General features: G+C 46.9%; 81 protein-coding genes, 3 tRNA genes and 3 pseudogenes. 46 read left to right on the forward strand and 41 right to left on the reverse strand.

Going from position 1 to position 111,189, the window contains the following annotated elements; genetic code table 11:
- Nucleotides 1–455: 455 nt before the first annotated feature.
- Complete coding sequence (locus C4S39_RS06790) at nucleotides 456–3,611, forward strand: efflux RND transporter permease subunit (RefSeq protein ID WP_103966286.1); 3,156 nt, start codon at nucleotides 456–458, stop codon at nucleotides 3,609–3,611.
- Nucleotides 3,612–3,698: 87 nt separating this feature from the next.
- Here C4S39_RS06790 and C4S39_RS15275 read toward each other — a convergent pair whose 3' ends face one another.
- From C4S39_RS15275 to C4S39_RS06830, 9 genes are all read right to left on the reverse strand, one after another.
- Nucleotides 3,699–3,848, reverse strand: a complete 150-nt coding sequence (locus tag C4S39_RS15275; protein ID WP_181023772.1) for a hypothetical protein — start codon at nucleotides 3,846–3,848, stop codon at nucleotides 3,699–3,701.
- A 153-nt stretch (nucleotides 3,849–4,001) separates the two neighbouring features.
- Nucleotides 4,002–20,483, reverse strand: coding sequence for a non-ribosomal peptide synthase/polyketide synthase (locus C4S39_RS06795; protein WP_103966287.1), 16,482 nt, complete (start codon nucleotides 20,481–20,483; stop codon nucleotides 4,002–4,004).
- 2 nt (nucleotides 20,484–20,485) lie between these two features.
- Nucleotides 20,486–25,054, reverse strand: a complete 4,569-nt coding sequence (locus tag C4S39_RS06800) for a type I polyketide synthase (RefSeq protein ID WP_103966288.1) — start codon at nucleotides 25,052–25,054, stop codon at nucleotides 20,486–20,488.
- Nucleotides 25,054–30,345 carry a non-ribosomal peptide synthetase gene (locus C4S39_RS06805; RefSeq protein WP_103966289.1) on the reverse strand — a complete coding sequence of 1,764 codons (5,292 nt, stop codon included), beginning with the start codon at nucleotides 30,343–30,345 and terminating at the stop codon, nucleotides 25,054–25,056. Before C4S39_RS06805 ends, C4S39_RS06800 begins: the two co-directional genes overlap by 1 nt.
- 131 nt (nucleotides 30,346–30,476) lie before the next feature.
- Nucleotides 30,477–30,884 (reverse strand): 4'-phosphopantetheinyl transferase superfamily protein, encoded by a 408-nt coding sequence (locus C4S39_RS06810; RefSeq protein ID WP_103966290.1) that lies wholly within the window; start codon nucleotides 30,882–30,884, stop codon nucleotides 30,477–30,479.
- A gap of 115 nt (nucleotides 30,885–30,999) precedes the next feature.
- Nucleotides 31,000–31,674, reverse strand: a complete 675-nt coding sequence (locus tag C4S39_RS06815; protein WP_103966291.1) for a 4'-phosphopantetheinyl transferase family protein — start codon at nucleotides 31,672–31,674, stop codon at nucleotides 31,000–31,002.
- Nucleotides 31,652–32,389 (reverse strand): thioesterase II family protein, encoded by a 738-nt coding sequence (locus C4S39_RS06820; protein WP_103966292.1) that lies wholly within the window; start codon nucleotides 32,387–32,389, stop codon nucleotides 31,652–31,654. The genes C4S39_RS06815 and C4S39_RS06820 overlap by 23 nt, the downstream gene beginning before the upstream one ends.
- 12 nt (nucleotides 32,390–32,401) lie before the next feature.
- Nucleotides 32,402–32,617, reverse strand: a complete 216-nt coding sequence (locus tag C4S39_RS06825) for an MbtH family protein (protein ID WP_103966293.1) — start codon at nucleotides 32,615–32,617, stop codon at nucleotides 32,402–32,404.
- 183 nt (nucleotides 32,618–32,800) lie between these two features.
- Nucleotides 32,801–33,316: a sigma-70 family RNA polymerase sigma factor gene (locus C4S39_RS06830; protein WP_258039323.1), complete on the reverse strand. Its 516-nt coding sequence runs from the start codon at nucleotides 33,314–33,316 to the stop codon at nucleotides 32,801–32,803.
- 638 nt (nucleotides 33,317–33,954) lie between these two features.
- On the opposite strand from C4S39_RS06830, the gene C4S39_RS16005 reads away from it, so the two are divergent.
- Both C4S39_RS16005 and C4S39_RS06840 read left to right on the forward strand, forming a co-directional pair.
- Complete coding sequence (locus C4S39_RS16005; protein WP_103966295.1) at nucleotides 33,955–34,251, forward strand: type I restriction-modification system subunit M N-terminal domain-containing protein; 297 nt, start codon at nucleotides 33,955–33,957, stop codon at nucleotides 34,249–34,251.
- Between the two features lie 14 nt (nucleotides 34,252–34,265).
- Nucleotides 34,266–35,174 carry a hypothetical protein gene (locus tag C4S39_RS06840; protein ID WP_103966296.1) on the forward strand — a complete coding sequence of 303 codons (909 nt, stop codon included), beginning with the start codon at nucleotides 34,266–34,268 and terminating at the stop codon, nucleotides 35,172–35,174.
- Nucleotides 35,175–35,177: 3 nt separating this feature from the next.
- Here the strand turns inward: C4S39_RS06840 and C4S39_RS06845 are convergent, their stop codons facing one another.
- Nucleotides 35,178–35,969 (reverse strand): hypothetical protein, encoded by a 792-nt coding sequence (locus tag C4S39_RS06845; RefSeq protein ID WP_103966297.1) that lies wholly within the window; start codon nucleotides 35,967–35,969, stop codon nucleotides 35,178–35,180.
- 316 nt (nucleotides 35,970–36,285) lie between these two features.
- Between C4S39_RS06845 and C4S39_RS06850 the strand changes: the two genes are divergently transcribed.
- The 7 genes from C4S39_RS06850 (at nucleotide 36,286) to ppk1 (ending at nucleotide 45,052) form a co-directional block, all read left to right on the forward strand.
- Entirely contained in the window at nucleotides 36,286–36,657 is a 372-nt protein-coding gene (locus C4S39_RS06850) for a PepSY domain-containing protein (protein ID WP_258039324.1), read from the forward strand.
- 198 nt (nucleotides 36,658–36,855) lie between these two features.
- Nucleotides 36,856–38,925, forward strand: coding sequence for a TonB-dependent receptor family protein (locus C4S39_RS06855; RefSeq protein ID WP_258039325.1), 2,070 nt, complete (start codon nucleotides 36,856–36,858; stop codon nucleotides 38,923–38,925).
- A gap of 193 nt (nucleotides 38,926–39,118) precedes the next feature.
- Nucleotides 39,119–39,631: a cupin domain-containing protein gene (locus C4S39_RS06860; RefSeq protein WP_103966299.1), complete on the forward strand. Its 513-nt coding sequence runs from the start codon at nucleotides 39,119–39,121 to the stop codon at nucleotides 39,629–39,631.
- A 50-nt stretch (nucleotides 39,632–39,681) separates the two neighbouring features.
- Entirely contained in the window at nucleotides 39,682–40,494 is an 813-nt protein-coding gene (locus tag C4S39_RS06865; protein ID WP_103966300.1) for an aldolase/citrate lyase family protein, read from the forward strand.
- A 37-nt stretch (nucleotides 40,495–40,531) separates the two neighbouring features.
- Complete coding sequence (locus tag C4S39_RS06870) at nucleotides 40,532–41,659, forward strand: glycosyltransferase family 1 protein (protein ID WP_103966301.1); 1,128 nt, start codon at nucleotides 40,532–40,534, stop codon at nucleotides 41,657–41,659.
- A 148-nt stretch (nucleotides 41,660–41,807) separates the two neighbouring features.
- Nucleotides 41,808–42,869, forward strand: coding sequence for a PQQ-dependent sugar dehydrogenase (locus tag C4S39_RS06875; RefSeq protein WP_258039326.1), 1,062 nt, complete (start codon nucleotides 41,808–41,810; stop codon nucleotides 42,867–42,869).
- 101 nt (nucleotides 42,870–42,970) lie between these two features.
- Nucleotides 42,971–45,052, forward strand: a complete 2,082-nt coding sequence (gene ppk1 / locus C4S39_RS06880; RefSeq protein WP_219817925.1) for a polyphosphate kinase 1 — start codon at nucleotides 42,971–42,973, stop codon at nucleotides 45,050–45,052.
- Nucleotides 45,053–45,075: 23 nt separating this feature from the next.
- On the opposite strand, the gene ppx is transcribed toward ppk1, so the two are convergent.
- Nucleotides 45,076–46,560 (reverse strand): exopolyphosphatase, encoded by a 1,485-nt coding sequence (gene ppx, locus C4S39_RS06885; protein ID WP_103966302.1) that lies wholly within the window; start codon nucleotides 46,558–46,560, stop codon nucleotides 45,076–45,078.
- Between the two features lies 1 nt (nucleotide 46,561).
- Between ppx and sixA the strand changes: the two genes are divergently transcribed.
- Nucleotides 46,562–47,131, forward strand: coding sequence for a phosphohistidine phosphatase SixA (sixA, locus tag C4S39_RS06890; RefSeq protein ID WP_258039327.1), 570 nt, complete (start codon nucleotides 46,562–46,564; stop codon nucleotides 47,129–47,131).
- On the opposite strand, the gene C4S39_RS06895 is transcribed toward sixA, so the two are convergent.
- The 9 genes and pseudogenes from C4S39_RS06895 to C4S39_RS06925 form a co-directional block, all read right to left on the reverse strand.
- A complete protein-coding gene (locus tag C4S39_RS06895; RefSeq protein WP_103966303.1) occupies nucleotides 47,126–47,581 on the reverse strand; it encodes a helix-hairpin-helix domain-containing protein in 456 nt (151 codons plus the stop codon). The two genes, sixA and C4S39_RS06895, sit on opposite strands and share 6 nt — an antisense overlap.
- Before the next feature lie 114 nt (nucleotides 47,582–47,695).
- Nucleotides 47,696–48,055: a YajD family HNH nuclease gene (locus C4S39_RS06900; protein ID WP_103966304.1), complete on the reverse strand. Its 360-nt coding sequence runs from the start codon at nucleotides 48,053–48,055 to the stop codon at nucleotides 47,696–47,698.
- On the reverse strand, nucleotides 48,055–48,228 hold the full coding sequence (locus C4S39_RS15280; RefSeq protein WP_181023773.1) for a hypothetical protein: 174 nt from the start codon (nucleotides 48,226–48,228) through the stop codon (nucleotides 48,055–48,057). The genes C4S39_RS06900 and C4S39_RS15280 overlap by 1 nt, the downstream gene beginning before the upstream one ends.
- A 304-nt stretch (nucleotides 48,229–48,532) precedes the next feature.
- A complete protein-coding gene (locus C4S39_RS15285) occupies nucleotides 48,533–48,700 on the reverse strand; it encodes a hypothetical protein (RefSeq protein ID WP_181023774.1) in 168 nt (55 codons plus the stop codon).
- Nucleotides 48,697–49,053: a hypothetical protein gene (locus C4S39_RS06905; RefSeq protein WP_103966305.1), complete on the reverse strand. Its 357-nt coding sequence runs from the start codon at nucleotides 49,051–49,053 to the stop codon at nucleotides 48,697–48,699. The genes C4S39_RS15285 and C4S39_RS06905 overlap by 4 nt, the downstream gene beginning before the upstream one ends.
- A gap of 172 nt (nucleotides 49,054–49,225) precedes the next feature.
- Nucleotides 49,226–50,561 (reverse strand): annotated as a pseudogene (locus C4S39_RS06910) (hypothetical protein); the annotation flags it as partial.
- Between the two features lie 222 nt (nucleotides 50,562–50,783).
- Nucleotides 50,784–51,170: a DUF5615 family PIN-like protein gene (locus C4S39_RS06915; protein ID WP_103966306.1), complete on the reverse strand. Its 387-nt coding sequence runs from the start codon at nucleotides 51,168–51,170 to the stop codon at nucleotides 50,784–50,786.
- Nucleotides 51,167–51,397, reverse strand: a complete 231-nt coding sequence (locus C4S39_RS06920) for a DUF433 domain-containing protein (protein WP_103966307.1) — start codon at nucleotides 51,395–51,397, stop codon at nucleotides 51,167–51,169. Before C4S39_RS06920 ends, C4S39_RS06915 begins: the two co-directional genes overlap by 4 nt.
- A gap of 166 nt (nucleotides 51,398–51,563) precedes the next feature.
- Nucleotides 51,564–53,561 (reverse strand): FG-GAP repeat protein, encoded by a 1,998-nt coding sequence (locus tag C4S39_RS06925; protein WP_103966308.1) that lies wholly within the window; start codon nucleotides 53,559–53,561, stop codon nucleotides 51,564–51,566.
- A 220-nt stretch (nucleotides 53,562–53,781) separates the two neighbouring features.
- On the opposite strand from C4S39_RS06925, the gene C4S39_RS06930 reads away from it, so the two are divergent.
- Both C4S39_RS06930 and C4S39_RS06935 read left to right on the forward strand, forming a co-directional pair.
- Nucleotides 53,782–54,198, forward strand: coding sequence for a TA system antitoxin ParD family protein (locus C4S39_RS06930; RefSeq protein ID WP_103966309.1), 417 nt, complete (start codon nucleotides 53,782–53,784; stop codon nucleotides 54,196–54,198).
- Complete coding sequence (locus C4S39_RS06935) at nucleotides 54,195–54,803, forward strand: AAA family ATPase (protein ID WP_103966310.1); 609 nt, start codon at nucleotides 54,195–54,197, stop codon at nucleotides 54,801–54,803. Before C4S39_RS06930 ends, C4S39_RS06935 begins: the two co-directional genes overlap by 4 nt.
- 107 nt (nucleotides 54,804–54,910) lie before the next feature.
- On the opposite strand, the gene C4S39_RS06940 is transcribed toward C4S39_RS06935, so the two are convergent.
- The 4 genes from C4S39_RS06940 to C4S39_RS06950 all read right to left on the reverse strand — a co-directional run bounded on the left by C4S39_RS06940 (nucleotide 54,911) and on the right by C4S39_RS06950 (nucleotide 57,813).
- Nucleotides 54,911–55,291, reverse strand: coding sequence for a type II toxin-antitoxin system VapC family toxin (locus C4S39_RS06940; protein WP_103966311.1), 381 nt, complete (start codon nucleotides 55,289–55,291; stop codon nucleotides 54,911–54,913).
- Nucleotides 55,288–55,554 carry an AbrB/MazE/SpoVT family DNA-binding domain-containing protein gene (locus C4S39_RS06945; protein ID WP_103966312.1) on the reverse strand — a complete coding sequence of 89 codons (267 nt, stop codon included), beginning with the start codon at nucleotides 55,552–55,554 and terminating at the stop codon, nucleotides 55,288–55,290. The genes C4S39_RS06940 and C4S39_RS06945 overlap by 4 nt, the downstream gene beginning before the upstream one ends.
- Nucleotides 55,555–55,795: 241 nt before the next feature.
- The gene (locus tag C4S39_RS15975; protein WP_374953018.1) at nucleotides 55,796–56,380 is read right to left on the reverse strand and encodes a calcium-binding protein; all 585 of its coding nucleotides are present in this window, start codon (nucleotides 56,378–56,380) and stop codon (nucleotides 55,796–55,798) included.
- Complete coding sequence (locus tag C4S39_RS06950; protein WP_308457306.1) at nucleotides 56,377–57,813, reverse strand: integrin alpha; 1,437 nt, start codon at nucleotides 57,811–57,813, stop codon at nucleotides 56,377–56,379. The genes C4S39_RS15975 and C4S39_RS06950 overlap by 4 nt, the downstream gene beginning before the upstream one ends.
- Nucleotides 57,814–57,952: 139 nt before the next feature.
- On the opposite strand from C4S39_RS06950, the gene C4S39_RS06955 reads away from it, so the two are divergent.
- The 3 genes from C4S39_RS06955 (at nucleotide 57,953) to C4S39_RS06965 (ending at nucleotide 61,188) form a co-directional block, all read left to right on the forward strand.
- Nucleotides 57,953–58,174 carry a hypothetical protein gene (locus tag C4S39_RS06955; RefSeq protein WP_146059749.1) on the forward strand — a complete coding sequence of 74 codons (222 nt, stop codon included), beginning with the start codon at nucleotides 57,953–57,955 and terminating at the stop codon, nucleotides 58,172–58,174.
- Between the two features lie 629 nt (nucleotides 58,175–58,803).
- Nucleotides 58,804–59,616, forward strand: coding sequence for a hypothetical protein (locus tag C4S39_RS06960; protein WP_146059750.1), 813 nt, complete (start codon nucleotides 58,804–58,806; stop codon nucleotides 59,614–59,616).
- A gap of 165 nt (nucleotides 59,617–59,781) precedes the next feature.
- Nucleotides 59,782–61,188, forward strand: coding sequence for a hypothetical protein (locus C4S39_RS06965; protein ID WP_146059751.1), 1,407 nt, complete (start codon nucleotides 59,782–59,784; stop codon nucleotides 61,186–61,188).
- A 169-nt stretch (nucleotides 61,189–61,357) separates the two neighbouring features.
- Here C4S39_RS06965 and C4S39_RS06970 read toward each other — a convergent pair whose 3' ends face one another.
- The 4 genes from C4S39_RS06970 to C4S39_RS06985 form a co-directional block, all read right to left on the reverse strand.
- Nucleotides 61,358–61,609, reverse strand: a complete 252-nt coding sequence (locus C4S39_RS06970) for a DNA-binding response regulator (RefSeq protein WP_258039330.1) — start codon at nucleotides 61,607–61,609, stop codon at nucleotides 61,358–61,360.
- A gap of 164 nt (nucleotides 61,610–61,773) precedes the next feature.
- A complete protein-coding gene (locus tag C4S39_RS06975) occupies nucleotides 61,774–63,699 on the reverse strand; it encodes an integrin alpha (protein ID WP_103966316.1) in 1,926 nt (641 codons plus the stop codon).
- 254 nt (nucleotides 63,700–63,953) lie between these two features.
- The gene (locus C4S39_RS06980; protein WP_181023775.1) at nucleotides 63,954–65,783 is read right to left on the reverse strand and encodes an AMP-dependent synthetase/ligase; all 1,830 of its coding nucleotides are present in this window, start codon (nucleotides 65,781–65,783) and stop codon (nucleotides 63,954–63,956) included.
- A gap of 124 nt (nucleotides 65,784–65,907) precedes the next feature.
- Nucleotides 65,908–68,394, reverse strand: a complete 2,487-nt coding sequence (locus C4S39_RS06985) for an acyl-CoA dehydrogenase (RefSeq protein WP_103966318.1) — start codon at nucleotides 68,392–68,394, stop codon at nucleotides 65,908–65,910.
- Between the two features lie 691 nt (nucleotides 68,395–69,085).
- Between C4S39_RS06985 and C4S39_RS06995 the strand changes: the two genes are divergently transcribed.
- The 3 genes from C4S39_RS06995 to C4S39_RS07005 all read left to right on the forward strand — a co-directional run bounded on the left by C4S39_RS06995 (nucleotide 69,086) and on the right by C4S39_RS07005 (nucleotide 72,013).
- Entirely contained in the window at nucleotides 69,086–69,340 is a 255-nt protein-coding gene (locus C4S39_RS06995) for a hypothetical protein (protein ID WP_103966320.1), read from the forward strand.
- Nucleotides 69,341–69,371: 31 nt separating this feature from the next.
- The gene (locus C4S39_RS07000) at nucleotides 69,372–70,166 is read left to right on the forward strand and encodes a carbonic anhydrase (protein WP_103966321.1); all 795 of its coding nucleotides are present in this window, start codon (nucleotides 69,372–69,374) and stop codon (nucleotides 70,164–70,166) included.
- A gap of 236 nt (nucleotides 70,167–70,402) precedes the next feature.
- Nucleotides 70,403–72,013 carry an MFS transporter gene (locus tag C4S39_RS07005; RefSeq protein WP_258039331.1) on the forward strand — a complete coding sequence of 537 codons (1,611 nt, stop codon included), beginning with the start codon at nucleotides 70,403–70,405 and terminating at the stop codon, nucleotides 72,011–72,013.
- 90 nt (nucleotides 72,014–72,103) lie between these two features.
- Here C4S39_RS07005 and C4S39_RS07010 read toward each other — a convergent pair whose 3' ends face one another.
- Nucleotides 72,104–73,378 carry a hypothetical protein gene (locus C4S39_RS07010; RefSeq protein WP_103966323.1) on the reverse strand — a complete coding sequence of 425 codons (1,275 nt, stop codon included), beginning with the start codon at nucleotides 73,376–73,378 and terminating at the stop codon, nucleotides 72,104–72,106.
- Between the two features lie 460 nt (nucleotides 73,379–73,838).
- Here C4S39_RS07010 and C4S39_RS07015 point away from each other — a divergent pair, with 460 nt between their 5' ends.
- From C4S39_RS07015 to C4S39_RS07025, 3 genes are all read left to right on the forward strand, one after another.
- Nucleotides 73,839–74,552 (forward strand): OmpA family protein, encoded by a 714-nt coding sequence (locus C4S39_RS07015; RefSeq protein WP_103966324.1) that lies wholly within the window; start codon nucleotides 73,839–73,841, stop codon nucleotides 74,550–74,552.
- Nucleotides 74,552–75,766: an ExeA family protein gene (locus C4S39_RS07020; protein ID WP_103966325.1), complete on the forward strand. Its 1,215-nt coding sequence runs from the start codon at nucleotides 74,552–74,554 to the stop codon at nucleotides 75,764–75,766. The genes C4S39_RS07015 and C4S39_RS07020 overlap by 1 nt, the downstream gene beginning before the upstream one ends.
- Before the next feature lie 301 nt (nucleotides 75,767–76,067).
- Nucleotides 76,068–77,117, forward strand: a complete 1,050-nt coding sequence (locus C4S39_RS07025; RefSeq protein WP_103966326.1) for a hydrolase — start codon at nucleotides 76,068–76,070, stop codon at nucleotides 77,115–77,117.
- Here C4S39_RS07025 and trhP read toward each other — a convergent pair.
- Nucleotides 77,073–78,440, reverse strand: a complete 1,368-nt coding sequence (gene trhP / locus C4S39_RS07030; protein ID WP_103966327.1) for a prephenate-dependent tRNA uridine(34) hydroxylase TrhP — start codon at nucleotides 78,438–78,440, stop codon at nucleotides 77,073–77,075. The two genes, C4S39_RS07025 and trhP, sit on opposite strands and share 45 nt — an antisense overlap.
- Before the next feature lie 64 nt (nucleotides 78,441–78,504).
- On the opposite strand from trhP, the gene dnaE reads away from it, so the two are divergent.
- From dnaE to C4S39_RS07070, 9 genes are all read left to right on the forward strand, one after another.
- Nucleotides 78,505–82,014 carry a DNA polymerase III subunit alpha gene (gene dnaE, locus C4S39_RS07035; protein ID WP_103966328.1) on the forward strand — a complete coding sequence of 1,170 codons (3,510 nt, stop codon included), beginning with the start codon at nucleotides 78,505–78,507 and terminating at the stop codon, nucleotides 82,012–82,014.
- Between the two features lie 359 nt (nucleotides 82,015–82,373).
- Nucleotides 82,374–82,448, forward strand: a tRNA-Gly gene (locus C4S39_RS07040).
- 111 nt (nucleotides 82,449–82,559) lie between these two features.
- Nucleotides 82,560–82,633, forward strand: a tRNA-Cys gene (locus C4S39_RS07045).
- 23 nt (nucleotides 82,634–82,656) lie between these two features.
- Nucleotides 82,657–82,746 (forward strand) — tRNA-Leu (locus C4S39_RS07050).
- A gap of 741 nt (nucleotides 82,747–83,487) precedes the next feature.
- Nucleotides 83,488–83,619 carry a hypothetical protein gene (locus tag C4S39_RS15745; protein ID WP_013647209.1) on the forward strand — a complete coding sequence of 44 codons (132 nt, stop codon included), beginning with the start codon at nucleotides 83,488–83,490 and terminating at the stop codon, nucleotides 83,617–83,619.
- Between the two features lie 361 nt (nucleotides 83,620–83,980).
- A complete protein-coding gene (locus C4S39_RS07055; protein ID WP_103966329.1) occupies nucleotides 83,981–84,301 on the forward strand; it encodes a hypothetical protein in 321 nt (106 codons plus the stop codon).
- Between the two features lie 80 nt (nucleotides 84,302–84,381).
- Nucleotides 84,382–84,681 carry a PepSY domain-containing protein gene (locus C4S39_RS07060; RefSeq protein WP_103966330.1) on the forward strand — a complete coding sequence of 100 codons (300 nt, stop codon included), beginning with the start codon at nucleotides 84,382–84,384 and terminating at the stop codon, nucleotides 84,679–84,681.
- Nucleotides 84,682–84,752: 71 nt separating this feature from the next.
- Nucleotides 84,753–85,439, forward strand: coding sequence for a response regulator transcription factor (locus C4S39_RS07065; RefSeq protein WP_103966331.1), 687 nt, complete (start codon nucleotides 84,753–84,755; stop codon nucleotides 85,437–85,439).
- Nucleotides 85,436–86,776 (forward strand): ATP-binding protein, encoded by a 1,341-nt coding sequence (locus tag C4S39_RS07070; protein ID WP_103966332.1) that lies wholly within the window; start codon nucleotides 85,436–85,438, stop codon nucleotides 86,774–86,776. The genes C4S39_RS07065 and C4S39_RS07070 overlap by 4 nt, the downstream gene beginning before the upstream one ends.
- Before the next feature lie 60 nt (nucleotides 86,777–86,836).
- Here C4S39_RS07070 and C4S39_RS07075 read toward each other — a convergent pair whose 3' ends face one another.
- From C4S39_RS07075 to C4S39_RS07085, 3 genes are all read right to left on the reverse strand, one after another.
- Entirely contained in the window at nucleotides 86,837–87,529 is a 693-nt protein-coding gene (locus C4S39_RS07075; protein ID WP_258039332.1) for a PEP-CTERM sorting domain-containing protein, read from the reverse strand.
- A 30-nt stretch (nucleotides 87,530–87,559) separates the two neighbouring features.
- Nucleotides 87,560–88,252 carry a PEP-CTERM sorting domain-containing protein gene (locus tag C4S39_RS15750; protein WP_258039333.1) on the reverse strand — a complete coding sequence of 231 codons (693 nt, stop codon included), beginning with the start codon at nucleotides 88,250–88,252 and terminating at the stop codon, nucleotides 87,560–87,562.
- A 132-nt stretch (nucleotides 88,253–88,384) separates the two neighbouring features.
- Nucleotides 88,385–88,657, reverse strand: coding sequence for a TMEM165/GDT1 family protein (locus tag C4S39_RS07085; protein WP_103966333.1), 273 nt, complete (start codon nucleotides 88,655–88,657; stop codon nucleotides 88,385–88,387).
- A 190-nt stretch (nucleotides 88,658–88,847) separates the two neighbouring features.
- Here C4S39_RS07085 and ahr point away from each other — a divergent pair, with 190 nt between their 5' ends.
- Nucleotides 88,848–89,852: an NADPH-dependent aldehyde reductase Ahr gene (ahr, locus tag C4S39_RS07090; protein ID WP_103966334.1), complete on the forward strand. Its 1,005-nt coding sequence runs from the start codon at nucleotides 88,848–88,850 to the stop codon at nucleotides 89,850–89,852.
- Nucleotides 89,853–89,910: 58 nt separating this feature from the next.
- Here ahr and C4S39_RS07095 read toward each other — a convergent pair.
- A pseudogene (locus tag C4S39_RS07095) lies at nucleotides 89,911–90,248 on the reverse strand (transposase); the annotation flags it as partial.
- Between the two features lie 384 nt (nucleotides 90,249–90,632).
- On the opposite strand from C4S39_RS07095, the gene C4S39_RS07105 reads away from it, so the two are divergent.
- The 10 genes from C4S39_RS07105 to C4S39_RS07150 all read left to right on the forward strand — a co-directional run bounded on the left by C4S39_RS07105 (nucleotide 90,633) and on the right by C4S39_RS07150 (nucleotide 99,078).
- Nucleotides 90,633–90,947 carry a type II toxin-antitoxin system HigB family toxin gene (locus tag C4S39_RS07105; protein WP_258039334.1) on the forward strand — a complete coding sequence of 105 codons (315 nt, stop codon included), beginning with the start codon at nucleotides 90,633–90,635 and terminating at the stop codon, nucleotides 90,945–90,947.
- A gap of 17 nt (nucleotides 90,948–90,964) precedes the next feature.
- Nucleotides 90,965–91,339, forward strand: a complete 375-nt coding sequence (locus tag C4S39_RS07110; RefSeq protein ID WP_103966335.1) for a helix-turn-helix domain-containing protein — start codon at nucleotides 90,965–90,967, stop codon at nucleotides 91,337–91,339.
- A gap of 101 nt (nucleotides 91,340–91,440) precedes the next feature.
- Nucleotides 91,441–91,956, forward strand: a complete 516-nt coding sequence (locus tag C4S39_RS07115) for a hypothetical protein (RefSeq protein ID WP_146059752.1) — start codon at nucleotides 91,441–91,443, stop codon at nucleotides 91,954–91,956.
- A gap of 733 nt (nucleotides 91,957–92,689) precedes the next feature.
- Nucleotides 92,690–94,123, forward strand: a complete 1,434-nt coding sequence (locus C4S39_RS07120; RefSeq protein WP_181023776.1) for a M10 family metallopeptidase — start codon at nucleotides 92,690–92,692, stop codon at nucleotides 94,121–94,123.
- Between the two features lie 223 nt (nucleotides 94,124–94,346).
- Nucleotides 94,347–94,550, forward strand: coding sequence for a sulfur carrier protein ThiS (gene thiS / locus C4S39_RS07125; protein WP_103966338.1), 204 nt, complete (start codon nucleotides 94,347–94,349; stop codon nucleotides 94,548–94,550).
- Nucleotides 94,551–94,591: 41 nt separating this feature from the next.
- Nucleotides 94,592–95,407 (forward strand): thiazole synthase, encoded by an 816-nt coding sequence (locus tag C4S39_RS07130; protein WP_103966339.1) that lies wholly within the window; start codon nucleotides 94,592–94,594, stop codon nucleotides 95,405–95,407.
- Nucleotides 95,408–95,438: 31 nt separating this feature from the next.
- Nucleotides 95,439–96,104, forward strand: a complete 666-nt coding sequence (gene trmB, locus C4S39_RS07135) for a tRNA (guanosine(46)-N7)-methyltransferase TrmB (protein WP_103966340.1) — start codon at nucleotides 95,439–95,441, stop codon at nucleotides 96,102–96,104.
- Between the two features lie 231 nt (nucleotides 96,105–96,335).
- A complete protein-coding gene (locus C4S39_RS07140; protein ID WP_181023777.1) occupies nucleotides 96,336–97,235 on the forward strand; it encodes an efflux RND transporter periplasmic adaptor subunit in 900 nt (299 codons plus the stop codon).
- Nucleotides 97,232–98,401 carry an ABC transporter permease DevC gene (devC, locus tag C4S39_RS07145; RefSeq protein ID WP_258039335.1) on the forward strand — a complete coding sequence of 390 codons (1,170 nt, stop codon included), beginning with the start codon at nucleotides 97,232–97,234 and terminating at the stop codon, nucleotides 98,399–98,401. Before C4S39_RS07140 ends, devC begins: the two co-directional genes overlap by 4 nt.
- Nucleotides 98,401–99,078 (forward strand): ATP-binding cassette domain-containing protein, encoded by a 678-nt coding sequence (locus C4S39_RS07150; protein ID WP_103966342.1) that lies wholly within the window; start codon nucleotides 98,401–98,403, stop codon nucleotides 99,076–99,078. Before devC ends, C4S39_RS07150 begins: the two co-directional genes overlap by 1 nt.
- A gap of 40 nt (nucleotides 99,079–99,118) precedes the next feature.
- Here the strand turns inward: C4S39_RS07150 and C4S39_RS07155 are convergent, their stop codons facing one another.
- Nucleotides 99,119–100,366, reverse strand: coding sequence for a D-alanyl-D-alanine carboxypeptidase family protein (locus C4S39_RS07155; protein ID WP_103966343.1), 1,248 nt, complete (start codon nucleotides 100,364–100,366; stop codon nucleotides 99,119–99,121).
- A 545-nt stretch (nucleotides 100,367–100,911) separates the two neighbouring features.
- Here C4S39_RS07155 and C4S39_RS15755 point away from each other — a divergent pair.
- The gene (locus tag C4S39_RS15755) at nucleotides 100,912–101,067 is read left to right on the forward strand and encodes a hypothetical protein (RefSeq protein WP_258039336.1); all 156 of its coding nucleotides are present in this window, start codon (nucleotides 100,912–100,914) and stop codon (nucleotides 101,065–101,067) included.
- Nucleotides 101,068–101,090: 23 nt separating this feature from the next.
- On the opposite strand, the gene C4S39_RS07165 is transcribed toward C4S39_RS15755, so the two are convergent.
- Both C4S39_RS07165 and C4S39_RS07170 read right to left on the reverse strand, forming a co-directional pair.
- Nucleotides 101,091–102,251 (reverse strand): DUF1207 domain-containing protein, encoded by a 1,161-nt coding sequence (locus C4S39_RS07165; protein WP_103966344.1) that lies wholly within the window; start codon nucleotides 102,249–102,251, stop codon nucleotides 101,091–101,093.
- Between the two features lie 8 nt (nucleotides 102,252–102,259).
- Entirely contained in the window at nucleotides 102,260–102,733 is a 474-nt protein-coding gene (locus tag C4S39_RS07170) for a BON domain-containing protein (RefSeq protein ID WP_103966345.1), read from the reverse strand.
- Between the two features lie 240 nt (nucleotides 102,734–102,973).
- Here C4S39_RS07170 and ggt point away from each other — a divergent pair, with 240 nt between their 5' ends.
- The 3 genes from ggt to C4S39_RS07185 all read left to right on the forward strand — a co-directional run bounded on the left by ggt (nucleotide 102,974) and on the right by C4S39_RS07185 (nucleotide 108,164).
- Nucleotides 102,974–104,722 carry a gamma-glutamyltransferase gene (gene ggt, locus C4S39_RS07175; RefSeq protein ID WP_103966346.1) on the forward strand — a complete coding sequence of 583 codons (1,749 nt, stop codon included), beginning with the start codon at nucleotides 102,974–102,976 and terminating at the stop codon, nucleotides 104,720–104,722.
- A 301-nt stretch (nucleotides 104,723–105,023) separates the two neighbouring features.
- Entirely contained in the window at nucleotides 105,024–106,436 is a 1,413-nt protein-coding gene (locus C4S39_RS07180) for a dihydrolipoyl dehydrogenase (RefSeq protein ID WP_103966347.1), read from the forward strand.
- Between the two features lie 135 nt (nucleotides 106,437–106,571).
- On the forward strand, nucleotides 106,572–108,164 hold the full coding sequence (locus C4S39_RS07185) for an APC family permease (RefSeq protein ID WP_103966348.1): 1,593 nt from the start codon (nucleotides 106,572–106,574) through the stop codon (nucleotides 108,162–108,164).
- Between the two features lie 67 nt (nucleotides 108,165–108,231).
- Here C4S39_RS07185 and C4S39_RS07190 read toward each other — a convergent pair whose 3' ends face one another.
- The 4 genes and pseudogenes from C4S39_RS07190 to C4S39_RS15980 all read right to left on the reverse strand — a co-directional run.
- Nucleotides 108,232–108,597 carry a rhodanese-like domain-containing protein gene (locus tag C4S39_RS07190; RefSeq protein WP_258039337.1) on the reverse strand — a complete coding sequence of 122 codons (366 nt, stop codon included), beginning with the start codon at nucleotides 108,595–108,597 and terminating at the stop codon, nucleotides 108,232–108,234.
- 236 nt (nucleotides 108,598–108,833) lie between these two features.
- Nucleotides 108,834–110,096 carry a methane monooxygenase/ammonia monooxygenase subunit B gene (locus C4S39_RS07195; protein WP_103966350.1) on the reverse strand — a complete coding sequence of 421 codons (1,263 nt, stop codon included), beginning with the start codon at nucleotides 110,094–110,096 and terminating at the stop codon, nucleotides 108,834–108,836.
- Nucleotides 110,096–110,920, reverse strand: a complete 825-nt coding sequence (locus C4S39_RS07200; protein ID WP_103966351.1) for a methane monooxygenase/ammonia monooxygenase subunit A — start codon at nucleotides 110,918–110,920, stop codon at nucleotides 110,096–110,098. The genes C4S39_RS07195 and C4S39_RS07200 overlap by 1 nt, the downstream gene beginning before the upstream one ends.
- Nucleotides 110,921–111,092: 172 nt before the next feature.
- A pseudogene (locus C4S39_RS15980) lies at nucleotides 111,093–111,189 on the reverse strand (methane monooxygenase/ammonia monooxygenase subunit C); the annotation flags it as partial.

The raw sequence follows: 111,189 nt of genomic DNA on the forward strand, positions 1-111,189 counted from the left end.
ATTCTCCAGATTCGACAAACTGGATATCATCTTTCTCTCATTCATCCATTTCGCTCTTATCGTCGAAGCACTTAGGTAGTGTTAACAGGCCATAGTCTAGAATCTTTACAAATAAGATAATCCCGTGAAGGAGCCAAGGGATTATCTTATTTGTAAAGACTTGTCCTCCGATAGCAAAGTAAGGCGTTTATCTGATGCAATTAATTTACTCGTTCAAGTTTGTAAAATTATATAGAGCAGAGTACCTAAACTATCAATCCATTGTGTTACATTACCTCCCGCTAAATGGCAATAAAACATCTTTTATTTCTCTATATTTCATGAGTCCAGACAGTATCGACTTAACCTATAAAATGAGTAACACTGGGTAACATGAAAATCGTCGGTTAACCTTGGTTATAGACATTTTATTATTTATGTAATGATTAATCTTCCTAAATTGGGGTAAAGAAATCATGCTTCGCGCAGCTGTACATTACATGATCACGCAACGCCTGCTGGTCTTAGTAATTTCACTTATATTATTGATTGCAGGAGTTTATGCTGTAAAACATCTCTCGGTCGACGCTTTCCCTGATGTAACCAATATTCAAGTTCAGGTAGCGACTGTAGCAATTGGCCGCAGCCCTGAAGAAATGGAGCGATTGGTTACTGTCCCGGTTGAAATTGCCATGACTGGACTACCAGGCTTGGTCGAGATGCGCTCAATGAACAAGAGTGGGCTATCGCTGATCACGCTGGTTTTCACGGATAAAACCGATGTATTTTTTGCTCGACAGCTAGTGATGGAGCGCATTATTGACGTAACTCCCCGTTTGATACCAGGCATCACACCAGTACTTGGACCCGTTTCAACCGGTCTGGGTGAAGTCTATCAATACACCCTGGAACATCCTGGCGACGGCAAACGTTCCCTAACCGAAGAGGAACTCACTGAGCGACGTACGATACAGAACTGGGTAGTACGTCCCATGTTACGTTCAATCCGCGGTGTTGCGGAGATTAATTCCATTGGTGGTCATGTCAAAGAATATCAGGTTTATATCGACCCCAATAAGCTGCGGCACTATGATTTAACACTGATGCAAGTTGATCGCGCATTAGCCAGTAATAATGAAAACGCCAGCGGTAACATATTATCGTTGCCCTATGAACAATATCTCATTCGCGGTGTAGGGCTAATCGTCACTTTGGATGATATTCGCAACATCGTGCTCAGAGAAATGGACGGCATACCGATTTATGTACGGGATGTGGCTCATGTGACGTTTGGCGGTGAAGTCCGTCAGGGAGCGAGCATCAAGAATGGTTATACGGAAACGGTTTCAGGCATCGTAATGATGCTGCGTGGCGGCAATGCCAAGGAAATTGTCAATCGGGTCAAGGAAGAAGTAGCTGAAATCAATGAACGTGGATTATTGCCAGGCGGCCTGCAAATAGTGCCTTTTTATGATCGGACGGTAATGGTGGACGCCGCACTGGAATCAGTCTACAAGGTGTTGATTGAAGCCTTGATCTTCGTCATTCTGGTAATGTTTATCTGCCTGGGTAACTTCCGGGTAAGTCTGGTCGTGTGCGCGACGCTCATCATCACACCGCTAGTTACATTCATCATCATGAATTATATGGATATTCCAGCCAATTTGATGTCATTGGGGGGATTAGCCATCGCTATCGGATTGATGGTCGATCCTACTGTGGTAGTGGTAGAAAACATATTTCTACGCCTCAGCCATGCACCTGAGGGCGAGCCTAAGATTGTAACAATTGCCAAAGCGACGGCCGAAGTGGGGTCACCAGTAATCTATGGCATCATCATCATTGTTCTTGTATTCCTGCCGCTAATGACGCTGGAAGGCATGGAAGGCAAAATGTTCAGCCCACTTGCTGTTACCATCTCTATTGCATTATTGGTAGCGCTGGTTGTTTCGGTGGTATTGTCGCCGGTACTGTGCGATTACCTGCTGAAAGGCGAGCATGAAGAAGAAACCAAAATCGTTGTCTTCCTCAAATCTCTTTATTTACGCCTTCTCGCCTTGTCGCTAAGGAATCCAAAAGGCACGGCTTTAGTATCAATTGGCTCCCTCATACTGGCTATCGGTTTATATCCGTTACTGGGTAAATCCTTCATTCCAATCATGAAGGAAGGTGCTGTCACACCAGTGATTATCCGCGCTCCCTCAATCTCGCTTGAAGAAGCCATTAAACTGGAAACGGAAGCCTTGCTGAGTATTGCCACCATACCAGGTGTTAAATCTGTGGTATCCAAGCTGGGGCGAGGCGAATCCCCCGCAGATCCGGCATCGCAAAATGAATCGGATCCTATTGCAGAACTGGACTTAAAGGGATCTGGCCGCACTCAGGCAGAAATTGAAGAGGATATTCGCAAGGCATTGTCTGCATTACCCGGTGTTAATATTGTGATTTCTCAACCGATTGCGCAACGTGTCGATGAAATGGTCACCGGAGTACGCTCACAAGTGGCAGTCAAAATCTTTGGTGACGATCTAGAAGAATTGCGCAAATTATCAGAACAGGTAGCACGTATTGTTAAATCGACACGCGGGGCCAGGGATATACGTATTGAACGTTTATCCGGGCAACAAGAGTTAACCATAAATATCGATCGTCACGCAATTGCCCGTCATGGCTTAAATGTCTCTGACGTCAACGAGCTGATTTCGACAGCGATCGGCGGCAAAGCCGTCACGCAGGTTTTTGAAGGGGAACGGCGTTTTACGTTGCTTTTGAGATTCCCGGCAGAATTCCGTCACGATGTTGAAGAGATTAAGGAGTTACTGCTAAGACCACCGAGTCATGCTTCATCAGGCGCATTGAGTCCGGCGGCGGCTGGCGGCATGCTGGTACCGCTTAGTGCCGTGGCTGATATCCGAGTGGTCGATGGCCCCGCAATTATCTCTCGTGAATTTGCCAAACGCCGTGTAGTCGTCGGCGCCAACGTGCATGAACGTGATCTGGGTAGTTTTGTCGCAGAGCTCCAGACGCGCACCGCGAAGGAAATTCAATTGCCGCAGGGATATTATTTCTCCTGGGGCGGGCAATTTGAAAACATGGAGCGTGCGATGGAAAAACTATCACTTATCGTACCGATTACTTTTGCTGCAATTTTCTTCCTATTGTTTATGCTATTTAACTCGGTCAAGCTTGCCCTGCTAATTTTTACGGCCTTGCCGTTTGCCGCCGTTGGTGGTGTTGTCGGCTTGTTCCTTACCGGTGAGTATTTATCAGTACCGGCATCGGTAGGCTTCATCGCGGTATGGGGTATATCTATACTAAATGGTGTAGTTCTGGTTTCCTTTATCAAAGAGCTGAGAGAACAAGGATACAGTGTGGCTGATGCGGTTAAAACAAGCTGTGATGCGCGTTTCCGCCCCGTACTAATTACCGCTGCAGCTACCATATTAGGATTGGCGCCATTCCTGATCGCTACCGGGCTAGGTTCTGAAGTGCAGAGACCACTCGCTATCGTAGTGGTTTGCGGATTGATGACAGGAATTGTAATGACCAAGGTGGTCGTGCCGATGATGTATCGCTGGTTTGATGATATGCCTGAAGAATCTAAAAAACCCGTTCAACCAGATGAGTCATGAAACCTGTCGTGATTTTTTTCTTGATCTCAAGCTTGTTCTACGCCGGGATTTCGAGTGCAACCAATGCTTCTTTGCAAAACGCCACAGCTACGAATCCTCTCGCCCCCTACCACCAAAATTTGGTGCCAATGTGATATGCCATAGCTCAGGAAGTATTATCTTAGCTATTTGCTGTTGCACATGGCCTGAACTGTAAATCTGGTATCTTTTATTCTCGGGCAGTTGTTTGTACTTCATTTGGCTTTTTCCTTTAGCGGGTTAAATGGTCAAAATATAAACAGCTGACCAACCAGCTCAGAAAATTGCACTTATTATACAAATCCGCCATAGTGAATTAGATAAGCGGCAGCCATTAAGAATCTTTCCAATTTCTAAGTGAATTTCAGATAACTAGAGTTCTCCTTCTATCGAAACAGAAGGTTGAACATCTCCGCCACAATCACTCGAAACAGCTCTCAACAGCAATTTAACTTTTGATAGCAATGCTTCAGCACGCACAATATTAAAATGATCCGTATTGATTTCCATCGAGCGTATCCTGGCTGGCTTGAGTTGCCACTCAAGCGCATGCCGATCATCGACATCACGCGTCGCCGCCCACCAGCAAATTGCTTCAGTATGCAAGGGATCCAGAGCACCGGTCTGCAAAGAAAGTATTTTTAAATGGCGCGCTACAAGAAGAACATGTGCTAATTCTTCTACGCCCAGATCAGCATAGTCCTGGATTTCCGTGTGTTTGCCTGTTTGAATCCTGGTTTGCCTGATGGATAATACTTTCTCCAGTAAATCAATGACCGCTTGCTTTGATTCCACAGCCATAGATTGACTGGCAAGGACATTCTTCAAGTCATTATCGGGTTCGGCGTCAGGAATCGCCATGGAAACAAAATCAAAGAAATCTTGCCGCCAATCATCTGATTGAGGCAATTCCACCCCGGGAACATAAGGATCAATCAATCCAAGGAATGCAATGATCTGATTATTTGTTTCCAACATTGCAGCCATCAAGGCGGCCAGAGTTCCTCCCAGCGACCAACCCAGCAAATGGTAAGGTCCTTCCGGCTGGACGGCTTGAATCATTCTACAATAATCTTCCGCCATCTGCGTCAACGATACATCGCGATGCGAAATGTCTGCGAGCATTCGACAAGGTAGTCCATAAACAGCCCGAATACCTTGCAGCTGCTGCGCCAGCGGTTGATAATCGAATACAGTACCCAATCCGGCATGAATACAAAACAGCGGCTTAACGCTTTCATCTCCACTAGACTGATTGAGCGCCAGCAAGCCGTTTGCATTCGCCGGAGCCCGTTTATCCAGCCCAAGCAGGCTGGCAATAGTTGGCCGTTGTATCAAATCCCTTAGCTTGAAATCCAATTTAACATCGGTCAGGCCGCGAATACGCGCCATGACTTTCAGACTCGATAATGAATCGCCGCCTAATGCAAAAAAACTATCGGTTTCACCGACACGTTCCACACCTAGTACTTCCTGCCAAATGCTTGCAAGCATCTTAGCTTCAGGAGTGGATGGTTTCTGATATGCATCACTCGCACAAACTTCGGGCTCTGGTAATGCCTTCCGGTCGAGCTTGCCACTGGGCAGGCGGGGTAATGCGCTCAATAATACAAAGTGCGCTGGCAGCATATATTCAGGCAATTGTTGTCCAAGCGTTTGCTTCAGATGAGTTATCAGGCTCTGCTCTGATTGTTCCGTGGCAAGGACGACATAGGCCGCCAGTTGTGCTCCCGCTGCGCTCTGACGCACAACAACAGCAGCATCCGTTACGCCATTGATCTCGCGGATACGAGCCTCAATCTCACCCAACTCGATACGAAATCCCCGTATTTTTACCTGATGATCCACGCGACCGACATATTCGATATTACCGTCATCCATCCATCTGACCAGATCGCCGGTTCGATAAAGACGGCCGCCGCTTTCGTCAAACGGGTCTGCAATGAAACGTTCAGCAGTCAAGCCGGATTGCTCTAGATATCCTCGCGCCAAACCATATCCGCCAATATACAGTTCACCAACAATACCGACTGGTACCAATTGCATATCGACATCCAATACATACACAACGCGTTCGCCCACAGGGCGCCCGATCGGCGCATAAGCACAGTTAAAACTGCTACTTGCCTGTGTTTTCCAAATTAGTGGGGTCACTACGGTTTCAGTGGGTCCATAACCGTTAATTAACGTGCGCGGTCGCAAAGTTCGGCGAATCAAGTCATACGAAGTTTTGGGCATGGCTTCGCCACCAAAAACATAAAGTTCCACTGGCGGTGGATCATTGCGAGGCATCGCCCACTCGGCAATCTGCCCCAGATAGGCTGGAGGGAATGCGGCGTTAGTAATACTATAATGACGCAAAGCATCATAAGTCTGCTCGGCAGTCCACAGTTCCTGATCCCGTACCGCCAATCCGGCTCCGACTGTCAGTGCGGTCAACCAACGTTCATGTGCGCCATCAAACGAAAATGACATGAAAAGCAATTCGCAGGAACTGGGATGCATATCGTAAATGCGGGCAGTCGCCTGGCAATGCATGGCAAGCGGACCATGCGTCACCGCCACACCTTTCGGCAAACCCGTGGATCCTGATGTGTAAATGACATAAGCAAGATTATGCTCATGAACCGGTATCTCCGGATTACGTGCTGATTCAGCCTCAATCTCAATAGCATCCATGGCCAGTTTAGGTACAGCGGCATCGAATCGGAACTTCGGCAATACGTTACTTTGCGTGATTAATAGCGATAACGCGCTGTCTTTTATCATGAATGCAAGCCGGTCAGCCGGATAATCCAGATCGAGAGGAACATAAGCCGCGCCAGATTTAAGTATGGCCAGTAGCGTGACAATAATATCCAGAGAACGCTCCATCGCGACACCTACACGCATTTCCGGTTCGATCCCTAATTGAATGAGCCGATGAGCTAACTTGTTCGCGCGCATATTCAGCCCAGCATAGGATATTTCCTGGTCTCCCATCAGCAATGCAATGGCATCCGGTTGCAGCGCTGCATTGCGTTCGATCAGACGATGAACCGGTTGATAAACCTGTGATACATGGCGTGAATCTTCGTTGCTACGAAGAAGGAATAATCGGTCAAGCTCATGTTTTACCAGCCACCCCAGTTCTCCAACAATTTGCAGCGGATCGCTCATCATTTCCTGCATCAAAAGTTCCATATGATTACGCAGAACCAGTACAAATTGATCGGTGAGATCATTGCAAGCGTATGAGTACTCTATTTCCAGCGTATCCTCGACAATCACCTGCAAATCCATCGTATATCCTGTTAATCCCTTGCCTTGCATTGCGCCAAAGCGTAATCCATATGGCTCAGTGTCACGTAAGGCTGCATTAATCGGATAATTCTCGAATACGATAATGCTATCGAATAACGGCTGGCCAGAGAATCCCGCCCAGCGCTGAATATCTGCCAGCGACGTGTGCTCGTAATCACGCAAGCGTGCATTGGTTTTCTGCAGTACGTTTAAATATTCACTGACCGTCAGATTGCTATGCCGCTCTACTGGAATAGGAATCGTATTGATAAATAATCCAACTATTTCATCCGCTTTAGCCAAGCCCAGTGGCCGACCTGACACCGTAGCCCCAAAAACAACGGTCTGTTTTCCCGTATATCGCTGCAACAATAATGCCCATGCGGCTTGGACAAAAGTATTCAGTGTAATATGCGTTTGTTGCGCAAAAATCTGCAATGAACGTGTTTCTTCAACACTCAATCGCGTATAAATCTGCGCAAATTCCGGTCGATCCTCTTTATTGACTGTTTTGGCAACGGACTTCGACAAGAACGTCGATCCTTCAATGCCACTGAGTTCAGCTTGCCAGAAATGTTGTGAAGCCTGTTTATCCTGTTTTTCCAGCCAGTGCACATAAGTACCGTAATCGGGACCAACCGGCGCAAGCTTTTCACCATTGTAACAGCGCAACCAATCGCTGATTAGTATGGAATCGCTCCAACCATCCAGCAATATATGGTGTTTAGTCCATATCAATTGGTGGCGATTTTCATCGATCTGGATCAGGCTTAATCGTGCCAGAGGAGGGTTGAGAAAATCAAATTCACGTTTCAGCTCCTGATCAGCATAAGCGGTAATTTGTTTCTCCTTAAGTTCCTTTTCGCGCCAATCCAAGTGATGGATTAACATTGCTGCCTGCTTGAGAACAATCTGCAATGGACGGGCAAGCCCTGCTCGCCATAAAAAGGCGGTGCGCAATATCGGATGCCGGGCAATCATTGCCTGCCAAGCCTGTACCAGGCGCGCCGCATCAAGCCCTTCCACCTCAACGCTGGCTTGAGTGACATACAGACCGGTACCAGGCGCTTCCAGGGTATGAAATAACATCCCTTCCTGTATCGGTGACAATGGATAAATATCTTCTATTTCGTTATTACCGAAGGGCAGTGTTGCTATGATTTTTTCATCGAGATAATCTTTCAGATAACCACGATCAGGTTGCGATTCATGAATCATAGGTTCTGACACTGCTTCTGTCACCTGCGCCAATGCGGCAACCGTCTGTTGTTCAAACAGTTGCCGCGGTGAAAACTTCCATCCTATTCGACGTGCTTGAGTAACAATCTGCAAACTCAGGATAGAATCTCCCCCCAACTCGAAGAAGTTATCATTTCGTCCGATCTGTCTGATACCCAACATCTCTATCCAAATGGCCGTCAGCGCTTCTTCCACTTCTCCCTGCGGCGCTTCATATTGACTTGTGCCGACAAATTCCGGTTCGGGTAGCAAGTTTCGGGCAACTTTACCATTCGCGTTCAATGGCAAACTCTCTAACACGACAAATACCGCAGGAATCATATAGTCAGGCAAAGATTGCATCAGAATTTCTTTTAGCTCGGCTGTATCGATCGTTGTCCCTGCATGCGAGGATACATACGCGGCAAGCCTTGCTCCGTTCGATCCTTCCTTCACCACCACAATGGCCTCTCTGATTCCCGGCTGTAACAGCAACTGGGTTTCAATCTCACCTAATTCAATGCGAAATCCTCTGATTTTAACTTGATGATCCAAACGTCCCAGATATTCAATTTGTCCGTCCGTCCGCCATCTGGCCAGATCACCGGTGCGGTAAAGCCGCCCTCCTTTGCTATCAAAAGGATCCGCGATAAACCGCTCCGCAGTTAATGCGGGTCGATTTAGATAACCCCGTGCGAGCAGCGCGCCACCGATACATAATTCACCGGCAACACCGCATATAACGGGTGCCAAATTAGCATCGAGTAAGTAAATGCGTCGTGCTGGCAAAGGTTTCCCGATTGTCACTTGAGTCGAGTCAAAATTATCGACGGATTTATTCCCGCCACAATCAGCAACCGTCGCGGTAACAACCGCTTCGGTAGGCCCATAGGTGTTCAACAATGTGATTCTTCCAGCCATACCGGATTGCCGCCAAGCTTTGATCCCTTCCGGAGACATCGCCTCGCCACCCGCGTGCACTTGCCGCAACGAGCCGTAATCGCGCAGTCCTAGCTTGGCAAAATCTTGCACGAGCAAAAACCAATAGGCGGTGGTGAGATCGGCAACGGTTATTTGTTTATCCATCAATTCACGGTAAAACGTACCGCTATCCCATAACTGGGAGCCCCGCAACACAATGGCTGCGCCCGCACATAGCGGAGGGAAAAGCTGCTCGATGAAACCATCAAAATTGATGGTGGAGAATTGCAGCATCCGGTCTGTGCTGCACAGTTTGAAGAAATCAATGGCAACATATGTATGTTCAGCCAATGCATGATGAGCAACGCCGACGCCTTTAGGTTTTCCGGTAGAGCCGGAGGTATAAATGATATAAGCAAGATGCTCATCATGCAGCCTCACATCGGGATTGGTATCAGGATAGTCGATCAGATCAAGTTTATCCAACTCCAGGATATTACAATCTACAGAATGGGGAATCCGGTTCCGCAGCGGGCTTTGAGTTAACAGCAATTCAATTGCGCTGTCTGCAATCATATGATTCAACCGTTCCTGCGGATAATCCGGATCAAGCGGCACGTACGCACTACCTGTTTTGAGCGTCGCCAATAATCCGATTACCATGTCGATCGAACGTTCAACGGCAATTCCTATCCGGCTTTCCGGCTTGACTCCCAGTGCAATCAAGCGATGTGCCAATCGATTTGCGCGCTCGTTCAATTGCGCGTAGCTGAGTTGTACGTCATCAAAAATAAGTGCTGTGGCGCCGGGTTGCTTATTTACTTGCCGCTCAAAAAGGCGATGCACGGGTTCATTACGGTTATAGCGCTGGTCGTTGATTCCCCAATCTTTTAACTGTTTCCATCCTGCTTCATCTAAAAGTGTAATGTCATGTAAGCATTTGTTTTCGCCATGAGTAATCTTTGCAAGTAATTGCTCGATCTGGGTCGCGATGCCAGTGACGGTTATTTCTGAAAAGAACTGACGATCATATCCATAGTGCAAACTTAATCCATCGCTTTCCATGACCGAAACCGTCATTGGATAATTGGTAGCCTCTAGCCCCCTGACATCAGAGAAAATAAGTCCTCCAGGTGTATGCTGCTTGAATGTCTCATCAATCGGATAGTTCTCAAAGACTAAAATACTATCAAACAACCCTTGCCCACTTTGCCCCGCCCAGCGTTGAATTTCATATAAAGGCGTATGCTCGTGTTCGCGTGAGGCCAGGTTTTGCGCTTGTAAATCACGCAACCATTTACCTACCGTCAGTTCAGGCCGAAGTTCGACGCTCACCGGCAAGGTGTTGATAAAGAGCCCGAGAATCTGGTCCGCTGCGAGCAAATCCGATGGTCTACCGGCTACCGTCACTCCAAAGGTAACTACTTGCTGACCTGTATAGTGCCCCAGCAGCAAAGCCCAGGCAGCCTGCAGCAAAGTATTTACCGTGACACGCTCACGTTTTGCAAAATGAATCAGTTTGTTACCGATTGTTCGATCAAGTGGATGCACATACTCTTGATAACCCATGTTTCTTACAGGCATGGAAATCACATTGGCCAATCTTGTCGGCTCGGTAATATCATGCAACCGCTCCCGCCAATATATTTCTGATTTTTTCTGATCGCGATCGTTTAACCATTCGATAAAATCCCGATACCGGGCGCGAGGCGAGGATAATGTTTCACCACTATACTGCCGCAGTATTTCTCCCATCAGCTGAGAAGTGCTCCATCCATCCAATAAAAGATGATGAATCGTCATAATGACGTGATAACGATTATCAGCGAGGCGAACGATGACAATACGGACAAGCGGCGGTTTTGTTAAATCAATACCCAGGATGTGTTCTGATTGTGCCAATGCATCAAGATCCTGCTGCCAGGTCGTTTGAGGGTGAGTATTCAGATCGCGCCAGTCATGCACCACGCATGGCAATCCGGCGGTTCTGGCCACCCATTGCAAGGGGATCTTTCCTTCCTGAACAAAACCGGTGCGCAATATCTCGTGCCGGTCTATCGCAGCCTGCCAGGCAGCTTTGAAGCGTTCCACATCCAAGTGCTCCACATCCGCCCGCAATTGATTCAGGTAAATATCCTCATCCGCATCAAATACGCTATGGAACAACATTCCGGTTTGCATCGGCGATAACGGATAAAGATCATCGAGCTGCGCAACAGGTATCGGCAAGCCGTCCAATTCGTCCTGAGTCATTTGAATCAAAGGAAAATCAGACGGTGTGACGCCCCGGACATCTCCTCTGCAATGCGAAATTACGCCTTCAAGCTCAACCATAAACGCATTTACAAATGCTTCTATCGTCGTTCTAAGATATCGCGCTTCGCTGTAACTCACTTCCAAACAAAATTCGCCACCGTATATATGACTGTTAACCAATAGATCATGCTGCTGTAAAACATCGGCATCCATCGATTCACCGACGGATTCACCGGCCAGCGTCCAGAGTGTATCTTCCGCAAAATTGGCGTCAAATTGACCCAGATAATTAAATACTACTTGCGCCTTCGGCAGTCCGGCCAGAATTTGCCGTTGCTCCTCGGTGCCATAGTATTTAAACAGACCATAGCCTAACCCTTTATTCGGTATGCGCCGCAAATATTCCTTCGTCTGCTTGATTCTCCGAGCCAGATCTCCCGAGGAGCCCAGTACTACCGGAAAAATGGATGTAAACCATCCGATCGTGCGCGAAAGATCAATTTCAGGATAGAGATCCTCACGCCCATGACCTTCGAGATCAACCAGAATTTCCTTATGTCCGCTCCAGTGACATAACGCATTACCCAGCGCAGTAAGAAGCAGGTCGTTGACTTGCGTGCGATAAGCAGCCGGCGCATCTTTCAGTAAAACCTGAGTTTGCTCCTGATTCAGGTTTACCGTGATTTTCTGATAGCATTGCATGCGCCTTGAGCCTTGCGGAAAGTCGCAAGGCAGATCAGCGGAAGTATTCGCCAGGTTCTGCCAATGGGCAAACTCAGTTGCATGATTATGCGCATACTGCTGCAGCCGCTGAGTCCAGATGGAGTAGTCGCTGGTATTCTCAGGCAGGAGAGTCGTTTCACCGCGCAGCGCCTGAGTGTAAGCAGTTTCGAGATCCTCCATCAGAATGCGCCAGGAAACGCCGTCAATCACCAGATGATGAATAACCAGCAGCAACCGTTGGGTATGATCAGCCATATCAACAAGCATGCCCCGAATCAACGGGCCTTGCTGCAAATTCAGGCTACGCTGCGCTTCGTTGCAGAGAGCGATTAATTGTTCTGCATTAGTCGCATGCCGCTTCCACAGCAGGTCTTGCGATATTGATTCCGTGGGGATTTGTGTCCATCGACCATCGGCCTGTTCTTCATAACAAGAACGTAGCGCCCGGTGATGTTGAACAATCGCCTTTAGCGCTTGCTCCAGTAACAACGCATTGAGAGATTGCCGGATTCTCAGCGGCATGGCCTGATTCCAGTGGTGCCGCGAGGGTATCTTCTGTTCAAAAAACTCAAGCTGTATGGGCAGCATGGGGATGGGCTCACCCGCAGAAACAGCCTGTTCATGAATAACCCCGGCAATTGTTTCCACCGGCTTGGCCAGTATCGCCAGGGCAGCTATCGTTTGCCGCTCGAATAATTGCCGCGGCGTGATTTTCCAGCCTGCATGGCGCACTTTGGTGACAATCTGCAGACTCAGGATCGAATCGCCTCCCAGTTCGAAGAAGTTATCGTTGCGCCCTATGCGGCCGATACCCAGAATTTCCTGCCAGATTCCCGCCAGTGCCTCTTCTATTCCCCCTTGCGGCGCTTCATATTGATCCGTGCTGAGAAATTCAGGCTCCGGCAACCGCTTGCGATCAACCTTGCCGTTCGCATTCAGCGGCAAACTTTCCAGCACAATGATCGCCGATGGAATCATGTAATCCGGCAATGTATTCCCGAGGGATTCGCGCAACGCGGCAGCATCGCCCGCATACCCAGCGTGTAACGAAACATAGGCCACCAGACGCATGCCACCGGGCCCTTCCTTGGCCACGACTACCGCTTCCCTGACATCAGGCTGTAACTGCAACTGCGCTTCAACTTCCCCCAATTCAATGCGAAACCCCCTCACCTTCACCTGATCATCCACGCGCCCCAGATATTCAATCTGCCCATCCGCCCGCCAGCGCGCCAAATCGCCCGTCCGGTACAAGCGCCCTCCCTTTGCATCAAAAGGATTCGCTATAAAACGCTCCGCTGTCAATCCCGCTTTGTTCAGATAACCGCGCGCAAGCCCTGTACCACCAAGATACAATTCTCCAATGATTTGTTGTGACACCGGATTGAATTCTGCATCAAGAATATAGGCCGTGCGATCACCGACAAGCGAACCAATGGGCATATAGCTTGAATCGAATTGGGTTTCTGGATACGCCTTAAAAATTAGGGGCGTGATAACTGTCTCGGTAGGGCCATAGCCGTTGATGATGCGTGGAGGGCAAAGCGTTTCCTGTATAAAGTTAAAACTGGTACGGCTCATTGCCTCGCCACCAACCGTGTAAGAACGAACGGGTAAGCCTTGACCGGCCTTACCGGTAAATTCCGCCAGCTGCTGTAAATAACCTGGTGTAAAACAAGCAATTGTAATACGATGCTTAAGTATCTCCGCGACTGTACGATCAGCAGACCATAATTCATTATCCCGCGGCATCAATGCCGCACCAAAAATCAATGGCACCAGCCAGCGTTCATGCGCACCATCGAAATTTATCGAGGCAAATTGCAACTCACGATCGTCGGGTGTCATGCCATAAAGCTCACCAATCGCGCGAACATGCATTGACAGAGGCCCATGTGCAACTCCCACTCCTTTGGGTATCCCGGTAGAGCCTGAGGTATAAATGATATAAGCCAGATGCTCGTAGTGTAATTTTACCTCAGGATTGTTCTCCGGCCAGTCGGTCAAATCCAGGCCATCGAGTTCCAATAATTGGCATCCATTAAATTGCGGAACACGTTCCCTAATGAAACTTTGCGTCAGCAATAACTCAATAGCGCTATCGGTCGCCATGTAATTAAGACGACCCTGTGGATAATCCGAATCCAAGGGCACATATGCCGCGCCTGTCTTGAGCGTCGCTAACAATCCGACAATCATCTCTACTGAACGCTCAACCGCAATTCCTACGCGGCTTTCCGGTTTGATACCCAGCGCAATCAACCGGTGCGCCAGCTGATTCGCACGCCGGTTCAGTTCCGCATAACTAAGTTCACTATCGCCAAAAATCAGTGCCGGTGCATTGGGCCGCACATTCGCCTGCCGTTCAAACAAACAATGCACAGGCTCAGTACTTTCACTTCGCCATGTATTACCGCCCCATGTTTTAAGTTGTTTTCTCTCAGATTCACTCAGATAATTAATATTACCTAAGCATATGGATTGATTTGAATTTTTGGAAATTTCGCGCAACAGCTGTTTAAAACGTAATGCGATATGCTCCATCATAGCCGCAGTGAAATATTGCGAAGCATAACCGTAATATAGACGCAGCATGTCACTTTGCAGCACTGATACCGCCATTGGATAATTTGTCATCTCCAGGTTCTTGACGTTGGAAAAAACAAGCCCATCGGATACGGATTGTTTCAATGCGTCATCAACCGGGTAATTCTCAAATACCAGGATGCTGTCGAATAGACCCCGGCCACTTTGCCCTGCCCAGCGTTGAATTTCATATAAGGGCGTATGCTCGTGTTCGCGTGAGGCCAGATTTTGCGCTTGTAAATCACGCAACCATTTGCCTACCGTCAGTTCAGGCCGAAGCTCGACGCTCACTGGCAAGGTGTTGATAAAGAGCCCGAGAATCTGGTCCGCTGCGAGCAAATCCGATGGTCTGCCGGCTACCGTCACTCCGAAAGTAATTGTTCGCCGGCCTGTATAGTGTCCCAGCAGTAAAGCCCAGGCAGCCTGCACTAATGTATTGACTGTAATATGTTCGCTTTTTGAGAAACGCACCAAGCTGTCAGAGAAGCTTGGTTCAAGCTCGCTCACATAAATCTCATGCTTTAATGCTGCAGGATTTGAAGCTGCATTCACTAATCGGGTAGAGTCATTGACGCCGTATAATCGCTCTCTCCAATACGCTTCCGATTCTTTCTGATCGCGATCGTTTAACCATTCGATAAAATCCCGATACCGGGCGCGAGGCGAAGGCAATGTCTCACCATTATAATGCCGCAGCATTTCTCCGATCAGCTGAGAAGTGCTCCAGCCATCCAGCAACAAATGATGAAAAACCCAGATAAAATGATACCTGCTATCGGTTAAACGTACCAATATCAGTCGCATTAGCGGCGGCTTTTTAAGATCGATACCTACTGCATATTCTGATTGTGCCAATGCATCAAGATCCTGCTGCCAGGTCGTTTGAGGGTGAGTATTCAGATCGCGCCAGTCATGCACCACGCATGGCAACCCGGCGGTTCTGGCCACCCATTGCAAGGGGATCTTTCCTTCCTGAACAAAACCGGTGCGCAATATCTCGTGCCGGTCTATCGCAGCCTGCCAGGCAGCTTTGAAGCGTTCCACATCCAAACGCTCCACATCCGCCCGCAATTGATTCAGGTAAATATCCTCACCCGCATCAAATACGCTATGGGATAACATTCCGGTTTGCATCGGCGATAACGGATAAAGATCATCGAGCTGCGCAACAGGTATCGGCAAGCCGTCCAATTCGTCCTGAGTCATTTGAATCAAAGGAAAATCAGACGGTGTGACGCCCCGGACATCTCCTCTGCAATGCGAAATTACGCCTTCAAGCTCAACCATAAACGCATTTACAAATGCTTCTATCGTCGTTCTAAGATATCGCGCTTCGCTGTAACTCACTTCCAAACAAAATTCGCCACCATATATATGACTGTTAACCAATAGATCATGCTGCTGTAAAACATCGGCATCCATCGATTCACCGACGGATTCACCGGCCAGCGTCCAGAGTGTATCTTCCGCAAAATTGGCGTCAAATTGACCCAGATAATTAAATACTACTTGCGCCTTCGGCAGTCCGGCCAGAATTTGCCGTTGCTCCTCGGTGCCATAGTATTTAAACAGACCATAGCCTAACCCTTTATTCGGTATGCGCCGCAAATATTCCTTCGTCTGCTTGATTCTCCGAGCCAGATCTCCCGAGGAGCCCAGTACTACCGGAAAAATGGATGTAAACCATCCGATCGTGCGCGAAAGATCAATTTCAGGATAGAGATCCTCACGCCCATGACCTTCGAGATCAACCAGAATTTCCTTATGTCCGCTCCAGTGACATAACGCATTACCCAGCGCAGTAAGAAGCAGGTCGTTGACTTGCGTGCGATAAGCAGCCGGCGCATCTTTCAGTAAAACCTGAGTTTGCTCCTGATTCAGGTTTACCGTGATTTTCTGATAGCATTGCATGCGCCTTGAGCCTTGCGGAAAGTCGCAAGGCAGATCAGCGGAAGTATTCGCCAGGTTCTGCCAATGGGCAAACTCAGTTGCATGATTATGCGCATACTGCTGCAGCCGCTGAGTCCAGATGGAGTAGTCGCTGGTATTCTCAGGCAGGAGAGTCGTTTCACCGCGCAGCGCCTGAGTGTAAGCAGTTTCGAGATCCTCCATCAGAATGCGCCAGGAAACGCCGTCAATCACCAGATGATGAATAACCAGCAGCAACCGTTGGGTATGATCAGCCATATCAACAAGCATGCCCCGAATCAACGGGCCTTGCTGCAAATTCAGGCTACGCTGCGCTTCGTTGCAGAGAGCGATTAATTGTTCTGCATTAGTCGCATGCCGCTTCCACAGCAGGTCTTGCGATATTGATTCCGTGGGGATTTGTGTCCATCGACCATCGGCCTGTTCTTCATAACAAGAACGTAGCGCCCGGTGATGTTGAACAATCGCCTTTAGCGCTTGCTCCAGTAACAACGCATTGAGAGATTGCCGGATTCTCAGCGGCATGGCCTGATTCCAGTGGTGCCGCGAGGGTATCTTCTGTTCAAAAAACTCAAGCTGTATGGGCAGCATGGGGATGGGCTCACCCGCAGAAACAGCCTGTTCATGAATAACCCCGGCAATTGTTTCCACCGGCTTGGCCAGTATCGCCAGGGCAGCTATCGTTTGCCGCTCGAATAATTGCCGCGGCGTGATTTTCCAGCCTGCATGGCGCACTTTGGTGACAATCTGCAGACTCAGGATCGAATCGCCTCCCAGTTCGAAGAAGTTATCGTTGCGCCCTATGCGGCCGATACCCAGAATTTCCTGCCAGATTCCCGCCAGTGCCTCTTCTATTCCCCCTTGCGGCGCTTCATATTGATCCGTGCTGAGAAATTCAGGCTCCGGCAACCGCTTGCGATCAACCTTGCCGTTCGCATTCAGCGGCAAACTTTCCAGCACAATGATCGCCGATGGAATCATGTAATCCGGCAATGTATTCCCGAGGGATTCGCGCAACGCGGCAGCATCGCCCGCATACCCAGCGTGTAACGAAACATAGGCCACCAGACGCATGCCACCGGGCCCTTCCTTGGCCACGACTACCGCTTCCCTGACATCAGGCTGTAACTGCAACTGCGCTTCAACTTCCCCCAATTCAATGCGAAACCCCCTCACCTTCACCTGATCATCCACGCGCCCCAGATATTCAATCTGCCCATCCGCCCGCCAGCGCGCCAAATCGCCCGTCCGGTACAAGCGCCCTCCCTTTGCATCAAAAGGATTCGCTATAAAACGCTCCGCTGTCAATCCCGCTTTGTTCAGATAACCGCGCGCAAGCAATCCTCCACCGATGCAAAGCTCACCGGAAATCCCAGGCATAACCGGCATCAGATCAGCATCGAACAGGTAAATATGACGCCCGGCAAGCGGTTTACCAATCGCTACGTTTTCGGATCTAATAACTTGCCTGGACAAAGCAGGTATGCTGCAATCCGCCAGGGTTGCCGTAACAACCGCTTCCGTAGGTCCATAAGCATTAAATAAGGCAACAGAATCCAAACAAGCCGCATTCCATGCATTTAATGCCTCCGGAGACATTCGCTCACCGCCAACGTTCATTCGCCTTAATGACCCATAATGGCGCGCGCCCTGTTTCGCAAAATCACTGATTAACAGTTGCCAGTAGGATGTAGTTAAATCAGCAACGGTAATTTGTCGCGCAATCAATTGCTGATAAAAGGTCTCGCTATCCCATAGTAATGAATCGCGTAAAACGACACTTGCGCCTACACACAATGCTGGAAATAATTGATCGATAAATGCATCAAAATTAATTGTGGAAAATAGTAATACGCGATCGATTGCACATAGATTGAATGAATCGGCTGCAGCCTGAACATGCTGAGCTAAAGCAGAGTGCGATACGCCCACGCCTTTGGGCATCCCAGTGGAGCCTGAGGTATAGATGATATAAGCCAGATGCTCGCCGTGCAGCTTAACTTCAGGGTCGTATGATGGGCAATCCGTTAGATCCAATGTATCCAGCTCTAGTACCCCGTTTCCTTCAATTTCTGGTACTCGTTCCCTGATATGGCTTTGTGTCAGCAACAGCGTAACCTGACTGTCGGTTACCATATGAATTAGCCTTTCCCGAGAATACTCCGGATCCAACGGCACATACGCTCCCCCCGCTTTGAGCGTTGCTAACAATCCGGCAATCATCTCGATAGATCGCTCAATTGCAATCCCCACACGACTTCCCGGCTTAACACCCAAAATTATCAATTGATGTGCCAAACGATTGGCACGCTCATTCAACTGCAGGTAATTAAGTTCGCTATTACCAAAGATTAGCGCGGTTGCTTCAGGACGCAATGTTACCTGGCGTTCGAACAGTCGGTGTACCGGCTCGCCCGTATTAGCGCCATGACACCGTTCATTGACGCCCCATGCTTTCAGTTGATCCCATTCAGCCGCGCTTAGTAAAGTGATGTCGCCCAGACAGCGCTCTGGATGTTCAGTCAGATGCTCCAGCAACCGCAAATAACATTCGCTGTAACGCTTGATCGTACTCGTTTCAAATAATTCAGCAGCATATGTCAATCGTACATCGACTTGCTGATCCGGTCTCTCGATCGTGTCCAGTGTCAATTCAAACTGTGCACCACGTTCGCCCAGCTCATATTCTTCAACCGTCAGTTCTGGCAATTGCTGCAGCGCATGATAATCTTCACGCATATGATTAAACATGACCTGAAACAGTGGATTCTGATGTAAATTCCGTTCTGGTTGCAACGCTTCGACCAATTGTTCAAACGGCAGATCTTGATAGGCCTGCGCACTTAATGCTGCTTCGCGTACCTGCTCAATCACCTTGCCCAACGGTGTACGCCCGTCTATGCAATTACGCATCACCTGAGTATTAACGAACAAGCCAACCACGCTTTCTATGTCTACCCGATGGCGATTAGCAATCGGCACGCCTACACGAATATCGTTTTGTCCGGTAATGCGGTACAGCAAGGCCTGGAAACCTGTCAACAACATCATATAGAGCGTCACTCCATAATCTTGAGCTTGACGTTGCAGGCGCGCTGCTAATTTCTCAGGCAGCGTAAAATCAAATGTTGCTGCTTGATAGTGTCCTGTGGGTGAGCGAGGATGATCGGTTGGCAATTGCAGCGCCGGGTGTTCCACGCCCAGCTGATTGCGCCAGTATACCAGCTGCCGTTCTTTCTCCCCTGCTTCCAGCCAGTTGCGCTGCCATTGCGCGTAGTCAGCATATTGAATCGGGAGTTCCGGCAGGAGTAACGATCGTCCTTCGATGTGCGCACGATAGCATGCGGCAAATTCATCGATGATAATGCGATTGGACCAGGCATCGGAAATAATATGATGCATTACGACCACCAGATGATGTTCTTCCGCAGAAACCTTGATCAGTGCAACGCGCAGTAGCGATCCTTGAGTTAAATCAAACGGGATGGCATTGACACGGATTGTTTCTTCACGAGCGCGATGCGCACGCTGCTCCGCTGGCAAATCACACAAACTGATCATTGTCAGTTCAAACTTGCCTTCCGGTTCTATAATCTGTTCCGGTAACCCTTCTGCATTGGCGCGAAAAACTGTACGTAACGACTCGTGTCGCGTAATCAACGTCCGGAAACTGGCTTGAAGCGCTTCAATATCCAATTTTCCGATCAAACGTAACACGCCGCCCAAATGATAGGCTGTACTCTGCGGATCCAATTGCCATAAAAACCAATGGCGCTGCTGGGCATATGAAACATGCGCAGTTTCACTGGCTTGACGGCGTGAAATATTAAGTGTTTGGTGAGTCCTATTGCTATTTGCCTGAAGCCGTTGTTTTAGTCGTTGCTGCTGCTCCGGAGTCAGACGGGCACGTCGCCGGGCAAGATCGTTATTGTTTTTCATTATCAAGAATATTCAATTTCATCGAGCAGCTTGGTTTCAACCAATTCTGCCAAGGCAGTAATGGTAGGTGACCTGAAAAAATCAGCCGGATGCAAATCCACAGAAAAACCAGCTCTTACTCTGGACAGCAACTGTATTCCCAGCAGCGAATCGCCACCCAGTTCGAATAAATTATCATCAACGCCGATGGTTTCTATTCCCAGCAAACTCTGCCAGATTTCAGCGATACTTATTTCCAGTTCACTTTCGGGTGATTTAAAAGCTGTTTGTAATACAGGTCTTGAGAATCTTCCCGCTTTATGCGCAGGGGGTGTAAAGGCAAAAGGCTGAACCAGGAGATCCTGCTGGGTTTGACTCAATCGGGCCTGCAAATCCAGTGTCGAAACGATAACTTGAGGAATATTCGGGCCATTCACAATACGCTCAAATATCTCTGCGCCTTCTTTTGGCGCAATCCCTATACCATCAGGCATCTCCATATTTGCAGCCATACCGACTTCGCGCCAACTGTCCCAATTAATCGAAATGACAGGATATGCATATTCATGGCAGGTAGAATGAGCGACCGCATCCAAATAAGCGTTGGCCGCACAATAATCGACTTTATTAAGGCCGCCCGCCATCGTTGCCAGTGAAGAACATAACAACATGAAATCCAGCGAATCGTCCTTAAATATCGCTTGCAATGCTTGCGTTCCCTGCACTTTAGGCCCCAGTACCCGAGCAATCGTCTCATCTGTTTTTAAAGACATTAAACCATTGCTCACTTCGCCGGCAGTATGAATAACGCCATTGATGACGCCAAAATCATGCCTTGCTTGCGTTACAGCCGCCTTCAATTCCTCTGAATATGCAACATCCGCAGTTACCACCAGTACTTCGGCGCCCAGCTCCTCAAGTTTCATGATGCTTTCTATTTTGTGATACACAGCGCTGTCTTTATTGATTGCAGACAAAGTTTCTGGCCAGCTTTCACGAGGTGGGATCGGAACACGCCCCAATAACACCAATTTAGCCTGAAATTTCCGCGCTAAATATTCCGCCAGCGTCAAACCGATGCCTCCTAATCCGCCCGTAATAAAATAAACTCCGCCGGGTTTAAATCGGTTGATTATTGGCGTGGGATATTGAACCGATTCAAAAAACTGAACCCAGCGGTTCGGTCCTCGGTAAGCAATCATCGAATTATCATTATCCGCTTGTGATTCGGCGAGGATCTGCTTAACCAGCCGCGATTCCGCAACACTGCCCGGCACCGGCAATTCAACATCAATCAGGCGGCAATTCAAATAAGAATGCTCTTGCGGAATTACCTTGCATGGCCCTGTTAACAATGCTTTCTCCGGACATAATGTTTCATTACCCGTCACATCCGAAAACTGATTGGTTACGATAGTAATTTCCGTTCGCTCGCCCGAAAGAACATTCGATTGGTTATTTTCTAGTGCATTGGCAAGATAAAGCAGGCTGTAAAAATATCTTGCCAAGCTTTCTGCCTGAGTCAAAATTTCATCGTTCGCGCTTAAGCTCCAGCAATAGAAAATGTGCTGAATTGACCTTCTCTCATCACGAATATCCTGAAGCAGCCGATCAAAATCATTTTTATCATCATGGCGCATGATGTAGCTATGCTCATTTTCGCGACGGAATTCAGAGCCGGCAGAAACCGTGATAAGCTTAACGCCATAAGTCAATAGTTGCTCCGCCAAAGCAGCGCCAAGCGTATTCTCATTCTTGAAAATCAAACAATATCCCACCGCTTCAGGGAAAAGATTTCCAGGTTCAAGCTTCTCAGCGCGCCGCCATGAAGGCACATAAAACCAATCATTGATTGAGCGGGTATGCGCTTTTACGGTAGGCGAGGCTTGCCCCTCCTGTTTTTCTGGTTTAATCCAATAGGATTGCCGTTCAAATGGATATGTCGGCAGTGAAACACGGTGGCGGCGCTCATGAGCATAGTAACTTTCCCAATCGATGGATAATCCGTTTAACCAAAGCTTGCCAAGACTGAGATACAAGTGTTTCTGGGCATCATGATTTTTGTTCGGGTGGGGTAACGAGGAAACCATCAGTTGCTCAGGTTTTGCTAAAGGATGGCGTTGAGCTAATGTAATCAATGTTTCACCAGGACCCACTTCGAGAAAAACTTGCTCCTGATTACTCAGCAATTGTTGCAAGCCATTATTAAAACGCACGGTTCCACGCAAATGCCGCCCCCAGTAGCCGGGATCTATAGCTTCTTGAGCAGTAATCCAATTTCCGCTTAGGTTTGAGAAAAATGGAATCACGGGGCGGCGCAACTTAACTTTGGCCATCAGATCAACAAAGGCCGGAATTATGGGCTCTACCATACTGGAATGAAAAGCATGCGAAACATGTAATCGCCGGCACACGATCTCTTGCTGGATCAGATTTTTCTCCATCGCGTCAATAGCAGCAATAGAACCGGATAAAACACAAAGCTCCGGCCCATTGACCGCGGCCAGATCGCAATCTTCAGCGATCATTGTCATGAGTTCGTCTTCGGGCAGCATGACAGCCAGCATTGCGCCCTTGTCCATTTGCTGTAACAAGCGTCCACGCATCGCCACTAATCGCACCGCATCTTCCAGGGAGAATACATCGGCCAGGCAAGCTGCGACGTATTCACCCACACTATGACCTATCATCGATGTGGGTTGAATGCCCCATGACATCCATAATTTAGCCAAAGCGTATTCAATTACAAACAACGCAGGTTGTGTAACTTCGGTTTGCTCAAGTCGCACTGAGGCCAAAGCGCGGTCTTCTTCATCGGTATCAGGAAACAGTATCGTGAATAGATCAAAATCAAGATATGGTTTAAGCAGATCAATGCAACGATCGAGTTCCTGGCGAAAAACAAGCTCATTCCGATAAAGATCGCGGGCCATATCGACATATTGTGCTCCCTGTCCGGGAAAAAGGAATGTGACCGGGCGGTTTTCAAATACCACCTGTTGTGTCATGAGGAGATCTTCATTCCGGTTCTGTATCAGGCTTAATGCATCTTCACGACTCCGGCATAATGCAATTGCCCGATAAGGAAAATTCTTTCTTCCGACCTGAAGGGTATAGGCAACATCAGCTAACGCTTGCTCCCGGTGAATAGTCAGATGACTTTGCAAACGGGTCATCGCTGTTTCCAATGCATTTGGGCTTCTAGCCGAAACCATCAGCGTTTGCCAATCGCGCGAGGCCCCCGATGAATTGCTCGCTGGCGCTTCTTCAACCACCATGTGTACATTGGTTCCGCCGATACCAAACGAACTGACGCCCGCGCGACGCGGGGTTGAACCATCCGGCCAGGCCTTATTCTCGGTATTGACGTAAAACGGACTCGAAGAAAAGTCTATTTGTGAATTGGGCTGCTCGAAATTCAAACTAGGGGGTAGAGTCCGATATTTCAGGGCAAGCGCTGTTTTAATCAAACCCGCGACGCCTGCAGCTGCATCCAGATGACCTACATTCGTCTTGACTGAACCGATACCGCAGAAACCGCGCTTGCCGGTACTCTCCCGGAAAGCCTGCGTCAATGCTGCAATCTCGATCGGATCACCGATCGTTGTGCCGGTGCCATGCGCTTCAACATAACTGATGGTATCCGCAGAAATGCCTGCATTGGCCTGAGCCGCCAGTATGACATCCGCCTGCCCTTCAATACTGGGAGCGGTATAACCGGCTTTGGCGGAACCATCGTTATTGATCGCGGAACCTTTAATCACCGCATGAATGGTATCGCCATCAGCCAGGGCATCCGTCAATCGCTTAAGAACCACTACACCCACGCCACTCCCTATCACTGTTCCCGCAGCCTTGGCATCAAAAGCGCGGCAATGACCGTCCGGTGAAAGGATGGCGCCCGGTTGATAATGATACCCCCCTTCACCATGCAACAGATTTACCCATGCCCCTCCCGCAATGGCCATATCGGCCTCATGATTGAGTAAGCCGCGGCAAGCCACATGAGTTGCTGCAAGAGAAGTGGAGCACGCTGTTTGAACGGTAATGCCCGGCCCACGCAAGTTGAGCTTATAGGCAACCGTAGTGGTCATGGAATCCTTATTATTGCCATTCATAAGGCCTTGTAATGCAGAGATATCCTGCATATCTGACATACTGCCACCGGCCATTAGATTCATTAACAGATAAGTGTTTACGCCGCATCCCGCATATACGCCAATCGGATTGGCGTATCTTGATGTATCGTATCCTGCGTCTTCTAAGGCTTGCCATGCGACTTCAAGAAAAATCCGATGCTGTGGGTCTGTTTCTGCCGCTTCACGCGGGGTATAGCCAAAGAAAGAAGCATCAAAGAGATCGGTATCCTTAAGTTGAGCGCCTGCCTTTATGTAAAGAGGATCATTAATAACCTCGGAAGATACGCCGCGCGAAAGCAATTCCTCATCGGTAAAGAAAGTGATGGATTCAATCCCCTCGCGCAGATTATGCCAAAAAGACTCGATATCGCCCGCGCCGGGAAAACGGCACGCCATACCAATGATTGCAATATCAAGCTCTGTGTTTTCCTGCGATTCTTCAGCACTATGCATCAATGTATCCTCTCTGCTTTTTGTTTTCGTTGAATAAAAGTGCTACGTTGCCGTTGCGCTCGCTCCCGGTGACGTTGTAGAGATGCATTCCTGGTATCTCCCTGATTAACAAATTTTGTCAAGCTCGCTACAGTGGTATATTTGAAAAGATCTACGATAGCTATATGAATATTTAAGCGTTCTTCCAGTTTTTGTTTGATCTTGATCAACAATAATGAATGACCTCCCAGATCAAAAAAATTGTTCTGCAATCCCACTTGAGGAACTCCCAGAATATCCGACCAGATTTCAGCTATAACCGTTTCCAGTGCGTTAACAGGCGGTTCGTAATCGATTTTGTCATATTGCTCCGGTAGAGGCAGTGCTTTCCGGTCTATTTTTCCATTGGGATTGAGCGGCAAAGCTTCCAGAAAAACAAACAAACTGGGAATCATATATTCGGGAAGAGTCGCTGCTAGCGATGTTTTTAGCAACGCTGAACTTAGCTGTACGCCGTTATGCGGCACTAGATAAGCGACTAAACGTAAGCCGCTATGACCCTCTTGCGCTAATACCGCCACTTCGCGCACACCGCTCTGGGCAAGTATTTGCGCTTCGATTTCACCCAACTCTACACGGAAGCCCCGAATCTTGATTTGCTGGTCGACGCGACCCAGATACTCCAGTTTCCCTTCGTCACGCCAGCGCACCCAATCACCCGTTCGATAGAGACGGCCACCTAGTGAACCAAACGGATCCGGTATAAAGCGCTCGCTGGTTAAAGCCGGCCGGCCCAGATAACCACGGGCCAACCCTTCTCTACCCACATACAGCTCGCCTATCGCACCTGGCGGCACAAGATTGAGTTGCGCATCCAGCACATATAAGCTGCGTGCACCCACCGGCACTCCGATTGGAACATATTCCCCTTCTGCACAAATTTGATCACCTTTATCTGCATGACTAATCCATGCTGCAGGGGTAATCACGGTTTCAGTAGGACCATATGCATTGACTAGCCGGGCATTCCGGAACGCATCCCGAACCGTCATTACGTCGGTGACATACCATGCCTCCCCGCCGGCTATGCAAGTACGAATCGTGTGCGCTTTTCCATTCATCAACGGCAGCAGCATTCTCAGATAGGCAGGAGGAAGATGCAGCGTGGTTATGCGGTGTTTCTCGATCAGATCCACGAAACCATCGCCTGCCAGATCACTGGTTGAGGAAAGTACTAACGCGGCGCCTTGTGTCAAGGGAGTAATCCATTGCTCGGCGGCTGCATCAAAATTCATGGAGAAGAACATCAATTCACGATCGCCTGGCCGAATATCGTAAATTTCTTTAATAGCGCTCAAATGTATGGCCAAAGGACCATGCGCGACCGAAACTCCTTTGGGTCGACCGGTTGAACCTGAAGTGTAAATAACATAAGCCAAGCTTTGGTCATGCAAAGCAACCTCAGGATTGATTTCCATCTCAACGCTCAGATCAAGCGCATCAGGCGTCAGTATTTCCATACCTTCTTTATGAGGAATCCTTGATTTAATATGTGCTTGCGTCAGTAGAAACTGAATACCGCTATCTGCAAGCATATAATCCAATCGCTCTGTTGGATATTCCGGGTCAAGCGGAACATAGCCGCCACCCGCCTTCAAGATGGCCAGAAGGCCTATAATCAATTCAGTAGAATTACGTTCAATTGCAATGCCGACACCCATTTCCGGCTTGACGCCGAGGCTGATCAATCGATGCGCCAGTTGGTTTGATCTGCGATTGAGTTCCGCATAACTCAACTCGATGTGACCCGAGATTACAGCCACTCCGTTAGGATTACTCTCTGCCTGATGTTCGATTAGTTGATGAACAGGTTGAAAAACTGATACATCAGACTGATTGATTCCCCAAGTTACAAGCTGTTGTTTATCTTCTTCATTTAACAAATCGATATCGCTGATCATCACACCCGGACAATCTGCCAATGCCTCCAGAATGCGCAGATAATGCTGTCCCAATCGCTCAATCCATGACGAATTAAAAAGCTCGGAGGCATAAATAAAACTGGCATTTACGCTACCGTCCGGCAATTCGATTGTCTCAAGCCTCAACTCGAGTTGTGCAGACTGTTCGGGAAGTGAATAATCGGTGAGTGTAAGTCCCGAAAATTCCTGAAAAATACGATAATCCTTCAACAAGTGATTGAAAGTCACCTGAAATAACGGACTATGACGCAAATCACGCTGAGGATGCAGTGCTTCAACCAATTGTTCGAAAGGAAGATCCTGATGACTTTGCGCATTAATCGCAGCTTCCCGGGTTTGATTCAGGAGTTCATCAAGCGACATTCGGCCATCCAGTTGGCTCCGTAACACCTGAGTGTTAACGAAGAATCCGATTAAGCGGATTGTTTCGATCCGATTACGGCCAGCTACCGGGACACCCACACGGATGTCTTGTTGTCCCGCATATCGAAACAATAAAGCCTGGAAAGCTGTCAGTAACGTTATAAAAAGGGTTGCTCCACGACGCAGCGCCAATTGCCGCAGCTTATTCAGCACATCAAGTGGTATGTCGAAACTATAGCGTCCGGCTTGATAGCTTGTGACCGGTTGTCTGACGCGATTGGCTGGAAGCAGTAGAATGGGATGTTCATCACCTAAGTGATTACGCCAGTAAGCAAGTTGCCTATCTTTCTCACTCGCTTCCAGCCATTCCTGCTGCCAAAGTGCGTAATCCACATATTGAATTGGCAAATTATCAAGACAGGCTGATTTCCCCTGTACACGCGCCTGATAAAATGAGGCGAGCTCATTCAGTAAGATTTGCACGGAAACCCCATCCGAAACGATGTGATGCATGACGATTACAAAAATGCTCTCGTTCTCGTTTACCTGGATTAAGGCGATGCGCAATAATGGACCTTGCGTCAAATCGAAGGAAATCGAGATGATTTTCTGCACTTCCTTCGCAACCTCTGCTTCGCGCCTTGTTATCGTGATATCGCGCAAATCGATATCGGTAACCACGTTGGGCATTTCCGGATGAACGAATTGTTCCACCGCGCCATCATCAGCAACACGAAAAATCGTATGTAATGATTCATGCCGCTCAATCAGATCATCAATGCTTGCATAAAATGCGCGCTTATCCAGCGCACCTGATAACCGTAATGCATGTTGAACATTATAGGCATTGCTGGATGAATCAAGTTGCCAAAGAAACCATAATCGCTGTTGCCCGAACGATAAAGGCAGCGCATTAACTTTGTTCCGCATAGGTAGGATGCGATTCTCAAATGCGGACTGCAATGAGCTTGAGGATAAAAAGCCTTTGATTTTCGCTGCACATTCATGTAATCGCGGATTGTGAAACAAGTTGCGCGGAGTAAATTGAATAGACCAACGTTCTGAAATATATGCGGCAACCTGAATGACGGTCAGTGAATTGCCGCCAATTGCAAAAAAATGATCTTCGCGCGTCAATACAGTGCGGTTTAATACCGATTCCCAAACAGCTGCTACCGCAATTTCTGTTTCATCAGCCAATGCTTGGGGTAATTGCCCCTTCCCGCCAAGAATAACATAACCATATTCATAGATTGCATATGCATCCAGCGTGCGCTCGAGCCATCCATGACGGCAGGCAGTGCGCTGTAATTTTCCGCTTGAAGTCTTGGGCAAAGCCCCCGGGTTTAACAATACCGCCACAGACAAGGATTCGTTACAACTTGCGCTGACCGCTTCGCTCAGTACTTCAATCAGCGCCTCGGCCGAAATCAGTTTCTGCATGTTGCGGGATACTTCAACGGCCACGCCGATTCCTTCTCCTTCAACAGTTTGCACTGAAAATGCAGCAACCCGTCCTTTCCGGACGGCTTCCACTTCTTCCTCGATAATCAGCTCAACATCCTGTGGATAAATATTTTGCCCGCGAATAATGATGAGATCTTTACATCGCCCCATAATGTATAACTGGCGAGCATGAATGAAACCAAGATCCCCCGTTCGCAACCAGCGCTCTCCTTCAGTATGCACAAAAGCTTGCGCGGTCTCCTGAGAACGTTTCCAATAACCACATGCCAGACTTGGACCATCCGCCCATATTTCGCCGACATTACCATCCGTCAAAGGAATTAGCTTCTCCGGATCGACGATTTTTATCGAATGATTGGATGCCGGAAAACCACACGCTACAATAGGCATTCCTTCCGTTGCCAACTCTGCGCGTCCCAGTGCAAGCGCTCCAGAAGAAAACTCGTGCGTCTGCATACCTTCTCCGCGCACCCCTCCGGTTACAAATAGCGTAGCTTCAGCTAAACCATAGCAGGGATAAATCGTACCTGCTGAAAAACCAGCCGGGCCGAAACATTCAATAAACGCTTGCATGGTCTCTCTACGTACAGGTTCCGCCCCTGAGAATGCAACACGCCAAGTCGATAAATCGATATCCAGCAATTGCGAGCTTCTGACACGATCGACACAGAGTTGGAAAGCAAAATTGGGAGCGCCACTGACCGTAGCACGATAACGCGAAATAACCTCTAACCAGCGCACGGGTTTTTCGATAAAAAAATTGGGAGTCATTAATATTGCCGGAATACCGCGATGTATCGGCTGCAATAATCCACCGATCAATCCCATATCATGGTAAAGCGGTAACCAGCTGACAAATATATCATTTTCATTGATCGACATCCCTTCTTCAAATGCTTTGGCATTCATCATCAGATTGTGATGACTCACCATGACACCTTTAGGTGTTGAAGTCGATCCGGATGTATATTGGAGGAAAGCAATCTCATCCCCCTTCGGGATATAAGCCTGCCAGCGTGATGCGTTAGCCTGATCTATCGTATCAACGGTAAGTAGGGTTGCTTCGGAAAACTGTGCTGTTGTCACACTGGTGATCAGCGGAAGAATCTTACTGCTGGTAAGAATACAACTGGCCTGTGCATCATCGGCAATCGCGATCAATCTTGCCAAATGCCTTTCCCGCAGAGACTCCGGGGGGAAAATAGGTACAGCAATGATTCCTGTATACAGGCATGCTAGAAAGCTAATCACATAGTGCTCATCGTTGTTCAGTAGCAGTAGTGCTCGTTCACCAGGTGAAAAATGATTTTGCATTACCGCGGCCAACGCTCTGACCTGCAAATCAAGTGATGCATAATCAAATTTCTTGTCCACGAGTATCTCGTTTTCCGCACTAATAACAATCAACGCAGTATCAACCGATCGTTCACGCGCCAGTGTTTGCAGATGCGTAACGAAATTGTCGGGGTAACTGCGGGATGGAATCAATCTTGTATTCATTTTTATACCCAATCAATTTGCATGTATTTACACCAAAAAACTTTTATAACTCAGCTCCATACTTTCTTGCCCTTTCTCGTGATCCAACTCTCATTTGAACTCTATGGCGTCTCGAAATAAGGCAGGGGAAATCAATTACCCACCAGGTAGTTACGTTGATTTGTTAGCGCAAACGCCGCTGCATAATGTGCGGGCGCTTCAATGGTCCAAGCTTTAATTTCCGTCCAGTCGCGTTGGTCATGCATGACACGATAACTTCCGTCATTATTGGGCAGCACGGTAATAGCCGGCAGGTACTCAGAAATCCCGAATCCTAATGCTTTCAATATGGATTCTTTGATTACCCAGAGATCAATGAAATTTCTATTCGACCAGATTCCTTGAGCACACTCTTCTGAAGAAAGCACATGCACCCAGAGATTACTGACATCCCTGTGACAATATTCGATATCAACCCCGATGTTTGCAGATGCGTAACGAAATTGTCGGGGTAACTGCGGGATGGAATCAATCTTGTATTCATTTTTATACCCAATCAATTTGCATGTATTTACACCAAAAAACTTTTATAACTCAGCTCCATACTTTCTTGCCCTTTCTCGTGATCCAACTCTCATTTGAACTCTATGGCGTCTCGAAATAAGGCAGGGGAAATCAATTACCCACCAGGTAGTTACGTTGATTTGTTAGCGCAAACGCCGCTGCATAATGTGCGGGCGCTTCAATGGTCCAAGCTTTAATTTCCGTCCAGTCGCGTTGGTCATGCATGACACGATAACTTCCGTCATTATTGGGCAGCACGGTAATAGCCGGCAGGTACTCAGAAATCCCGAATCCTAATGCTTTCAATATGGATTCTTTGATTACCCAGAGATCAATGAAATTTCTATTCGACCAGATTCCTTGAGCACACTCTTCTGAAGAAAGCACATGCACCCAGAGATTACTGACATCCCTGTGACAATATTCGATATCAACCCCGATCTCACCCTTCGCGGATAATGCTATCAATGCAAAGTCACCTGTATGAGAAACATTGAACTCTATGCCGTAATAAGCGGGCAAACGAGGCTTGCCAAACTCGTTTCTTTCAATCGGTATTTTATAAGGGGGCAGCATCAAGTATTTTGCCAGTAGGCGACGCAGTGTTGCACGCGTCACAATGCCGCGCACCCGGTCTTCATGCTGACGAAAGCATTGCGCATGAATCTGTTCATCCACACTCAACAAGGGCCAATCATCAATGAGTTGCTTCGAGTCAAAATCAAATTCGAGCAACCAAATCTCAGCCGCGGCAGATACTACTTCAGGCAGATGCAGTCGTTTCACATTGCACCTCTGCTCGACTTTCCATCAAACGTTTTTTTAATACAAACAAAAACCAGTCTTCGGATTGACGAAGAAAAAAATGCCCTCCATCGAACCAATCCAACGTACATCTCCGGGTACTTTCCAAACGCCAATCATTTAACTTTGCAACGCTAATTTCATCGGAACGTCCAGCAAAGCTGTGGATAGGAATAGGTAAAGGCGGTAATTGGGAGTATTCAAAGCTGCCGCAAACCCGGTAATCCATTCTCAGCAAATTCAACGTCATTACCAGCAGTTCCTGATTTCCGAACACTTCTTCTGGCGTACCACCCTGCTTACCTAAATCCGCTATTAATGCGGCATCGCTCTGCATATTGTTGTAGCGCTGGCTGTCTTGGCGAATCGGTGCCGCACAGCCCGATACCAGTAGCGCTTTAGGTGGAAATGATCGCCCAGAGCACAAACCCTGAGCGATGCCATAAGCAAGCAAGGCACCCATGCTGTGACCAAAAAGAACATATTGTTCAGGCAAAGAAGGCGCAAGTTCATCGCACAGGATTTGTGTCAGATCAGCGTAGCTTTCTTTGGGCAACTCATCCATCCGGTTACCACGGCCTGGTAATTCAATCGGTACCAGTTTTACCCAGGAAGGCAATAAACGCCGCCAGCGCAGATACATCGATGCACTGGCGCCCGCGCATGGCAAACAAAATAGTGTTAATGGATCTTGCATTGGCACAACGCACTAATTTTGATTGCCCATGAATAACCTCAGACTCAATGGCCGCATATCCGTCCAGACTTTATCGATATGCTCCAGGCAAGTTTTTTTATCGCCTAATACGCCAGTATCTTTCCAGCCACCCGGAACGGCTTTCCATTCCGGCCAAATGGAGTATTGTTCTTCATGATTAACCAGCACGCGAAACACGCCATCTTCACGATCAAAGCAACTCGTCATAACCAATACCTCAAATCGACAAATAAATAGTTCTAAATCTTTTTTAATAAGAATGCTTCTTATTTAGATTAGACGAATCGGCTTGTAAAGAATGCAAAAAAACAGGGGAAAAATTGAGGAGAATCTATATTACCATGCAAGCAATTGATATTATTAATTGTTTATTGGTGTACTATTGATAGCTTATTTTAAAAAAATACTCTTGCAATGTTCTGTTGCCTCATGAATAAGGATATTTGCCAATGAAGTCGAGATATTCAGTTCATCCGCAATCATTCGATGTGTATATCCATCTAGACGATAAAGCATAAAAACCCGCTTCGTACGCTCAGGGAGCTTGGCTAAAGCCTGTGCCATCAACGTCAGGTGCTGACGATTGATTGCATTAGTTTCGGGCATTCCTGTCAAAGCCTGAACGAACAATCCTTCTTCCTCTGACTTAAACAGCTCTGTCTCAAATATACCGCGCCGATAGCGATCAATAGCTAAGTTACGTACAATTTGAAATAGATATGCTAATGGCTGTTTGACATTCTGCATCGCCGATACTTCGGTCACTTTAATATAAGCATCTTGTACAATATCATCCGAAAGATCCCAATCCCCTAAAATTTTGTATGCGGCTCGGCGTAATTGCATACGATTAATGATGAACAATGCGCTCAGCTCTTGGGTCCAGTCTTCTACAGGCATCATCATGATATTTATATTTTATTAATAATTATTTAAGAAATATTTACCTGCCATATCGCGGCAGTAGTTCCAAAGTTCACACCAACCACAATGGAGTATAAGATTCTTTGAGGAAAGAATTTTGATAGGGTCTTGTTTGCTGTTCCTGTAGCGAAGTTCGAATACAACCAAATTGATATTTACCGGACATAGCGGCAATGGCCACTGATCGCTGGTAAGGATTTTTTTCGTCAGCAATGTGCTTTAGTCCAGAACCGGCCAGAAACCCATCGCAGAAAATATTTTTCTTCCTTTATTAATCCTTTTCTCACACACACAAAGCCCTTTCTTAATTATCAGGTGGATAGCTGGTTGCCCAGAGATAGATCTTGTCGGCTGCTTGTAAGGCACTTGTTACGATTTAAAACATGCAATCACTACTGTTATCAAATAGATTTATCCCATTCCGAATTTCTATTTGAGCAATTATGTTTTATATCGCAATCAGGTTCCCAATTGATTATGATAATCATAATGATTATCATTTGCGATGTAAATAAAAAATCCATTCCAATATGAGATGAATCCGAATGAGCTACGCTATAGCTAACTAGAACCGGATACTTTGCAAAGTTTATTTTCAATGACCTATCACCAATTCAGATATGAAAGTATCATTAAACAAAAATAATCCAACCGATAAAAACAGGGCCGAGGAACGGCGCCATCAGCTTCAATACTATTTAGGAAATAGTGCCAACATTTTGCACAGGAAAATAAATCTTGATGAATTCCGCAATTACATCCTGAGCTTATTTTTTTACAAATATTTATCTGCGAAAATTGAACGCTTCGTTGATTCCATATTAAAACAAGATAGATTCAAATTTGCGGAACTTAAAGAGCATTACAAAGGCGGCGTGAAAATTATGTTGGGCTATTGTCTAAGAATCCTTATCTAAAAGGAAAAAACATCATGAAAAAAATACCACAAGAAATTTTCCTGAAATGGATGATTTCTGCTTTAATCGGGATAATTACTACCGGATGCTCAGCGGAGATCAACCCAAGAAAAGAAGCGCTCGAAGTGATAAAAAATATAGATACAAATGGGTCAGAAAGAAGCGAACTTATGAAATTTTCCAGAACCCCCCCTGCAAGCTGGTTCTGGTCACACGATATTGATCCAGATCATATTCACGATGTCGTGATGCCAGGTATGCATCTGATGCGCCTCTCGGTCTACGGTAATGACAAAAGACGGCGCTTTGCATCGATTTCTTATGCCGAAGAATCAGAGATCGAAAGCATCTATTTGCAAGATATCGCGGTAACAGAGCTTGATGACAACATTGCCCGTACTGGAGCGCGACCGATATCAATTACCGGCAGTGAAATAAAAGACCAGCTACGCTTTTCACTGGTTCTGCATAAAGACTCCGGCCCTAAAACAACTGCATATACCGGCCTTAATGAAGCAGGACTCAATCAGTTAATCAGCGCCCAGCACCGCATTTCTGATTTCACGGTGTATGTTGTTGATGGTATCCCTAAATACGCGGCAATTGTTGAGGAGCGTCCGGGGCCGTCCTTTGTTCTTGCTCGCGTAAGCGCTGCAGAGCTTGAAGTTCACTTACGCGACAACAATCTTACTCCAATACGTGTGCGCAGCTTTTCCGAAGGCGGCATACGCTACTTTACAGCAGTCGCAGAACGCATTGATGTCGCTGATTGGCATTGGTATGACAATTTGGACAGCGATACCTTAGCTCAAAAACTCGACGCGAATAACGCTTATCCTTTTGATCTGGATAGTTATCGTACCGAAGATGACGTTCGTGATGTCCGCTTTACAGTGATTATGTATCCCAACCATGACAAATAGAGCTTAACACTTGCAGACAAGCGATCCGTCTGCCAGCTGCCCGCTGGGTTGCTGGCAGTTAGAAATACGTCCCAATACTGTTTTATAAGCGAATTCAGGTCGCCGCTGCCAGGTTAGCAGAAACTCCTGGGTGCCCTTCATTGCTTCTTGTTTCCTGCCAAGATCAGAAAATTTACGCAAAATATCCTGATAATATGCTTTTCGCTGCCAATAATTCACATGGATTCCATCCAGGCCAAACCAATCCGGTTTTTGTTCATACAGCTTAAAATGCCGTTGCGCCGCCATGTCCACCAAACCGTGATGCACTATTTGGGCACGACTAATAGTTTCATCTCGAGATAACTGGCAGGACGGATAAAAAATATTGCGGAAAAAAATGTACCGTCGCTCAGATAGACTTTTAATCGAAGTCATCGGTAGATTAGTCACCACGATCTGCGCCGAGTGGTTCTGCAACTGATTAATGCACCATTCCAGCGTCCGCAAAATCTGTTGCGGCGGTAATCCATACAAAATATCATTGCCGATATCGGTCAATAATGCATACGTTGGACGTATTTCGATCGAATCCAGTTGCCGCCATAAATCACAATTCGTTATACCCGGCAATCCGCGCCACAGCATCTGTGTAAATGTTCCATACGCACGTCCATGTCCAAGCGCCACTAGAATTTCACTCGGCCCGCCGAAACGTTGCTGCATCAGATGAATGATTAGACGCAAAGATAACGTCAGGTTGCTCGCACCGAGCAAGACAAAGCGGTTCTGAGGTATTTCACGATAACTATCCACTATGACGATGACGGAAAATTCATCAATTGTTTAATAATATTGTGTTTCAATTTGAGGTTTGTAAATCTCTAATATTTTTATGATTCCGCATGATAATGTTCAAATCACGGAGAAGCAATCGCAAATTGTGCCAAACTCATTGCCAGCAAAAATCCTTACTCCTCTTATACTTTGAAGCATTGACAATTATTTTGCTAAAGAGTAAACAGAAGCTCATAGGATTTTTTTGATAAGGTTTTCCAATCAAATCGGAAAAATGCAATAAAAAAACGACAGGTTTTATTCTGTACTTATCGGGTTTCAGCCAAAGGAGATCATGAAAACGCAATTCTGGATTACGACGATACTGGCTACGTTATGGATTGCATCGGGTCCAGCGCATGCTAGCGAAAAAGAAGTGAGCAAAGATCAAGTACCCAAAGCTGTACTCGAAGCTTTTGAAAAAACTTATCCCAATGCCAAAGAAGTAGAATTCGAGCAAGGAATGATCGAGGGTAAAGCCGTTTATGAAATTGAATACAAAGAAAATGGGCGAGAATACGAAATTCTGTATGACGCCGATGGAGAGATTCTACAGAAGGAAGAATCGATCGATGTCGAAACGCTGCCCGAGCCTGTAGCCCAGGCCATTATTGCCAAAGCATACTCCAAAGCCGCTCTTGAAGAAGCTGAGAAAATGATAAAGTGATGAACCCGGATGGGACGCTCATGGGTTACGAAGTGAAAATCAAGCCTGAAGGAAAGAATGAACTTCAATTGAACACCTATGGAAAGATTTTGAAAACCGAGCAGGATTAAATCCATACGAGTAAGTGATGCACTTGAGTGCATGCTTTTTATCACTGCATTTGTCACTTAAGATTTTTCAATGGGCTATTTTTTGCGAATGCGATACCTGCTTGGTTTTCAAGCCACACTATTTGTTCTATTACTGCTAACGAATGCCAGCTGGGCGCAAAAACCCGAAATCACCCAATCTGTTATCCTGGATCCCATCAGCATCACCGCCACCCGCAGTGAGCGTTCACCTGCGCTAATTCCCAACAGTATTACGCAAATCAAGCGCGATCCGCAGCAGGATTTTCAGCCAGGCGCGACTTTAGATGAATTTGCGCGCGGCACACCCGGAGTTTTCTTTCAGAATCAATTTAATTTCACTCAGGATTTGCGCATCGCGATTCGCGGCTTTGGTGCACGATCGCCGTTTGGCGTGCGTGGCATTCAGATGCGCGTGGATGGCATTCCACAAACGCTGCCAGATGGGCAAACGCAGCTGGATTCGATCGATCCATCGCTGATTGAGCGCATGGATATTGTGCGTGGTCCTTCAGCAGCATTATATGGCAATGCATCCGGGGGATTGATCGACATCACCACGCGCGAAGCGCCGCCGGAGAAATTCGCTGTGATGCCGCGCCAGGTATTCGGGCAATACGGCTACCTGAAATCTGAGCTGTTCATGGGTGGACGCAGCGGAAATTTTAGCTATAGTCTGTTCGGTTCTCACTTGCAACAAGACGGCTGGCGCGATCATAGTGCAATGCAAAATACTTTTTCACAAGTCAAACTGAATTTCCAAACCAGTAGCAATTCCGATTTGATGCTGGTATTTCGTGAATTTTATTCACCGTTATCCAAAGATCCGGGCGCGTTAACCAGCACCGAAGTGCGCGACAATCCCAGACAAGCTTCCTCACGGAACGTGCAGTACAACGCTGGAGAAGAAATCCGGCAAGAAGATATGGGAGCGCGTTTTCGTCACAGACTATCTGCCGGAAAAGAATTTACCATGACCGCACACATGCTTCATCGGGATTTTCAAAGCCGTCAGCCTTTTTTCGATGGAGGACAGGTACAATTTGATCGCCTAGTGGGTGGATTGATGATGCAGTTTGTCAATGATCATGAATTGTTCAATCGCCCCAACCGTTTTCTGATCGGCGTTGATTACGGCATGCAAAATGATGACCGGCAGCGCTTCAATAACAACTTTGGCGTGCGCAGCGCACTAAATTTAAGCCAAATCGAGCGCGTGCAAAGCATTGGGCCATTTGTGCGCAATGAATGGAATATTGCCGATAAGCTCGATCTGGTACTTGGCGGCCGCTGGGATTGGTTGCATTATCAAGTCAAAGATCAATTTAAAAGCGATGGAAATGAATCCGGTTCACGCACGGTATCGCAAGGCAGCGGTTCCGCCGGTCTGGTGTATCATCTCACCGATCAGCAGCAACTCTATGTGCACGCCGCATCGGTCTTTGAAGCGCCAACTACGACCGAATTGCTTAACAATCCTGCTGGCAGAGGTGGATTCAATCCGAATCTGAATGCGCAAACATCGCTCAGCAACGAACTTGGTTTTCGCGGCAACACGGGGGGATTTCAGTACGATACTGCAGTATTCTTTATCCGTACCTGGGACGAAATCACACCATTTGAATTGACTTCATCGCCCGGCCGCGCATTCTTCCGCAATGCCGGTCAATCACGGCGAGTTGGTGCGGAAGCACGTCTCGCCACACCGGAATGGAAAGGCTTACGAGGAGAAGTCAGCTACACATTCTCCGATTTTGCATTCGAAAAATACGTAGTCAATGACATAAGCCTGAAAGGCAATGTTTTTCCCGGCATTCCTACGCACCGGTGGGAAGGATTGCTACGCTACTCGCACCCTTTTGGTTTCTTCGGGCAATTGCATGTACATCGTGTCGGCGGGTTTTATGTAAATGACATTAATACCGCGACCAATCCGGCCTATAGTCTGGGGCAGTTGCTCTTCGGCTGGGAATTGAGACGTAATTGGATCGAAGGTTCGGTGTTTCTCGGTGTCAACAACCTGTTCGATGCCCAATATAATGCCAATACACGCGTCAATGCAGCGCTGGGTCGCTATTACGAACCCGGGCCGCCGCTCAACCTGTTTGGCGGAATACGAATGCGCATTGCCGTATTCTAGTAAATGTTATGTTTAACCAACTCTTTTCCAAAAATGGAACCATCTTCAATTTGATATACTTCCATTAACGCTTAGCAGCCATACTTAAGAATCAAGTATAATTCACGTAATAATAATAATTAAACCGCTGCATTCGCCTCGTCCATTATCGCAAGCCAATTTTACAATCGACAAAGCTGCAGGAGATTGAACCATGCCAATAAAAGATGCAATCAAAGATCAACAAACGGTAACTTCAGAGGGTGAATCGACAAATACTCTACTGGCAGGAGTAAAAAAACATGAAGTGCCCAATATCATTACATCCAACGGCGTCACCACGGAGCTTTACCGCCCGGAATGGGATATCGGCCCTGAACAAATACGGCATATGATTCATGCCATACTACGCCCCGCTGCCCTCAGTGCGTGGCATATGCATGAATTTCAGATAGATACGATCTTTGTGCTCAATGGAGCGATAAAATTGGTTTTGTATGATGATCGCGCGGATTCAGCGACAAGAGGACAAATCAATGTCTTTCACTTAAGCCGCTTGAGACCCACATTGATCACCATCCCTCCTGGCATTTGGCATGGCTTGCAAAATTTGGATTATTCCGAAAGTAGTTTTATTAACTATTTTAATAATCCTTATATCTATTCTGGTCCGGATGAATGGCGATTGCCATTTGATACCGATAAGATTCCTTATCAATTCAAATAATCTATAAAGAAACCGTAAGATCTTTCAATTTTTCACCAGGATTCCATCCCATGAGCTATGGCAGCGACTTTGTTCTCACATTATTCACCAATGATCCGGATTTAGCACGAGCTGGCAATGCGGCCGGTATTAATCGTATTGGCCTCGATCTGGAAAGAATGGGTAAAGAACATCGCCAGGACGCCAAGAAAGCATGGATTTCTGATCATCAGATGCATGAGCTGGAGGCTATCCGTGATCAATTAACACAATCGGCGTTATTTGCACGCATCAACCCCATTCATGCCGGCTCACGCAATGAAATCAATTCGTTGATCGACCAAGGGGTAACCGTGCTGATGTTGCCGATGTTTCGCACGCTTAATGAAGCGGCCACTTTCATTGAACTGGTAGATGGTCGCGCATTTGTTTCTTTACTGGTCGAAACGGCGGCAGCTGCCATTCGTCTGCGTGAAATTGTCAAACTTCCAGGTATTGGTGAAATCCACTTCGGCTTAAACGATATGTACCTGGATATGAAACTATCCAATCATTTTGAGGTACTAACCTCCGGCTTTCTGGATAGGTTGACTGATATTGCATCTGAAGCTGGCATACCTTATGGTTTTGCCGGTATTGGCCGACTTAATGATAGCCGTTTACCAATTCCCAGCGATTTAATCTATGCTCAATATCCGCGGCTTGGCGCAACACGTGCACTGGTTGCGCGTGTATTTTATACGCCTGATTTCCGCGCACTGGATCTTACCTATGAAGTCAACACTGCGCGCGCCAAGCTGGATCAGTGGCATCAAGCCGGGATGGATCAGCAAACTGCCGCTTTGACACTCTTACGCACTAAAGTTACAGAATGGGCCGTTTGAATTCGCTTACCTTCGTTTTTCCTGTTATCCATTTGAAATGACCCAAGCGCAACTTACTTTCTACGACACATCGCGCGCTTATTATGCGAGCTATTATCTGCAGGGCTTCGATGAATTATCAAAAAATGGCAAACTGCAAATCAGAATTGCACACTCGCTTCCGGAACGCTTGAAACCAGCGATACAAAACACCGATTGGGAACATTTGTTGTTTGCGATGGCACTTTTCAAGTTTCAACAAGGAAATCACGAATGGTATTTCTGTATTGATACGCATGATGTCAATTCAGTCAACATTGCGAATTGCACTGGTGGATATCACCCGCCTTTGCTACAGAACGTAGATGTTTACTTTAAGGTTAACTATAATCCCGATCAAATCGAGTACACGCCCATACTGAGGGATTTTCGTAAAAAGATTATCGGTGTCTCGCAGTTTTTTCCGGTACAACCAGGATCGTTCCTGTCACTTAGCCGCAGATTGCTACTGACGCCAAGACTGTTTGGATTTAAGCCCGGCGTTAATTATAATGTGCCCTACAAGGATTGTTTGACAGACGCCAAGTTTCGCTTGCGTGACCTGAAAAATTTTCAATCACTGGAACAAATTCTAGCCCATCGGGCGACTGCAAAAGATATTGACATTTTTTTTGTAACCAGTTTTCGTCGGAATGCCCGTCATGCAGCGGTTATGAACCATCGTTACCAGGTTATCAAGAAACTTTCCAGCATAACCTCGCTTAACATGGCCACAGGCTTTTCAAGCGATAAAGCATTACCGGAAAAATATGCCAAGGTTTTTTATCCGCGATTAAATCAAGAGAATTACCTGGAAACTCTGGCACGCGCAAAAGTCGTTATTTATACACAAGGCATTGCAGGTTGCTTATCTTCCAAATTCGGCCTGGCCATGGCACTTGGAGTCGCTGCCATCGGTGAACCTCTGGGAAATAACCCGGACTTGTTAATCGCAAATCCACACTTGAAAGAACAGTTTTCTTACTCGAATCCAGATGATATCGTTGCGCATGCCGTCCATCTCGCAACGAATCCGGAGCAAGCGCGGACACTAGGCGCTTTGAATGCAGCCATGTTCGATAATCAACTGGCTCCCCGTCCTACTGCAGAATACATACTCCAGGCACTGCAAGAATTTCAATCTTGATCTTCAAGTTTTAACCAGAAAAACAGATTAGTTGAGATGAATTGGCGAGAATGATACATTGGAAGCCCATTGTGCAACACGATCACCTACAAATAAAATGACATTAAAAATTAATATAAGCGTTATGCTTTTGATTTTCAGTTTCCTCTTGTTGCCAGTTACACAAGCTCAGCGTATCCAAACCGAGTTTGATGTCTTGTTAGTAACCGAAGGTTTGCAATTTCCCTGGGGCATGGCATTTATGCCGGATGGCAATCTGCTGGTAACAGAAAAAATCGGCCAATTGCGCATTATTACGCCGGATGGTCGTATTTCCGAACCAATAAAAGGCGTCCCTGCTGTGTTGGTACAGCAACAAGGCGGCTTGCTGGATATTGCGCTGGATCCGGAGTTTTCCAAAAATCGTTTGATTTATTTATCGTATTCGGAGCCGGAAGGATCAAAAGCCAGTACCGCAGTAGCCAAAGCCGAACTAAAAAATGGCAGCCTGGAAAACTTGCAGGTAATTTTCCGTCAGTGGCCTAAGACTGAAGGCGGTGTACACTTTGGTTCACGCTTGATATTCGCACCGGATGGAAATCTTTTTATCACACTGGGTGACCGTGGAGATTATTCGCAAGAAGCACAGCAACTGGGCAATCATATTGGCAAAATAATCCGTATCCGCTCTGACGGAACAGTCCCTTCTGACAATCCATTTGTCAACGACACGAAAGCCAAACCGGAAATTTGGTCGTATGGCCATCGCAGTGTTCAGGGCGCCGCTATACACCCCAAAAGCGGCGAGCTTTGGATTCATGAGCATGGCCCGAAAGGCGGGGATGAAATCAATATCCCGCAACCAGGTAAAAATTACGGTTGGCCTAAGGCCAGCTATGGCAATCATTACAATGACATTCCAATCAAGAGTGAACATGCTGAACAAGGCTTTGAAGAGCCGATTCACTATTGGACGCCATCGATCGCACCTTCCGGCATGGTGTTCTATACCGGGAAGCAGTTTCCGGGATGGCGCGACAACTTGTTTATCGGCACACTGGCAGGACGGCATCTGGTCCGGCTATCGACAGATAATAAAAAAATCATCAATGAAGAGAAATTATTGATCAATACCTTGCGTTTCCGCGATGTAGAACAAGGGCCGGATGGCGCATTGTATTTACTGACGGATGAAGAAAACGGCAAGCTTCTCAAACTAACACCGAAGTGACAATCCGGTTCTGCACAAACTAAGCTAAAATTAAGCGTTTAATCTTTCTCCTTAAATCGAGCCGATTGACCAGTTACAATAATTAACCCGAGCAATTCATATTGATAGATACTGTTGACCTCAAAGACCCCGCGCTTTATATCAACCGCGAACTAAGCCTGCTGGAATTCAACCGCCGTGTGATCGAACAAGCCAAGGACGAGACCCTTCCATTATTGGAGAGATTAAGGTTTCTATGTATTGCCAGTACCAATCTGGACGAATTCTTCGAAATACGTGTGGCTGGATTAAAACAGCAGATTAAATATGGCTCAGTGCAAACGGGCCCCGACAACCTGTCTCCGACAGAAGTGCTGTCGCGCATCAGTGAAACCGCGCATCAGCTCGTGCTGGAACAATATGGTGTCTGGAATGACATGATCATACCTGCGCTGGCTAAGGATAAAATCAGGCTACTGCGCCGCGCGCAATGGAAGCTGCAAACCAGCCGCTGGATACATCGTTATTTTAAAGAAGAAGTATTGCCAGTGCTAAGTCCGATCGGTCTGGATCCGGCTCATCCTTTTCCCAGGGTTCTTAACAAGAATCTATATTTCATTATTTCATTGGAAGGAAAAGATGCTTTCGGACGTGAATCAGGCATGGCCATTGTTCAAGCACCGCGTTCATTGCCGAGGGTTGTGGCAGTTCCAGCCAGATATAGTGAAGAGAATCATGATTTTGTGATGCTTTCTTCGATTATCCATGCGCATGTCACTGATCTTTTTCCTGGCATGAATGTCATCGGTTGTTATCAATTCAAAGTTACGCGTAATAGCGATTTACTGATCGACGATGATGAAATCGACGATTTGTTGCGCGCTCTGGAAGGTGAATTGCCTTCGCGAAGATTTAGCGATGCCGTACGATTGGAAGTCGCGGATAATTGTCCGGATCCTCTCAGCTCTTTTTTGTTACAAAAATTTGAATTACAGCAAAATGACCTTTATCGAGTAACCGGGCCGGTCAACTTGAATCGCTTGCTGGCAATCTGTGACTTGGTTGATCGCCCGGAATTAAAATTTGCCGGTTTTACACCTAACATTCCCAAGCGCCTGGTCAAAAATACCAATATCTTTGATGTGTTGCATAACGGTGATATTTTGTTGTATCACCCATTTCAATCGTTTACACCCGTTATAGATTTTCTACGGCAAGCAGCCGTCGACCCCGGCGTGCTTTCGATCAAGCAAACGCTTTATCGCACTGGAATCGATTCGGCGATTGTTGAAGCGCTCAAGATCGCTGCGCGCGCAGGCAAAGAAGTTACGGTGGTTATTGAATTGCGAGCCAGATTCGATGAAGAAGCCAATATCGAGTTAGCCAGTGAATTACAACAGGTTGGCGCGCATGTGGTATATGGTGTGGTTAATTATAAAACCCGCGGTAAAATGATTCTGGTTGTCAGAAGAGAAGGTCGTACTTTACGGCGTTATGTGCATTTGGGAACCGGTAACTATCATGCACGAACTGCGCGCTTGTACACTGACTACGGATTGCTGACCTGCGACAAGGCCATCGGTGAAGATGTTAACAAGCTGTTTCATCAATTGACCGGTTTGGGACGGGCGGGCAAATTAAAAAAACTTTTACAGTCACCTTTCACGCTGCATAAGGGAATATTGAGCTATATCGACAAGGAAATCGGTGCTGCGAGTGAGGGGAAAAAAGCCTGGATTATTGCTAAGATGAACGCCTTGGTTGATCCGGAAATTATTGTAGCGTTATATAAGGCCTCTCAAGCCGGTGTCAAAATCGATCTGATCATTCGCGGCATATGCTGCCTGCGCCCCGGTATCAAAGATGTTTCAGAGAATATCAGTGTGCGTTCCATTGTAGGCCGCTTCCTGGAACATACACGCGTTTTTTATTTCCAAAATGGTGGTGATGACGAAGAGCTGGTATTTTGTTCCAGCGCCGACTGGATGACACGCAATTTGCATCACCGGGTGGAAGTCTGTTTTCCGATTGAAGAAAAGCGCACCAGCGATACAGTCATCGAACATGGATTATTAAGTTATCTCTCCGACAACACACAAGCCTGGCTGCTACAAAGCGATGGCTCATATAAGCGCACAAAACCGGGTACTTCGAAACCACGCTCTGCGCAACAACTTCTCCTGGAGCATTATTGTGACCTCTGATGCAAAATATTCCGAGGCGCCCTTCAGTTGAATATCAATTTAATATCAGCTGCCTGTAGAAATCCTTGCTCAGTATTCAAGTCAGCGAATGTTAAAGGGTGCTGATCTAACCAATCCGACGGAAAATCCAAAGTAATGCGGTTTTTGCTCGCATCAACGTGGATTTCCGGCAAACCGCTGTTGGAGCGACTGCGATGTAACAATACAGCCAGTCTTAACAGAATACACAGTCTGATCACGGAAGTTTTCACTGAAAGGGCTAGTGATTCAAATTCTTCCAGTAGGAATTTACGCCGATGACTCCGCACCAGCATCGCCAGCTTGATTTGCTCCTGCTGGGAGAATCCTGCAAAATCAGAATGAGCGGTCAGGTATGCGCCATGCTGGTGATATTGGCTATGCGCAACGGATAAGCCGATTTCGTGGATCAGCGCTCCCCACACCAACAATTTCAGGTCTGTTTTTTCGTCTAATTCCCAATCGGCTCTCACCTGATGAAAAAATTTCTCTGCGGTATCTCTGACCCGATTTGCCTGCTCGGCATCGATACTGTATCTCTGCATAACGATTTCGATGGTTTTATCTCTGATATCCTCATTATGCATCCTGCCGATCAGGTCATACAACAAGCCCTCGCGCAACGCACCTTCGGATATATTGATCTGCTCCAGATTAAGCGCCTCAAAAATACCGTACAAAATCGCTACACCGCTGGCAAAAACCGGCTTTCTGCGCTCCGATATACCTGCGAGATCAATCGCTGCACTATCGCCAATCGCAATTAAGGTTTCCAATAATTTCGTCAATGCAGATGCGGTAATGCCCGAATCGCACCAACCTTGCGCTTGTACGACATCCCGTACTGCTATGATAGTGCCGGAAGATCCCAATGCAAAATCCCAGCCTGTTTTTTTATATGCCGTCTCAATGGATTCCAATTCCTGCATTGCAAACAATACGGCTTTGCGCATTCTTTTGGCTTTTATCTTGCCATCATCAAAAAAACGCTGACCCACGTTGACACATCCCATATACAGGCTTTCCATAGCATAGGTATCAAAACTTCGGCCGATGATTAATTCCGTACTCCCACCACCGATATCAATTACCAGACGCTGGTTAACTTCATCATATAAACTGTGCGCAACGCCTAAATAAATCAGTCTTGCTTCTTCACGTCCTGCTATGATCTCTACCGGATGACCCAGCGCACTGTGTGCCCGCGACAAAAAAACGTTGCCATTCCGAGCCAGACGGAGTGTATTCGTACCCACAGCGCGAACATTCAAAAGTGGAATTTCCTGGATCCGTTGACCAAATCGCTGCAAACATTCCAGACCCTGTTGCATGGATTCTTTCGACAGCTCCTGCTTATCATTCAATCCCGAAGCCAGCCTGACCATCTCCTTCATACGATCGATAATCAGCAAGCGGCCATCCACCTGGCTTGCCACAATCATGTGAAAACTATTTGAACCTAAATCAACAGCAGCGTAGGATTCATCCATAATGAAATATACCGAAACGAAAAACAGCAATCCAATTAATCGATCTCATAATAAAGCCATGCCTAAACATCAATTGATTATCATGCGACATGCCAAATCAGACTGGTCTGAAGACAATAAACCGGATTTCGATCGCCCCTTGACAAGCCGCGGAATAAAAGCTGCCAAGCAAATGGGCAAATGGTTAAAACACGGGCAATACCCCATAGACCGTATCATTTGTTCTCCTGCATTACGAGCAAAACAAACCTGCCATCTAGTCGTAAACGCGTTAAACATGCCTGAAAATATTGTAAATTTTGAACCTGGAATCTACGGTGCATCATGCAGCGATCTGATCGCCATGGTCGAGCAATACAGCAAAGGAATACATTCATTACTCATCATTGGACATAACCCGGGCCTTGATCAATTACTCTGTCATTTATCTCAAAACCCGCCACCCGTTAACGATTGCGCTAAATTGCTGACAACCGCTGCTGTGGCTGTATTGGATTACGGAAACAGCGCAATTTCAGGTAACGCTCATGAAGCGCAGTTGCGTTACCTGATCAGGCCCAAGGAGTTATGATTTCTTTTTATTTTTTCCTTTTTTGTTTCCATCTTTCTTTTTATCTTTATTCTTGTCTTTCTTGTCTTTCTTGTCTTTCTTGTCTTTCTTGTCTTTCAGCTTCTGCTTGCCGTCATCACTACGTTTCTTTTTTTCGCCCTCATCATCGGTCTTGCCTGGTTCAGGCTGACTCGTAATCGGATTTGTCACCGTTATCTTGCCTGGAGCTTTTTTGGCCTTTGCCTGCGCAGTTGCGCTAGCCGCCGCTAATGGTTTGACCGGCTTAGCTTGCAAGCAATCAGCAGCCGATTTTTTTACTGCTTGCGCTCTTACCGCTCCACTGAATCCCGGTATTTTTTGCAACTCTGTTAAGCTAATTGCAGCCAATGCTTCGACTGTTCTGATTTTATGCTCAGATAAAATCTTGATCGTGACAGGACCAATTCCAGCTACATCCGTTAGCTTAACCATGACCAGGCTCCTTTGGTTTGAAATTCTCATTATAACTGTCTGTTGATTAAATACAATGCGCTTTGGATCAGATTTGCTTTTGATAAAAAATAATCGCGGGATTTATTTTCTACATTATGTTTTTTTCTTCAGCAGATCCTTAAGATTGGCAAAAGGGCTATGCGTAGCGGCTTCTTCTGCTTGTCTGCCGTCATCACGGCCCATCGAATCCTTCAACTTGGAATGTTCATGCTCATGGCAATAAGTGCAAAGCAATTCCCAGTTACTGCCATCGGGAGGGTTATCATCGTGATTGCTGTTCTTGTGATGAACCTCCAGTAATTGTAAATTCTTATGATCGAAGGTACGCGCGCAACGGCCGCAAACCCAGGGAAACAGTTTGAGCGCCTGCGCGCGATAGCCTTGCGCACGTTTCTCCGCATTCCGTCGCGCTTCCAGAACTATTTTATCCAGCTTGCCAGCATCTTTCGCCATTAATCGAGCTCCCTAAAAACAACACCAATCAAATGAGAAGTTTTTGAATAACGCCATTGTTTACTCCAAACGCCAAGGAAAAGAATGCGAAATTGAGTCATTGGCGCTATCGGATTCAAGCGAAAACCATTATTACCATCAAGACTGGATAAATTGATTATCGTTGCCACCATGTTATTACCTCCCCCACCATGAAATTAATGGCTTGCCGAATCCTGATGGCATTACTTCGCAACCATGACCAGTTTCATGATAAACCTGGAAAACCCTGCATGTCTATGCGGAAAATATCCCTAAACCGATTAATGAATGAATAAAATAAGAACAATGCTTCATGACTTGAAGAACGATCCAGTCATTTATCCCGGCCAATCCGGCTTTAAAGTCCGGCTATCCGCAGTTCAGCCGGTTATTTTCCGGCTATAGACAGAATCTTTGATATGGAGAATGCTGTAGCAAACTGCTGCAATGAAATGGTTATTTTTTATAAAAATGAAGTGAAATCATGGCGGCATCCGTAAAACATCCCGTCAACAGCAACAGCACTGGCAATGGCAACAGAAGTGCCCGCAGGACCGAATGGCGCCCATTACTGATCGGCGCAAGGCCGGATCCCGGAGAACCGGTACGCAATCCGGCAGTCATCTTTTTTGAACGTACCCATGGATTTTGGCGGTTACTTGTGCAAATGCGGCGGCAGGCAGCGCAAGCAGGCCGAACAGAATCATTCCCAGCGGCAGCAATCCAAAGCCGGAACCGGACAGCAGCAGCATGCCGGCTTGCCCGAACATGATCGCATATCCCCAGCGCCACGGTTTCTCGGGAAACCGGTATCCGAGCCAGCCCGCCAGCAGAATTGCAAGCGGATAAGTCGCGGACCAATAGAATGGATCATCCCAGGCTTCGTTTTTATTGCTTATGGCCGCCGTTACCTGCCATAAGATGGCGCCCCCGATGATTGCAAGTGTATAAGGAATTTTTACGGCTCTATCGTTCATGGCGGATTAATCCGGAAAGAAACAGATTATGAACGGTAATAATCAATGCGTATTGAGGTAAAAACACCGCCGCATTCCGGTACGATTGGAATTAACCAATCCAGTGCCTCCACTGAGCTGCTCAAAGTCTCCCTGAGGAAGCTCGCCTGTTAAAAAGACAAGCGAGCTTCCGGCCGCTATCAAGTCCAACGACGCTGTCATTGTGATTACCATCCACGGTCAACGTATTGCTGGTAGTCGACAGGTTGAGCACGTCCAATGCGGTCAAAGTCAATATATTTTGCCCTTGGCCAAGCATATCGACGGCTTCGATGTCGCTGATCCTGCCACGCTCGCTGGTCAGATTCAGATCCAGGTGGCTGCGGTCCAGTTTCAACGTGTCGGTGCCTGCACCGCCATCGGCAAGCTGAAAATCAACATCGCGGATTTCGATCGTGTCATCACCGGCCCCGCCATGAAACACATCCGCGCCGCCGCGGCCGATCAGCGTATCGTCGCCATCACCGGCCACGATACGGTCGACCGCTGCGCTGCCCTTGAGTTTATCTGCCCCAGCTGTACCCAAGGCAGTTACCTGACCGTTGAAGTTGCCGTCGAATACCACGTAGCTGGAGCCGGGAACATTGCCGTTCGGACTAGCTATAGCTATAACTGCACCGACCAGAAAATCAGCAAAACCGTCGCCGTTAACGTCTCCGGCACTACTGACCGATCTGCCCGATAGACTATATGCCGTCCCATCCAAGCGGAAACCATCATTGCTGTCGAGGTTGGATAAGTCCAGCGCGGCATTAAAACCAGAGGCCTTGCCAAACACCACGTAACTGGAGCCGGAGAAAGCACCATTCGGATCAGTTTGTGGAGCGCCAACTATTAAATCATCAAAACCATCGCCGTTGACGTCTCCGGCACTGCTGACCGATAAACCCGAAAAATCACCTTCCGCCACCCCATCCAGACGAAAACCGTTGCTGCCATCAAGACTGGACAGATCCATCGTGGTAGCAAACCCGGCAGCTTTGCCAAACACCACGAAGCTGGATCCGGAAATTTCACCATTCAGACTAGCAAAAGGGGCACCGACAATCACATCATCAAACCCGTCACCGTTGATATCCCCTGCACCGCTGACTGACCAGCCCAATAGATCATATGCGGCTACCCCATCCACAGAGAAACCGCTGTTGCCATCGAGGCTGGATAAATTCATCGCCGCACTGAATCCAGAAGCTTTGCCAAACACCACATAACTGGAACCAGAGTAAGGGCCATTCGAGTCAGCACCAGTGGCACTGACAATCACATCATCAAACCCATCACCGTTGATATTAATATAACCGGTTGAAATTCCTAATATTTTTTCTGACAATCACATCATCAAACCCATCACCGTTGATATCCCCTGCACCGCTGACTGACCAGCCCAATAGATCATATGCGGCCACCCCATCCACAGAGAAACCATTACTACCATCGAGACTGGATAAATTAATTATTGTTGTTGCCATGATCAGAACTCCTTCAAAAAGATTTATCAAAAAACCTGCTTGAATGAAGTATCTACTTTTCTGTTATTTTTCCAAAATAACAGAATCAATATTACGCCGGAAAAACTGGATTGACAATCGGGCACAGCAAAAAATCCAAGCGTTGAATCCCAAAGATTTCTCCTGCGTTAGCAGTGATAAATATGAGTTTTTAACAATGCTTTTCCATGATGGACGACGACTTTACGTTCCATCCAACAACCTGAGTTTTAACGGCAATAACCGCATTCTGGCACGATTGGAATCAATGGTCAGCAAAGCACCTTCTTCCAGTTCAGAGGCCATTTGCCCCAAAGCGGCGATGACTCGCAATCCAATAACATCCGGACTGACATCATCCGCCCTGATTTGAACCACGCTGGGTTTTTCGCCGTGCGTGGCGGCAAGAATAGCACTGAAGTCTAAATCATGCGTGAGGACTACATAACCATTTACCTTAGCGTAGGTCATAATTTCAGTGTCCGGTGCGTTCTTCGCACCGAGTGTTGACCAATGGGTTGCCTTAATGCCCGCATTCTCTAACAAACCAATCCAGCGTGGAGACAAGTTCATATCAACAAGCAGTTTCATAAGGAAGCCAATATGACCTCTCGCTCCTCAGCTCTCCATGCAGCATACCGAAGTGCCTGCATAACATCTTCATACTCAAGGTAGGGATAGTCGGCAAGAATTGCATCCACGCTGTAGCCTGCGCCGATTTGTCCCACGATCATGCCGACTGTAACACGCATTCCACGAACACATGCTTTTCCTCCCATCACATCGGGGTTTTGGGTGATGCGATTCAATTTTTCCATGGTCTATTCCTCAACGAAACTCGATCGTCATCGTAGTGAATTAACAGTATAGTTTCAAGAACTAATTTTCTGTCTGATGCAGCGGTTAGTGCCACTTCGAACATCTTAAGAGATTCAACAATCCAGCTCTCTCACTGCGTCCGAAATGACAGCTATTCACAAATCCTTACGCAAAATCCGTTGCCACTTGCACACCCACCAGCAGCACCGCTTCACCATTGGTGAACGTGTGGTAACCATCCGCAATGCCGCCATCGCTCCAGCCACTATCGAGTCCAACGACGTTGTCATTGTGATTACCATCCACGGTCAACATATTGCTTGTAGTCGACAGGTTAAGTACGTCCAATGCGGTCAAAGTCAGCGTATTGTGCCCATTACCCTTCATATCGACAGCTTCAATGTCGCTGATCCTGCCACGTTCCATAGTCAAATCCAGATCCAGGTGGCTGCGGTCCAGCTTCAATGTGTCGATTCCTGCACCGCCATCGGCAAGCTGAAAATCAACATCGCGGATTTCGATCGTGTCATCACCGGCCCCACCATGAAACACATCCGCGCCGCCGCGGCCGATCAGCGTATCGTCGCCGTCACCCGCCACCATGCGGTCGACCGCCTTGCTGCCTTTGAGTTTATCCGCGCCAGAGGTTCCCAAAGCGGTCACCGCACCGGTAAAGTCACCGCCAAACACAACATAACTAGAACCGGTTAAGCCGTTGCTCGAGTTAGCATTAGGAGCACCGATCATCACATCAGAAAAACCATCGCCATTGACGTCCCCCGCGCTACTGACTGAATTGCCCGAAAAATCAAACGTCGCCACTCCATCCAGACGAAAACCGCTATTGCTATCGAGGCTGGACAAATCCAGCGTGGCAGCAAAACCGGCAGCCTTGCCAAACACCACGTAACTGGAGCCGGCGGCGTAGGCGTTGCTCGAGCCGCCAGGGGCACCAATAATCACATCAGCAAAACCATCGCCATTGACGTCTCCAGCACCGCTAACCGAAAAACCCGAATTATTATTTACCGCCTCTCCATCCACGCGAAAACCGTTGCTGCCATTAAGACTGGATAAATCAATTGTGGCGTCAAAACCGGCAGCCTTGCCAAACACCACGTAGCTGGAGCCGGAAAAATCGCCATCCGGGCTAGCAAAGGGGGCACTGACAATCAAATCATGAAAACCGTCGCCGTTGACATCTCCTGCATTGCTAACAGAAACGCCAGAAGCATCATACGCTGCCACCCCATCCAAGCGAAAACCGTTGCTGCCATTGAGACTGGATACGTCTAGCGTAGCAGCAAAACCGGCAGCCTTGCCAAACACCACATAACTGGAGCCGGATCCAGGGCCGTTCGGATCAGCTTGTACTGCACCAACAAACACATCAGCAAAACCGTCACCGTTAACATCCCCTGCACTGCTAATCGAAGCACCTAGAAAATCACCTGCTACCCCATCCACGCGGAAGCCGTTGCTGCCATCAAGACTGGATAAATCCATCGCGGCACCAAAGCCCGCAGCCTTGCCAAACACCACATAACTGGAGCCGGAAAAATCGCCATTCGGAAAATCACCATTCTGGCTAGCAAAGGGAGCGCTGACAATCAAATCATCAAAACCATCGCCATTCACGTCTCCTGCATTGCTGACCGAATTGCCCGAAAGATCAAATGCCACTCCATCAAGGCGAAAACCGTTATTACCATCAAGACTGGATACATCCATTGTGGCAGCAAAACCGGAAGCCTTGCCAAACACCACGTAACTGGATCCAGAGATAGGGCCATTCGGGAAAGCATGGGGAGCACCAACAATCACATCATCAAATCCATCGCCGTTGACGTCTCCTGCGTTACTTAAAGCTAAACCCGTAATCCCGTAATCCGAGCTATTCAGGTGGAAACCGTTATCGCCATCAAGGGTGGATAAATCTAGTGCGGCAGCAAAACCGGAAGCCTTACCAAACACTACGTAACTGGAGCCACCGGAGCTACCTCCACCGCCGTAAGAACTGACAATCACGTCAGCATAACCATCGCCGTTAACGTCACCCGCATTGCTGACCACTTTGCCCGAAAAATCAAATTCCGCGGCCCCATCCAAGCGGAAACCGTTATTGCCATCAAGACTGGATAAATTAATTATTGTTGTTGCCATGATCAAGCACTCCTTCAAAAAATATTTATCAAAAAACTTACTTGAATGAAGTATCTACTTTTCTGTTATTTTTACAAAATAACAGAATCAATATTACGTCGGAAAAATCCTGCTGACAATCGGGTAGTTTTAGTCTTGATAAAAACGAATCAAAGCTATGGAAAATTATGTAGCAAATTGCTACAATCAAATTTTTACCACTGATAAATGAGGTAATACCATGGCAAAGTCAGCTTCCCCGATTCGTTTGCAGGAAAATTTGATGCAGGCTGCGGCATTGACCGGTGAGCGGTTTCATCGCAGCACCGCCGAGCAGATTGAATACTGGGCGGAAATGGGACGTAACGTATGCACGATGTTGGACCCGGATGACCTGTTGTCGATTTCGGCGGGCCTGGCAACAATCACGATTGAGCCCACTCTTGGTGGATCGATTGATCCTGATGCAGTATTTCAGTCACTTGAAACTGAACGCGCGAATGCGATGCTGCCGCAAACGGTGACAAGCAGCCCGATAAAATATCAAATCTCATTAACGCACCCTGGTTATCTGGAGCAAATCAGCCCGGATGGAACAATAAAAACCGGAAAATTCCAGCAAGGTGAATTCATTGAAATGAGTGAAGCAGTACTTTGAATGCAAAAAAGCAACTTTGGGTGCTGGCAGGCGGAAATGGTGCCGGCAAAAGCACCTTTTACCGCACGCAATTGGCGCCCAGAGGCATGCCGTTTGTAAATGCCGATATCGTGGCAAAACTGCTGTATCCCCATGCACCGGAAGCCCACAGCTATGATGCGGCAAAACTGGCGGAACAAATGCGATTGCAATTATTGCGGGAAGGAAGGAGCTTTTGTTTTGAGACCGTATTCTCGCATCCTTCAAAAATCGATTTTATCGCACAAGCAAAAACACTGGGTTATGAAATCATTCTGGTGTTTATTCACCTGAGCGACGTTGCGCTCAATCAAGCACGCATAGCGCAGCGTGTCAGCAAAGGCGGACATCATGTTGCGGATGAAAAAGTGATGAGCCGGATTCCCAGGGTATTAAAGCTTATCAAGCAAACGCTGCCGCTCTGCGACCGGGTTTATGTTCTGAATAATTCGAGCGCTGATAATCCGTTTCAGCAAGTTGCTGCAATCCGTGGCAACCTCATTAATTTTCAACACCATACAATGCCAGACTGGGCGATGGAATTACTGGCGGATTATTTGATGGGAAAAACCGGCCCTGATGGATGAATAACCAAGCAACTGAGTCTATGCATGTAATTGTTCAAGCCGGTATTTTCAAAATGACAACGTAAATACCACACTGGAAAAATTCTGCTGACAGCCTGGTTAAAACCCTAACGAATACACCGCACAGTAACGGGCAAATCCAGCGTAGTCCAGATTTGATCCGCAGTCAACACGGGAACTTGCAATTGCATGCCTACACTCAGGCAGGCACGATCTCCCAGCGATAAGCCGGCATGCCGCGTCTGCTGCCAAAGCCGTCCGGCAAGCTCGGCTTCCTCGGCGGTAAAGGGAAAAACCTTCAACCCCAGCGCTTCAAGATCATCCCGCATTCCGTTGACATCAACACTGGCCCTAACCGATTTTTGCACCACTTCAGCCCAATTGACACTGGAGATAATCGCTTCCGGCAGAATTGCCTCCACCTGATCGCTCCCTGGTTCGTCTTGCAAAAAGCTGAGCAAAGCGGAAGCATCAAGAACAGTTGTCATTCATTGGCTTCCCGCTTCGCCTCTTGCCGCCGCTCCGCAATCAGTTCTTCAGTCAAGCTGACGGTTGGCGGCAAATGAGCAAAGCGATTCTTGAGACGCTGTTTGACCGTTTCGGCTTTCTCCAGAATCAAACGCCCCTCTTCCATACGGGCAATTAAGTGATCTCCAGACTCAAAACCCAGCGAACGCCTGAGCGGTGCAGGTATCACCAAGCGTCCCTGGGGATCGAGCTGAACTTCGGTTTGCGTGAATAATTTTGGCATAATGCTAATTATTGTGGCACATCGAATTAAAATATGCCATTAAAATTAATTTGTGGAAGAAAGTTAATACATGAACATTTTAGGGTCAGGCATACTACTGTGAATCGAACAGCATGTGGATTGGAGTAACCTGCTCCGGCAAAATGCTGCGATTTCAGCATTCGTCATTCCGAGCACAATGAGGAATCCAACACCAACCAGATTTCCCGCTGTGCTCGAAATGACAGTTTCTCTGGCTTTATCAAGCAAAATCCGTCGTCACCTGCACGCCCACCAGCAGCACCGCTTCACCATTGGTGAACGTATGGTAACCATCCGCAATGCCGCCATCGCTCCAGCCGCTATCGAGTCCAACAACGCGGTCATTGTGATTACCATCCACTTGCAACGTATTGCTGGTACTCGACAGGTTGAGCACGTCCAATGCGGTCAAAGTCAGCGTATTGTGACCTTGGCCAGTCATATCGACGGCTTCAATGTCGCTGATCCGGCCACGTTCGTCAGCGAGATTCAGATCCAGGTGACTGCGGTCCAGTTTTAGCGTGTCGGTGCCTGCGCCGCCATCGGCTAGCTGGAAATCAACATCGCGGATCTCGATGACGTCATCGCCTCCGCCACCATGAAACACATCCGCCCCGCCGCGCCCAATCAACGTATCGTCGCCGTCACCAGCCACGATGCGGTCTACCGCCTTGCTGCCCTTGAGTTTATCCGCTGCGGCTGTTCCCAAAGCAGTCACTGCTCCGGTAAAATCACCGCCAAACACCACGTAACTGGATCCGGAATAACTGCCGTTCGGATCAGCACTGGGAGCACCGACCATCACATCGGCAAAACCGTCGCCGTTGACATCGCCTGCACTGCTGACCGAAGCGCCTGCTTGATCATACGCCGCTGCTCCGCTCCATCCAGGCGAAAACCATCATTGCTGTCGAGGCTGGATAAATCCAGTGTGGCACTGAAACCGGCAGCCTTGCCAAACACCACATAACTGGAGCCGGAGTTATTTCCATTTGAATCAGCACCGATAGCACCAACAATCAAGTCAGCAAAACCATCACCATTAACGTCCCCTGCACTACTGACCGTACCCGAATAATCATACGCCGCTGCTCCATCCAGGCGAAAACCGTTGTTGCCATCGAGACTGGATAAATCCAATGTGGCATCAAAACCGCTAGCTTTACCAAATACCACATAACTGGAGCCGGAGGCAGCTCCGTTCGGATTACTAGCGAAAGCACCAACAATCAAGTCAGCAAAACCATCACCATTAATATCCCCGGCACTACTGACCGAATTGCCTGAAAAATTATCCGCTGCCCCATCCAGACGAAAACCGTTACTGCCATCGAGACTGGATAAATCCAATGCAGCATCAAAACCGCTAGCCTTACCAAATACCACATAACTGGAGCCGGCAGAGTCATAACCGTTCACGTCAGCTTGTTGAGCACCAATAATCACATCAGCAAAACCATCGCCGTTGACGTCTCCAGCATTGCTGACCGAAAAACCCGACAAATCAAATATCGCCGTCCCATCCAGCCGAAAACCATTATTGCCATCAAGACTGGATAAATCCAGCGTGGCACTGAAACCGGAAGCCTTGCCAAACACTACGTAACTGGAGCCGGCACTGAGAGTACCGTTCGGATCAGCACCCGAAGCACCAACAATCACGTCAGCAATACCGTCGCCATTGACATCCCCTGCACCACTAACCGGAAAACCGGCTCTATCTCCCGCTGCCACTCCATCCAGGCGAAGACCGTTGCTGCCGTCAAGGCTGGATAGATCCAGTGTGGCATCAAAACCGGCAACCTTGCCAAACACCACGTAACTGGAGCCGGCACTGAGAGTACCGTTCGGATCAGCACCCGAAGCACCAACAATCACGTCAGCAATACCGTCGCCATTGACATCCCCCGCGCTACTGACTGATATGCCCAATAAGTCAGCCGTCGCCACTCCATCCAGGCGAAAACCGTTATTCCCGTCGAGGCTGGATAAATCCGTCGTCGCATCGAACCCAGCAGCTTTGCCAAATACCACGTAGCTGGAGCCGGAAAAATCGCCATTCGGATCAGCTCCAGAGGCGCCGACAATCAAATCAGCAAAACCATCGCTGTTGACATCTCCTGCATTGCTCACTGATCCCGCACCATCATACGCCGTCCCATCCAAGCGGAAACCATTATTACCATCGAGACTGGATAAATTAATTATTGTTGTTGTTGTTGTTGTTGTTGTTGCCATGATCAGAACCCCTTCAAAAAGATTTATCAAAAACTTTCTTGAATGAAGTATCTACTTGAATGAAGTATCTACTTGAATGAAGTATCTACTTTTCTGTTATTTTTCCAAAATAACAGAATCAATATTACGCCGGAAAAATTTGACTGACAATGAGAAGTTTCGCGCGCTGCCCACGCTGCCGCTCTGCGACCGGGTTTATGTTTTGAACAATTCGAGTGCCGATAATCCGTTTCAGCAAGTCGCTGCAATTAGCAGCAACTACGTTAACTTACAACAACATACAATGCCCGACTGGGCCAGGGAATTACTGGCGGATTATTTGATGGAAAACTCCTGGAACAGTTGGAAATACGCTGAATAATCGTCTGCGCAAGCGATCTGCCGCGTTAGGCCGGTACTCGAAAACTCGCTTATTACTATGATAGGCCTCGTTGGTTTTTGCTCTGTCTGCCATGCATCTCATCTTGCTCACCAAATTGCTCAGCTTCCTTAAAAGATCAGATACAAATCGCTCTTTTGGTTCAAAGATCCCAAGATGCAGATCTAACGCGATCAAACAAGCTTTCATAGTTTACGCCATCCACCTGGAACCAATAGCTGCAAACGGTGATTAATCGGGTTATTTGTATGCATTTGCAGTATTGCTCTTTTTTTTGTTATTTTTTACATTATCAAAAAAACTGAACGAATCTGATAATTGATAGCGTACCGTTTTAATTGTTAAAAATAATGACCTTGATACCAATTACCCCGACACCAAGCCTCTGCTGGATCAAAGGTTGCCAACTTACTAATAGTAGAAAGGAGGAGAAAGAAATATTTCATTTGGATCGGCTTCATCGAGGCAATGTCAGCTGGCTCTCAACCATTTGTGAAGAGGTGATAACAATGTACTTTAAAATTACAATCTTATCTGGTTTCGGAATCCAGGATAAAGGCTTAAAAAACAGCTCTTGGCTATTGAAAAGAATTTTTATCGGGTGCATTGTCATGATGAGTTTGCTCGGCCAGTGTAGCTGGGCACGGGCAGATGTGGAACTTGTGCATACTTATGGCAACTCGCTCGGACAGGAAGTTGTCAACATTATTGCTGTTAGCGCCTCCAGGCTACTGCCGCTACTACCCGCCGGATATAATCTCATCCCAGCAGCGAGCGTTGGATTTGGCGGACCCGATCAGGGAATTGTAGTGATTGCCAACTTTCGTGGTATCGACCCAACCGTAGACCAGAGGAAACCTCTTAATCAGAATCAAGTGGCGGTTGATGTGGCTATTTTAGTGTCTCAACCGGAGGAAGCGGCTCAAGCCGAGGTAGATATCCCAGGAGCTTTCCACGTTTATACTCTCGCCATTTACACCAATGATGCCCGGTATGCCGCAAGCTTATATCGCGCGGATATTCCGGTTGAGTTTGTAAATAAAATTGACTATCAACGCAACATGAACGATGTAACTGGGGTAGGTGATTTAATCGTGAATATTCCATCCAAAGATTCGCCATTTCATACCTTGAGTTCCGGTTTAGGCTATGCACCCGTTCCAGGTGCCTTTAACGCAGTCTTCTGGCATGACGGTGAAAAAGGCAAGGCAGTTCTCCATTTTCTCGATCAACCATTCCAGCAAGGCACCGCAATCAGCCACATCTACACGCAACCAGCCAGCAGGTGGGATAACCTATTCGAGGGGGGCGGTCTTGGAACATGTGACCCCCATCCAGAAACAGAATATCGATGCGTGATCGTGCCCGCACTAAATTTGAGATACGACGAAGGTACAGTTGGAAAACTACAACTGATCAGGTGAACGAAATGCTATCTTTACCGAGCAACTTACTCAATCCAATGCAAGTATAAACATGCTGCGAGGTGGCGACCAGAAAACAATTGATTCCGGCAGTTATATTGAAAGTCCAAGCAGGAAATATTTAGTGGCATTCATTCTATTAATTTCTAAATGAGGCAAGCTATCATGAAAAATATCAAGCAACGATTTGTTATCGCAGTTGGTGGAATACTCGCTGCATTACTCTTGCCACTTGAAGTAGCGCTCGCGGATCCAGGCAAAGAGATGGGATGTATTTTGAGAGAGCAAGGTTCGCTGAAGTTTGTGAGAGGGGATCAACTCGATAGGCAAACCATCATGAAGACTATTAACGCCCAACGGTTGCAGGGGGCTAAGGTCATTGATCCGTGCCTGACCGGCCAAGTGAATAATATTCCCGCTTCGGTCTACGCCAAGCTGGCCGAGAAACACCCTGAAAAATTCCAGCCGCTGGAAAATAGCAATCAAGGCATCGTTTTACCTGAGAAAGCAGCCACAACAGGTGCAGCATTAGGCATAGCGCCGCAGTATCTCCATGTTGGTATCCTTGAAACACTTACAATTCCGCCAGAATTTTTGTTTGTTTCTTTCTTTCCCATCGCTATTACCAACGAGAGCCGCATTTATGGTACTTTCTTTGAGTATTTAGAATTTGAACCGTCATTTATTTTCAATTCTTATGCCGCAATATTCGAGCAGGGGACTGTAAATGTTTTACAGAAATCGAAAGGTTTTTTTGCCAATAGAGCCAATGAAGGCGGTACGATCGGCGGCTTTGTTATTACTGATTTGGAAAATTTCTTTACTCAGGCTGCCTTGTTTGATGGAAATGAAGTGCAGCTGATTCCGCGCCTACCGGGTGAAATTTCCAGCCAAGTAATACTACTCAATGATCCGGGCGTGGCAATGATTCTTTCCTTAGATGAGAACTTCAATGAAAGGCTGGCGCTTTACAAAAATGGCGAAGTGTCTCCGCTGGATTTCGGACCGGATATTTCATTCACCACTCCCTCTGGTATGAATAACCAGGGGATTATTGTCGGTACCACGTTTATTGATGGACTCGGCTTTAGAGGTTTTCGCTTTGATCCCCGCACAAACTTGACTATGCTGCTTGAGCCGCTCCCTACGGAACCAGATTCTTGGGCGATGGGTATCAACAATCGGGGTAACGTTTTGGGCTACTCGTTTGTTGGAGGTGCAATCGAACGCATCGGCGTGTGGAATGCACAGGGGAAATTTCATACTTACTTTGTCGAAGGAACCCCTGAATTCCCTACTATCAGCAATCGATTGAGGTTCAATGACAACAACGAGATACTGATCACCTTCGTGACGAGACCCGTAAATGAGAGGAATAATAGCTATCTCATACCCAAGCCCGGTGTGCGGCTAAACCTGGCCGATTTGGTAGTGAACGCGCCAGCTGATCTCGCACTATTTCCCAGTGGCATAAACAATCATGGAAATATATTCGGACACGCTGGACCTTTCTTTTTCTTCCACCTCGATTACTTTCTGCTGGAACGCATAGGTCTCGGAGGAACCAAATAATATTGTACTCAGGTGACTTGGGCATCTAGAAAATAACCAGGCAGCGCGGATAAAAGTAAAGCGCTGCCTGTTATCATTGTTGCCTGAGTTGCCGAAACGGTTGCATTACTTCAAGTCTGCAACCCGCATAACATACCGCTGAATTCAATCTTCTTCAACAATACCCGGATTACCGCCGCTTCCGCCGAATCAGGCCTCTTTCTTCCGTAATCCGTAATGCCTCGTACCTGCAATGCGCATCCATCAGCGCAAGAATTCTCTGAAACTGGGTACGAATGGTTGCAGGAGAACGGTGCAGACATCCTGCGAGAATTTTGGTATTGGTTGTTTTGATTTCAAGGCATGTTTCTAATAGTCTGTAGGACGCGGGCGCAAGCCGTCTGCTTTGATTGCGGCTCATATCTCCCAGATTGGCATTCATAATCCCTCCCTGTGACAAAGTTATCAACTGAATCTAACCTGCGCTCGTCATTCCGAGCACAATGAGGAATCCAACACCACAGATTTCGCTCCGCACTCGAAATGACAGGTACTCAGAGACTCCTTGAGAAAATGTTGAGTAATTCGCCGGCCAATACAAGCAAATTAACCAGCGCCTCCTAAAACAAAATCCGTCGCCACACCCACCTTGATCAGCAGCACTGCATCCCCTTGCGTATATTCATGGAAATTACCGCGAATGCCGCCATCCTCCCAACCGCTGCTCAACCCCATCACACTATCTCCGGCATTGCCTTTAACTTTCAGCGTATTCGTTGTATCCGACAAGTCCAATACATCCTGCGCGGTCAACGTCAATGAATTATCCCCGACACCGTACAGGCCGATGGTTTCAATACCGTGTATTTTATCAATCACGCTGGACAGATCCAGATTAAATCCGCTGCCGGCCAGCCCCAGAATATCTGTACCCGCGCCACCATCTACAAGTTGGAAGTCATCGCCTAATATGCGAATGTAATCATTACCGGCACCGCCATCGAATGAATCCGCACCGCCCCGGCCAATCATGCGGTCGTCGCCAGCTTCACCCGTGAAGCGCTCCGCCGCTTTGGTGCCGGTGAAATTATCATCTCCAGGTGTACCTTGAAAATCTACTTCATCAACAAAGCTGCTGCGGCCAAATACGACGTAGCTGGAACCGAAGCCATCTTCAGCAAAAGGAGCACCGACAAGCAAATCATCAAACCCATCACCGTTGACGTCCCCGGCACTGCTGACCGATTCGCCCAATAAATCAAACGCCGCCACCCCATCCAGACGCAAACCGCTACTGCTGTCAAGACTGGACAAATCCAGCGTAGCATCAAAACCGGATGCCTTGCCAAATACCACGTAACTGGAGCCGGAAGATTCGCCGTTTGGGTCAGCACCAGAAGCACCGACAAGCAAATCATCAAACCCATCACCGTTGACGTCCCCGGCACTGCTGACCGAGTCGCCCAAAAAATCAAACGCCGCCACCCCATCCATACGAAAACCGTTACTGCCATCGAGACTGGATAAGCCCAACGTGGCATCAAAACCGGTAGCCTTGCCAAATACCACAAAGCTGGCACCAGAGCTGAAACCGTTCGTACTACCATAAGCACCAATAATCACATCATCAAAACCATCGCCGTTGACATCGCCTGCACTGCTAACCGATCTAGTAAGCAATGCATCCGTCGTCTCACCCAAGCGGAAACCGTTGCTGCCATCGAGGCTGGAGAAGTCCAGCGTGGCATCAAAACCGGAAGCCTTGCCAAATACCACATAACCGGCTTCAGGAGCACCAACAATCACATCATCAAAATCATCGCCGTTGACGTCTCCCGCGCTGCTGACCGATATGCTAAAAACACCATACGCCGCCGCCCCATCCAGGTGAAAACCATTGTTACCATCCAAGCTGGACAGATCCAGCGTAGCATCAAAACCGGCAGACTTGCCAAACACCACGTAACTGGATCCAGTTTCGGGGTAGGAAGAGAAACCAATGGCGCTGACCATCACATCATCAAAGCCATCGCCGTTGATGTCCCCGGCATCGCTGACTTGTCTGCCTACTGTGCCCCCTGTCGCTGTCCCATCCAGCAGGAAACCGTTGCTGCCATCCAGACCAGATAGGTCAAACGCGGCGCCAAAACCAGCAGCCTTGCCAAATACTACGTAGCTAGCGTTAGCTCCATAAGTACCGACAATCACATCATCGAAATTATCACCATTGACATCCCCTGCTTTGCTGACCGATAAACCCGAAAAATCACCTGCCGGCCCATCTAAGCGGAAACCGTTGCTGCCATCAAGACTGGATACATCCAGCGTGGCAGCAAAACCAGAAGCCTTGCCAAACACCACGTAATTGGTGTTTGCTCCAGAAGCACCGATAATCACATCATCAAAACCATCACCGTTGATATCCCCTGCGTCGCTGACCGATCTGCCCAAAATACCATGATCTATCACCCCATCCATCCGAAAACCATTATTGCCATCGAGACTGGATAAATTAATTATTGTTGTTGCCATGATCAAGCACTCCTTCAAAAAATTTATTTGAATGAAGTATCTACTTGAATGAAGTATCTACTTGAATGAAGTATCTACTTGAATGAAGTATCTACTTGAATGAAGTATCTACTTGAATGAAGTATCTACTTTTCTGTTATTTTTCCAAAATAACAGAGTAAATATTACGCCGGAAAAATTTGACTGACAATGAGAAATTTAGCGCGCTGCCCACGCTGCCGCCCGGCGGTAGGTTAACCAGCCGGTTTGTTGAATTAATGCCCCGCATACAATCGATCGATGTCTTCCTGATACTGCTCCAGCACCTTCGCGCGCTTTAATTTCAAGGTCGGCGTCAATAAGCCATTTTCAACGCTCCACGGCTCCTGCGCGAGCGCGACACGGCGTATTTTGGCATAACCTGGGAATTCACTCGTCTGGCGGGTGATTTTTTCCAGCAAAATTTTCTCGGCCTGTTGCCGTTGCTGCTCGTTCGTCAAATCATCGTCCAGACCATAATGCGCCATGAATTCCTGCCTCCGGGCAGGATTTAACACGGCCAGCACGCTCAAATAAGAACGCGATTCCCCGATCAACATGACCTGTTCAAATAGCGGGTCGCGCAAAATCGCCGCTTCCATATCAGCCGGCGGCACTTTTTCACCCGTGGATAACACAATAATTTCTTTCAATCGCCCGGTGATGGTCACGTGACCCTGGGCATCAATCGATGCGATGTCGCCGGAATTCAGCCAGCCATCCGGTGAGATGACCGCCCGGGTTGCTTCCGGATTATTCCAGTAGCCCAGCATCACGTTCGGCCCGCGGATCAGCAATGCGTTACTTTCTCCCAGCTTGACTTCCACGCCGGGAATAGGCAGGCCGACGCTGGCCGGCACATTATCCTCGATCCGGTTGGCGCAAACGACGGGGCTGCTCTCGGTCATTCCATATCCTTGCAGAATCGGCAAGCCGAGACCAATAAAAACGCGCGAAACCTGCGGCGATAATGCAGCGCCACCGCTCATCACCATGCGCAACCGGCCACCCAGTTTGCCCATCACTTTATCAGCCACCAATTTTTTTAATAGTGGCCACAACACATGCGACAGTTTCCGGTACCCTCTTCCCTGCTGACACTCAAACCGGGTATAACCCACATCGACAGCAAAATTGAATAGCCAGCGGGAAAAACCCGGGCCCTCGGCCAGTTTCGCCTGTATGCCCGCATAGACCCGCTCATAAATTCGCGGCACTGATATCATTATGGTCGGCCGGATTATCAACAGATCCCCCTGCAATTGCGGAATCGAGCGCGCGTAAGCAATTGTGGCGCCCGTCATCATGGGTACATAATAGCCTGCGGTTCGCTCGAAAGTATGAGACAAAGGCAAGAAAGAGAGCAGCACATCCTCGGGCACTACCGTGATAACCTGCAAGCAGCTGAAGGCATTGGTCAGGATATTGTGATGGCTGAGCATCACGCCTTTGGGACGTCCTGATGTACCGGAGGTATAGATGATCGTGGCCAGCGAATCAGGGTCACTGTTGATATGCCGAACCTCGCTGGCGTATGCTGATAACCATTCCATTGCGGAAACGGCACGCACGTTATCACAGGCATCAACGCTATCCGGTTCAAAAGGCCGGAGTATGACCACCCGCTGCAATCCCTCTATTTCATCCGGCAAGGTAAGAAATTGCCGCCATTGTTGCGAATTTTCCAGCAGCAGCAATTTAACGGCTGCATCATTGATGACGTACGTTGCATTCTCGACTCGATCATCGACGTATAACGGAATGACCACGAGCCCCAAGCCCATTGCCGCCTGCTCGAACATGACCCATTCCGGGCAATTTCTCATCATTACCGCGACCCGGTCACCGGGCACCAACGATTCTTTTGTCAAAGCTGCCTGCCATCGGGCTATATGTTGATTCATCTGCTCCCAGGTATGGCTGCGCCACTCGTCACTAACCGGGTCGAAATAACGATAGGCGACTGCCTGGGGTGAACGCTGCACGCGCTCATTGAAGAGACCATCCAGTGTTTTTGCTTGCTCAACAGAAATGACGTGGCTCATTCCATTTTGTTCAATTTGCATAATTTTTCCCCGCATGCACGGATTTCATCTGAGTGTCCGCGTACTAACGATATGGCATCATTGGTTTTTCCCGCTGCTCCGGTATTCCAGCTTATTCAACTGTTTCAATAGTCCTGGTCTTCCGTCACAGGATCGCTTTTTCTGCTTCGGTCTTGATGCCGCTTTTATCCATGCTGGCGCTATTTGCGCCATCAGCCTCATCCGTAACCTCATCGTTGATCGTGTAATTAGCGTTGATAGCGCCTCTGGCGCTCATCGCCTTATTGGAACTTCCGGTTGCGGCATCGCTCCGGGCTTTTGTTTCACTCTCAAGATCAGGCCTGAAATCATCCACTTTAATGACCTTGCTGCGCAAATCCTTGAGTTTTTCCAATAAGCCCGCTTCTTCCGCGGTGATTATATTGAGCTGTAGCGCCTGAGCGATCTGCCCATCTCCATGATCGGCGATTTTGCGCAGCTTGATAGCTTCGCGCAGCTTGGCTTCGATCGCCCCGCATTCGATAACACACCGTAAGGCCTGTTCCAGCTCAGCCATCGGTTCATGTTCTGCAGTCGGTACATGAATACCGGCAGTCAATCGATCCCGCACGGCACCCGGTACCATCATTAATCTGGCAACTTCGTGCGTTAACGCATCAAGCGGTGGCTTGCAGCGCTTGCCGAGAGGAAAAACCAGAATTCTAAGCAACCAGACAAAGGTAAAATGCCCCGGAATATTGGCCAGGAACTCATCAAACGCTTGCTGCATACGATAAATGGCATCCTGCATGCTCCAATGCAGCAATGGCAAATCAGAGTCGGGACGGCCATCGTCCTCAAAACGCTTCAGTGTTGCTGAACATAAATACAACATGCTCAGAATATCGCCCAACCTGGCGGATAATCTTTCCTTGCGTTTAATCGACCCGCCCAAGCGCATCAGTCCAAAATCGGCAATACAGGCGAAGCTGGCGGAAAAGCGGGTCAGTTGACGATAATACACAGCCGTTTCCGGCGCAGCGTTTTCCGGCGCATTGTCCTTGATATGGTTTCCAAACAATGCATACACCAAACTGTTTACAGTATTTCGCACTGTAAACTTTACATGCCCTATTAACGCTTCATCAAATGCCAGCGATGCGCTGTCCGGATTTTTATCATACGTTGCATTCACTTCTTTCAACAAATAAGGATGACAACGCATCGCACCTTGTCCAAAAATAATCAGGTTACGCGTCAATATGTTAGCACCCTCAACGGTGATGCTGACAGGAATCTGCTGATAGGTGCGTCCCAGATAATTTCTGGGGCCGATACAAATTCCTTTTCCGCCGTGGATGTCCATGGCATCGTTAACTGCTTGCCGCCCTCGCTCGGTCACGTGATATTTTACAATCGCTGACGCCACCGAGGGTTTCTCACCTAGATCAACTGCAGCGGCTGTCATGACACGAGCGGCATCCATCATATAGGTATTGCCGCCAATGCGCCCCAATGCTTCCTCGACACCTTCAAAATAACCGATCGGTATTTTGAATTGTATACGTACCCGGCTATACGCACCGCTGGTGCGGGCTGCCAATTTAGCTGCCCCCACACTGGTGGCCGGTAGTGAAATGGCGCGCCCTACCGAGAGGCAATTCATCAGCATGCGCCACCCTTGCCCGATACCTTCTTGCCCACCGATGATCCAATCCATTGGAATAAATACCTCTTTCCCCGAATTCGGGCCATTCTGGAATACTCCATTCAACGGATAGTGGCGCCGTCCGATATTCACGCCCGGTGTAGTCGTGGGAATAAGCGCCAGCGTAATGCCCAGGTCTTCCTCTTTACCCAGCAGCCGATCCGGGTCATACAGCTTGAAGGCCAGTCCCAGAATAGTTGCAATCGGTCCCAGCGTAATATAGCGTTTCTCCCAAGTTACCCGCATACCCAGGACATCCGTTTTACCGTCATATTCACCGCGGCACACAATACCAAAATCCGGCATTGCACCCGCATCGGAACCCGCGTCCGGTGAAGTCAGCGCAAAACAAGGCACTTCCAAGCCTTTTGCCAGGCGCGGCAAATAATGTTCTTTTTGCATTTCGGTACCGTAATGCAGCAGCAACTCAGCCGGCCCCAGTGAATTCGGCACCATCACCGTTACCGCTGCCGTACCGCTGCGCGAGCCGATTTTCATTACAACCTCGGAATGGGCCAATGCTGAAAACCCATAACCGCCATATTGCTTGGGAATAATTAAACCAAAGAAACCATTTTCCTTGATGAACTGCCATACCTCCGGCGGTAAGTCCTTTAATTCATGGGTAATCTTCCATTCATCCAACATTGCGCACAATTGCTCGACCGGACCATCGAGAAATGCTTGTTCCTCTGCAGTCAACTGCGGCTTAGGATAAGCCAGTAATTTTTTCCAATCGGGTTTCCCGCTGAATAAATCGCCTTCCCACCATACTGTGCCGGCATCCAGCGCTTCCTGCTCCGTTTGCGAAATTTGCGGCAACATTTTGCGAAAAATTTTCAGTACTTGATTGGTGACCAAATAACGGCGCAGCAAAGGAACCGCCAGAATCAGACCAACGATGACAACAACGAACAGAATGACGTAGAAGAGAAACGCGAGCATGGTGATTTTCCCCTTAATGAGTTAAGTCCGATCAAGCTATGACATGACAGTTGTGCAATCCCTGAACCAGATGTGCAAGATCCAGCATTTTCTTAAAACGCTTACAGCCTCAAATTTACATGATAATCGTTCAAATCCCTACTTTAACGCCGAAGTTTTACCATTAAATTGTTGTGTAATTTATACACTCGTAATTTTTAATACTGCATTTGTTTTTTTGATTCCATTCGTCCTTTCATATTATCAACATGATATATAAAAGCTTTCTAATTCTGCAAAACAGAGACCAAGGCAGAATTTTAACGACCTGAAATTGCTCATATTGGAAATGATCATGATTACAATCCAATCCGGCGAAAATCATTTCCTTTATGGCTATCAATTTCTATCCCAGCAAGTGCCGAATTTCCAGGAGATTCCATTTCATTAGCATCGGAAAGATCGAGAATGGAACGCCAATGAGAAAAAATCAGCAGGGAAGATCTGTTTAATGTGCCTGTAATTTTCCTTCCTGCCAAGGATATATCTCATTTAAATTCTGATGACATTACTCCTGTCAATTGTTTTTGTTGACATATTATTAACATATTCATGACATTTTATTGACATTTTCTCAACATTCTTATGATATGGTGCAAGCCACATTTTATGAATTGTGCATAAAATGCTTTCTTAATTGATGAGGAAAATCATGCTTATAAAACTTTTTCTAGCGTTATCTTTAGGTCTGAGTGTTTCATGTTTTGCTGAACCGGATAGCAGTAAATCAAAATTGTTGATTCAACCTGATCAACAAAAAAGATCATCGGCTGACACCAGTCAACAGAAAAAATCCATTCAACCTGATTCATCAGCTGAGAGCACAGGTTCTCCCCAATCATCTCAGGATGCCAACGAAAACAATCAACCATCAATGATTGAGTATTGCAGAAAACATACTTGTTAATTCAATAACTACATGCGACCGGAGTGAATTCATGAATACGAAAATAATCAGAAATATGGCTTCTGCAATTTTTACATGCTACGCAACCCTGGCTGTTTCAGCTTCACCTCACTGGAATCATGATGAGCAGGCTACTTGGTGGGCCATTCAGGATACAACACAAAGCGTACCGTTGAACTATCCTTATGCAGAGTGCGGTGTGGGCAAGCATCAGTCTCCAATTGATCTCGCAGCTGTGAACATCAACGATTCAAAGCCTCTCAACAAACTCGCCGTCTTATATGATACAGACACACCGGTTTTCTTTAATAGCGGTCATGGTGTGCAGGTTAATACATCAGAAAATTATACGGGCGCATTAATGATCGGAGAAGAATCTTTTCCGTTGATTCAGTTTCATTTTCATGAACCCAGTGAGCATGTCGTAGAAGGCAAAAATTTTCCAGCGGAACTGCATTATGTTCATATTAATGAGGATGGGAGAATTATAGTCTTAGCCGTGGCTGTTGATGTCGGTGAAGAAAATGCGCTATTTGAAACCATACTCAACAATACGCCGCATGAGGAAGGCGGCCAGAATTCAAGTTCCGGCATCCAGATCAATCCGGCACAGCTGCTTCCTGATCTGGATGCGACAAACCTGGATTACTATACAATGGCGGGCTCATTAACCACTCCACCATGCAGCGAGGGCGTGCAATGGTATTTACTGCCGAAAGTGATTACAATCTCGGCTGCACAGCTTGAACAGCTTAAGGGGTTCTATACCAACAATGCGAGATCGTCTCAAAGTTTGAATGGACGATCCTTGCTTTCAACGCAATAATTGCCTGCATATTGACACTGCTATCAAGCAATCAGTGTTGCGGAAATAAGCTGCCCGAATATTTTCCCATGCAATGCTATGATGCTTCGGCAGTGTCAATTTGTGATTTCTCATGGTCTTGCCGTGATTTGACGTCAACAGCATCCGGGTTTGCAAATTTAGTCAGATTTTTTTACGGAAAGAAATAATAAAATTTGTATGCGTTTATCCGCGTCTTTTAGATTGCAAGTAAAAGATTGAACGGCTCGGCCAGCACGACGTCGGCTTGGTCTCCGTTCAGGATTCCCGTTTTTCGAATGCTATGGACAGCAACGCTCATATCGAACATCGGAACCTGGATGCACGATATCGGCGCTAGCTGGTTAATGATTACGCTTTCACCGACACCCGTTATGGTAGCGCTGGTTCAAACTGCTACCACATTACCCATTTTTTTATTGGCCATACCAGCCGGCGCCTTGGCTGATATCGTCGATCGGCGCAGCTACCTTATCGTGGTGCAGTTATGGTTGGCACTGATCGCTGGATTACTTGGATTTATGACACTAACGGGTATCACCTCGGCATGGAGTCTGGTCACCCTGACATTTGCGATGGGAATCGGGTCAGCAATGATGATGCCAGCCTGGGCGGCGATAACGCCGGAGCTTGTACCCAGAAACGAATTACAATCCGCTATTGCATTGAATAGTCTTGGCATCAATGCGGCGCGTACAATTGGTCCGGCATTGGCCGGGATAATCGTATCTTACGCCGGAACCGGCGCAGTGTTTGTTTTGAATGCACTCACGTATTGCCTTGTCATTTTCACTTTGATTCTCTGGCAGCGCGAGGCACCGATCAGCGAATTACCAAGCGAGCGATTCTTCAGTGCGCTACGCTCTGGCTTTCGCTTCGCACGTCATGCACCGGACCTTCAGGCTGCCATCATTCGCGGATTCGGCTTTTTTCTATTCACCAGTGCTTCCTGGGCTCTATTGCCACTGTTAGCTAAGAACCTGGAAAATGGCGGGCCACAGACATTTGGTATCTTGGTAGCTTCCATTGGCGCTGGGGCTGTCATTGGAGCTCTCTTGCTACCCAAGCTGCGTGAAAAAATTTCACGCGATATGCTGGTCGCATTAGCGACAATCGCGTACGCATTGACCATGTTTGCGTTAGCAACCGTCGAGCAGTTGATTTTTTTGTGCCTGGCAATGGGTGTGAGCGGCATGGCATGGATTGCCGTCTTGTCATCACTTCAAGTAGCGGCACAAATGGCGCTTCCTAATTGGGTGCGGTCGCGTGGACTTGCTATTTTTATGGCGATTTTCATGGGCTCCATGGCAACCGGCAGTTTGTTGTGGGGCAAGGTCGCAGAAATGACAAGCATTTCAGAGGCACTGATGACGGCAGCGACAGGTGCAGTGATTGCCGCACTGCTCACGTGGCGTTGGCACATCGGTGGTATCGAGAAGGCCGATCTCACACCCTCGATGCATTGGCCGGCACCCATGGTGCATGATAGCGTGACGCATGATCGCGGGCCGGTCCTGGTAACGATTCAATATGCGGTTCAAAGCGATAAAACAAGCGAATTCTTAACCATGATACGCGAACTCAGTAAGCGCCGTCGCCGCGACGGCGCTTTTGCCTGGGGCGTATTTGAACATACTGAGAAGCCGAATCACTTTATTGAATCCTTTAGCGTCGATTCCTGGCTCGAACATCTCCGTCAACACGAACGCGTGACTCATGCAGATCGTATTTTGCAGGCAGAACTGCGTACACTACTCATAAACGGCAGTGAACCTGTAGTCACCCACTATGTAGCGCCTAAATCCACTACGGGACGAGGAAAAAGATAAAAACCGGACCACCGATCCCGTAAGTGGATTAGTCTATTGTTTTCAGCAAACTCAACAAAACCGATTAAAGTTTGACCATCGCGCTTATCGCTATGGCTTCAATTTCAACATCATAGGTTGCAGACGCTTGATTGTAGAGGGCGCAATCAGATCTTTTATCTGCAATGATTTGATTGCTGATGCCGGAGCGCAATCAGCCACCTTCACCAATTTCATCACAAGCGGATTAAAAGTAACATCCACGCCGGTATAACTGCCCGCATCATCACCACTGCGATCACCCCGGAATTTAAACTCTTTGACCGGCCCGTTCGGACCACCGCCTTGACGATCATCGTTATGATCGGTATCAATATAGTGGGCAGTGCTTTCCAGACTATTAGCTATACTGTCGATACGCCAGCCTGGCGGTGGCGTATAGTAGACCTCCGTGCGTTCACCTTCTGCCGTGGTCCAATCGCTACGCGTTTCCTGAGCCTTCATCCAAAGCCGGAAATTAACGTGCGTGCCTTCGTTACTCCAACGTGCATTTGCCCATACTTCAGGGCCATGTCCGCTGAACTCTTTATCACCGCGCGTATGAGGAGGTGTAAAGGATAAGTAAGTATTACGTTCGTATGTTTCCGGTTTTTCCTCACACACCGGCGTAGCAGGTTGAATCACGGCGATACTGGAGATAGGACGACTCTGCCATTCCAGAGTTAGCCGATCACTGACGCTGGATACAGGAACCCCATTTGCACCGAGATTGAGCGTCATGTGATAATGAGTCAATCGATCAAGCTTGGAAGAAACGTCCAGTACGCCCGATTTATTGTGTAACGTTACATTAATGGGCGTCGTATCGAAGTCATAACCGAAAAACTCCAACTTGTTGCGGCGGTTTGAATCCAATGCCATATCGACAGCCGCAGGCACCACATGGCATAGCGCTGGTTCAGTGGGAGGTATCGCTTGATGCAGCAGTCGTGCACGAATTCGCGCCAAAGCCTGACGTACACGTGTGCCGATAAAATCTACGTTGCAACGCAACTCGTTTCCTGTAGCGGCTACGCTACGATTGAGCAAATCCGAAACTTCATTGCGTACCGTGGATTGGGCCTCATCGGTCAATTTTGTCGTAGTATCCTGCAATACGGACTGCCAGGAAGCAGAATTCCGATCTAGGGCATCAATCGCGTTATCTAGCGTGGCTACGGTATCTCCCGCCACATCACTTACTTTATCGGTTAATTTGTCGATTTTATCGCCGATGCTGCAACCTGCAATCAGAATCGGCATAAACACCATCAGCCATAGTAATAGTCTTGGCATTCCAATGCTTGTTTGGAATAAATGTGAAAAAGGTACTGTAGTTTTTATCATGTTATTAACTCCTCTATATGGTAAAAAATACTCTCAGATTTTCATTTCATGAAGCGAACAAAAAGTTGATACCCCACTAACCACCGATCTAACAAAATATACAACATCGATCGTGAATACTTGTGTGATAAATCTCACACTAATGCTATCAATTAAATTTAAACCTTTAGGGACAGATGCTTTGATGACATCGTAGTATGATAATCTTATAAAAAGACACCATTTGTTGCTTTTATTAGCCCGTTTGAATGTGAATTTGTACGAGACAATGTTAATCTGCAACTTGCTGCACAGATTTTGAAGAGCTAAACTGGAATAGACTGTTCTTATATGTCGACAATCAAGCCAAGCTTGTTCTATTCCCATAAGCAGAACCCCTTTCAATACGTTAAAATGTTTGTGCACAAGCCCGTTACAATTGCTTAATCAACACAACACATACTAAATCGAGCGCAATATTATGGTACGTTTTATTATTATTGGACTATCCGTTGTATTTTTTAGCCTGTCGGCTGTGGTTATGTTTAAAGCGCTGGAGACTCCAGTCCAAGATACAATTTATCAAGGTAACTGGCCGGAAGCACCCTCTATATCTGAGTCCACTTCTACACCTGCATCTTCATCGATATCCCCATCTACGTCAGAACGCAGCATCAATGATTTAATTCACTCGCCTGAAATCCAGGATGATGAGCATAGCATTTTTTCTGAAAATATAGAAAAAACAATCACTCAGGATGAGAATATATCTATAGCAACAGAAGAAATAATAGATACCACGCCTCCCCCTGATGTGATAGATAAACCTCGAACCTTAGCCATATTTGATGGTAAAACATTCCGTTCCGGGCAAGATATTATCCATGATGTTTCTCATTCGATAATCGATAATTTAATTAAAGAAATATCAGCATCTCCCAACAGTCGTATTCTCATTGAAGGTCATACCGACAATATACCTACCGGAAAGACTAGCAGTGACAATATGGACTTATCCAGGCGCCGGGCTAGGGCCATCGCAAATATACTGATTTTGCATGGGGTACCCGTTACGCGGGTATCTATTATTGGCTATGGCGACAAACGGCCAATAGCTTCAAATGCTACCAATGAGGGTAGAACAAAAAACCGTAGAGTCGAAGTAAAACTTATGCCTCAAGAGGGAGCAAACTAATGCATATGTATGCCCAGCACTTTAACCTCAAATTACTTCCTTTCGAGAATGTACCGGATCCATTGTTTTTTTATGATCACGGAGATCATGCACGCATTCGTAAACAAATATCCGGCTCTCTACAAAGCGGGCGTGGACTAATCGTCGTAACAGGACCCATTGGCTCTGGTAAAACAACGTTGAGTCAAATGATAAAAGCCGACTTCCCGGAAAGCATTCAATTGATTTGGATGGCTGAACCACCTGCAAGCAGCACTGATCTTTATTTATTTCTTGCTCAGGAACTTGGCCTTCACCCAGCATCGTCTGAAAAAACCTTTGTCATGAGGGATATTCGGAATGCTTTGATGACAATCAATTCGCAGGAAAAAAAATGCCTGGTTATCATCGATGAATCCCATTTGATGTCGGAAGATGTTCTTAATGGTATTCGCCTATTAAATAATCTTGAAGAGGGATCCACCAAACTTATTCAGTTGTTGCTTCTCGGTCAGGATGAACTGATGGAAAAAATCAACAAACCGGAAATGATTCCATTCAAGCAACGAATCGCCGCACTTGAATCGCTAGGGAAAATGACTACCGATGGCGTAATAAAATATATTACGCATCGTATTCAGGTCGCAGGAGGTAATCCGAATTTAATTTCCGCCACCGGATGGGAAGCCATCTCAATCGCATTCAGTACCGGTGGAACACCGCGAACCATTAATTCATTGTGCGACAGATCGTTCAATGTTGCATACGAACGCAATAAATCTGCAATCGATGCAAAAGATGTTTATGAGGCTACGCAGCGGATGGGATTGATCACCGATGTGTTTCATTACATCATTATGCTCAACAACGAAGAAAGGAAAAAACAGGAATCACAAGACATAGCCGATAAATCAAGCCAGGAGGCAGTCGCGCCTGAGACTGCCTCCAGTAGCGAACAACCACTCTCTCCAAGCATAAAGAAAGCGGAACAGAGAATTAATCCAATAAGAGATGAAATTCCTGTCATTCCAAGAGCCAGGATAGATGTATCGAACAAATCCTATGATGAGATTGCAAACGCGATAAGAGTAAAATATGAACAAAAGAATTTACAAATTTCCGTTGCCTTACTCCTATTGTCACTCACTGCATTCTTAATCAGCATTTTTTATTTTTGCCATCGTTCGGACTCGGATGGGTTGCTGGAGTGCCTCACACACTTGTTCAGCTTTTGATATTTTATCTTTGCCTTGTGCTTACATCTTCACGTTATGCTTCTAATGAACATAACAAGCCTGGTAGCCACAATAATTGGCATACCGACTGTACCCGGATGGACATCATCCTCATTAGCACCCATCTTTAATGACCTTGCCGGATAACGCTTCCCTACTTCAGGGTGATTATCTTTGCGTAGTAACCTGCAAACAAGTACTTCCAGCTCGTAATCGTCGCCATGACGGCAATACTGATAGTTTTATCGATTACAATTAATAAAATATCCTGAATATCGCAGCGTAACAAACAACAATAACAATGTTTAAAACAACCGTTCCCTTGTACACAAACCGCTATGAAGCACCGTCCTGGCTACCCGGTGGAAATATACAAACGCTTTATCCTTACTTTAATAAGCCAGCCCCGTTGTTTACATACCGGCGTGAGCGCTGGGAGCTCAAAGATGGGGATTTTGTTGATGTCGATTGGACCGATGGGTCTGTGGATTCACCTTTGGTAATATTTTTTCATGGCTTGGAAGGCGGCTCTTCAAGTCATTATATATTAAGCATGATCAATGGTTTAAAGAACCACGGATGGTGCAGTGCCGTCATTCATTTTCGCGGCTGTTCCGGCGTGCCAAACCGGCTATCCCGCGCCTATCACGCCGGTGATTCTACTGAGATTGATTGGATGCTGCGGCGCATTACCAATCAGGAACAGGCAATGAACAGTGTACGGCCGGTTTATGTGATGGGTGTTTCTCTGGGTGGCAATGCGCTACTGAAATGGCTGGGCGAACAAGGTGAACGTGCATGCGAGCTCGTGGCGGGCGCCGCAACCGTTTCCGTGCCGCTGGATCTGGCGGCTGCCGGTTCGGCGCTGGATAAGGGTTTTAATCAAATTTACACGCGCCACTTTCTCAATACCCTCAAAAACAAGGCGCTTGATAAACTGGAACAATTTCCCGATCTATTTGACGCCACGGCACTCAAGAAATGTGCTTCGATTTATGATTTTGATAATCTGGTTACAGCACCACTGCATGGTTTCCGGGATACCGACGATTATTGGCAGCATTCCAGCAGCAAACAATGGTTGCCCCATATCAAAGTACCTACTATAGTAATTAATGCTCGCAATGATCCTTTCATGCCAGCATCGGTACTGCCAGATCAAAATGAGGCATCTCCAGCGGTTACATTGGAATTTCCCGAGGAAGGCGGTCACGCCGGATTCATGCAAGGTCCGTTCCCAGGAAGACTGGATTGGTTACCTCAAAAAATACTCAGTTTCTTTCATTATCAGTGCCGGTATCATTTCTCAGAAGAAACGAGTGACAAAAGCATTCTCTACATTCCCGGCTAGCGGTATTCTGACCCGATGGCCGCTGCCAGGTGCAATCTGTACCGGACGCCCGGCTGAGTCCAGCATGTGCGACAACTCCACCACCTGATTACCCGCAGGGTGAATAATCTCAAGGCGATCACCCACCTGAAAGCGATTCTTCACCAGTATTTCGGCCATACCACTCGCTGCATCAAAACCAGTGATATCGCCAACATACTGACTGCGATTGGACTCAGAATGTCCGCGCAAATAGTTTTGCGTTTCATGCGTGTTATGCCGCTGATAAAAACCACTGGTATAGCCACGGTTAGCCAATCCTTCCAATTCACCCAACAAAGCAAAATCAAACGGTTTTCTGGCCACAGCATCATCAATTGCCTTGCGATAAACCTGAGCCGTGCGTGCCACATAATATAAAGATTTGGTACGTCCTTCTATTTTTAACGAATCAACCCCAATTTTAACCAGGCGCTCGACATGCTCGACTGCACGCAAGTCCTTGGAATTCATGATATACGTACCATGCTCATCTTCCATGATCGGCATTAATTGACCGGGCCGTTCCTTTTCTTCGATCAGATATACCTGATCGGCAGCTGGATGCCGCGTAATCGAACCGCACCCACTCGTCATGCTTGATTGTTCGGATTGCTGCATCGCCTGGCCAAAATCAAAATCAATTTTCCCGACTTCCTGAATATCACCGCTTGAATTTTCCTCAGCGGATTTCACTTTATAATCCCAGCGGCAGGAATTAGTGCAAGTACCTTGGTTCGGATCGCGGTGATTAAAATAACCTGATAGCAAGCAACGTCCGGAGTACGCAATACACAGCGCACCATGAACAAAAACCTCAAGCTCCATATCAGGGCAATAATCACGAATTTGCGCCACTTCATCCAGCGATAATTCGCGCGACAAAATTACCCGCGTCAATCCTATCTTCTGCCAAAACTTAACCCCCATATAATTGACCGTATTAGCTTGTACCGACAGATGAATCGGTACATCCGGCCATTTTTCGCGTACCATCATGATCAATCCGGGGTCAGCCATAATCAGCGCATCGGGTTTCATCGCAATAATAGGCGCCATATCATCCAGGTAAGTTTTAATTTTGGCGTTATGCGGCATCGCATTGCTGGCCACCAAAAACTTCTTTCCTAAAGCATGCGCTTCCGCAATACCTGTTTTAATTTGTTCCAAAGCAAAATCGTTATTACGCGCGCGCAATGAATAACGCGGTTGTCCCGCATACACGGCATCGGCGCCAAACGCATAAGCAATGCGCATCTTGTCCAACGAGCCGGCAGGAAGTAAAAGTTCAGGTGATTTCAACATAATGTAAAATAGCGCTCAAAACTGTATTAATGACAAAGTTATCACAGATTCTAATTGTAACATCATGCCCATCAAACCAGCTTTTATTCATTTACGGATGCACAGCGAATATTCCATTCTGGATAGCACCATCCGCATTCATGATGTCGTTACAAAAGCCGTAGCCGATCAAATGCCGGCCCTGGCATTGACTGATCTTGCCAATCTTTTCGGATTGGTAAAATTTTACCAAACTACCTACAAAAACGGGATTAAACCAATCCTCGGATGTGATATCTGGATCGCTAATGAATCCGATCAAAGCAGGCCGATTCGATTACTAGTGCTATGTCAGACACACGCAGGTTATTTGTTATTGTCCCGCCTGCTGTCACGCGCCTACCGCGAAAACCAATTTCAAGGTAGAGCCGAAATCAAAGAATCGTGGCTGCAACCCGATGATTGGGGCACGGAAGGACTCATTGCTTTATCGGGCGCGCGTCTAGGTGACATCGGATTATCGCTGTTACAAAATAATATATTACAAGCTGAAATTCAGGTACAAAAATGGGCGGATCTGTTTCCCGATCGTTTTTATCTTGAAATTCAGCGTGATGGCCATGCCAATGAAACAATGCTGGTTCAACATTCGCTCGCGCTGGCCAAGAAATTCAATTTACCCGTCGTAGCGACGCAAGCGGTGCAATTTCTCAATGCGGAAGATTATCAGGCGCATGAAGCACGTGTTTGTATTGCTGAAGGGTACATTCTGGAGGATAAACGCCGTCAAAAAAATTTTACGCAGCAGCAATATTTCAAAACCCAAACCGAAATGACACAGCTGTTCGCCGATATTCCCGCCGCATTGACGAATACAATTGAAATTGCCAAGCGCTGTAATCTGATATTGGAATTGGGTGTGAACCGGCTTCCATTATTTCCTACGCCTAATAACGAAAGCCTGGATCAATACCTGCGAAGCCAGGCTGAATTGGGCTTGATTAAACGCATGACAAGCTTGTTTCCTGATGCAGAAATGCGTAATGACAAAATCACTCAGTATCAATCCCGTCTTGAGTTTGAGGTCAATACCATTATTCAGATGGGGTTTGCCGGCTATTTTCTGATCGTCGCCGATTTTATCAACTGGGCTAAACATAACAATGTTCCGGTAGGACCCGGGCGCGGTTCGGGAGCAGGTTCATTGGTAGCTTATTCACTGGGAATTACCGATCTTGACCCGTTACGGTATGACTTGTTATTTGAACGCTTTCTGAATCCCGAACGCATTTCGATGCCCGATTTTGACATCGACTTTTGCCAGGACCGGCGCGAACTGGTTATCGAATATGTCAAACAGCGCTACGGGATCGGTAAAGTTTCTCAAATCGCCACATTTGGCACCATGGCTGCCAAAGGCGTAATTCGTGATATCGGCCGGGTTATGGATTTACCGTATAACTTTGTCGATCAGCTGGCCAAGCTGGTCCCATTCGAGATTGGTATGACTTTAAAAAAAGCGCGCCAGCTCGAACCGCAACTCAATCAACGTGCCGAAGAAGAAGAAGATGTCCGTAATCTCCTGGAATTAGCGGAAAGCCTGGAGGGCATCACACGCAATGTCGGTATGCATGCCGGAGGGGTGCTTATCGCTTCAAGCGAAATTACCGATTTTTGCCCGATCTACTGCACCGAATCCGGTGATTCCGTCGTCAGCCAGCTGGATAAGGATGATGTTGAAAAAGTCGGTCTGGTGAAATTTGATTTTCTTGGGTTGCGCACATTGACCATCCTGGATCGCGCCATCGAGTATATCCGTCAGTTACATTCAAACATCGGCTCCCCGGAATCCCGGCTTTTTTCACTGGAAACCTTGCCATTGGATGATGATGCGACTTATGCGCTAATGCGTAAAGGCAATGCGGTAGGCATCTTTCAATTCGAGTCGCGGGGCATGATCGATCTGCTGCAGAAGGCAAAGCCGGACCGTTTTGAAGATATTATCGCGCTGGTCGCATTATATCGCCCTGGCCCGATGGATCTGATTCCCGAATTTATCGACCGCAAACATGGTAGAAAACAGATTGAATATCTTGATCCGCGCCTGGAACCGATTCTGGGGCCGACTTATGGCATCATGATTTATCAGGAGCAAGTCATGCAGATCGCGCAAGTGATTGGCGGCTACAGTCTTGGCAGCGCGGATTTACTACGCCGTGCAATGGGTAAGAAGAAGGTCGAGGAAATGGCGCAACAGCGCGATATTTTTGTCTCCGGCGCAATCAATAACGGTCTGAGCGAGGACAAAGCCACTGAATTGTTCGGTTTAATGGAAAAATTTGCCGGCTATGGCTTCAATAAATCGCATGCCGCTGCTTATGCGCTCATTGCGTTCCAAACAGCTTACCTGAAGGCGCATTATCCGGCTGAATTCATGGCGGCGTGTTTGTCCGCGGATATGGATGACACGGATAAAGTGCATATTTTCGTTGAAGACAGCATTGCCAATGGATTGATAATTCTGCCGCCCGATATTAATCTTTCCGACTACCGTTTCATCCCGATGGATGGCAAAAACATCCGCTTCGGTCTTGGCGCAATCAAAGGTACCGGAGAGTCCGCAGTCAATTCGATCATCGCAGTACGCCGGCAAGCTGGGCCATTCACTGACTTATTCGATTTCTGTAATCGCGTCGACCGGCGGATCGCCAATCGCCGCGTAATGGAATCGTTAATCCGGGTCGGTGCGTTTGACACCATCAATCCCAACCGTGCCAGTTTGATGGCTTCAGTCGGCTTGGCCATAGAATCCGCCGAACAAGCAAGCCAATCTTCCAATCAAATTAATTTATTCGGCGAAACGAGTAACGATTCACACATGCAGCCACAACTGATCCAAGCGGAATCATGGCACGATCGGGAAAAACTGCATCAGGAGAAAATCGGCCTAGGCTACTATTTTAGCGGCCATCCATTTGACACCTATGCTCTGGAACTGAAGCGCTTTATTTACACCCGGCTTGACCGGCTGAATCCGCAACGCGAGCCGCAACTGCTCGCCGGCATCATTCATTCGATCCGCATACAAATGACGCGCCGCGGAAAAATGGGAGTCATCAGCCTGGACGATGGCAAAGCGCGAATAGAATTGGTTATTTTTGGCGAACTCTTCGATGCGAATCGTATTTGGTTAAAAGAGGATCAGCTTTTAATCGCAGAAGCGAAAATAAGCCTGCGTGGATACAACGGAGACGAAGAAGATGGATTAAGAATTACCGCCGAGCGATTGTATAATCTTGCCGGAATCCGCTCGCGCTTCGCCAAACAAATCAAGATCTACTGCAATCCCCTCACCCTCGATCAAATATCCGGGCTTAAAAAATTGTTGATACCGTTTTCCACGCAAACGCAAAAATCCCTTGCAGATTTCTGCCCGATTACTGTCGTCTATCGCAATGACATAGCCAGCGGCGAACTGGAGTTAGGGAATGACTGGCGGGTACATCTGCACGATGATCTGCTGCAATCATTAAATACGCATTTTAAAACTAAGAACGTGGAGATTGTTTATTCAAAAAACAATAATAAATCATAAGGATTTCATCAATTAACATTATCCCTGTTCTGGAATCCACCTCCAGGAAGAAATAAATTCTTGCGGTTATGATTCCTTATCTGGAAACAAGCTCCTGAAATCTGCCGCACTATCACACATAGAGAACTTATTTGTATTGCCCGATACAAATTCCGGTGCCTTTAATCACGAAAGACAGTATTTTAGTAGGTGAGACCGACTTATCAATTTTATGCAGGCATCAGGGCTTGCATTGGTAACAAATAATAAACAATTGATTACCATTCCGATCACCTGCATTTTCTTGACAAAACGCGCAGCATCTCTATAATCCACCCTTTGTTTCTGAAGTGATTCAAATCATACAGTAGCTTCAAAATGCGGGAATAGCTCAGTGGTAGAGCACAACCTTGCCAAGGTTGGGGTCGCGAGTTCGAGCCTCGTTTCCCGCTCCATTTTCTAATGGAAATGATACATGTAAGGTGTTTTTATTGCCGGAAATCGAATAGCCTGTGATGCAGGTTTTTCCCGTAAGATTCACAGCATGCTGAAAATCATGTAATAATGGCGGGGTGGCAGAGTGGTCATGCAGCGGCCTGCAAAGCCGTCTACGCCGGTTCGATTCCGACCCCCGCCTCCAAAAATAAATCTAAAAATTCTATCGCCCGGGTGGTGAAATTGGTAGACACAAGGGACTTAAAATCCCTCGGGCTTAAACCGCCCATGCCGGTTCGATTCCGGCCCCGGGCACCATTCCGTTACTGCTTATGCAGTTCTGCTACGGGACGGGAATTATGAAATACTTCCATGACAACGCATCTCTTGAGAAATTAGACCATGGCCTTCAATTACTTGCTTCTGGTTTGAAACTCTACAATAAACCAACAGATATTCCTGTTTTTCTTTCATCTGATTTATGAATAGAAATAATACATAAGCACCCAATAATCATCTTCCTCAATATCCGTTTCCACTCCAATAACATAGAGGGAAAGACCATACTTTTATTTCCATGCAATCCGCAAAACTTTCCGAACCTGCTTCTTTTCTCATTCAAAATTAAAAATTCTGTAATCCGTAAAAAATCCTGACAGTTCACATCAAAAACTTATTCTCATTTAACGGCACCCGGCAATATTATAAATACCTAATAATTACAATAACAAAGATCAGATACTTTGCCGCCAACTCTAAATAAAGCACTCAATCATATTTACTACGATCCAGTCATCTGATGCATTTCCATTCCATACTCGTTTTTTTAGTGTTATCCTAAATGTGAGTAAGTGCTTTTCTTATTCGAATAAAGCCGTATTTTGGTATTTTAGAAGGTTCTTGAATCAAGAAATTATTTGATCTTCTAAAAGGAAATCTTTTTCTGAAAGCTTAATTCCAGACAAAGATTTTAGATATGGTTTGTAATTGATAAAGTTTCAACGTGACATTAAATTTGTTTATAAACATTTTTTGATTTTAATAACAAAGGAGATTCTCATGAAATATTTACTTTTAGCAGCAGTTCTCTTAGCGTTCACACTCCCTTTAACTGCATGTGGGGGCGAAGGTAAACCTGGCCAATACCCACCAAGCCTCTATAAAGATAGTAAAGAGGGAGACTCTCAATAAAACTTTCTTGCTGCTGATTTTCTGGCAGAACCAAGAAAATAAAATAATTAAATTGCAGCTATAGCAATAAATCAGAAAACTAGCGATTAGCTGTTTCTTTTTGATGAAAAAATCGCAATCAGAAATTTAAAAACTTGTTTTCAACTGGGCTCTGGAAAAAAATCCAGAGCCCTTATTCGTAGATTCGACCGAAAATGCATCATGCCTCCGGATTCTGATAGGTAATTTCCCATCTGACATTTATAGCATCAGCTGATTCTTGCGTTCTCCCAATTTTTCATTCAGTTTCCATTCATAGTGTTTTGTGTAAATTGACACCATCAGGAATACACCTGAAACGAATAACTGAAGGAGAAATATCATGGACGTTCAAACAACAAAACTGACCAGCCTGTTACTTAGCATACTATTAACAATTACTTTAGCTGCCCCATCATTAGCACAAGCAGGCAGAGGTCACCACGGTCATCATCACAAACACCATCATGGACATAATCATGGTCATCATCACAATTATGGTGGATATAGTTATATATATAGCCAGCCCCGTGGCTATTACCAACCTTACTACCCGCAGCCACGATATAGTTATAATTACTATCCTGCACCGGCATACATCCCTCCTCCTCGAGCAATAATGGGCATTGGCGCCGGGAATATGGATTTTATGATACGCTTCTAACAAGCACGGCCAGCAACAGGTATTAAAACAATATACCTGTTGCAGCTTGATTACTATCTCCAGAAAATGGAATGGTCGATATGAATAGAGAGTGGAAAGTTTTAGTAATGATGATGGCATTGATTGCCCCGAGCACACTAGCCCTAGCAGACTGGCAAAACAACCTGGCAAACTATCATCGTATCAGTACCGGGAACGGCACAGCAGCCGGAATCACAGAACAAAAAGCGATTATTATCGCACAACAACATTTCAAAGGCCGGGTGTTGGCGATTAATCAGGTCGACCATACCTACCGCATTAAAATACTCAGCGATCAAGGCGCAATCCAGACGGTACTGATCAATGCACAAGATGGTTCTGTGATAGTCGCTCACTAATTCAATTGGACATGAAACTCACGGCCTCAAACAGGTTTAATCTTTTTTACCCGGTATCTCAGGAGTAAACGATGCGCATTCTGGTCATTGAAGATGAACTCAAGTTACAAAACCAGATTCGTCAGCAGTTGGAAACCGCGGGTTATATGATCGATACTTGCAACGATGGCGAGGAAGGTTTATTTCTTGCTTCAGAATATCCTCTGGATGCTGCCATCATTGATATCGGCTTGCCGGGAAAATCCGGCCTGGAAATTATCAAAGCCCTGCGTGAGCGCGGCAATCTGCTGCCCATCCTTATCCTGACCGCCCGCAGCAGCTGGCAAGATAAAGTACAAGGTCTGGAAATGGGCGCGGATGATTACCTGACCAAACCATTTCAAATGGAAGAGTTGCTGGCCAGAGTAAAAGCACTGCTGCGTCGCGCGACCGGCATACCACAGACACTCTTGAAATGTGGCCCCATTACATTGGATGTCACGGCTCAATCCGTTGCCATCAACGAGGTAGAAATCGAACTCACCTCGTTTGAATATCGCCTGCTGGAAGAATTAGTGCGTCATCACGGCGAAGTCCTCTCCAAGCACACATTGTCCGACTATCTCTATCCGCACGACGAAGATCGTGACAGCAATGTGCTTGAGGTCATGATCGGCCGGTTGCGCCGCAAACTCGATCCCGATGGCACTTTGAATCCAATCGAAACCATGCGCGGCCGCGGTTATCGCTTTACTCTGGAATGCAATAAATCGTCATGATGTCATTAAACCGGCGCATTCTGTTCAGCGCCACCTTGGTTCTGCTGGTTTTTATCATGGGAATTGCGCTGACTCTGGATCGTGCTTTTTATGATAGCGCGCGCTTGGGTGTGAAAGATCGGCTATTTGCCAAGCTGCTCATGCTCATGGGAGACGCCGAAGTAGAAGATTCCGGCGAGTTGGACGTACCGACCAATTTGCTCGATGCCGAGCTCGGCCATGTCAATTCAGACACCTACGCTTATATTGTCGATCCAACCAATACTATTTCCTGGCGCTCCAATTCATCACTCAATAAACCCATACCGCCTATCGCTTTATTGGAGAAAGGTAAAAAAGAATTTAGCCAAATCACACTCAATGATGAATATTATTTTATTTATCGTTACGGTGTTGCCTGGAAAACTCCTACCGGAGATTATCCGCTGACTTTCATTGTTATCACTGATACCGTGCTGTTTGAGGCGCAAGTTGAGCGCTATCGAGAGGATTTGTGGGGCTGGCTGAGTATCATGGCCATTTTCCTATTAGCGACGCAAATGCTGGTATTGCATTGGGGCTTACAACCGCTTCGCAAGGTATCGACTGAGCTTGCCGCAATAGAGTCCGGACAACAGGAGAAACTGAAAGGCAGTTATCCTCGTGAAATACAAGTATTAACCGACAGCATCAACTCTTTGATCAACCACGAACACAAACAGCAGAAACGTTATCGCAATGGTCTTGCAGACTTGGCTCACAGCCTCAAAACACCGCTCGCCGTTTTGCAGGGTACAATCCAAAGCGAAGAAGATGAACCCATCCGGCAAAAAACGATTCAGGAACAAATTGACCGCATGGATAACACCATCCAGTATCAATTGCGCCGTGCCGCAACTGCCGGCAGCTCTCCGGGTATGGGACTGATCATGCTGCGCCCGATGATCGACCGAATTATCAATACCGTGACGAAAGCCTATCGCGACAAGAACCCGCACATCACCATCGAAACCGACGAGACTATCGCCCTGCAGATCGATGAAGGAGACTTAATGGAATTACTCGGCAATCTGATCGACAACGCTTTTAAATGGTGCCGTCAGAGTATCCATTTATCCGCCGCTTATCAGGAAAATCAGGTAATCATCCAGGTCAAAGACGACGGTCCAGGCATTCAAGCTCATGAAATCACCAGAATTCTCGAACGCGGCGTACGCGCCGATCAATCCACACCTGGCCATGGCATCGGCTTGGCGATTGTGCGCGATATTATCCAGGTTTATGGCGGAGAGCTATCGATTGAGAATAATCCAAACGGCGGCGCCTGCATTACCCTGCGTTTGAAGAAGAGAAAATAATCACAATATCTTGATTTCACATACTTTTATCGGTATTTGTTAACTGAGAAAGAATAAAAGCTAATTGACCTTGCCTTTTCTGTAGGCTGACATAAAACCTAACAAACCAAGACCCAAAAGAAACATAGCATAGGTTTCAGGTTCCGGAACGGGGGCTAAGAAACGAATATCGTCAATCGCAAAGTCATTACCGAAGATTTCAGTATTTGTGTCAGTGATGCGTAAAGTAATGTCCGTGCTTGTTCCTGAGAGCCAGTTTGTCGAAAACGAATCCCAAATGCCTGCATTCAGGTTTGTGTCCATATTACCTAAAGTAGTTATTTCTGAACCAATGACAATGTCAAATCGTAGACTGGCTGGATTAGTACTGGCAGGATCTGGAAAGGCAGCACTGGGTTTACAGCATACATTCATTGCCCATACCTCAAAAGTGTAAGTTGTATTGGCTAGCACATGTATGTTTTGCGATTCCCATACGGTTTTTTCAGCTGTTGCATGACCATTGACGCTGAACATATTTCCGGCTCCCGTTGTGTGATCGGCCACGGAGTCGAAGTTTCCATTAAAAATGCTAGGGTCTGTAGTGATCACATATCCGCCATCGTAAATTGATGGAACGTAATCCGAAGTGAAACCAATATTTCCAAGTTCGAATGATCCGTTCTTAACGAGATTGATGGGGACAGCCCCAGTCACTGGCAATGCATACAAGGTCAGCAGCGAGAATGCGACGATTGTTTTATAGGTATTCATATTTGCTCTCCTCATGTTATTAAGTCTGAATTATATGCAGATAAATTCTCGACAGCGTGCTAGAAAGCCTAATAAGCCAAGACCTGCAAGCAACATCGTGTAAGTTTCCGGTTCTGGTACAGGTAACAAAGGAGTGTTAAATTCAAGATTATCAAAACCAACCGTATTACTACTACCTGACAAGACAATGGAGTGAATTCCATTCAAATGAAGGGCCAGCACTGGCCCTTGTCCAAACGGTTTGTTGTCAGTATCTGTGATACTGCCCAGAATTGTACCGAAGCTGTCATAAGCAGTCATAGTAATTGTGCCGGAACCCAAGCCCGCGAAATCGCCTAATACTTTGACGAAGTTGGTTGTCGCTTTCTGAGCGATTTGTGACGGATCGAAAAACGAGATGATGATAGGCGCTGAGTAATCCAATATACCGCTGGCAGTCGTGCCTCCCAGTACATTGGGGGACGAAGGCGTCAAAAAACTAGGGGCCCCATGATCAACCACAGCAGCGTAACCAACTCCCGAACTGAAAGACACTCCCAGTGTTGAGAGAAACAGATTATCCAAACGGGCACCCGACGGAACTGGGATATAGGAATTCTCCATTGCAGAGATACCTGGCTCTTCGAAAGTAATCAGATGAGTAGCCGCCTGTATAAGGTTGGCCCATCCTATCAGTATCAATATGCCAATATTAATAATATATTTATGTTTTATATTCAGCATGTTAATCGTAATCTCCTTATTTTTTTTTTTCGGTTCTACGATAGTTACCAGCCGCATTATATTAAAAACTGAAGTGATTGATTTTGACTTGGATCAATTTAACCTCTGCCAAGTATGAAGAAATTGGCTTTTTTAAGCTTTTAGAAGTGTCCATGCACCAATCAGGATAAACCCCGCTCCTGCAATATAGTGCAGATGTTTTGCGCTGATGTGATCTGAAATAAAACCACCCGCCAACACACCGATCGCGGAAGTTGCAATCAGTGCAAGTGATGCGCCGATAAATACCGTCCATTTATCCACTTCCTTATCGGTGGCAAACAGCAAAGTCGCCAATTGCGTTTTGTCACCCAACTCCGCGATAAATACCGTGGCAAAAACCATTAATAATATTTTGTAGTCCATGTTCAAGCCCGAAATTAGATTGGGTTATCTGCAGTACGATTCCAGTCCAGTACCAGCGATAAAAATCGTGCATCCTTTTACCTAAAAATCAGTAATAATAAACGATAGTCAGCGTGTTTTTTCAAATAACCGCTCAAGGTTTTTACAAAACATTCGGCTTTAAGGATTAACCACTGTAAAAGGAATACTCATGATCAAAGCCTACGCCGCATTCGAAGCGAGTGGAAAACTTCAATCTTTTGAATACGATCCTGGACCGCTGGGTGATCATGATGTGGAGATCGCGGTTGAATTTTGCGGTTTGTGTCACAGCGATCTCAGCATGTTGCATAACAACTGGAGAATTACTCAGTATCCATTTGTGCCAGGACATGAAGTCATTGGGACAATCTCAGCCAAAGGTACACATGTAGAAAATTTCTCACTAAAGCAGCGCGTTGGCCTGGGATGGCACGCCGGTTATTGCATGACCTGCCACAGTTGCCTATCCGGCGACCATAACCTCTGCGCTCAACTAAAGCCCACCATTGTCGGTCGTCACGGTGGTTTTGCCGATTACGTACGCGCCAGTGCTGCCAGCATCGTAGCACTGCCGCATGGCCTCAACGCGCAAAGCGCAGGGCCGCTCTTCTGCGGAGGGATCACTGTTTTTAACCCTCTTCTGCAATTCGATATCCCGCCCACTGCTGCCGTCGCTGTCATCGGCATCGGCGGATTGGGCCATATCGCATTGCAATTTCTGAAAGCATGGGGTTGCCGGGTAACTGCCTTTACATCCAGTGAAGACAAAAAGAAAGAAGCACTGGCATTGGGTGCGCACGACGTGCTGGATACGAGAAATCCAACCGAACTTGCAGCTGCAACAAGCCGTTTTGACTTAATTCTAGCCACGGTCAATGTAAAACTCGACTGGAATGCCTATATTGCGACCCTGCGTCCCAAGGGTCGCTTGCATCTTCTGGGGGTGCCTCTTGAGCCGCTGGAAATCAATGTATTTCCAGTAATCTCCAACCAATGTACGATTTCAGGCTCCCCTGTCGGCAGCCCCGCGAGCATTGCCACCATGCTGCAATTCGCAGAACAACACAGAATCGAGCCTATCGTGGAAATTTTCCGCATGGATCAGGTTAATGAAGCTCTCGCCAGATTGGCTAGCGGTAATGCCAAATACCGCGTGGTTTTGAGCGGTCAGTAATGATCATGAATATTGCATGAACTTAAAAATGTCACCGGCAATGTAAAACTGACCCGCTATCGACAAATACCCTCATCATTTCGGCCGGTGGTCGAACTCCGCCTGTGCAAAATAGGCCGATGCCTTACGCAATATCTCGTTGGCCCGCTTTAATTCCCGATTTTCCCGTTCCAGCTCCTTGAGCCGTTCACGATCCGATGTCGACATACCGCATCGAATTCCCTGATCCGTCTCCGCTCTTCTTACCCAGGTCCGTAATGTTTCCGCTGTGCAACCAATCTTCAATGCAATCGATTTGATCGCCGACCATTGCGACTCATGCACTTTTTGCTGCTCGAATACCAATCTTACCGCTCGTTCTCGTACTTCCGGTGAATAACTGATTTGATTTTTCATCTCTTCCTCCTCTCAAATCATTTTATCTCCGGAAAACGGGAAGTTACCCTTCACCGCAAGCCAAAGAAGCCCTGCTTAATCAGCAAGTATTTACAAAAAAGCAGAACGAAACCGTTTTCCACGACCCACGCACCAACCAACCATGGAGAGACGATCAACCGATCCGTAAAAATGTTTGGATTCCGGCATTATAAAAAAGCCGGTATCAAATACCGTAACCCTTACCAGACCCGCCACACCTTTGCTTCAACAATGCTTTAAAGAGGTGAAAATCCGCTTTGGGTTGCCCGGAAAATGGGACATAAGAATTGGGGAATGATCATCAAAGTTTATGGATGCTGGATTCCTTAAGCCAAATAGTTGCCAAAGTCCCATAATGGGACTATGTTACTAACCCATGAGAATTATCGCTCTGTCGCCCTTGAAAGCATCTGGGAAAATGAACCTTCTTACGCCGATGCTATTCAGCCCCTCCTTGCTTGGTACCGGCACGCATTAAAAGCAAACTGGACATCACCCACAGAAGTGAAAGCGGATTTCAAAAGTGCCAGCATTCTCAAAGACGGCAGAGCTGTATTTAATATTGCCGGTAATAAATACCGGCTGGTGGTATGGATTAACTACGCTTACAGTATTGTCTATATCCGTTTTATCGGTACGCATGCCCAATACGACCGAATCGACGCACAAACGATTTAACACCAGGAACAGACTATATGAATATTAAACCCATCAAAACTGATACTGATTACCGCGAAGCGCTAAAGGAAGTGGAGTCACTGATGACGGCCGCATCCAACACGCCGGAAGGTGAAAAACTGGATGTTCTGGTGACACTGATCGAAGCATATGAGCGCAAACACTTCCCACTCGACCTGCCCGATCCTGTTGAAGCCATTAAATTTGAAATGGAACAGAAAGGTTTAACCGTTAAAGACCTTGAACCGATGATCGGAAAAAGTAATCGTGTCTATGAAGTGCTCAATCGCAAACGTACATTAACGCTAAGAATGATCCAAAAACTACACCATGAATTGGGAATCCCCGCTGAATCTTTGATTAATCAATCTGTTGAAACACGTTTGGTATAAATATAAAATTTGACTCTTAACATTATGTGCAATTGCAAGATGCAGTCCTACTGTGTGGCGGCCAACAAACGAAAATTTTTACAATCGACCTATTGAAGTTAATGATGACTAACCTAGAGCTAATTCTGTCGGGGGCTACACTAATATTAACAATTTTACTCGGCCTTCTATTCTCCATTTATCTACCATCATATACGAAGGAAAAAGCAAAAAATCTTGCGACAAAGGAAGATATTGTAGAGATCACTAATAAGGTAGAAAATGTGCGAGCCGAATTCGCAAAAGAGTCTCAATTATTAGAGAAGCGACGCGAGGTTTATGAAAGAATATCAGATTCATTACGTATTTTTATCGATGGTCATCATAATTCTTCTCAACAGCAAAATGCTTTCCATTCCGCTTATTCCGCATGCTGGCTTTGGGCACCTGATGAAGTTTTAATAAAGCTAAATGAATTCATAAAGATGCAACAAGAAAATTTTGCAAATAATTCTGAAGTGCACAGCCAAGAAAAATTGAAACAGGTATACTATGAAATAATTCTGAATATGAGGAGAGATGTAGGTTTTTCAGAAACGACAATGGACAAAGAAAGATATGCGTTTGTAAAATTCTAAGAAGTAAAAATGTTTGAGAATGACACAAATATAGCAGAGGAAGAAAATAAATGATTGATATATCAATTAAAGACCAAGGTTCGATTCCCGTCGTCCAATAATGCCCCGAATAACATCCAACACCGTCCAAACGACGGTGTTTTTATTTGCCTAATCGCATATCAGGGCTTATCTTCGATTGACGCAGGAGTACATGAATGCCCTGCCTGCTAAAGTACATCCGTCATTTTGTGACGACTGGTAAGAAAAGCCATTAGTCGCGCAACCCGTCAAGCTCAAAATAATCAATGATATAATCACAAAAATTTTCACAGGCATTTTTCATCACAATAAGGTAATTCGATATCGTTTCTGAAAATAATCTATCGCTATCTCACAAAACGGTATTCTCTAAAAGTGCATTTGGATGGACATGAGTATACGGACTTCAACCAAAGCAACATGGGAGCATCCTAGCCTAATCAATACGATGATGTATATTAGGGGAACTTTTGTTTTTCCATAAGAAAAACCATTAGCTGCAACTGTTCTTGATTCATCACAGTCTGCATCTATCCTGATGGCTTCATATCCTTCAGTAAAATAAAACGTTACGGCGCTTTCTTCATGGTTCTTATTCGATAGTGTCATCACAGGAGTTGACTCGAGAACCCGGGACTATGGCAATATGTCATATGACTGGAATATACGTAAACTACTCATACAATTCACAATACCTGGAGGAACTCAACATATGGCATTTTCCGATCCAATCACCAGTCCATTAGCTAATAACACGTACATTAACGGCCTGCTATGGGGGAGCCACTGGAATGATCCAATTGCGGGGACGCGATTAAAAGTATACATAGCGGGCCAGGGAGGAAATGAGATTTTTGATTTCGGTGGCACGGCCGTCACGGCGCATACCGTTTCTCAGGAAATTACAGCATTCCAGGAATCAATGCAATTCATTGAAAATATTTGCAATATTGATTTTGTGATAGCAAATAGCCAGGCAGATGCCGACATCATTGTCGGCGTTGTCGGTAATTCCGATGCAGGCGGTTCTCTTGGTGTCTCAGTTCCTCCCGGCGAAGATGTCGGTCCGGTCGTTAACCGTCAAGGGGCCGTGATTATCAATAGAGATGTTTATTATTCAACGGATTACTCTAGCTTGCATCCGGGAGGATATGATTTCACCACCTTCATCCATGAGTTTGGCCATGCTGTTGGATTGAAACATCCTCACGACTCCGGAGGCGGCAGCCGGCCGAATTTCCCGGGTGTTACCGCGCCGTTTAGTGATTACGGGGATTTCAATCTCAATCAAGGTCTTTATACGATGATGTCGTATAACGATGGTTGGCCAGCGGGTCCTGATGGTCCGCTGGATCCCGCCAGCATTCCTGGTTACGGATATGAGGGTACGCCCATGGCCTTCGACATCGCCGCACTGCAATTTCTCTACGGTAGCAACACGAATTTCCGGGTAGGCAATAATGTTTACACGCTCAGTTCGACTAACGCCCCCGGAACATTTTATTCCAGCATCTGGGATACGAAAGGCATCGATACCATTCGTAACCCGTCGGCCATGGATTCAACGATAGACCTGCGTGCTGCGACGCTTCTTCATGCGGCTGGCGGCGGCGGGTATTTATCCACCGTCGATGGCATCAATGGCGGTTTTACAATTGCCAATGGCGTTACCATAGAGAAGGCGGTAGGCGGTAGTGGTGCCGACACGATTACTGGCAATTGGGCGGCAAATACATTGACGGGCAATGCCGGAAACGACCAGATCAATGGTCTGGACGGAGCGGACAACATCATCGGCGGAAGAGGCGCCGACACGTTAAGGGGAGGTGGCGGTGCCGATAATTTTATCTATGTTGCTGCAAGCGATAGCAGAGGACAGCTTGATGTCATTAAGGATTTTGTGCATGGACTTGATCATATCGACGTCTCTGCCATCGATGCGAATGGCGCCGATGCTGGCAATCCCGCATTCGTTTTTCGCGGAAACTCAGCTTTTACCGGTGCAGGAGCGGAAGTACGATTTGTAAACAATGCACCTAATAACGTTACCAACGTGCTTTTTGACATTGATGGAAATAAAATCGCTGACATGACAATCCGTTTGACCGGTCTGATTACTTTGGATGCCGGTGATTTTATTTTGTAAGTAAAGCGATATTTCAAGCCGGGCAAAGTGCAGATTGAAGATCTCATGGTTTTTAAACTGCCTTCGTCCCAAGGTCAGGCAGCGTTTCATAGGTTGACTGCCATGAACATAATGATTTTGACTGCCGGTTCTGTTAAATTATTTCAATGATCTAACCCTTGCATGATAAAATCCAATTCAATTTTTGATTGCCTGCCCGGCTGCAATCCAGGCTTTATCACCCATGATACAACTCACCATTAATGGACAATCGCAACAGTTTGAATCGCCTATTAACGTGACTCAACTAGTGGACCACCTTGCATTGCACGGTAAGCGCATCGCTATCGAGCGCAATGGCGAGATCATTCCGCGCAGTCAGTTCTCGGAACAAATGCTGGTTCATGGAGATCACCTGGAAGTCGTCATCGCCGTGGGTGGCGGTTAATTCCGTCACTTGCAAATAGCCTCTGATATTAAAAAAGTTTTATGGATAATTTAATAATTGCCGGAAAAACATACACGTCCCGTTTACTGGTCGGCACTGGAAAATACAAGGATTTTAGCGAAACCCGCGCAGCCGTTGAAGCCAGTGGCGCAGAAATCATCACGGTCGCGATCCGGCGCACAAATATCGGGCAGAATGCGAACGAGCCCAGTCTGCTGGAAGTTTTGCCGCCCTCGCGCTACACCCTATTACCCAATACAGCCGGTTGCTACACGCTAGACGATGCAGTACGCACGTTGCGTCTGGCACGCGAGTTACTGGATGGTCATAGCCTGGTCAAGCTGGAAGTGTTGGGCGATCCTCAAACCCTGTATCCAAACATGGTGGAAACCCTTAAAGCCGCGGAAATCCTGATCAAGGAAGATTTCCAGGTGATGGTGTACACCTCGGATGATCCAATCATAGCCAAGCAACTGGAAGATATGGGCTGTGTCGCCGTGATGCCGCTGGCTTCGTTAATTGGTTCCGGCATGGGGATTCTGAATCCATGGAATCTGCAGATTATCATTGACAATGCCAAAATCCCCGTGCTGGTTGATGCCGGCGTCGGCACCGCATCCGATGCCACGATCGCGATGGAATTAGGTTGCGATGGCGTACTGATGAACACAGCCATTGCCGCAGCCAAGAATCCGGTTTTGATGGCATCCGCCATGCGCAAAGCCGTCGAAGCCGGGCGCGAAGCTTATCTTGCCGGGCGCATGGCGAAAAAACTCTACAGCGCCAGCCCCAGTTCGCCCACGGAAGGGGTTATCGCTCAAGCAGATAAAATCACCAGGAAACCGGCAAGCAACTGATCCCGCATTCACACTGCCAATTCATCACCCCATGCAACAAACCATTCGCAGCTTTGTCCTTCGTCAAGGACGCCTATCCAGTGCGCAACGCCGCGCCTGCGAGACATTGCTGCCGCGGCACGGCATTCCATTCAGTGAGAGCTTACTGGATCTGAATCATATTTTTGGCCGCCAAGCGCCTAAAATCCTGGAAATCGGATTCGGTATGGGAGAAAGCACCGCAACAATCGCAAAGATTCATCCGGAAAATGATTATCTTGGAATTGAAGTGCATGCGCCTGGCGTGGGTAGCTTGTTGAATCAAATCGAACAACTCGAATTAACCAATTTGCGCATCATTCAGCATGACGCAGTAGCCGTGCTGCAGCATATGCTACCTGCCGAATGCCTGGATGGCATTCACATCTTTTTTCCCGACCCCTGGCCTAAAGCCCGGCACCATAAGCGTCGATTGATCCAGCCTGCCCTGGTCGCCCGCCTTTGTACGCACTTGAAATCAGGTGGTTACATCCATGCAGCCACCGATTGGGAAGATTATGCCGTACAAATTTTGCACGTTTTGAGTCAGGAATCCCAGCTCGGCAATACCGCTGTGGATTATGCGCCGCGCCCGGAATACCGGCCACTGACTAAATTCGAGCAAAGGGGGCTCAAGCTTGGGCATGGCGTATGGGATTTAATATTTCTGAGAAACTGAATCCCCTTTTGACCAGCGTCATACAACCATACCTTATGGCAATATCAAGGCGTCGAAACCACCCGCTGTGATAGTAGCGAAATCAATACCGCGCAAAATAAGCGATAGCGATAGCGATCACATCGCGGCACGCTGAAATCAATCAAAATCATTGTTCAATCCAATGGTATTCATTGTTATGATATGACCCGAAGCGGTTGTACGCCGCATATTTATTACCTGAGAAATATCATGCCCTTAAGGATTCTGCGCTCACTCTTCAGCATGAGCATACTTGCCGTGTTGTGTTCCAGCGTATTTGCCGGAACATCTTGTCGATTGGATACGCAACAGGGAATTGGCGCACTGGGCCGCATAGAACCGCGTTCCCGGGTGATAAAAGTCTCTCATAATGCAGGGCCTGAAGGCGCACGTGTAGAGCAACTGTTATTTCAGGAAGCAGATTCAGTCAAGGCGGGTGATAAATTAGCAATACTTTCAGAGTACGCCAAAAGAAAGGCGGAAGTTGAAACGGCTAAAATGCGGATCAAAGTACTTGAAGCAGAACGAGTTGTAGAACAGACTACATTAGCTTTTAACCGGAGAGAATATGCGCGTCATCAATCGCTTGAATCCGGTTCCGCTGTCAGTATCTCTCTTGCGGACGCCAAGCGACTGGCATTTGAACAATCCACGGCGAACCTTCAACGTTTGTCGGCCCAAATTGCTCATGCAAAGTCTGAGCAGAAAATCGCCGAAGCCGAGCTGGAAAATACTCTGATTTATGCACCGATTACTGGCACGATCGTAAAAATATTCGCCCGGCCTGGTGAGCGAATCGGAGATAATGGATTATTGCAACTTGCTGATTTATCACAGATCGATGTGGTTGCAGAAGTTTACGAGTCAGAACTGCCCCAAATAAAAGTAGGTCAACAAGGGTGTATTACGGCTATCGGTTTCAAACGAAGTTACAACGCCCAGATCAGGGAACTGGGTTTTCAGGTCAGGAAAAACGATCTGAATGACACGGATCCCCTGGCGGATCGGGATAATCGCATTATCGAAGTACGCCTCACCCTGGAGCGGGAAGCGGCTACCGATTTACGGCACCAAATTTTTCGCCAAGTTAAGGTGCGGATAATTCCGTGAATTGGATTGGCTGGTTGTATTTTCCCACACGCCTGGCTTGGCGGCAGCTTGTTTTTGATCGGACCAAATTGGTAGCTGCTACTTGCGGTGTACTGTTCGCCTGTGTATTAGTGTTCATGCAGTTGGGATTCAAGGATTCATTATATGCCAGTGCAGCTTCTGCCCCGGTAAAACTGGATGGCGATTTGTTTTTAATGCACAAGCAAAGTGAAGCCATGTGGCGCCCAGTTCGATTTAAACGCAGCGAACTTATGCGGGCACTGGGAAATCCTGCGGTGACGGAAGCTTACCCATTGTATCTGGGGCTCGCGCCACTCAAAAATATCCAAACTCAAACCAAACGAACCTTAATGGTCTACGGTTTTGATCCGGACTCTCTGATATTCAATGTCGATGCAGTCAAAAATAAGCATACCGAGTTAAGGCTTAAGGATACGGTACTATTTGATGAATATTCACGCCCTGAATTCGGGCCTATGCGTCAATTGCTGGATGCGGGCGAAAATGTAACAGAAATCAATGATTATAAAATAACGATCATTGGATTGTTCCAGCTGGGCGTGTCTTTTGCCGCAGATGGCAACGTAATAACCAGCGACTTGAATTTCATGCGTATTTTTCCCAGAAGAAATCTCGATGATATCGATATGGGAGTGATCAGATTAAATTCCGGTGCATCGGTTGAACGTGCGCAAGCCGAGCTTAAAAACCATCTCAATGAATTTGTCAATGTGTTTACGTATGAGGAATTGTTGCACTATGAGAAGGATTACTGGGCCAATACGGCGCCCATAGGGTTCATTTTTGGCTTTGGCACCGTGATGGGCTGGGTTGTTGGTTTGGTCATTGTCTATCAGATTCTTTTTACTGATATTGTCAATCACCGCAATGAATTCGCCACACTGAAAGCTATGGGGTATGAGCACGGTTATTTTGTCCGTGTTGTATTTGCTTCGTCATTCTTTCTGGCAGTCTTGGGATTTATTCCGGGCTATCTGCTTTCTCTGGGGTTATATAATTTGGCGGAATCGCAAATGTACATGCCGATGCCCATGCTTATCAGTAAAATCATCACCGTTTTTATGTTCATTCTTTCCATGTGCTTTATGGCTGGGTTACTCGCAATACGCAAGCTAAAAGACGCCAATCCAGCGGATATGTTCTAATGCCAAACATCATTGAAGTTGATCGTCTGAATTTTAGTTTTGGTAGCGGTGCCTTAACGCAACCGGTGCTGAAGGATGTGACAATTTCGATCAAAAAAGGTGAAATAGTTCTGATAACCGGACCTTCCGGTTCGGGTAAAACAACCTTCCTCACCATTATCGGCGGCTTGCGCCAGGCCTTTCACGGCAGCGTAAAAGTACTGGGGAACCAGTTTGTTAACAGTAATGAGCAAATCAAAGTAAAAACCCGCCAGCAGATTGGCTATATTTTCCAGCAACATAATCTGCTCAAATCCCTCACCGCCCTGCAAAACGTCTGCATGGCTTTAGAAATTAACGCCATGACCACTGAACAGCAGAGGTGCAACCGGGCTGCAGAAATGCTGATCGCCGTGGGGCTTGGCGACCGGCTTGATTACAAGCCAGATCAACTTTCCGGCGGGCAGCGGCAGCGCGCTTCCATTGCCAGAGCACTGGTCGGGCAACCTAAAATCATCCTGGCTGATGAGCCGACAGCTTCATTGGATAAGCAAAGCGGCTACGAAGCCGTCAACCTCCTAAAACGCCTGGCCAAAGAATCGCACACTACCATTTTGCTGGTGACACACGACTACCGTATTCTGGATATTGCTGATCGAGTGGTTGAAATAGAAGATGGAATGATTAAGCAGGAATGAATAGAATAGAAAAGCCTTTCATTTTTACTAACGATATCAATCAGGATCGCACCACCAAACACTCGATTCCCTGCCGCATTAAACTTTGACAAGCACTACGCGCTTGATTTTCCTGCAATCCCACCAACCTGGCTCGATACAGCCTGCGGTTACTGATTTCTACTTCCGTTACAGCCACTTCGCCCGGTATCCAACGAGCCGCCGCCTGAGCATGTGCATGAGCCCGGCTGGGTTCATGATATGAACCGATCTGCACTCCCCAATCGTCATTAGCTTGCAATGCTACTTTTTGCAGTTGCACCGGTTGCGCGCTTACCGGTGGAATAACATATTGTTGAGTAACGATAGATTCAGATACTTTGGATTGCTCTGGGTATGGCTTCAATGCAGGAGTCGGTGCATTCACTTTTACCGCTGTAACCGCTATCGCACGAGCATTTTTACTATTGCTTGCCACCTGGGTTGTACGATTTCCTTGATTAAAACTGCGATCAATCAGCCGTGCCATATGCTGATCGCGCGCGGCTGCAGTGTTCCCGCCCATCACCACGGCAATCACACGACGATTACCCCGTTTGGCAGAAGTAGCTACATTAAATCCGGAAGCACGAATAAAACCCGTTTTCAAGCCATCCACGCCCGAAGTGTTTCGCACCATGCGATTGTGGCTGTTATAAGTGACGCCTTTATAACTGAATGATTGTGTGGAAAAATAATGATAATACTTAGGAAAGTCCTTCATTAACCGTGTTGAAAGGATTACCATATCGCGCGCTGTAGTTTTTTGCTCGAGATTGGGCAAACCGGAAGCATTGCGAAATGTGGTTGAACGCATACCCAGCTGGCGCGCTTTATCGGTCATCATACGGCCGAAATTGGCTTCACTTCTACCTAGCGCCTCCGCCACCACCGCCGCCACATCGTTGGCTGAACGCACGATCAACGCGGGAATCGCATCACGGACGCTAATGCTGTCGCCTGTACGAAGCCCAATATTGGTTTGCGGCATTGCCGCAGCATGAGCTGATACCGGCATGCGAGTATCCACTGTCATCTTGCGTTGTTCCATAGCTTCAAACAGCATGTACAGCGTCATCATTTTTGTCAAAGAAGCCGGATAACGACTCGCGTCGGCACTGGATTCATGGAGTACCGCTCTCGTATCGGCATCAATTACGATGGATGAGTAACGAGGATTAGCCAATGCTGAGCCTGATAAAATCAATAGCAGTAAAAATATAGCAAAAACATACATCCTAGTAGTGATATCGCGTTCCGGAATCAACATAAAATCACCCTTCTTGAATTGATGCGAACAAACACTTAATGAAATCTTCTTCCGTTTTTGTATTTTTCATCTGTTTTTTTATAATTTTTGTAGCTTATAACAATCGCCAATGCTTATTTATGAGTCAGAGAAAACGGATTCAACGTTTACCTTATTTAAGGTATGCGTATTTTAGAATCATTTTCTCTTCTCGAAATGAGTAATAAATAGCATATTTCCCCCTTATCTACAAAGCATTTTAACAACTCATCGCCAGTAAAATAAATACCCCTCGCTCCGTTTTACCTTCTATTTTTCGGAAGCCGCCCGCAACAAGAAGCCTCGCAAGTGGCAATATTTGGTATGAAAGGCTTTAAAGAGGCGATCAATTTGGTAGTTAAACCCGGAGCTTAGGTTCTGGAACTGGGCGGCGAAACCGGTGTGCAATCTTTTTTGCCGCTCAAAAAGCACAGAAGGTATTTTGTGTCGAGCGTAACCCTGAGCTAGTAAGTGCTGCGCGCTGTATTACGTGCCACCGGAGCCCGTTCGATGTAGTTATTTGTGAAATGTTTCACACAGGCTTATTACGTGAAAAACAAATACCTGTGATTGATGCATTTAAAAAGCGCTATCTGGAAAAATTTGGCGGCCCATTACCTGTTTTCATACCGGAAGCCAGTATCCAGGCTATTCAACCTTCAGGCGATGATAAGAAATCGTGATGAGAATTTTATTCCTGCTCGAATCAGAAATGATAATGTGCTCCCACTCCAATATATTCCACGTCGTTTCTTAGAAACTGTCCACTGGGGGAGTGTCCGTTAAAGTATTCCAGGAGTATCTGGAGTTTTCTTCCAAGTACTTGTAGATTATCGAATTCAACTCCGGCTCTGGCTGAGATATCAGTGCTCCAGTTATTTCCTTGAAAATTCTTGAAGTCAGCTGCAATGATAGGACGCACGGGTGCAAAATCCAGGCGCCAGGGGCTGCGAAACTCAACACCATATTGTGTCATCCATACTTCAAGCGAGGATGGTTCTTTATGAAATAAACCACCGCCTCCACCATATAAACGTATTCCATAAGGAAATTCATACGATAATCTGAGATCCGCGCCTTCATAACTCAGGTTTATGCGCTCGAATGTGGAATTTATTCTACGCAACAAAAATTCATCCCCCAAATGCGAGCTTTGATGATAAATGCGACCAAACGCTGAAAATTGCTTTGCACGTATGCTCGAATATGCCGATGCAATAAAATCTGTATTAATGAGATCTGCGGAGGGAGCGCCCAAATCAAAATCACTAAAAACGCCGGCTTGAAGCCCCGCTTCCCACTGTGCAAGCGAACGTCCGAAATTTCCACGGTAAAACGGTATCGTTTCACCAAAGCTTACTGCACCGATGTTTCTTCCTTCGAAGTTATCGTTTACGTAATGACGATAAGAAGCCGAAAAATGAGCCCAGCGAGGATCAGCCAATAACGGTTTGAATAAATGGCCACTCGGCAATAACCCTGTTGGCAATAGCGTAGGATCAGTATTCATTATCGCCACCGTTTGTCCGGCGGATTGCTGGATGGGTTGTGAAGGTGCGGTAGCTGCGGGTATCTCGGCAGTAACTTCCGCTATCTTAACCTCATTAACTCCCGGAATTTCCGATAACGCCTGCACAACACGGGATTGATCAGAAATATTCAAACTATCCTGCGGTAAAAGGATGACACCATTTTGCACAATGAGCGATGGAATATCCAGGTTCAATCTATACCGCAACATGCTGGTTGCATAACCAGCAATATAGGCATCACCCGGATGAGTTACCCGCGCGGCGTCGGTTGTCGCGACGGCGGTTGTATTAAACAGCATAACCCCTGACAAAGCGATATATCGCAAACTAATCATCAATTGCCTTACTCAGGCAAAACGACTTTGACAATCAGGTTATTTTCCACAGCTTTTACATCCTTCTGCGCATAAGCCACTTCTGCTGCTCTGTCTATGAGTTCCCGAGAATCAACCATGCCACTCAATTGCACCGTGCCATTAACTGTGGTTACTTTAATATCAGATACTTCAAGTAAAGGATCACTCGCAATTGCCGCCTGTACGTTTAAAGTAATAGCCGAGTCATCGAGATACTGATTACTTTCCTCGAATTGGTCGGTTACCGTTTTTCGTGCTTCGTTAATTTCTTTACCGACCTGCTCTGTAATCTGCTCCATCTTTTGTTCCGCATTCTCAATTGAGTGATCTATTTTTTCTCCTATTTTTTCCGCCGGCCCCTCTTGCTGGCAACCTGTCAAACCAAAAACAGCGAATAGGCCCGCAATCACAATAATTCTTTTAATTAGAATATTTTGTATGTCTTTATCCATAATTTTCATAAATTCTCCTTGGTTCTTCATTCTCAATCTATTCTGTGTATATTCTATTGAAATTATAGGAAGTTCAGTCCGAATTCTAGCAAACGAATCAGAAGCGTTCTGTTCGCTATCACACGTAAGCTTCACTAGCGATTATCAGTCGAGTCTGTTCTCTTGGGGTTTTATGATCCAGTTTACCCAACTTTACTTATCTCCACCAGACGTGGCACTCTACACATTTGGTTCTTGGGGAGAAATGGGATGTGTTGGTTGGGTATAAAACCGCTATTTTTTTCTGTTCTATGTATCGGCAGCTTATTGGCTCATGCCAGTAATCCCATTATCACGCCCGAGGCCGCCAGCGGCTTTAGTGCGATTAAATCGGCCAATTACAGCAAAGTGATGGCTGTCACAGCCAATCCGCATGCCAGCCGCGCCGCTGTCAAGATTTTACGCCAGGGCGGCTCCGCTGTTGATGCAGCCATTGCCGCGCAATTGGTTCTTGGTCTTGTCGAACCTCAATCATCGGGAATTGGCGGTGGTGCATTTATGCTTCATTGGCAGGCAAGAAGCGGTGAACTGGTCGTCTGGGACGGCCGGGAGACGGCACCGGCGTCGGTATCAGAGACTTATTATATGAATACCGATGGCCAATCCATGGATTTTTTTAGTGCTGTTATTGGCGGTCACTCGGTTGGCGTGCCGGGCGTTTTGGCAATGCTGGAGGCCAGCCACAAGGAACATGGTAAGCTGCCATGGGCGAACTTATTTAAGCCTGCCATTATTCTAGCCGAACAGGGTTTCGCCATCTCTGAGCGATTGCACACTCTGCTAAGTAGCATGCCCAAGGTGGCTGTGAACCCACAGATTCGCGAGTATTTTTTTAACCGCAGTGAAACAGGCTGGCAACCCAAAGCTAAGGGTAGTCTGCTGCAGAACCTTGCCTACGCGCAAACGCTGCGACGGCTTGCTGCTCTCGGTGTCACAGATTTTTATCAGGGCGAGTTGGCCAAGCAGATCGTCCAGGCAGTAAACAATGATCTCAATCGACCAGGCCGCCTCAGTCTTTCTGATATGAACGCGTATCAACCCAAAAAGCGCGAAGCCCTTTGCGGCCAGTTTCGAATATACCGGATTTGCGGCGTTCCTCCGCCATCTTCCGGCGGTACTACAGTACTAGCGATTCTTAGTCTGTTGGAGGCTTACGAAATTCGTTATGGAGAGCACGCCGACTGGCAGCACGGCTTTATCGAGGCCTCCAAACTGGCATTTGCTGATCGTAATGCTTATGTGGGAGATCCGGCTTTTGTCAGTGTGCCTACCCAAGGCATGATCGATCAGGATTATCTTCATCAGCGCGCGATGCTGATTCGCAACAATTCTGTCCTTAGCAACGTAAGTGCTGGTTCGCCGCCAGGTGCCGAACCCCGTCTTAGCAGCAATTCCCCGGAGCTTCCTTCCACTACGCACCTGAGTATTGTCGATATCGAAGGTAATGTAGTCAGTATGACCAGTAGTATTGAAACCGCTTTCGGTTCTCGAATCATGGTCGGTGGATTTTTGCTGAACAATCAACTTACTGATTTCTCCTTTATGCCAAAAACTGCCGATGGCGTGCCGGTCGCCAACCGCGTTCAATCGGGCAAGCGGCCGCGTTCATCAATGTCACCGACTGTCGTTTTTAAAGACGGCAGGGCTCTACTGGTGATTGGCAGCCCAGGTGGCACAAGGATAATCAACTACGTTGCCGGTAGCCTTTATCGCATTTTAGCCAGGCGATTACCTATAGCCGAGGCCATTGCCGATGGACATATTGTTGCCATGGGATATGGTGTGGAACTGGAAAGCGGCCGTGTTGATGAACCAACGCTAATACGACTGCGCGAACGAGGCCACAATATTGTGCTAAGAGATCAAACCAGTGGCTTGCACGTAATTCGTATCGATGAAAAAGCCGGTCTTGAAGGCGGCGCGGATCCTCGCCGCGAAGGTGAAATTAGCGGTTTCTGATTAGAATTTGTGTGACTCAGGTATGGATGCATGCCAGATATCAAAAAACCTATAGCGTGTTGCGTATTGTTTGAATATCAAGTCCCTGATAGGATGATTGAGAAAATCAAGATGGCAACTAATAAGGCATTGATGTTAGAAACATGAGAAGTTTTCAACTGATCAAAAAGCTGGCACGAGCAAGCTCAATCCAAGCCACGCGAAGACGGCAAGTAGTCTGGGAATGCTAAAAAAGAATATCAATCGAGCTTGACGTCACTGCTCGGATGTTATTCTTCACCTATCATCGGAGAAAATTGTTATGAATGAAATACTGGATGTGATTATCGTGGGAGGGGGCAGCGCCGGCTTGTCCGCACTGCGGGAGGTACGAAAGCACACTGACCGTTTCGTGATTATCAATCACGGACCGTGGGGCACTATTTGTGCCCGGGTTGGCTGCATGCCATCTAAAGCACTGATCGAAGCAGCCAATGCCTTTCATCGCCGCAATACCTTTGAAGAGTTTGGCATTCGTGGTTCTGATCAGCTCACGCTTGATATTCCTGCTGCGCTGCAGCGAGTGCGGCAATTGCGCGATGATTTTGTTTCCAGCACGGTCAAAACAACAGAAGAATTGGGTGAACGTGCCATTTCCGGACGCGCGCGGCTCCTTGCTCCGGATAGGTTGGAAGTTAATGGTAAAGAGTTACGTGCGCACAAAATTATTATCGCCACCGGATCGCGTCCGATTATACCCGCATCGTGGAATTCATTAAGCGATCGACTGCTCACAACCGATATTTTGTTTGAACAAAAAACTCTGCCCGCTCATATGGCGGTGATAGGAATGGGCTTTATTGGTGTCGAGATGGCACAGGCACTCTCCCGGTTTGGTATTAAGATAACGGCATTTGGCGGAAATCAATTCGCTGGGCTGACAGACCCTCAAGTAATTGCAACAGCGACAGAACTGTTAGGAAAAGAATTTCCTCTGCATCTGGGAAAGAAAGCTGACCTGAACCTCGTACATGAAGGCATACAAGTACGTGCGGGAAGTGTGGAAATAGTGGTTGATCGCGTTTTTGCTGCTTTAGGGCGCCGCCCCAACATCGACCATCTGGGATTAGAAACACTCGGCGTATCACTCGATCAACACGGCATGCCGCCGGTAAACCCAAATACCATGCAGATAGCGGATCTGCCGGTATTTATGGCTGGCGACGCTAATGACCAAGTGCCACTGCTACATGAAGCTGCTGATGAAGGATACATTGCCGGGATCAATGCCATGCGCTCCGATCCGCTTTGTTTTACACGCCGAACACCTCTGACCATCATTTTTACTGACCCGAACATAGCAATCGTGGGCAGCCGCTTTCAAACCCTCGATCCTGCCAAAACCTTAGTTGGGGAAGTTCATTTTGACCGGCAAGGACGCGCGCGCGTTAGCCAGCGGAACAAAGGTATTCAGCGTCTTTATGCCAATGCGGAAAGTGGTCGACTATTAGGTGCAGAAATGTGCGCACCCGCTGGCGACCATATGGCACATCTACTGGCATTGGCTATCGATCGCTCACTCACGGTACAGCAGCTATTGCGCCTGCCATTTTATCATCCAGTTCTGGAGGAAGGCATGCGCACGGCACTACGTGCTCTGGCAGCACAACTTCCTGTTGTGAATGAATTCGATCTGTCCATGTGTGGCACCTTTAATACGGAAGCTCTGGATTGATATATCTTGCTAGAAATGCGGCATTTTGGCCTGGTATCAGAGAAATGCCTGTGATTTTTGACTTCATTCTCAATCTTTGCTACTTTTCAGCGCAACGCAAGTCAGGGATATTCTATTTGAACCAAGAGGTATGAGATGCATGAAGAAACAGTGATGCATGATTTAAAAGCCAAAGGCTTAAAAAAGGGATCCGTATCCAGATGGGCCGCAGTGACAATTGGTCTCGCAGCAACCGCCCCGGCCTATTCTTTGACTGGAGCTCTTGGCTATGGTGCGGCTGGAAGCGGCTATCAATTACCAATTGTATTCATACTTTCAGTAATTCCAATGTTCTTCGTTGCTTTGTCTTACAAACACTTAACCACTTCTGCCCCGGATGCCGGCACTATTTTCACCTGGGGCACAAAAGCTATAGGGCCAAAGTTTGGTTGGTTTGGAGGCTGGGCACTTCTACTAGCAAGTGTTTTGGCAGGTGTTGCCGCTACTCAGATTATGGTAAATGCGGCGGCTGTTATTTTTCACCTGACTAATATTCCAAAATGGTTTCATATTGGAGTATCGGGCCTTTTCATCTTCAGTACAACCTATCTCACCGCGCTTGGTGCTAAAGAATCTTCGCGCACCACTATGATTCTGACAACTGCTCAATACAGCATCCTTATCGCGCTTGCCGCATTTTTATTATTACGGGTCATGCAAGGAGGTGCTGTCAGTACCGCCGAAACATTCTCGCTTGAGTGGTTTAATCCATTTGCAATCAACTCATTTACCGCTTTTCTGGACGGCTTTCTTATTGCACTCTTCATATTCTGGGGATTTGATGCATCTTTGGCAATGTCGGAAGAAATAGAAGGTAGTGCTGAGCAAGCTGGGAGGAGCGGTATTATTTCAATGACCATTACAGTTATCACTTATGTTGTTTTTTCCACCACTGCATTGGCATATGCCGGTATAGATTCCCATCATCAATCAAGCTTGACGTTTAAGGATAATATTGACTCCAGCCTAACTGTTCTTGCCACTGATATCATCGGCACCAAGGGAGCGTTGATTGCCGCATTGATTGTCGGGGTTTCTGCTTTCTCCGCTACAATATCTACGATTATGCCTGCTGCGCGTGCTGCCCTGGCAATGGCGACATATCGAGCAATTCCACAAAGATTCTCTTCGGTTAATGAAGCAACACAAACTCCAAAATTTGCCACTTGGACTATCGGCTTAATGACACTGATCATCTACAGTACGCTTAGTTTAATTAGTGAATCAATCGTTGAAGATACGATTCATAGTGTCAGTATTGCGATCTGCACTTACTACTCTGTTGCAGCATTATCTTGTGCGTTATATTTCCATCGCACGGCCCTTAATCACTGGCGCACAGCTGTGTCTCAGGTATTGCTGCCCACTATGGCTGCCGTTGTGCTGATTGCTGTAGGAATTCTTCAAGTTTGGAATATGATGGATCCGAATTATGGGTCAAGCGGATCAGTTGCTGGCATTGGCGCGGTTTTTCTAATCGGGGTTGTCGCGTTGTTTTTAGGAATTCCTTTGATGATGTGGTGTTATTTTCGGGATCCTAGATTCTTTCATGGTGAAACATTACCACTTGAAAGAGCTCATATAGTATCCGACAGCAATAATCGCAATACAAACTATACCGCTACCCGTTGGCATATCAGCGATAGCAGTTTATCGCGTCCAACCGAACAGGATGAGAAAAATCCATAAAGCATCCTATCATTGCAACTTGATGATTGACTCCAGCAAATGATACTGCAACGTACAATACGAATAGTCATTTTTCTAGATTGATATTTCTCTCTAATGGAAACCCCGCATCACGCAATGCTTTGATTCCACCAACTAACGACAATACACTTTTATAACCCATTAACTGCAGCGTATCGGCTACCAGAGCTGATCGATAGCCTCCACCGCAATACAATATGATCGGTGTATTCTTATCAGGTATGGCTGTTTCAATGTCACGCTCGATAATACCTTTACCAAGATGGCGGGCACCTGCAGCATGATTTGTCAGAAATTCATGATCTTCCCGCACATCAATAAAATGAAATTGTATTCCTTCTGTCAGCTTAGCTTGCACATCTTCTACTGTACATTCCTTTATGCGTTTTCTTGCTTCCTCTACTAATTTCATAAACCCAGAATTATGCTGCATTATTTTCTCTTACATATTTATTCAAAAACTGGTAGCGTCTATCACAATCAAGAAAATGTAACAAAGAGCTCCTACTCTATATTTTTTAGGCCATTTTTAGTAGCCCACCCTATTTACCACTTATTTATCAAAACAGAAATACAGCAATAAAAAAAACCGGTACACCGGCTGTCTTCCGACAGTGGTGTACCGGTGTATTTTGATGCTATACCAGCTTATAGCTTGGTAAAGACTGGAATTACCGCACCAGCAATACTGTTAATGTAACGATTGCCGTCATCATCCCATGTCATCAGTAAACCACCAAAGCGGCTTTCCGGATCACCCAACAGAGCCATCAAACGTTGTACTTCCCACAACGCATCTTTGGCTTCCATCTTAACTTCCCGGGTTTCTCCAGGTTCAATCCCTCTGTCGTCATCCATTGTCAAACCAGTAGCTACCAGTTCTTTTGGATAATCCGGATCCAGATGCTTCTGGCCCAGTGGGTTTACAAAACGCACACCCGCTGTCGTGAACTCTCCGATGTTAACCGCTGAGTCTCCGTTATTAGTGATTTCCATCGTCACGCGTAATGCACGTCCAGGAACATCATAGTTAGCATGAGTTACCTTGATCGCTACCGGATTCGGTGCAATCGGCATCGGCTCTACTTTGGATTCACCCGCTTGGATCGGTATGGTATAAGGGTGTACGGTTTCAGTGTAACGATAGCCTCCCCATACCAGCGCACAGGTCAATATCGCCATTGCCATACCAAATTTCCTGTCCGTCGGTGATGTCAGTAGTTCGTCACCATATGCCAGCAATACGCGACTACGTGGCAAAAACATCGGTTTCGCTACAAAATAACCAATCCAGAAAACCCCCAGACCTGTCCATAAAATATGCCAGAATATACCGTTGCTGAAGTTAAACGTCTCCAGATCAATCGTTTTTCCTGTCAGTGTGGTTACAGGGTTGGTAAAGTCATCCCAGCTACCTGAAATGTTCATCCACGCCGCTGGTCCTGCAATAGGGCCCGCATCTTTTACGTTAACCATCGCATGCATGTGATGGCGGCCTGGAATACGCGCTTTCAGCTTAACTTCAAACTCATAGTCACGACCAATGATCAATGGTCCTGATATGAATGTCGGTTCGCCATTCAGCTTGGTGCTCAGACGTACAAACACCGGGCTTGGGCTACCTACGTTAAAGAATGCACGGTCAGGTTTACCTACCGCACGTGGCCAATCTTCTGCCAAGTGAAATTTCCCTGTCATGGTCGCTATGTCATTTACCTTGGTGACTTTCGGTTGCCATTTCAGGTCATACCATTGAATACTACGCATACGGAGAAATGGTTCCTGTGAACGTTCACCGTGTGCCGCCGCCGTCTTAACATCTACCGTCAGCGTCAGCGCCAGTGAGGCCGCCCCTATCGCCGCTCCATACAGGCCTAATACGCCCAGTTTAAAAATGCTTTTTATATTCATTATTTAATCCCCTGTGCAAAGCCTTTTTCACCAAATGCCGTTACGTCGTGCTTCATCGAAATACGTCCTCTTTCTCCTTTAACATAGAAGAAAGCGGTACAGTATAGTTTGCCAAAGTACCACCATACGCAGAACATCAGCATGGATACAAAGGCCGAGAAGAATGCAGCAATCACCGTGGTGTGGCCACCAAAGGTACGCAGCGATCCTTGCTCAATCAGGCGAACATATTCCGGTGTACCTGTACGTACATACAGGAAACCTGTGTAGTCAGCTACTGACAGCAACACGCCTTCTACAACCAGCGGCAAGTGAGTCGGGCCAAAAATAGGCCAGTTTCCTGGATAGAAAAATAATCCCCAGAATCCACCACCTAACAGTGCGGTTATCAGCCAGTTACCCGTCAATAACATAATTGTGTCCAGCATCAGCGCACCAGGAATCATGGTTGATGGCAGTACAAAGTTGATCGGATAATGTGACCACCAGTAAAATCCCCAGTAGCGGGTCAGCCATTCACCTACTAACAGGCATACGATACATAGTGTCGCGCCAAATGGCAGACGATAGTTTACCCACAGGTAATACATCAGTGCCGCACAGTACATGATACCTACAATCGGTGTTACTACAGGCCACCATTGACGGTCTTTCCAGTCAAGCCAGAAATCCCAGTCCCCTGCCAGCAACATGAAATGCATGTGAAACGTTCCTACCAGAAGAATACAGAGAATTGGAAAATAAACCGCATCTATATATCTGGACATCTTGACCGCTTCCGGCGGCATCTTTGCTGCCGCTATAATTTCGTCTGTTCTACTCACTAGACTCTCCCTTCTTTCGTGTGATATTAAATATGAAAACATGACGATACTTCCCTTACTTCTCTTTATCGTCAGCCTATAGGCTCATTCTCATTTGTACAAATAACTTAGTCGTGATATTCCTTACCTTCCCCGCCATTTTCCTGACAAAAGAAGGTAAGTTACATCCACATTAAGGAACGATGCGATTGTTCAGAATTTCTCTGCTTGCGTTGTTCCAGGTTACATCAGTCAGGTTAGAGTAACGGGTGATAATCTGTGCTGCTATA

The organism is Nitrosomonas ureae, assembly GCF_900108305.1.
GTDB classification, from domain to species: domain Bacteria; phylum Pseudomonadota; class Gammaproteobacteria; order Burkholderiales; family Nitrosomonadaceae; genus Nitrosomonas; species Nitrosomonas ureae_B.

What these genes read in the sequence shown, in the direction of transcription:
- C4S39_RS06790 (WP_103966286.1), top strand. Translation starts at nt 456, where the DNA reads ATGCTTCGCGCAGCTGTACATTACATGATCACGCAACGCCTGCTGGTC.
- C4S39_RS15275 (WP_181023772.1), bottom strand. Translation starts at nt 3,848, where the DNA reads ATGAAGTACAAACAACTGCCCGAGAATAAAAGATACCAGATTTACAGT.
- C4S39_RS06795 (WP_103966287.1), bottom strand. Translation starts at nt 20,483, where the DNA reads ATGAAAAACAATAACGATCTTGCCCGGCGACGTGCCCGTCTGACTCCG.
- C4S39_RS06800 (WP_103966288.1), bottom strand. Translation starts at nt 25,054, where the DNA reads ATGCATAGTGCTGAAGAATCGCAGGAAAACACAGAGCTTGATATTGCA.
- C4S39_RS06805 (WP_103966289.1), bottom strand. Translation starts at nt 30,345, where the DNA reads ATGAATACAAGATTGATTCCATCCCGCAGTTACCCCGACAATTTCGTT.
- C4S39_RS06820 (WP_103966292.1), bottom strand. Translation starts at nt 32,389, where the DNA reads ATGCAAGATCCATTAACACTATTTTGTTTGCCATGCGCGGGCGCCAGT.
- C4S39_RS06825 (WP_103966293.1), bottom strand. Translation starts at nt 32,617, where the DNA reads ATGACGAGTTGCTTTGATCGTGAAGATGGCGTGTTTCGCGTGCTGGTT.
- C4S39_RS06830 (WP_258039323.1), bottom strand. Translation starts at nt 33,316, where the DNA reads ATGATGATGCCTGTAGAAGACTGGACCCAAGAGCTGAGCGCATTGTTC.
- C4S39_RS16005 (WP_103966295.1), top strand. Translation starts at nt 33,955, where the DNA reads ATGAAAGTATCATTAAACAAAAATAATCCAACCGATAAAAACAGGGCC.
- C4S39_RS06840 (WP_103966296.1), top strand. Translation starts at nt 34,266, where the DNA reads ATGAAAAAAATACCACAAGAAATTTTCCTGAAATGGATGATTTCTGCT.
- C4S39_RS06850 (WP_258039324.1), top strand. Translation starts at nt 36,286, where the DNA reads ATGAAAACGCAATTCTGGATTACGACGATACTGGCTACGTTATGGATT.
- C4S39_RS06855 (WP_258039325.1), top strand. Translation starts at nt 36,856, where the DNA reads ATGCGATACCTGCTTGGTTTTCAAGCCACACTATTTGTTCTATTACTG.
- C4S39_RS06860 (WP_103966299.1), top strand. Translation starts at nt 39,119, where the DNA reads ATGCCAATAAAAGATGCAATCAAAGATCAACAAACGGTAACTTCAGAG.
- C4S39_RS06865 (WP_103966300.1), top strand. Translation starts at nt 39,682, where the DNA reads ATGAGCTATGGCAGCGACTTTGTTCTCACATTATTCACCAATGATCCG.
- C4S39_RS06870 (WP_103966301.1), top strand. Translation starts at nt 40,532, where the DNA reads ATGACCCAAGCGCAACTTACTTTCTACGACACATCGCGCGCTTATTAT.
- ppx (WP_103966302.1), bottom strand. Translation starts at nt 46,560, where the DNA reads ATGGATGAATCCTACGCTGCTGTTGATTTAGGTTCAAATAGTTTTCAC.
- sixA (WP_258039327.1), top strand. Translation starts at nt 46,562, where the DNA reads ATGAAATATACCGAAACGAAAAACAGCAATCCAATTAATCGATCTCAT.
- C4S39_RS06895 (WP_103966303.1), bottom strand. Translation starts at nt 47,581, where the DNA reads ATGGTTAAGCTAACGGATGTAGCTGGAATTGGTCCTGTCACGATCAAG.
- C4S39_RS06900 (WP_103966304.1), bottom strand. Translation starts at nt 48,055, where the DNA reads ATGGCGAAAGATGCTGGCAAGCTGGATAAAATAGTTCTGGAAGCGCGA.
- C4S39_RS15280 (WP_181023773.1), bottom strand. Translation starts at nt 48,228, where the DNA reads ATGGTGGCAACGATAATCAATTTATCCAGTCTTGATGGTAATAATGGT.
- C4S39_RS15285 (WP_181023774.1), bottom strand. Translation starts at nt 48,700, where the DNA reads ATGACTGCCGGATTGCGTACCGGTTCTCCGGGATCCGGCCTTGCGCCG.
- C4S39_RS06905 (WP_103966305.1), bottom strand. Translation starts at nt 49,053, where the DNA reads ATGAACGATAGAGCCGTAAAAATTCCTTATACACTTGCAATCATCGGG.
- C4S39_RS06915 (WP_103966306.1), bottom strand. Translation starts at nt 51,170, where the DNA reads ATGAAACTGCTTGTTGATATGAACTTGTCTCCACGCTGGATTGGTTTG.
- C4S39_RS06920 (WP_103966307.1), bottom strand. Translation starts at nt 51,397, where the DNA reads ATGGAAAAATTGAATCGCATCACCCAAAACCCCGATGTGATGGGAGGA.
- C4S39_RS06925 (WP_103966308.1), bottom strand. Translation starts at nt 53,561, where the DNA reads ATGGCAACAACAATAATTAATTTATCCAGTCTTGATGGCAATAACGGT.
- C4S39_RS06930 (WP_103966309.1), top strand. Translation starts at nt 53,782, where the DNA reads ATGGCAAAGTCAGCTTCCCCGATTCGTTTGCAGGAAAATTTGATGCAG.
- C4S39_RS06940 (WP_103966311.1), bottom strand. Translation starts at nt 55,291, where the DNA reads ATGACAACTGTTCTTGATGCTTCCGCTTTGCTCAGCTTTTTGCAAGAC.
- C4S39_RS06945 (WP_103966312.1), bottom strand. Translation starts at nt 55,554, where the DNA reads ATGCCAAAATTATTCACGCAAACCGAAGTTCAGCTCGATCCCCAGGGA.
- C4S39_RS06950 (WP_308457306.1), bottom strand. Translation starts at nt 57,813, where the DNA reads ATGGCAACAACAACAACAACAACAACAACAATAATTAATTTATCCAGT.
- C4S39_RS06960 (WP_146059750.1), top strand. Translation starts at nt 58,804, where the DNA reads ATGATGAGTTTGCTCGGCCAGTGTAGCTGGGCACGGGCAGATGTGGAA.
- C4S39_RS06965 (WP_146059751.1), top strand. Translation starts at nt 59,782, where the DNA reads ATGAAAAATATCAAGCAACGATTTGTTATCGCAGTTGGTGGAATACTC.
- C4S39_RS06970 (WP_258039330.1), bottom strand. Translation starts at nt 61,609, where the DNA reads ATGAATGCCAATCTGGGAGATATGAGCCGCAATCAAAGCAGACGGCTT.
- C4S39_RS06975 (WP_103966316.1), bottom strand. Translation starts at nt 63,699, where the DNA reads ATGGCAACAACAATAATTAATTTATCCAGTCTCGATGGCAATAATGGT.
- C4S39_RS06980 (WP_181023775.1), bottom strand. Translation starts at nt 65,783, where the DNA reads ATGCAAATTGAACAAAATGGAATGAGCCACGTCATTTCTGTTGAGCAA.
- C4S39_RS06985 (WP_103966318.1), bottom strand. Translation starts at nt 68,394, where the DNA reads ATGCTCGCGTTTCTCTTCTACGTCATTCTGTTCGTTGTTGTCATCGTT.
- C4S39_RS06995 (WP_103966320.1), top strand. Translation starts at nt 69,086, where the DNA reads ATGCTTATAAAACTTTTTCTAGCGTTATCTTTAGGTCTGAGTGTTTCA.
- C4S39_RS07000 (WP_103966321.1), top strand. Translation starts at nt 69,372, where the DNA reads ATGAATACGAAAATAATCAGAAATATGGCTTCTGCAATTTTTACATGC.
- C4S39_RS07010 (WP_103966323.1), bottom strand. Translation starts at nt 73,378, where the DNA reads ATGATAAAAACTACAGTACCTTTTTCACATTTATTCCAAACAAGCATT.
- C4S39_RS07015 (WP_103966324.1), top strand. Translation starts at nt 73,839, where the DNA reads ATGGTACGTTTTATTATTATTGGACTATCCGTTGTATTTTTTAGCCTG.
- C4S39_RS07020 (WP_103966325.1), top strand. Translation starts at nt 74,552, where the DNA reads ATGCATATGTATGCCCAGCACTTTAACCTCAAATTACTTCCTTTCGAG.
- C4S39_RS07025 (WP_103966326.1), top strand. Translation starts at nt 76,068, where the DNA reads ATGTTTAAAACAACCGTTCCCTTGTACACAAACCGCTATGAAGCACCG.
- trhP (WP_103966327.1), bottom strand. Translation starts at nt 78,440, where the DNA reads ATGTTGAAATCACCTGAACTTTTACTTCCTGCCGGCTCGTTGGACAAG.
- dnaE (WP_103966328.1), top strand. Translation starts at nt 78,505, where the DNA reads ATGCCCATCAAACCAGCTTTTATTCATTTACGGATGCACAGCGAATAT.
- C4S39_RS15745 (WP_013647209.1), top strand. Translation starts at nt 83,488, where the DNA reads ATGAAATATTTACTTTTAGCAGCAGTTCTCTTAGCGTTCACACTCCCT.
- C4S39_RS07055 (WP_103966329.1), top strand. Translation starts at nt 83,981, where the DNA reads ATGGACGTTCAAACAACAAAACTGACCAGCCTGTTACTTAGCATACTA.
- C4S39_RS07060 (WP_103966330.1), top strand. Translation starts at nt 84,382, where the DNA reads ATGAATAGAGAGTGGAAAGTTTTAGTAATGATGATGGCATTGATTGCC.
- C4S39_RS07065 (WP_103966331.1), top strand. Translation starts at nt 84,753, where the DNA reads ATGCGCATTCTGGTCATTGAAGATGAACTCAAGTTACAAAACCAGATT.
- C4S39_RS07070 (WP_103966332.1), top strand. Translation starts at nt 85,436, where the DNA reads ATGATGTCATTAAACCGGCGCATTCTGTTCAGCGCCACCTTGGTTCTG.
- C4S39_RS07075 (WP_258039332.1), bottom strand. Translation starts at nt 87,529, where the DNA reads ATGAATACCTATAAAACAATCGTCGCATTCTCGCTGCTGACCTTGTAT.
- C4S39_RS15750 (WP_258039333.1), bottom strand. Translation starts at nt 88,252, where the DNA reads ATGCTGAATATAAAACATAAATATATTATTAATATTGGCATATTGATA.
- C4S39_RS07085 (WP_103966333.1), bottom strand. Translation starts at nt 88,657, where the DNA reads ATGGACTACAAAATATTATTAATGGTTTTTGCCACGGTATTTATCGCG.
- ahr (WP_103966334.1), top strand. Translation starts at nt 88,848, where the DNA reads ATGATCAAAGCCTACGCCGCATTCGAAGCGAGTGGAAAACTTCAATCT.
- C4S39_RS07105 (WP_258039334.1), top strand. Translation starts at nt 90,633, where the DNA reads ATGTTACTAACCCATGAGAATTATCGCTCTGTCGCCCTTGAAAGCATC.
- C4S39_RS07110 (WP_103966335.1), top strand. Translation starts at nt 90,965, where the DNA reads ATGAATATTAAACCCATCAAAACTGATACTGATTACCGCGAAGCGCTA.
- C4S39_RS07115 (WP_146059752.1), top strand. Translation starts at nt 91,441, where the DNA reads ATGATGACTAACCTAGAGCTAATTCTGTCGGGGGCTACACTAATATTA.
- C4S39_RS07120 (WP_181023776.1), top strand. Translation starts at nt 92,690, where the DNA reads ATGGCATTTTCCGATCCAATCACCAGTCCATTAGCTAATAACACGTAC.
- thiS (WP_103966338.1), top strand. Translation starts at nt 94,347, where the DNA reads ATGATACAACTCACCATTAATGGACAATCGCAACAGTTTGAATCGCCT.
- C4S39_RS07130 (WP_103966339.1), top strand. Translation starts at nt 94,592, where the DNA reads ATGGATAATTTAATAATTGCCGGAAAAACATACACGTCCCGTTTACTG.
- trmB (WP_103966340.1), top strand. Translation starts at nt 95,439, where the DNA reads ATGCAACAAACCATTCGCAGCTTTGTCCTTCGTCAAGGACGCCTATCC.
- C4S39_RS07140 (WP_181023777.1), top strand. Translation starts at nt 96,336, where the DNA reads ATGCCCTTAAGGATTCTGCGCTCACTCTTCAGCATGAGCATACTTGCC.
- C4S39_RS07150 (WP_103966342.1), top strand. Translation starts at nt 98,401, where the DNA reads ATGCCAAACATCATTGAAGTTGATCGTCTGAATTTTAGTTTTGGTAGC.
- C4S39_RS07155 (WP_103966343.1), bottom strand. Translation starts at nt 100,366, where the DNA reads ATGTTGATTCCGGAACGCGATATCACTACTAGGATGTATGTTTTTGCT.
- C4S39_RS15755 (WP_258039336.1), top strand. Translation starts at nt 100,912, where the DNA reads ATGTTTCACACAGGCTTATTACGTGAAAAACAAATACCTGTGATTGAT.
- C4S39_RS07165 (WP_103966344.1), bottom strand. Translation starts at nt 102,251, where the DNA reads ATGATTAGTTTGCGATATATCGCTTTGTCAGGGGTTATGCTGTTTAAT.
- C4S39_RS07170 (WP_103966345.1), bottom strand. Translation starts at nt 102,733, where the DNA reads ATGAAAATTATGGATAAAGACATACAAAATATTCTAATTAAAAGAATT.
- ggt (WP_103966346.1), top strand. Translation starts at nt 102,974, where the DNA reads ATGTGTTGGTTGGGTATAAAACCGCTATTTTTTTCTGTTCTATGTATC.
- C4S39_RS07180 (WP_103966347.1), top strand. Translation starts at nt 105,024, where the DNA reads ATGAATGAAATACTGGATGTGATTATCGTGGGAGGGGGCAGCGCCGGC.
- C4S39_RS07185 (WP_103966348.1), top strand. Translation starts at nt 106,572, where the DNA reads ATGCATGAAGAAACAGTGATGCATGATTTAAAAGCCAAAGGCTTAAAA.
- C4S39_RS07190 (WP_258039337.1), bottom strand. Translation starts at nt 108,597, where the DNA reads ATGAAATTAGTAGAGGAAGCAAGAAAACGCATAAAGGAATGTACAGTA.
- C4S39_RS07195 (WP_103966350.1), bottom strand. Translation starts at nt 110,096, where the DNA reads ATGAATATAAAAAGCATTTTTAAACTGGGCGTATTAGGCCTGTATGGA.